General features: G+C 69.3%; 127 protein-coding genes, 2 tRNA genes, 1 other RNA gene and 4 pseudogenes (2 of these 134 cut by a window edge). 91 read left to right on the top strand and 43 right to left on the bottom strand.

Annotated features, from left to right (window positions below):
* From dnaG to AB663_RS13485, 3 genes are all read left to right on the top strand, one after another.
* Positions 1–1,112, top strand: partial view of a DNA primase gene (gene dnaG, locus AB663_RS13495; protein ID WP_067200166.1) — the 3' portion only. Its footprint begins 748 nt before the window's first position; only the last 1,112 of its 1,860 coding nucleotides appear in the window; the start codon falls outside the window, past its left edge; it ends in the stop codon at positions 1,110–1,112.
* 36 nt (positions 1,113–1,148) lie between these two features.
* Entirely contained in the window at positions 1,149–1,922 is a 774-nt protein-coding gene (locus AB663_RS13490; protein ID WP_067200163.1) for an ATP-binding cassette domain-containing protein, read from the top strand.
* Between the two features lie 96 nt (positions 1,923–2,018).
* A tRNA-Asn gene (locus tag AB663_RS13485) sits at positions 2,019–2,091 on the top strand.
* On the opposite strand, the gene AB663_RS17790 is transcribed toward AB663_RS13485, so the two are convergent.
* Positions 2,053–2,319, bottom strand: a complete 267-nt coding sequence (locus AB663_RS17790; RefSeq protein ID WP_442922674.1) for a helix-turn-helix domain-containing protein — start codon at positions 2,317–2,319, stop codon at positions 2,053–2,055. The genes AB663_RS13485 and AB663_RS17790 overlap by 39 nt on opposite strands.
* A 151-nt stretch (positions 2,320–2,470) precedes the next feature.
* On the opposite strand from AB663_RS17790, the gene AB663_RS17785 reads away from it, so the two are divergent.
* From AB663_RS17785 to AB663_RS13390, 20 genes are all read left to right on the top strand, one after another.
* Positions 2,471–2,656, top strand: coding sequence for a helix-turn-helix domain-containing protein (locus tag AB663_RS17785; RefSeq protein WP_067200161.1), 186 nt, complete (start codon positions 2,471–2,473; stop codon positions 2,654–2,656).
* Positions 2,653–3,213, top strand: a complete 561-nt coding sequence (locus tag AB663_RS13475; RefSeq protein ID WP_067200158.1) for a helix-turn-helix domain-containing protein — start codon at positions 2,653–2,655, stop codon at positions 3,211–3,213. Before AB663_RS17785 ends, AB663_RS13475 begins: the two co-directional genes overlap by 4 nt.
* Entirely contained in the window at positions 3,210–3,509 is a 300-nt protein-coding gene (locus AB663_RS13470; protein WP_067200155.1) for a hypothetical protein, read from the top strand. The genes AB663_RS13475 and AB663_RS13470 overlap by 4 nt, the downstream gene beginning before the upstream one ends.
* Before the next feature lie 98 nt (positions 3,510–3,607).
* Complete coding sequence (locus AB663_RS17780; protein ID WP_198147871.1) at positions 3,608–3,904, top strand: HNH endonuclease signature motif containing protein; 297 nt, start codon at positions 3,608–3,610, stop codon at positions 3,902–3,904.
* On the top strand, positions 3,898–4,128 hold the full coding sequence (locus AB663_RS13465) for a hypothetical protein (protein ID WP_067200153.1): 231 nt from the start codon (positions 3,898–3,900) through the stop codon (positions 4,126–4,128). The genes AB663_RS17780 and AB663_RS13465 overlap by 7 nt, the downstream gene beginning before the upstream one ends.
* Before the next feature lie 173 nt (positions 4,129–4,301).
* Positions 4,302–5,828, top strand: coding sequence for a hypothetical protein (locus tag AB663_RS13460; protein ID WP_067200151.1), 1,527 nt, complete (start codon positions 4,302–4,304; stop codon positions 5,826–5,828).
* Positions 5,825–6,061 carry a hypothetical protein gene (locus AB663_RS13455; protein ID WP_067200147.1) on the top strand — a complete coding sequence of 79 codons (237 nt, stop codon included), beginning with the start codon at positions 5,825–5,827 and terminating at the stop codon, positions 6,059–6,061. Before AB663_RS13460 ends, AB663_RS13455 begins: the two co-directional genes overlap by 4 nt.
* On the top strand, positions 6,054–6,614 hold the full coding sequence (locus tag AB663_RS16945; protein WP_083511248.1) for a DNA N-6-adenine-methyltransferase: 561 nt from the start codon (positions 6,054–6,056) through the stop codon (positions 6,612–6,614). Before AB663_RS13455 ends, AB663_RS16945 begins: the two co-directional genes overlap by 8 nt.
* A 37-nt stretch (positions 6,615–6,651) precedes the next feature.
* A complete protein-coding gene (locus AB663_RS13445; RefSeq protein WP_067200141.1) occupies positions 6,652–7,716 on the top strand; it encodes a hypothetical protein in 1,065 nt (354 codons plus the stop codon).
* A 1-nt stretch (position 7,717) separates the two neighbouring features.
* Positions 7,718–9,325: a phage major capsid protein gene (locus AB663_RS13440; RefSeq protein WP_067200138.1), complete on the top strand. Its 1,608-nt coding sequence runs from the start codon at positions 7,718–7,720 to the stop codon at positions 9,323–9,325.
* A 75-nt stretch (positions 9,326–9,400) separates the two neighbouring features.
* A complete protein-coding gene (locus tag AB663_RS13435) occupies positions 9,401–9,763 on the top strand; it encodes a hypothetical protein (RefSeq protein WP_067200135.1) in 363 nt (120 codons plus the stop codon).
* Complete coding sequence (locus tag AB663_RS13430; RefSeq protein WP_067200132.1) at positions 9,763–10,149, top strand: hypothetical protein; 387 nt, start codon at positions 9,763–9,765, stop codon at positions 10,147–10,149. The genes AB663_RS13435 and AB663_RS13430 overlap by 1 nt, the downstream gene beginning before the upstream one ends.
* A complete protein-coding gene (locus tag AB663_RS13425; protein WP_157541083.1) occupies positions 10,146–10,568 on the top strand; it encodes a hypothetical protein in 423 nt (140 codons plus the stop codon). The genes AB663_RS13430 and AB663_RS13425 overlap by 4 nt, the downstream gene beginning before the upstream one ends.
* A gap of 16 nt (positions 10,569–10,584) precedes the next feature.
* Positions 10,585–11,097, top strand: coding sequence for a hypothetical protein (locus AB663_RS13420; RefSeq protein ID WP_067200127.1), 513 nt, complete (start codon positions 10,585–10,587; stop codon positions 11,095–11,097).
* Positions 11,094–12,302: a hypothetical protein gene (locus AB663_RS13415; RefSeq protein WP_067200124.1), complete on the top strand. Its 1,209-nt coding sequence runs from the start codon at positions 11,094–11,096 to the stop codon at positions 12,300–12,302. Before AB663_RS13420 ends, AB663_RS13415 begins: the two co-directional genes overlap by 4 nt.
* A complete protein-coding gene (locus AB663_RS13410; protein WP_067200121.1) occupies positions 12,299–12,661 on the top strand; it encodes a hypothetical protein in 363 nt (120 codons plus the stop codon). Before AB663_RS13415 ends, AB663_RS13410 begins: the two co-directional genes overlap by 4 nt.
* Positions 12,658–14,913 (top strand): hypothetical protein, encoded by a 2,256-nt coding sequence (locus AB663_RS13405; RefSeq protein ID WP_067200119.1) that lies wholly within the window; start codon positions 12,658–12,660, stop codon positions 14,911–14,913. The genes AB663_RS13410 and AB663_RS13405 overlap by 4 nt, the downstream gene beginning before the upstream one ends.
* 1 nt (position 14,914) lies before the next feature.
* The gene (locus AB663_RS13400; RefSeq protein WP_067200116.1) at positions 14,915–15,691 is read left to right on the top strand and encodes a tail fiber domain-containing protein; all 777 of its coding nucleotides are present in this window, start codon (positions 14,915–14,917) and stop codon (positions 15,689–15,691) included.
* Positions 15,678–16,247 (top strand): hypothetical protein, encoded by a 570-nt coding sequence (locus AB663_RS13395; RefSeq protein ID WP_067200113.1) that lies wholly within the window; start codon positions 15,678–15,680, stop codon positions 16,245–16,247. The genes AB663_RS13400 and AB663_RS13395 overlap by 14 nt, the downstream gene beginning before the upstream one ends.
* 12 nt (positions 16,248–16,259) lie before the next feature.
* Complete coding sequence (locus tag AB663_RS13390) at positions 16,260–16,625, top strand: hypothetical protein (protein WP_067200110.1); 366 nt, start codon at positions 16,260–16,262, stop codon at positions 16,623–16,625.
* On the opposite strand, the gene AB663_RS13385 is transcribed toward AB663_RS13390, so the two are convergent.
* The 3 genes from AB663_RS13385 to AB663_RS17220 all read right to left on the bottom strand — a co-directional run bounded on the left by AB663_RS13385 (position 16,622) and on the right by AB663_RS17220 (position 18,120).
* Positions 16,622–16,810 carry a hypothetical protein gene (locus tag AB663_RS13385; protein WP_067200107.1) on the bottom strand — a complete coding sequence of 63 codons (189 nt, stop codon included), beginning with the start codon at positions 16,808–16,810 and terminating at the stop codon, positions 16,622–16,624. The two genes, AB663_RS13390 and AB663_RS13385, sit on opposite strands and share 4 nt — an antisense overlap.
* Positions 16,807–17,622 carry a tyrosine-type recombinase/integrase gene (locus tag AB663_RS13380; RefSeq protein ID WP_198147870.1) on the bottom strand — a complete coding sequence of 272 codons (816 nt, stop codon included), beginning with the start codon at positions 17,620–17,622 and terminating at the stop codon, positions 16,807–16,809. The genes AB663_RS13385 and AB663_RS13380 overlap by 4 nt, the downstream gene beginning before the upstream one ends.
* A gap of 147 nt (positions 17,623–17,769) precedes the next feature.
* On the bottom strand, positions 17,770–18,120 hold the full coding sequence (locus AB663_RS17220; protein ID WP_157541080.1) for a hypothetical protein: 351 nt from the start codon (positions 18,118–18,120) through the stop codon (positions 17,770–17,772).
* 294 nt (positions 18,121–18,414) lie between these two features.
* Between AB663_RS17220 and AB663_RS17215 the strand changes: the two genes are divergently transcribed.
* On the top strand, positions 18,415–18,594 hold the full coding sequence (locus AB663_RS17215) for a hypothetical protein (protein WP_157541077.1): 180 nt from the start codon (positions 18,415–18,417) through the stop codon (positions 18,592–18,594).
* Between the two features lie 199 nt (positions 18,595–18,793).
* On the opposite strand, the gene AB663_RS13375 is transcribed toward AB663_RS17215, so the two are convergent.
* Both AB663_RS13375 and def read right to left on the bottom strand, forming a co-directional pair.
* Entirely contained in the window at positions 18,794–19,312 is a 519-nt protein-coding gene (locus tag AB663_RS13375) for a septum formation family protein (RefSeq protein WP_067200100.1), read from the bottom strand.
* A 115-nt stretch (positions 19,313–19,427) separates the two neighbouring features.
* Positions 19,428–19,994 (bottom strand): peptide deformylase, encoded by a 567-nt coding sequence (def, locus tag AB663_RS13370; RefSeq protein WP_083511246.1) that lies wholly within the window; start codon positions 19,992–19,994, stop codon positions 19,428–19,430.
* A gap of 61 nt (positions 19,995–20,055) precedes the next feature.
* Here def and AB663_RS13365 point away from each other — a divergent pair, with 61 nt between their 5' ends.
* Positions 20,056–21,045 (top strand): DMT family transporter, encoded by a 990-nt coding sequence (locus tag AB663_RS13365; RefSeq protein WP_083511366.1) that lies wholly within the window; start codon positions 20,056–20,058, stop codon positions 21,043–21,045.
* Positions 21,046–21,086: 41 nt separating this feature from the next.
* Here the strand turns inward: AB663_RS13365 and pgl are convergent, their stop codons facing one another.
* Genes pgl through tkt form a run of 6 tightly spaced genes read right to left on the bottom strand, consistent with a single transcriptional unit; the run spans position 21,087 to position 29,206 of the window.
* Positions 21,087–21,875 carry a 6-phosphogluconolactonase gene (gene pgl, locus AB663_RS13360; protein WP_067200094.1) on the bottom strand — a complete coding sequence of 263 codons (789 nt, stop codon included), beginning with the start codon at positions 21,873–21,875 and terminating at the stop codon, positions 21,087–21,089.
* Positions 21,872–22,807: a glucose-6-phosphate dehydrogenase assembly protein OpcA gene (locus AB663_RS13355; protein ID WP_067200091.1), complete on the bottom strand. Its 936-nt coding sequence runs from the start codon at positions 22,805–22,807 to the stop codon at positions 21,872–21,874. The genes pgl and AB663_RS13355 overlap by 4 nt, the downstream gene beginning before the upstream one ends.
* Entirely contained in the window at positions 22,804–24,351 is a 1,548-nt protein-coding gene (zwf, locus tag AB663_RS13350; RefSeq protein ID WP_067200088.1) for a glucose-6-phosphate dehydrogenase, read from the bottom strand. The genes AB663_RS13355 and zwf overlap by 4 nt, the downstream gene beginning before the upstream one ends.
* 25 nt (positions 24,352–24,376) lie before the next feature.
* Positions 24,377–25,984 (bottom strand): glucose-6-phosphate isomerase, encoded by a 1,608-nt coding sequence (locus tag AB663_RS13345; RefSeq protein ID WP_067200085.1) that lies wholly within the window; start codon positions 25,982–25,984, stop codon positions 24,377–24,379.
* Positions 25,981–27,093: a transaldolase gene (gene tal, locus AB663_RS13340; RefSeq protein ID WP_067200082.1), complete on the bottom strand. Its 1,113-nt coding sequence runs from the start codon at positions 27,091–27,093 to the stop codon at positions 25,981–25,983. The genes AB663_RS13345 and tal overlap by 4 nt, the downstream gene beginning before the upstream one ends.
* Positions 27,094–27,106: 13 nt before the next feature.
* Positions 27,107–29,206: a transketolase gene (tkt, locus tag AB663_RS13335; RefSeq protein WP_067200078.1), complete on the bottom strand. Its 2,100-nt coding sequence runs from the start codon at positions 29,204–29,206 to the stop codon at positions 27,107–27,109.
* 267 nt (positions 29,207–29,473) lie between these two features.
* Here tkt and AB663_RS13330 point away from each other — a divergent pair, with 267 nt between their 5' ends.
* Positions 29,474–30,379 carry a heme o synthase gene (locus tag AB663_RS13330; protein ID WP_067200075.1) on the top strand — a complete coding sequence of 302 codons (906 nt, stop codon included), beginning with the start codon at positions 29,474–29,476 and terminating at the stop codon, positions 30,377–30,379.
* On the opposite strand, the gene AB663_RS13325 is transcribed toward AB663_RS13330, so the two are convergent.
* The gene (locus tag AB663_RS13325) at positions 30,325–30,846 is read right to left on the bottom strand and encodes a hypothetical protein (RefSeq protein WP_067200071.1); all 522 of its coding nucleotides are present in this window, start codon (positions 30,844–30,846) and stop codon (positions 30,325–30,327) included. The two genes, AB663_RS13330 and AB663_RS13325, sit on opposite strands and share 55 nt — an antisense overlap.
* A 103-nt stretch (positions 30,847–30,949) precedes the next feature.
* A complete protein-coding gene (locus AB663_RS13320; protein WP_067200067.1) occupies positions 30,950–32,047 on the bottom strand; it encodes a COX15/CtaA family protein in 1,098 nt (365 codons plus the stop codon).
* A gap of 234 nt (positions 32,048–32,281) precedes the next feature.
* Here AB663_RS13320 and sufB point away from each other — a divergent pair, with 234 nt between their 5' ends.
* From sufB to AB663_RS13285, 7 genes are all read left to right on the top strand, one after another.
* Complete coding sequence (gene sufB / locus AB663_RS13315) at positions 32,282–33,700, top strand: Fe-S cluster assembly protein SufB (RefSeq protein ID WP_067200064.1); 1,419 nt, start codon at positions 32,282–32,284, stop codon at positions 33,698–33,700.
* A gap of 2 nt (positions 33,701–33,702) precedes the next feature.
* The gene (gene sufD / locus AB663_RS13310) at positions 33,703–34,881 is read left to right on the top strand and encodes a Fe-S cluster assembly protein SufD (protein ID WP_067200060.1); all 1,179 of its coding nucleotides are present in this window, start codon (positions 33,703–33,705) and stop codon (positions 34,879–34,881) included.
* Positions 34,878–35,204, top strand: a complete 327-nt coding sequence (locus AB663_RS13305) for a non-heme iron oxygenase ferredoxin subunit (RefSeq protein ID WP_067200057.1) — start codon at positions 34,878–34,880, stop codon at positions 35,202–35,204. Before sufD ends, AB663_RS13305 begins: the two co-directional genes overlap by 4 nt.
* The gene (gene sufC, locus AB663_RS13300; RefSeq protein WP_067200053.1) at positions 35,205–35,975 is read left to right on the top strand and encodes a Fe-S cluster assembly ATPase SufC; all 771 of its coding nucleotides are present in this window, start codon (positions 35,205–35,207) and stop codon (positions 35,973–35,975) included.
* 9 nt (positions 35,976–35,984) lie between these two features.
* Positions 35,985–36,314, top strand: a complete 330-nt coding sequence (locus AB663_RS13295) for a metal-sulfur cluster assembly factor (protein WP_067200050.1) — start codon at positions 35,985–35,987, stop codon at positions 36,312–36,314.
* Between the two features lie 81 nt (positions 36,315–36,395).
* Complete coding sequence (locus tag AB663_RS13290; RefSeq protein WP_067200047.1) at positions 36,396–37,550, top strand: MalY/PatB family protein; 1,155 nt, start codon at positions 36,396–36,398, stop codon at positions 37,548–37,550.
* A complete protein-coding gene (locus tag AB663_RS13285; protein WP_067200045.1) occupies positions 37,547–38,917 on the top strand; it encodes an MFS transporter in 1,371 nt (456 codons plus the stop codon). Before AB663_RS13290 ends, AB663_RS13285 begins: the two co-directional genes overlap by 4 nt.
* Here AB663_RS13285 and AB663_RS13280 read toward each other — a convergent pair.
* The gene (locus AB663_RS13280; protein WP_067200042.1) at positions 38,880–39,458 is read right to left on the bottom strand and encodes a TetR family transcriptional regulator; all 579 of its coding nucleotides are present in this window, start codon (positions 39,456–39,458) and stop codon (positions 38,880–38,882) included. The genes AB663_RS13285 and AB663_RS13280 overlap by 38 nt on opposite strands.
* A gap of 78 nt (positions 39,459–39,536) precedes the next feature.
* Between AB663_RS13280 and AB663_RS13275 the strand changes: the two genes are divergently transcribed.
* The 3 genes from AB663_RS13275 to AB663_RS13265 are packed head-to-tail and all read left to right on the top strand — an operon-like array spanning position 39,537 to position 41,510.
* Positions 39,537–40,127 (top strand): biotin transporter BioY, encoded by a 591-nt coding sequence (locus AB663_RS13275; RefSeq protein ID WP_067200039.1) that lies wholly within the window; start codon positions 39,537–39,539, stop codon positions 40,125–40,127.
* Entirely contained in the window at positions 40,090–40,809 is a 720-nt protein-coding gene (locus AB663_RS13270) for an ABC transporter ATP-binding protein (protein ID WP_083511245.1), read from the top strand. Before AB663_RS13275 ends, AB663_RS13270 begins: the two co-directional genes overlap by 38 nt.
* Positions 40,806–41,510 (top strand): CbiQ family ECF transporter T component, encoded by a 705-nt coding sequence (locus AB663_RS13265; protein WP_083511365.1) that lies wholly within the window; start codon positions 40,806–40,808, stop codon positions 41,508–41,510. Before AB663_RS13270 ends, AB663_RS13265 begins: the two co-directional genes overlap by 4 nt.
* Here the strand turns inward: AB663_RS13265 and AB663_RS13260 are convergent.
* The 4 genes from AB663_RS13260 to AB663_RS13245 form a co-directional block, all read right to left on the bottom strand.
* Complete coding sequence (locus AB663_RS13260; protein WP_067200033.1) at positions 41,413–42,732, bottom strand: acyltransferase family protein; 1,320 nt, start codon at positions 42,730–42,732, stop codon at positions 41,413–41,415. The two genes, AB663_RS13265 and AB663_RS13260, sit on opposite strands and share 98 nt — an antisense overlap.
* Positions 42,733–42,833: 101 nt before the next feature.
* Positions 42,834–43,505 (bottom strand): response regulator, encoded by a 672-nt coding sequence (locus AB663_RS13255; RefSeq protein ID WP_067200030.1) that lies wholly within the window; start codon positions 43,503–43,505, stop codon positions 42,834–42,836.
* A complete protein-coding gene (locus AB663_RS13250; protein WP_067200026.1) occupies positions 43,502–44,740 on the bottom strand; it encodes a sensor histidine kinase in 1,239 nt (412 codons plus the stop codon). The genes AB663_RS13255 and AB663_RS13250 overlap by 4 nt, the downstream gene beginning before the upstream one ends.
* 5 nt (positions 44,741–44,745) lie before the next feature.
* Positions 44,746–45,366, bottom strand: coding sequence for a DedA family protein (locus AB663_RS13245; protein ID WP_067200023.1), 621 nt, complete (start codon positions 45,364–45,366; stop codon positions 44,746–44,748).
* A 177-nt stretch (positions 45,367–45,543) separates the two neighbouring features.
* Between AB663_RS13245 and AB663_RS13240 the strand changes: the two genes are divergently transcribed.
* Both AB663_RS13240 and AB663_RS16940 read left to right on the top strand, forming a co-directional pair.
* Positions 45,544–47,142 (top strand): ABC-F family ATP-binding cassette domain-containing protein, encoded by a 1,599-nt coding sequence (locus tag AB663_RS13240; protein WP_067200019.1) that lies wholly within the window; start codon positions 45,544–45,546, stop codon positions 47,140–47,142.
* Between the two features lie 36 nt (positions 47,143–47,178).
* Positions 47,179–47,745, top strand: a pseudogene (locus tag AB663_RS16940) (pyridoxine/pyridoxamine 5'-phosphate oxidase); the annotation flags it as partial.
* Positions 47,746–47,775: 30 nt separating this feature from the next.
* On the opposite strand, the gene AB663_RS13235 reads toward AB663_RS16940, so the two are convergent.
* The 4 genes from AB663_RS13235 to AB663_RS13220 are packed head-to-tail and all read right to left on the bottom strand — an operon-like array spanning position 47,776 to position 49,776.
* Positions 47,776–48,585, bottom strand: a complete 810-nt coding sequence (locus AB663_RS13235; RefSeq protein ID WP_067200015.1) for an SURF1 family cytochrome oxidase biogenesis protein — start codon at positions 48,583–48,585, stop codon at positions 47,776–47,778.
* Entirely contained in the window at positions 48,582–48,776 is a 195-nt protein-coding gene (locus AB663_RS13230) for a hypothetical protein (protein WP_067200011.1), read from the bottom strand. The genes AB663_RS13235 and AB663_RS13230 overlap by 4 nt, the downstream gene beginning before the upstream one ends.
* Entirely contained in the window at positions 48,773–49,123 is a 351-nt protein-coding gene (locus AB663_RS13225) for a DUF3099 domain-containing protein (RefSeq protein WP_083511244.1), read from the bottom strand. The genes AB663_RS13230 and AB663_RS13225 overlap by 4 nt, the downstream gene beginning before the upstream one ends.
* Positions 49,124–49,173: 50 nt before the next feature.
* A complete protein-coding gene (locus tag AB663_RS13220; protein WP_198147869.1) occupies positions 49,174–49,776 on the bottom strand; it encodes a DUF4190 domain-containing protein in 603 nt (200 codons plus the stop codon).
* 148 nt (positions 49,777–49,924) lie between these two features.
* Here AB663_RS13220 and AB663_RS13215 point away from each other — a divergent pair, with 148 nt between their 5' ends.
* Positions 49,925–50,635 carry a beta-ketoacyl-ACP reductase gene (locus AB663_RS13215; protein WP_067200004.1) on the top strand — a complete coding sequence of 237 codons (711 nt, stop codon included), beginning with the start codon at positions 49,925–49,927 and terminating at the stop codon, positions 50,633–50,635.
* 3 nt (positions 50,636–50,638) lie between these two features.
* Here AB663_RS13215 and AB663_RS13210 read toward each other — a convergent pair whose 3' ends face one another.
* The 3 genes from AB663_RS13210 to glgC are packed head-to-tail and all read right to left on the bottom strand — an operon-like array spanning position 50,639 to position 53,289.
* Entirely contained in the window at positions 50,639–51,334 is a 696-nt protein-coding gene (locus tag AB663_RS13210) for an alpha/beta fold hydrolase (protein WP_067202749.1), read from the bottom strand.
* A 29-nt stretch (positions 51,335–51,363) separates the two neighbouring features.
* Positions 51,364–52,002: a phosphoserine phosphatase SerB gene (serB, locus tag AB663_RS13205; protein WP_067200001.1), complete on the bottom strand. Its 639-nt coding sequence runs from the start codon at positions 52,000–52,002 to the stop codon at positions 51,364–51,366.
* A 45-nt stretch (positions 52,003–52,047) separates the two neighbouring features.
* A complete protein-coding gene (gene glgC / locus AB663_RS13200) occupies positions 52,048–53,289 on the bottom strand; it encodes a glucose-1-phosphate adenylyltransferase (RefSeq protein WP_067199998.1) in 1,242 nt (413 codons plus the stop codon).
* A 47-nt stretch (positions 53,290–53,336) separates the two neighbouring features.
* Here glgC and glgA point away from each other — a divergent pair, with 47 nt between their 5' ends.
* The 3 genes from glgA (at position 53,337) to AB663_RS13185 (ending at position 55,666) form a co-directional block, all read left to right on the top strand.
* The gene (gene glgA / locus AB663_RS13195; protein ID WP_067199995.1) at positions 53,337–54,521 is read left to right on the top strand and encodes a glycogen synthase; all 1,185 of its coding nucleotides are present in this window, start codon (positions 53,337–53,339) and stop codon (positions 54,519–54,521) included.
* A 17-nt stretch (positions 54,522–54,538) separates the two neighbouring features.
* On the top strand, positions 54,539–55,324 hold the full coding sequence (locus tag AB663_RS13190; protein WP_067199992.1) for an ABC transporter ATP-binding protein: 786 nt from the start codon (positions 54,539–54,541) through the stop codon (positions 55,322–55,324).
* A 90-nt stretch (positions 55,325–55,414) separates the two neighbouring features.
* Positions 55,415–55,666 (top strand): type B 50S ribosomal protein L31, encoded by a 252-nt coding sequence (locus AB663_RS13185; protein WP_067199989.1) that lies wholly within the window; start codon positions 55,415–55,417, stop codon positions 55,664–55,666.
* 97 nt (positions 55,667–55,763) lie between these two features.
* Here AB663_RS13185 and AB663_RS13180 read toward each other — a convergent pair whose 3' ends face one another.
* From AB663_RS13180 to AB663_RS13170, 3 genes are all read right to left on the bottom strand, one after another.
* Positions 55,764–56,048 (bottom strand): hypothetical protein, encoded by a 285-nt coding sequence (locus AB663_RS13180; RefSeq protein ID WP_067199986.1) that lies wholly within the window; start codon positions 56,046–56,048, stop codon positions 55,764–55,766.
* Positions 56,049–56,137: 89 nt separating this feature from the next.
* Positions 56,138–57,385, bottom strand: coding sequence for an alpha/beta fold hydrolase (locus AB663_RS13175; RefSeq protein WP_067199983.1), 1,248 nt, complete (start codon positions 57,383–57,385; stop codon positions 56,138–56,140).
* 35 nt (positions 57,386–57,420) lie between these two features.
* Positions 57,421–59,421 carry a DUF262 domain-containing protein gene (locus AB663_RS13170; RefSeq protein ID WP_067199980.1) on the bottom strand — a complete coding sequence of 667 codons (2,001 nt, stop codon included), beginning with the start codon at positions 59,419–59,421 and terminating at the stop codon, positions 57,421–57,423.
* A 176-nt stretch (positions 59,422–59,597) separates the two neighbouring features.
* On the opposite strand from AB663_RS13170, the gene AB663_RS13165 reads away from it, so the two are divergent.
* Together AB663_RS13165 and AB663_RS13160 are read left to right on the top strand one after the other, a co-directional pair.
* Complete coding sequence (locus AB663_RS13165) at positions 59,598–60,371, top strand: hypothetical protein (RefSeq protein ID WP_067199977.1); 774 nt, start codon at positions 59,598–59,600, stop codon at positions 60,369–60,371.
* 171 nt (positions 60,372–60,542) lie between these two features.
* Positions 60,543–61,046, top strand: coding sequence for a DUF3145 domain-containing protein (locus AB663_RS13160; protein WP_067199974.1), 504 nt, complete (start codon positions 60,543–60,545; stop codon positions 61,044–61,046).
* Positions 61,047–61,185: 139 nt separating this feature from the next.
* Here AB663_RS13160 and yczR read toward each other — a convergent pair whose 3' ends face one another.
* Positions 61,186–62,589: a MocR-like transcription factor YczR gene (gene yczR, locus AB663_RS13155; RefSeq protein ID WP_067199972.1), complete on the bottom strand. Its 1,404-nt coding sequence runs from the start codon at positions 62,587–62,589 to the stop codon at positions 61,186–61,188.
* 96 nt (positions 62,590–62,685) lie between these two features.
* Between yczR and yczE the strand changes: the two genes are divergently transcribed.
* On the top strand, positions 62,686–63,354 hold the full coding sequence (yczE, locus tag AB663_RS13150) for a membrane protein YczE (RefSeq protein ID WP_067199968.1): 669 nt from the start codon (positions 62,686–62,688) through the stop codon (positions 63,352–63,354).
* Between the two features lie 64 nt (positions 63,355–63,418).
* On the opposite strand, the gene AB663_RS13145 is transcribed toward yczE, so the two are convergent.
* The 7 genes from AB663_RS13145 to AB663_RS17580 all read right to left on the bottom strand — a co-directional run bounded on the left by AB663_RS13145 (position 63,419) and on the right by AB663_RS17580 (position 71,804).
* Positions 63,419–64,654 carry a beta-ketoacyl-[acyl-carrier-protein] synthase family protein gene (locus AB663_RS13145; RefSeq protein WP_067199964.1) on the bottom strand — a complete coding sequence of 412 codons (1,236 nt, stop codon included), beginning with the start codon at positions 64,652–64,654 and terminating at the stop codon, positions 63,419–63,421.
* 94 nt (positions 64,655–64,748) lie between these two features.
* On the bottom strand, positions 64,749–64,997 hold the full coding sequence (locus AB663_RS13140) for an acyl carrier protein (RefSeq protein ID WP_017202249.1): 249 nt from the start codon (positions 64,995–64,997) through the stop codon (positions 64,749–64,751).
* A 68-nt stretch (positions 64,998–65,065) separates the two neighbouring features.
* Positions 65,066–66,067, bottom strand: coding sequence for a beta-ketoacyl-ACP synthase III (locus AB663_RS13135; protein WP_067199961.1), 1,002 nt, complete (start codon positions 66,065–66,067; stop codon positions 65,066–65,068).
* Complete coding sequence (locus AB663_RS13130) at positions 66,064–66,984, bottom strand: ACP S-malonyltransferase (protein WP_067202746.1); 921 nt, start codon at positions 66,982–66,984, stop codon at positions 66,064–66,066. The genes AB663_RS13135 and AB663_RS13130 overlap by 4 nt, the downstream gene beginning before the upstream one ends.
* Positions 66,985–67,075: 91 nt before the next feature.
* Positions 67,076–68,275 (bottom strand): PucR family transcriptional regulator, encoded by a 1,200-nt coding sequence (locus AB663_RS13125; protein WP_067199957.1) that lies wholly within the window; start codon positions 68,273–68,275, stop codon positions 67,076–67,078.
* Positions 68,276–68,306: 31 nt separating this feature from the next.
* Positions 68,307–71,033: a pyruvate dehydrogenase (acetyl-transferring), homodimeric type gene (aceE, locus tag AB663_RS13120; protein ID WP_067199954.1), complete on the bottom strand. Its 2,727-nt coding sequence runs from the start codon at positions 71,031–71,033 to the stop codon at positions 68,307–68,309.
* 135 nt (positions 71,034–71,168) lie between these two features.
* Positions 71,169–71,804, bottom strand: coding sequence for a CGNR zinc finger domain-containing protein (locus AB663_RS17580; protein ID WP_157541070.1), 636 nt, complete (start codon positions 71,802–71,804; stop codon positions 71,169–71,171).
* Positions 71,805–71,887: 83 nt separating this feature from the next.
* On the opposite strand from AB663_RS17580, the pseudogene AB663_RS17645 reads away from it, so the two are divergent.
* Positions 71,888–72,382 (top strand): annotated as a pseudogene (locus AB663_RS17645) (NAD(P)-dependent oxidoreductase); the annotation flags it as partial.
* The gene (locus tag AB663_RS17640) at positions 72,362–72,811 is read left to right on the top strand and encodes an NAD(P)-dependent oxidoreductase (protein ID WP_257720802.1); all 450 of its coding nucleotides are present in this window, start codon (positions 72,362–72,364) and stop codon (positions 72,809–72,811) included. The pseudogene AB663_RS17645 and the gene AB663_RS17640, both read left to right, overlap by 21 nt.
* 88 nt (positions 72,812–72,899) lie before the next feature.
* On the opposite strand, the gene AB663_RS13105 is transcribed toward AB663_RS17640, so the two are convergent.
* Positions 72,900–72,972, bottom strand: a tRNA-Val gene (locus AB663_RS13105).
* Between the two features lie 160 nt (positions 72,973–73,132).
* Here AB663_RS13105 and AB663_RS13100 point away from each other — a divergent pair.
* The 36 genes from AB663_RS13100 (at position 73,133) to AB663_RS12925 (ending at position 101,848) form a co-directional block, all read left to right on the top strand.
* Positions 73,133–73,990 carry a sigma-70 family RNA polymerase sigma factor gene (locus AB663_RS13100; RefSeq protein ID WP_257720783.1) on the top strand — a complete coding sequence of 286 codons (858 nt, stop codon included), beginning with the start codon at positions 73,133–73,135 and terminating at the stop codon, positions 73,988–73,990.
* A 104-nt stretch (positions 73,991–74,094) separates the two neighbouring features.
* The gene (locus AB663_RS13095) at positions 74,095–74,955 is read left to right on the top strand and encodes a flagellin N-terminal helical domain-containing protein (RefSeq protein WP_067199939.1); all 861 of its coding nucleotides are present in this window, start codon (positions 74,095–74,097) and stop codon (positions 74,953–74,955) included.
* A 98-nt stretch (positions 74,956–75,053) separates the two neighbouring features.
* Entirely contained in the window at positions 75,054–76,421 is a 1,368-nt protein-coding gene (fliD, locus tag AB663_RS13090; protein WP_067199936.1) for a flagellar filament capping protein FliD, read from the top strand.
* Entirely contained in the window at positions 76,370–76,873 is a 504-nt protein-coding gene (gene fliS / locus AB663_RS13085) for a flagellar export chaperone FliS (RefSeq protein ID WP_232304549.1), read from the top strand. Before fliD ends, fliS begins: the two co-directional genes overlap by 52 nt.
* Position 76,874: 1 nt before the next feature.
* Positions 76,875–77,147: a hypothetical protein gene (locus AB663_RS13080; RefSeq protein WP_067199933.1), complete on the top strand. Its 273-nt coding sequence runs from the start codon at positions 76,875–76,877 to the stop codon at positions 77,145–77,147.
* Positions 77,148–77,250: 103 nt separating this feature from the next.
* The gene (locus AB663_RS13075; protein WP_067199930.1) at positions 77,251–77,598 is read left to right on the top strand and encodes a flagellar basal body rod protein FlgB; all 348 of its coding nucleotides are present in this window, start codon (positions 77,251–77,253) and stop codon (positions 77,596–77,598) included.
* A complete protein-coding gene (flgC, locus tag AB663_RS13070; protein ID WP_067199927.1) occupies positions 77,595–77,987 on the top strand; it encodes a flagellar basal body rod protein FlgC in 393 nt (130 codons plus the stop codon). The genes AB663_RS13075 and flgC overlap by 4 nt, the downstream gene beginning before the upstream one ends.
* The gene (gene fliE / locus AB663_RS13065) at positions 77,987–78,301 is read left to right on the top strand and encodes a flagellar hook-basal body complex protein FliE (RefSeq protein ID WP_067199925.1); all 315 of its coding nucleotides are present in this window, start codon (positions 77,987–77,989) and stop codon (positions 78,299–78,301) included. The genes flgC and fliE overlap by 1 nt, the downstream gene beginning before the upstream one ends.
* A gap of 1 nt (position 78,302) precedes the next feature.
* On the top strand, positions 78,303–79,943 hold the full coding sequence (gene fliF / locus AB663_RS13060; protein WP_067199922.1) for a flagellar basal-body MS-ring/collar protein FliF: 1,641 nt from the start codon (positions 78,303–78,305) through the stop codon (positions 79,941–79,943).
* Positions 79,940–81,022, top strand: coding sequence for a flagellar motor switch protein FliG (gene fliG / locus AB663_RS13055; protein WP_232304548.1), 1,083 nt, complete (start codon positions 79,940–79,942; stop codon positions 81,020–81,022). The genes fliF and fliG overlap by 4 nt, the downstream gene beginning before the upstream one ends.
* 121 nt (positions 81,023–81,143) lie before the next feature.
* Complete coding sequence (locus AB663_RS13050) at positions 81,144–81,776, top strand: FliH/SctL family protein (RefSeq protein WP_067199919.1); 633 nt, start codon at positions 81,144–81,146, stop codon at positions 81,774–81,776.
* Complete coding sequence (locus AB663_RS13045; RefSeq protein WP_067199915.1) at positions 81,773–83,116, top strand: FliI/YscN family ATPase; 1,344 nt, start codon at positions 81,773–81,775, stop codon at positions 83,114–83,116. Before AB663_RS13050 ends, AB663_RS13045 begins: the two co-directional genes overlap by 4 nt.
* Positions 83,113–83,559 (top strand): hypothetical protein, encoded by a 447-nt coding sequence (locus AB663_RS13040; RefSeq protein ID WP_067199912.1) that lies wholly within the window; start codon positions 83,113–83,115, stop codon positions 83,557–83,559. The genes AB663_RS13045 and AB663_RS13040 overlap by 4 nt, the downstream gene beginning before the upstream one ends.
* Positions 83,556–85,028: a flagellar hook-length control protein FliK gene (locus tag AB663_RS13035; RefSeq protein ID WP_157541067.1), complete on the top strand. Its 1,473-nt coding sequence runs from the start codon at positions 83,556–83,558 to the stop codon at positions 85,026–85,028. Before AB663_RS13040 ends, AB663_RS13035 begins: the two co-directional genes overlap by 4 nt.
* A 12-nt stretch (positions 85,029–85,040) precedes the next feature.
* Positions 85,041–85,484, top strand: a complete 444-nt coding sequence (locus AB663_RS13030; RefSeq protein ID WP_067199906.1) for a flagellar hook assembly protein FlgD — start codon at positions 85,041–85,043, stop codon at positions 85,482–85,484.
* Positions 85,485–85,508: 24 nt separating this feature from the next.
* Complete coding sequence (locus tag AB663_RS13025; RefSeq protein WP_067199903.1) at positions 85,509–86,675, top strand: flagellar hook protein FlgE; 1,167 nt, start codon at positions 85,509–85,511, stop codon at positions 86,673–86,675.
* Between the two features lie 63 nt (positions 86,676–86,738).
* Positions 86,739–86,945, top strand: a complete 207-nt coding sequence (locus AB663_RS13020; protein ID WP_067199900.1) for a hypothetical protein — start codon at positions 86,739–86,741, stop codon at positions 86,943–86,945.
* A gap of 75 nt (positions 86,946–87,020) precedes the next feature.
* Entirely contained in the window at positions 87,021–87,482 is a 462-nt protein-coding gene (locus AB663_RS13015; protein ID WP_067199897.1) for a GNAT family N-acetyltransferase, read from the top strand.
* 116 nt (positions 87,483–87,598) lie between these two features.
* Entirely contained in the window at positions 87,599–87,814 is a 216-nt protein-coding gene (locus AB663_RS13010) for a flagellar FlbD family protein (RefSeq protein WP_067199893.1), read from the top strand.
* A gap of 2 nt (positions 87,815–87,816) precedes the next feature.
* Entirely contained in the window at positions 87,817–88,608 is a 792-nt protein-coding gene (locus tag AB663_RS13005; protein WP_067199890.1) for a motility protein A, read from the top strand.
* A complete protein-coding gene (locus tag AB663_RS13000) occupies positions 88,605–89,417 on the top strand; it encodes an OmpA/MotB family protein (protein WP_067199887.1) in 813 nt (270 codons plus the stop codon). Before AB663_RS13005 ends, AB663_RS13000 begins: the two co-directional genes overlap by 4 nt.
* A 5-nt stretch (positions 89,418–89,422) precedes the next feature.
* Entirely contained in the window at positions 89,423–90,340 is a 918-nt protein-coding gene (locus AB663_RS12995; RefSeq protein WP_067199884.1) for a flagellar motor switch protein FliM, read from the top strand.
* A complete protein-coding gene (locus AB663_RS12990; protein ID WP_067199880.1) occupies positions 90,340–90,996 on the top strand; it encodes a FliM/FliN family flagellar motor switch protein in 657 nt (218 codons plus the stop codon). The genes AB663_RS12995 and AB663_RS12990 overlap by 1 nt, the downstream gene beginning before the upstream one ends.
* 1 nt (position 90,997) lies before the next feature.
* Positions 90,998–91,450 carry a flagellar biosynthetic protein FliO gene (locus tag AB663_RS12985; RefSeq protein ID WP_067199877.1) on the top strand — a complete coding sequence of 151 codons (453 nt, stop codon included), beginning with the start codon at positions 90,998–91,000 and terminating at the stop codon, positions 91,448–91,450.
* 113 nt (positions 91,451–91,563) lie between these two features.
* Positions 91,564–92,403 carry a flagellar type III secretion system pore protein FliP gene (fliP, locus tag AB663_RS12980; protein WP_232304547.1) on the top strand — a complete coding sequence of 280 codons (840 nt, stop codon included), beginning with the start codon at positions 91,564–91,566 and terminating at the stop codon, positions 92,401–92,403.
* On the top strand, positions 92,400–92,675 hold the full coding sequence (gene fliQ, locus AB663_RS12975; RefSeq protein ID WP_067199871.1) for a flagellar biosynthesis protein FliQ: 276 nt from the start codon (positions 92,400–92,402) through the stop codon (positions 92,673–92,675). Before fliP ends, fliQ begins: the two co-directional genes overlap by 4 nt.
* Positions 92,675–93,436, top strand: a complete 762-nt coding sequence (locus AB663_RS12970; RefSeq protein ID WP_067199868.1) for a flagellar biosynthetic protein FliR — start codon at positions 92,675–92,677, stop codon at positions 93,434–93,436. The genes fliQ and AB663_RS12970 overlap by 1 nt, the downstream gene beginning before the upstream one ends.
* Entirely contained in the window at positions 93,433–94,533 is a 1,101-nt protein-coding gene (locus AB663_RS12965; RefSeq protein ID WP_067199864.1) for an EscU/YscU/HrcU family type III secretion system export apparatus switch protein, read from the top strand. Before AB663_RS12970 ends, AB663_RS12965 begins: the two co-directional genes overlap by 4 nt.
* Before the next feature lie 29 nt (positions 94,534–94,562).
* The gene (locus AB663_RS12960) at positions 94,563–96,677 is read left to right on the top strand and encodes a flagellar biosynthesis protein FlhA (RefSeq protein ID WP_067199860.1); all 2,115 of its coding nucleotides are present in this window, start codon (positions 94,563–94,565) and stop codon (positions 96,675–96,677) included.
* 71 nt (positions 96,678–96,748) lie between these two features.
* On the top strand, positions 96,749–97,000 hold the full coding sequence (gene csrA, locus AB663_RS12955) for a carbon storage regulator CsrA (protein ID WP_067199857.1): 252 nt from the start codon (positions 96,749–96,751) through the stop codon (positions 96,998–97,000).
* A gap of 121 nt (positions 97,001–97,121) precedes the next feature.
* Entirely contained in the window at positions 97,122–97,604 is a 483-nt protein-coding gene (gene flgN / locus AB663_RS12950) for a flagellar export chaperone FlgN (RefSeq protein ID WP_067199854.1), read from the top strand.
* Positions 97,605–97,607: 3 nt separating this feature from the next.
* The gene (gene flgK / locus AB663_RS12945) at positions 97,608–99,014 is read left to right on the top strand and encodes a flagellar hook-associated protein FlgK (protein WP_067199851.1); all 1,407 of its coding nucleotides are present in this window, start codon (positions 97,608–97,610) and stop codon (positions 99,012–99,014) included.
* Between the two features lie 13 nt (positions 99,015–99,027).
* Positions 99,028–99,915, top strand: a complete 888-nt coding sequence (gene flgL / locus AB663_RS12940) for a flagellar hook-associated protein FlgL (protein ID WP_232304546.1) — start codon at positions 99,028–99,030, stop codon at positions 99,913–99,915.
* Positions 99,912–100,337 carry a flagellar assembly protein FliW gene (gene fliW / locus AB663_RS12935; protein ID WP_067199848.1) on the top strand — a complete coding sequence of 142 codons (426 nt, stop codon included), beginning with the start codon at positions 99,912–99,914 and terminating at the stop codon, positions 100,335–100,337. Before flgL ends, fliW begins: the two co-directional genes overlap by 4 nt.
* Before the next feature lie 222 nt (positions 100,338–100,559).
* Positions 100,560–100,883, top strand: a complete 324-nt coding sequence (locus AB663_RS17210) for an HU family DNA-binding protein (protein WP_157541063.1) — start codon at positions 100,560–100,562, stop codon at positions 100,881–100,883.
* A gap of 152 nt (positions 100,884–101,035) precedes the next feature.
* Positions 101,036–101,848, top strand: coding sequence for a sigma-70 family RNA polymerase sigma factor (locus AB663_RS12925; RefSeq protein ID WP_067199841.1), 813 nt, complete (start codon positions 101,036–101,038; stop codon positions 101,846–101,848).
* 13 nt (positions 101,849–101,861) lie between these two features.
* Here the strand turns inward: AB663_RS12925 and AB663_RS12920 are convergent, their stop codons facing one another.
* Positions 101,862–102,950 carry an AAA family ATPase gene (locus AB663_RS12920; protein WP_067199831.1) on the bottom strand — a complete coding sequence of 363 codons (1,089 nt, stop codon included), beginning with the start codon at positions 102,948–102,950 and terminating at the stop codon, positions 101,862–101,864.
* A gap of 140 nt (positions 102,951–103,090) precedes the next feature.
* Between AB663_RS12920 and AB663_RS12915 the strand changes: the two genes are divergently transcribed.
* Both AB663_RS12915 and AB663_RS12910 read left to right on the top strand, forming a co-directional pair.
* On the top strand, positions 103,091–103,468 hold the full coding sequence (locus tag AB663_RS12915) for a hypothetical protein (RefSeq protein ID WP_067199828.1): 378 nt from the start codon (positions 103,091–103,093) through the stop codon (positions 103,466–103,468).
* Between the two features lie 13 nt (positions 103,469–103,481).
* Positions 103,482–104,372, top strand: coding sequence for a TIGR01777 family oxidoreductase (locus AB663_RS12910; RefSeq protein ID WP_067199825.1), 891 nt, complete (start codon positions 103,482–103,484; stop codon positions 104,370–104,372).
* A 21-nt stretch (positions 104,373–104,393) separates the two neighbouring features.
* Here the strand turns inward: AB663_RS12910 and AB663_RS12905 are convergent, their stop codons facing one another.
* Entirely contained in the window at positions 104,394–105,158 is a 765-nt protein-coding gene (locus tag AB663_RS12905; RefSeq protein ID WP_067199822.1) for an SDR family oxidoreductase, read from the bottom strand.
* Positions 105,159–105,226: 68 nt separating this feature from the next.
* Here AB663_RS12905 and AB663_RS17775 point away from each other — a divergent pair.
* Positions 105,227–105,499 (top strand): annotated as a pseudogene (locus AB663_RS17775) (helix-turn-helix domain-containing protein); the annotation flags it as partial.
* An 11-nt stretch (positions 105,500–105,510) separates the two neighbouring features.
* Here AB663_RS17775 and AB663_RS17770 read toward each other — a convergent pair.
* The gene (locus AB663_RS17770; protein WP_442922678.1) at positions 105,511–105,714 is read right to left on the bottom strand and encodes a hypothetical protein; all 204 of its coding nucleotides are present in this window, start codon (positions 105,712–105,714) and stop codon (positions 105,511–105,513) included.
* Between AB663_RS17770 and AB663_RS17765 the strand changes: the two are divergent.
* Positions 105,620–106,006: pseudogene (locus tag AB663_RS17765) on the top strand (MmyB family transcriptional regulator); the annotation flags it as partial. The gene AB663_RS17770 and the pseudogene AB663_RS17765 overlap by 95 nt on opposite strands.
* Before the next feature lie 71 nt (positions 106,007–106,077).
* Here AB663_RS17765 and AB663_RS12890 read toward each other — a convergent pair.
* The gene (locus AB663_RS12890; protein ID WP_067199810.1) at positions 106,078–106,917 is read right to left on the bottom strand and encodes an aldo/keto reductase; all 840 of its coding nucleotides are present in this window, start codon (positions 106,915–106,917) and stop codon (positions 106,078–106,080) included.
* 22 nt (positions 106,918–106,939) lie between these two features.
* Between AB663_RS12890 and AB663_RS12885 the strand changes: the two genes are divergently transcribed.
* The 4 genes from AB663_RS12885 to rnpB all read left to right on the top strand — a co-directional run bounded on the left by AB663_RS12885 (position 106,940) and on the right by rnpB (position 110,189).
* Positions 106,940–107,323 carry a YchJ family protein gene (locus AB663_RS12885; protein ID WP_157541061.1) on the top strand — a complete coding sequence of 128 codons (384 nt, stop codon included), beginning with the start codon at positions 106,940–106,942 and terminating at the stop codon, positions 107,321–107,323.
* Between the two features lie 34 nt (positions 107,324–107,357).
* Positions 107,358–108,089: a zinc ribbon domain-containing protein gene (locus tag AB663_RS12880; RefSeq protein WP_067199802.1), complete on the top strand. Its 732-nt coding sequence runs from the start codon at positions 107,358–107,360 to the stop codon at positions 108,087–108,089.
* Between the two features lie 22 nt (positions 108,090–108,111).
* Positions 108,112–109,809: a bifunctional 3'-5' exonuclease/DNA polymerase gene (locus tag AB663_RS12875; protein WP_232304545.1), complete on the top strand. Its 1,698-nt coding sequence runs from the start codon at positions 108,112–108,114 to the stop codon at positions 109,807–109,809.
* Between the two features lie 23 nt (positions 109,810–109,832).
* An RNA gene (rnpB, locus tag AB663_RS12870) (RNase P RNA component class A) lies at positions 109,833–110,189 on the top strand.
* 55 nt (positions 110,190–110,244) lie between these two features.
* On the opposite strand, the gene ppgK is transcribed toward rnpB, so the two are convergent.
* Positions 110,245–110,294, bottom strand: the 3' end of a protein-coding gene (gene ppgK / locus AB663_RS12865; RefSeq protein WP_067199799.1) for a polyphosphate--glucose phosphotransferase. 697 nt of this gene lie beyond the right edge of the window; only the last 50 of its 747 coding nucleotides appear in the window; its start codon lies beyond the right edge, outside the window — the gene reads right to left on this strand; it ends in the stop codon at positions 110,245–110,247.

Genomic DNA, 110,294 nt, shown 5'->3' with positions numbered 1-110,294 from the left:
CCAAGAAGGACATCGCGCGTGGAGACCCGCGGCGTGTGGTCGTGGTCGAAGGGTATACGGACGTCATGGCGTGTCACCTGGCGGGCCTCACGACGGCCATCGCGACGTGCGGCACGGCGTTCGGTGCCGAGCACATCAAGGTGCTGCGGCGCGTCATGGGCGACGACAACGCATCAGGGGAGGTGGTCTTCACCTTCGACGGCGACGAGGCAGGGCAGAAGGCCGCGTTGCGGGCGTTCACCGAGGACGATCGCTTCAATGCGCAGACCTTCGTCGCCGTGGCGCCCGACGGTCTGGACCCGTGCGACCTGCGGCTGCAGCGCGGCGACGCCGCCGTGCGGGGGCTCATGGACGCCAAGGTACCGATGTTCGAGTTCGCCATCGATCGCCGGCTGGGCGGATTCGACCTCTCGACGGTGGAGGGGCGAGTCGGTGCGTTGCGCGCGGCTGCGCCGATCGTCGCCGAGATCCGTGATCGCCTGCTGCGGCCAGGGTATGAACGGGTGCTCGCCCGCCGCCTCGGCATGGACCCCACCGAGGTGCATCATGAGGTGGAGCGCGCCGCGCGCGGGGGAAGCAGCGCAGGGCAGCAGCGGAGTGCGCCGCAGAGCGCCGATGCCTCCGTCGGTGTCGGCCCTCTCGCCTCGGTGACGCTCGCCGGACTCGCTCGCACCGCCGACGTGGCGCTCGAACGCGACGCACTCATGGGTGCGCTTCAGTACGGGCATCGCATCGAGCAGACGCTGCTGGCTCGCGCACTCTCGTCGCCGTTCCGCACGCCCGCCCTCGACGCCGTGCGTGAGGCCGTCGCCGCGGCCCCTGATCGTACGAGGCCTGGCTGGCCGACCGAGGCCGTGAACGACGTGCGGGAGCCCTACCGCTCGCTCGCCGGCGAACTGCTCATGACACCGTTCCCGGCTCGGGATGAAGAGGGAGCTGTGGTTTCGGCCACGGATCTCGCGCGGCGGCTCATCCTGCGCAGCCTCGAGCAGGAGAAGCAGGAACTGCTCGGCGCCGTGCAGCGTGTGCCGGCGGACTCCGATGGCGGACGTGCGCTGCGAGTGCGGCTGCGCGACATCGATGTGGAGCGTCAGCGCTTCACCGAGTCGTAACAGCGTCCGCGCAGGTCCGCGCGGCAGGATGGATTCATGTCCCGGCGGCCCGAGCACACGAACGCGATCGACTGCAGCGACCTCGTGATCGACCGGATCGGCCACGGCGGGCCGACGCGCGCCGTCGACGGGGTCACGTTCTCCCTGGCGCCCGGCGGTCTCATCTGTGTCGCCGGTCCGACCGGATCGGGCAAGTCCACCCTCGTCGCCGCTCTGGCGGGGTCGACGGATCCGTCGGTGCGGGTGGTGGGAGGAAGCGCCCACGTGTGCGGCGTCGACATCCGGAGGCCGGCTCGAAAGCACCGGCTGCTCACCTATCGCACCGGTTTCGTCCCGCAGGGCGCCGGGGCCGATCTGCCGCCGCGGCTCACGGTCAACGAGATCATCGCCGAGCCGATCCTGTTGCGCGAGAAGCGGGTGAACGGCAAGGCGCTGTCGATCCGCATCGCGACGCTGCTCGATGAACTGCATCTCCCGCTCGGAGCGGCAGCCAAGTTCCCGTACGAGCTCAGCGCGGGTATGCGCCAGCGCGTCGCGATCGCACGTTCGTTCGTACTCGAGCCGCGCGTGCTCATCGCCGACGAGATTCTCGCCAACCTCGATCTGGAGGTGCGGCCCGTGGTCTTCGACGCGATCACGCGGCGACGCCGAGAACAGGGGATGGGGGCCTTGCTGGTGACGAACGACGCGGACTTCATCCGGGAGCTGAACGCCGAAACCCTCATGCTCCGGGGCGGGCACGTCGTCGCACGAGGTGTGGGCAAGGAGCTGCTCTGGGTGCCGAACGCCGAAGCCGATTCGCGTCGGTGATGTGCACGGATTCGACACGCCCGAGGCGCCGCCCGTGTCACGAGCGGCGCGAAGTATTTGCTAAGCTTGTGGAGTTGCCCGCGGTGCGGAGCACATTCCTCGGTAGCTCAATTGGCAGAGCAGCCGGCTGTTAACCGGCAGGTTCTTGGTTCGAGTCCAAGCCGGGGAGCAATCCCCCCGAAACCCCGCCCCCTGTGGGCGGGGTTTCGCCGTTTGGGACGTCTCCTGTCTCCAACCAGGTCACGGGGTATCCGGTCGCGAGCGCGAACGCAGCGAGGTCTCGCCGGCGTGGCCGGTGGCGTCCGTTGATCCAGCTCGACACCGCGTTCCGCGACACCTGGATGCGGTCAGCCAACTCCTGCACGCCCAAGCCGGAGTGGCGGACAGCCTTCGTCATGCGGTCGGCCAGGTCCAGCTCGAAGCGAGGATCGCTCACGGGATTCATCGACATATGCACATTCTTGTGCATTCGCCCTAACTTGTGCAAGCGCTAGACACACCTGTCTACCCAATTGACCTAACGCCCTAAGTAGTGCAATGTAGCACTCGTGACGAACGAACTTATTGGGACGGCCGAGGCAGCGAAGATGCTTCGCATCGACCGCAGCTCATTGGTTCGCCGAGTGCGAGCCGGCACGCTCGAGCCCGTCCAGAAGCTCCCCGCCGCCACCGGTGCGTACCTGTTCGATCGCGCGCTCATCGAGCGTCTCGCGTCAGGGGAGCGCACGTTATGAGCGTCGAGTCGATCAGCATCGCCCTGCACCATTCCCGCGCGACCGGCGCGGCCAAGCTCGTGCTGATCGGCATCGCCAACCACGACGGTGACGGCGGTGCGTGGCCGTCAGTCGCGACCCTCGCGAAGTACGCCGGCGTGACCGTGCGCAACGTGCAGAAGGCCGTCGAACGCCTCGAGCAGCTCCACGAGATTCGCCGTTTCGTGCAGGCCGGCGGTGACCACCGCACAGCGGAACACGAGCGCCCCAACCGCTACCAATTCCTGCTCACGTGCCCGCCAGACTGCGACCGCACGAGCCGGCATCGCACGCGAACGCACGCGCCCGTCGAGCTGTCGCTCGACCCCCTGTCGGTAGCGACACCCGGTGTCGGTAGCGACACCCGCCCCCCTGTCGGTAGCGACACCCAAACCACCCACGTAACCACCCCACAGGTAACGAAGAAAGAACGTCGAGCAAGTAACCGTGCGCGTGGCGCGTGCGGGCATGAGCTGATCGACGACCGCCATTGCGAGCGCGGATGCCCCGTCGCTCGCGTCGAGGGAGCACCAGCATGAGCACCGACGCACACGAGCCCACCAACACCGACCGCATCGCCCTCGCCAACGCGCTCTACGAACTGGCCGAGTCGTTCGCGCTCGAAGCCACCCTGTGGACATCCAGCGACGCGCAGCACAACTGCGCGCGCACCGGACGCCTGCTCGCAGAGATCGCGCGCCAGCTCATCGCCGGCCGCGCGAACTACGACAAGGCGAAGGCATTCGAGGACGCCGGACGCCTGATCCACGCGAACGTCGTCGCCTGCCGGCGGTTCTTCACGTCCCTGCTCACCCCACCCACTCGCGGAGCGTGACGCCATGATCGACAACCTGCCCCTGTGGTTCGCAATCCCCGCAGCCGTCCTGCTCTGGACGCTGCTCATCATCCTCTGGATCGGAGATCGGAGACGCCGTGTCGAAGCACCACCGCTCATCGAAGCACACCAGCGGCACCTACCACCTGCGACCCGAGATCGCCGCACGCCTCCCTCTGCCCTGCACCGAGTGCGGGAAGCCCGTGCACCCAGACCAGAAATGGCACGTCGCGCACTTGATCCCAGCATCGAAGGGCGGACGCACTACACGACAGAACACGGGTGCTGCGCACGCGACGTGCAACCTCAAGGCCGGCGGGAAGCTCGGAGCCAAGACCACCAACAGCAGACGACGCACCAGCGCCGCAGCGCGTGAAGGGATCAGACCATGGTGAACCTCAAGGCATGGCTGGTCATCGGCTACTGGTGGATGCACGGCTATATCGAGCGCATCCCGGCTAACAATCACCTGACCACCGACCCGGCGTGCAAGCACCACGTCGCACCGAAAGCCGGCTCTCGTCTCGACCGCGCATCACGCGGCCTCGAGTGCGAGCCGTGCATGGTACGTCGTGCGTTCGGTCGCGGGTGGGTCGAAGGCATCGGATGGGTCGAGTGATGTCGAACGCGATGGTTTTTGAGAACCCGTCTGTACCTCCGCTAGCGGGCAGCACAACTTTTTCTCCCCAGGTCTGGGAAAAGCTTCGAAGCCGCGCGCTCGAACCGACTTGGTGCGGAAGGCTCGATGACACATACGAGCTTCGCGCGGAGTTCCTCGCGGGAGCCGCGCTCATGGGGTACGTGCTCGTCGATCTCGACGACGAGCAGGCCGTCGCCGCCGCGAGGAACGCCGACCCGCAGCTTGAGCCGTTGCAGCCGCACCAGCTCCTGCTCGCAGACGCGCTCAACGCAGACTATCCACGCGCCGTGGTCGAGATCCCCCGGCGCGGCACCAAGACAACCACGATCCTGTGTTGGTGTCTCGGCCGGTGCGTGACGCGCCCGCGCTACAAGATCACGTTCTCGGCGCAGACCGGCATGGCCGGCGTCGCCGCGCTCGACGAGTGGGCTCGCGACGGCCTGGACCGCATCTCGCCCCCGGACGACGAGGGCATTCCGCCGTGGCTCCGCGGCGTCAAGCGGAAGCCGGCCGCGCAGGTCCGCCACGAAGCACTGTTCGGAATGGACGCGATCCCGCACGCCGAGCCCGAAACCTACGGCCGCGGATTCCGAGTGCTCCGAGGGAACACCAAGGCCGGCGTGTACTTCGACAACGGCTCGAGCTTCCAGGTGGTCCGGCCCGAGCCGAAGGCGTACCGCGGCAAGGCCGCAGACGTGTCATGGATCGACGAAGCGCAGGAGATCGAGCCCGAGGACAGCGCCGCGCTGCTCGCCGGCATCCTCCCGCTGCAAGACACCCGCCCGGACTCCAAGATCATCGTGTCCGGCACCGCGGGGGAGCAGCGCGCCGGCATCCTGTGGACATTCCTCGAGCAGCTCCGCGCAGGCAAGCCCGGAATGGGCGGCCTCGACTACGCAGCGCCCGAGGACACCCCGTGGAGCGTCGTCGAGAACGTCGATGCCGCGATGGAACTGCTCGCGACCGTGCACCCCGGCGTCGGCACCCTCACCACCATCGAGACGATGCGGGAACGGTGGCACGGCATCCCGCGACCCGAGTGGGCGCGAGAGTACATATCGCTGTGGCCCGAGACGTACGGCGAACGCGCCGTGCCCGGTGAATGGTGGGCGCGCACCGAGCGCGCTAAGCGTCCACCGCTCCCGCGCCGCGTCGCATTCGGTGTCGCGATCAAGCCCGGCGGTGGCGTGGCCGCGATCGTCGCCGCATACCGCGACCACAAGAAGCGTGCCGTCATCGAAGTCGTGGACCACCGCACCGGCACGCTCTGGCTCCCCAAGCGGATGCAGGAACTCACACGGAAGTACCCCGGCAGCTCCATCGCGTTCGACGACATCGCAGAGGGCAAGGCCACCGCGACCGAGGCCGCACGTCTCCGCCCCAAGCCCCGCCTGCGCATGCAGACCTACCGCGAGACCGCCGCCGGCTGCATTCAGTTCCTGAGAGACCTCGAGCGCGGCACGCTCATCCACTTCACCGGACAGACCGGGCTCGACGTGGCCGTGGAGCGCGCAGCGAAACGGGAGACGCGCAACGACCAAGGCGTGTGGCTGTTCACCCCGATGGAACGCGGCGACGACATCACCTGTCTCGACGCCGCCGTGCGAGCCCTCCGCAACTGGGACCAGCACTTCGACGCCAAGACCAACAGCGACACCACCGGGATCGTCGCAGCATGAGCAGCACCGGCCTCATCCGCCGCGAGATCACCCGCGACGGCAAGACCGTTCGCTACGTCTACGTGTTCTGCAACGCCTGCCCCTACTGGCACGCCTTCGCCTGGACCGTACACGAGTCGTTCGACCCCGCCGAGCGACACCTCATCAACGTTCATAACATCGACGCCCGCACCGCCAGCAATCCCCGCCGGCAATGGGAACACAGCAAGTCGGAGGACCGTAACCATGGGTAACGCCAAAGCGCGGACAGCGGGTCGCACGAGCACGAAGGCGGATCCGTTCGACGACGAGATGTTCGCGAACCGCAACGACCGCTGGCTCACGCCTCTCGAGATCATCCGCTCTCTCGGAGACTTTGACCTAGATCCGTGTGCCGCGCCGGGGCATCCGACTGCAGCTGAGCGGTGGACGCCAGAGGAAATCGGGGATGGGTTGTCTATGCCGTGGTTCGGCCGTGTGTGGTTGAATCCGCCGTACGGCCGAGAATCGCGCGTATGGATGGAACGCATGGTTGTGCACGGTCACGGAACCGCGCTGATCCCCGTCGCAACCGGAACGCGACTCTGGCAAGAGGTCGTGTTTCCCCACGCCACGGCGATCCTGTTCTATCGGCATCGCGTCACCTTCATTCACCCCAAAGGTGACAGCGGCGGCATGGTCTCCCCAGCCGCATCCGCGTTGATCGCGTTTGGGAACCGTGATGCAACGGCGCTCCGGGATTCTGGGCTCCCCGGCTACTTCCTGCCGGTCGCATACGACGAAGAGCCACGCGACACGCCGGTCTGATCCGGAAAGGTAACACCCTCTCCGGATCGTTGGACGCGTGAAACTCTCCCGGAAACTCGCAGTCATCGAGAAGGCCGCCAGTGGCAATCTGTTGCCCTTCCCGTCCTCTCCCACGGCTGTTACGTCCGGGATCGTCTCGCCGTGGTCTGACGGTGAGCTCAACAAGTTCGTGTGGTCTGACATCTACGGTATCGAGGCCGCGAAGGTCACCCGCAAAGAAGCCCTGAGCGTGCCGGCGGTCGCCGCATCCCGCCACCGCATCGTTCAGCTTGCTGACCGTCCGCTCCGCGCGCTGAATGGTGCGGACGACGTGACCACCAAGCACCCGTGGCTGTACCGAACGGACACGGCCGTGACGCCGTGGATGCGTCTGGCGGCGACGCTCGACGACTGGATTTTCTACGGAGAATCGCTGTGGGTGCTAGAGCGGGGATCGCAGCAGGAGGGCATGAGGTACGCGCCGATCCTTGACGCTCTGCACGTCCCGTTCGACCGGTGGGAGGTCTCCGCCGCCGGCGAAATCCTCATCGACAAAGCGCCAGTGCCGGCCGAGTCCGTCCTCTACTTCCCCGGCCCATTCGAGGGATTGCTGAACGTCGCGCCCGAGACGATCCGCGCGGCGAAGGCGCTCGAGCGCGCATGGTCGTCGCGGGTCCGCAACCCCACCCCGACCGTGATTCTCGAAGAGAAGGAACAGGGGACGGTCAGCAAGAAGGAGGCGACGAAGTACGTCACCGCTGTGTCGCGGGCACTGCGAGACCCGGACGGCGCGGTGTTCTTTGTCCCGCACGTCATCAACCTGCGCCTCGAGTCCGGGGCCGGCATCGACGTGCTCGAGGGCGCGCGCAACGCCGTCCGCATCGACATCGCGAACTACCTGAACCTGAACGCGTCCGCGCTTGACGGCGCGAAGCCGCAGTCGTCGCTCACGTACGAGACGCAGCAGACCGAATCACAGGAGTTGCAGGACCGTCTCGCGTTCTGGACCGCACCCCTCGAGCACCGCCTGTCGATGGACGACGTGGTGCCGCGCGGCACCCGCGTCCGGTTCGATTTCGCCACCACGACGCCGGCGCAGACCGGCACCCCTACGGAGGATTGAAATGCCCAACCTCATCATTGAGTCCGGCGTGCTGCTCGCGTCCGAGGACGACCGCACGGCAGGCGGCCTGCTCGTGCCGTTCAACGAGAAGTGCCGCAGCAACCTGGGCGAGTTCATCGTCGAGCCCGGTGCTCTCACCCTGCCCCGTCACCCGTCCGGTGCCGTGTTCACCGACGAGCACGATCGGGTAGTCGGTGAGGCTGTGCTGCTCGCAGAGGAAGCGGACGGCATCCACGCGACCTTCCGCATCGACGAGACCCCCGAGGGCGACGCCGCTCTCGCCGCGATCCGCAGCGGCAAGCGTCGGCACCTGTCCGTCGAGGCCGCACACATGGTCATTCAGGGCGGTAAGGCGGTCGCCGGCCGGCTGTTCGGCGGCTCGCTCGTCGAACGTCCCGCGTTCCCGTCCGCGGTGCTGCTCGCCGCCGAGGGCGACCAGATCGAGACCCAGGAGAAGGAACCGACCGAGACGAAGGAAGAGACCACCGAGACGTTCACGGACGAGCAGGGCGTCGAGCACGTCCGCAAGAGCACCCGAGTCACCCGAGTCCAGGGCGACACCACCACCATCACCGAAACCATCGAGATCACCGAGCCGGAACCGCCGGCAGAAGGAGACACAGACATGCCCAACGCAACCGTGCCCGGTACGCTGCTCGCCGGCCAGCACAACCAGAACCAGACCTCCGAGCCGGTTACCAAGGCCGCGTTCGCCAAGATCGTCTCGACCGCGATGCGTCAGCCCGAGCAGGCCCACACGCTGCTCGCCGCGTTGAATGACGTGAAGATCAGCGGCACCGGTGCAGTCGGCACCGCGGCCGTCGCCCCCGACTACATCGGGGAGATTTGGAGTGGCCAGCCGTTCGCCCGCAAGGTGATCCCGCTGCTCCAGCACGGAGACCTCACCTCGCTTCGGACGATCGGGTGGCGCTGGGTCGTCAAGCCCGAGGTCGCGGAGTGGGCCGGCAACAAGGCTGCCGTGCCGTCGAACACGCCGACGACCGAGCCCGACGAGTGGACCATTCAGCGGTTCGCGGGCGGCTGGGACATCGCCCGCGAGTTCGTGGACTTCGGTGAGACGGAGGTCATCGAGTCGTTCCTGACGGCCGCCGCCGGCTCCTACGCACGCAAGTCCGACGACTGGACGCTCGCGCAGCTCCTGGCTGCCGCGACCGCGACCGCCGTCACGGACGTGCCCACCGGCATCCCGGCCGCTCTCGCCGGCATCGTTGACGGTGCTCTCGCGGTGATCGCGAACGACGCCCGCCCGTCCTACGCGCTCGTGAACCCCGCCGACTATCGGCCGCTCCTGTTCACCCAGAAGAACGACACGCTCGAGTACCTGAGCATGGCCCTGGGTCTGGACGAGGGATCGCTCGACGGCTTCAAGATCGTCCCGCACACGGGCATCACCGCCGGGTCCGTGCTTGTCGGCGCGCGTGAAGCGGCCGCGATCCACGAGCTTCCCGGGTCGCCCATCCGGGTCAACGCGCTCGACATGGTGAAGGGCGGCATCGACGAGGCGCTGTTCGGTTACGTGCAGTTCCGCGGCTACTACGCCGAGGGCATCCAGCTCGTCTCGCTCACCCCGGCCGGCGCTGGCGCGTAACCCCGACGTGCGGCAGGCGGCCCCATACCCCCCAACCGCCTGCCGCACCCCACCACCCCGAAAGGACCGCACACCATGGCCGTCGAATGGATCACCCCGGACGAACTCCCCAACCTGTGGGACACCGCCGAGGGCATCGACGACGACCTGCGCGCCGACCTGCTCGACGCCGCGCAGGATGCCTGCGAGGCGTGGCTGCCGGCCGAGGGCGACCCCGAGCGGCCCCGTGACCGCACCATCCGCCTAGCGCAGCTCTCGCTCGTACGCGGCCTCTGGAACGACGCTATCGGCGGCGAGTCAGGCGACATCGGCGCGGACGGCTTCGACTTCAATCCGCCGTGGCTCGCTCGGGAGGCCCGCCGGATGATGCGGCCACCCCGAGGCGGCACGTCGCTCGCCACAGGGCACGACCCCGACCCGGAACCGGTGGTGCCGTGATGGCCGGATACGCCGAAGTCCGGGCACGGCTCGAGAACGACCTGCTCTCAAAGATCGAACCGGGCGCGTTCCAGTTCGTGCCCGTGCAGACCCGCATCGACCGGCCGTCGAAACCGACGCTCATGCTCAAGCTCGCCACCGTCTCCCGCCACCCCGGCGCGCAGAGCGTGCTCATGCCGTCGTTCATCCTAACCGTCATCAGCGAGAAGACGGACCCCGGGCAGGCCGATCAGCATTGCGACGAGCTGCTCGACATCCTGCTTGCCCCCATACAGAAGCTCCGCTGGGTCGCGTTCCGCGGCGCGGAGAAGGTCGCATTCCAGACGAAGTTCACCGCCTACGACATCCAGCTCGAGGCGCTCACCGCAATCAAGAAAGAGGCGTGACCATGCCATTCAGCCCGCTCTACCTCACCGAGTCCGTGCTCAAGATCGGCTCCGGGACACCCACCGATTTCGCCGGCGAGATTTCCGGCGCGCGCCTCGTGCCGTCCAGCAGCTCCGCGACGTGGAAGGGACTCAAGCGAGGGTCCGTGTTCTCCGCCGGCGGTCTCGCGACGTGGGTGCTCACCGTGAACCTGGGCCAGGACCACGAACTCGCCACGAGCCTGTCGAACTACCTGTACGACAACGAGGGCGAGACGGTCCCGTTCACGCTCGAGCCGATCGCCGGCGGCACCGGATTCTCCGGTGTCGTCGTCGTGCAGGCCGCGGAGATCGGCGGCGATGTCGATCAGTTCGGTACCGCGTCGGTGTCGATGCCCTGCAAGGGCAAGCCTGAGCGCACCGCCCCGGCCGGCGCGTGACCTCGCGAGGTTCCGGATGCTCCGCGTCAGTGCGCTCACCAGCTCCGAACTGTTGGCCGTGCTCCGCGGGCTCCGGAACCTCGACCGGGACACCAAGAAGGTTCTGCGCCGAGAACTCAAGGGCATGGCCGAGCAAGCATGGAAACAAGCACTCGCGCAGCACGCCGACACGAGACTCGAGCAGCGCGTGCTCGTCAACTCCGGCCGGGTCCGCGTCTCGGATCAGAACGTCCGGCTCACGTCAGCGTCACTGTCCCGCAGCCTCTCTGGCGGTCTGAAACCGTCCGAGAACTACGGCCCGGTGGAATTCGGTGCCGGACCCAATCCGGGAGCGCGAGAGACGGCCACGAGCCGGCGCGGCACCCGATTCGAACGCAACCGCGACCCGAACCGACCGTTTAAGGCACCCAACCGCCGAGGGTACGTCGTCTACCCGGCGGCGGCATCCGTCATCCCCCGCATCCTCGCCATGTTCGTCCAGACGTTCGTCAGAGCAATCCACGAAGCACTCGAAGGGAAGAGCCGATGACCAAGGGCATCGACCTCGCTATCGCGGCTGATACCCGCGCGGCTATGTCCGCGATCAACCGCGGCATCATCGACCCGCTCGAGGACGTATCGGACCTGCTCGACAAGGTGGGTGACGAGAGCCAGGACGCCGGCCGCGACCTCGAGCGCAGCATGCGCGACGCGCAACGCCGCACCGACGACGCCGCGGACGAGATCAAGCGCCTCCGCGACGAGCTGAACAAGGCCGGCAGGGCAGGCAAGGACAGCGGCGACGACGTGCACCGCGGGATGCGGCGAGCAGCGGACGCCGCGAACGAAGCCAGCGACGAACTGCGCCAGAACCTGGGCGAGACATTCTCGTCATTCCGCGGTGATCTCGAAGACCTGCCCCAGATCGCACAGGACGTGTTCGGCGGGCTCGCCGGCTCCGTCGATTCCCTCACCGGGTCGATCGGTCTCGCCGCCGGTGCCGCCGGCATCGGATTGCTCATCGCGGCCATTCAGACGGCCGGCGAAGAACAGCAGAAGGTCAAGGACCGGGCGGCCGACTGGGCGAACGCGTACATCGAAGCGGGAGGACGCGTTCTCGACTTCGACACCAAAATGGCCGGCATCAAGCAGGTGCTCACCGAGCAGTACGACGAGGCCAAGAAGAACGCCGAACTGTGGGGCGTCAGCGTCCAGACCGCAGCGGCCGCGATGTCCGGCAGCGAGGAAGCGATCAACCGCGCCCAAGCCGGCATCAACAAGATGAAGGACGGGGCCGACGAACTCGCGGCGAGCGGGGCCACCGTCACCGACCAGTTCGGCAACATCACTCTCGCCGGTAACGACCTGGCCGGTACGGCCGTCGCCGGCCAGGCAGCTCTCGACGGCTACAAGCGGTCGCTCGAGATCGCTACCGCCCAAGCCGACGCCTACAGCATCGCCCTCATCGACACCGCTCGCAGCACCGCCGGCGCGACGGAAGCCGTCGACGAGTTCGGGGACACCGTGATCTCCCTTCCTGACGGACGACAGATCTACATCGACGCCGAAACGGGCCAGGCCACAGACGACGTGAACGCGATCCAACAGAAGATCTACGGCGTCCAGGGCAAGACCGTGAACATCACGGCGAGAACGACGGTGGACACGTCCGAGTATGACCGCGTGGTGCGGCGTATCTCCGGAACCACGCTCAAGATCGGCACGCGTGTAGTGACGAGTGGGTGGGACCAGTGAGCACCATCATCACCTACACAGGCGGCACGATCACGCCGGCAGTCGTGGAAGGGTTCGAAGCATCGAGACCGGCCCGCACCATCGTGCACACGATCCTGGGTCGCCCCGACCCTGACATCACCTTCCGGCCGGCCGGCTTGCAGAGAGGCACGCTCACCCTGGTGTTCCCTAACGGTGCACAGGCGCGAGCCGCCGAGGCGGCGCTTGTCGTCCCGCGCGTGTTCACCTTGACCGACATCGACGTGCCCGAAGTGGCCATGCAGTTCGTTGTCGCGGACGGCGACGTGACCACGCGACTCGATCTTGAGACGCAACAGGCGTGGATCGTTCAGGTGCCCTTCCAGGAGGTGGCACCGTGACGGCGTTCTCGACGCACGACTATAAGGTGCGCGTGCCCGATCCTGCCGGCGATGTCATCCTGTCGCCGGCGGAAGACCGCGGAGGCGACATCACGCTCGACGCGAGCCGCAAGCCCCACGTCGAGGCGTCGCTCACGGTGGCAGTCGAGGACGCTTCGCTGCTGAGCAAGCTTGACCCGCGCGCGTCTCGCCGTGTCGTGATCGATGTGGCATCGTCCAGCGACGACGGCTCGCAGACCAGGCTGTTCGATCTCGGCATCCGCAGCGCCGATCCCGACCGGGCCGGCGGCACCGTCGAGCTGACCCTCGCATCGGACGAGGCGATCCTCAACGATTACGCGCAGCTGGTGGACGACGTGACGCCGCGCACGTTCCAGTCGTCGTTGCGGGGCGTGTGCGAGTACGTGCTGAGCAAGGTTCCGGGCGTTCTCCGCAACTTGGAGCCGAACTCGCGGGCTCTCAGCACCGGCACCCTCGCACCGTATGGGCCTCGGTTCGGCTGGGCGCGGTCGTTCGTGACCACGGGTTCGCCCGCGCCGGATGCGCCCGCGACGGTGGTGCGGTTCACGTCGCCCGAATCGGGCAGTGTGAGCGGGCGTGGGGTGGACTCGTATGGAAACCCTGACCTCGCCGCGCCGGGTACGTCGGGCGGATGGCTCGAAGGACCGCGAGTAACCCCGGGCCAGACAATCACGATCTCGCGTTTCATACGGCTGTTCGTGGGAAAGACGACGTGGGTCACCCGCGTGCGGTTTCACAATGGCGCTGGCGCATGGGTCGGCAGCACGATGAGCGGTGCGGTGGTTGAGCAGACACTTGCCAACAACTGGGCGCGGCCCTCGTGGACGGGCGTGGTTCCTGCGGGCGCGAAGTACGTAGCGATCTCGACCGTGATGGCGGGTGCCACGGCGCTGACGACCAGCACCCTCATGGACATCACGGGAGTGATGACCGAGACGACTGACCGGGTTCGGTCGTGGCGTGAGCAGGCGCTGGAACCGGGCGGACCGGATGCTGACGTGACCGCTTACTGGCCGGTGGCAAGTCTGGTGTCTAACCCGTCGTTCGAGACGAACACGGACGGATGGGCGGCCGGCACGAACGCCACCGCGCCGGCACGATTCAGCGACACCGCGCAGGGCGAGGTCAGCGGTGCGTGGGTCGCCCGGTGGGCGGCGAACGCGGCCGGGTCGTCGTACATCGACTACCAGGACATCTCCATCCGCCCTGGCGTGTCCTACGTGCTCTCGGCGTACATGTACTCCGAGGATGCGGCGCGCAACGGTCGCGTGATGATGCGGTTCAAGGCTGGGAACGGCACGATCCTCCGCGACGTGTACGGGCCGACGACGGCCCTGAAGTCGGCGGAGTGGACGCGTCTGAGCATCATCGCGACGGCTCCGCCCGGTGCGGAGAAGGCCACGCTGCACCTGGAGCACATCGCGACGGCGGGCGGGCAGGCGGCACGCGCGGACGGCGTGATGTTCCACGAGGGTACCGAGCTCATCCCGTACTTCGACGGCGCGACCGTGGACACGGCCGCTTATGACTTCGCGTGGACCGGTCCCGCGCATGCCTCCAACTCGACCCGCACACCGAGCGTCGAGCGGCCTCCCGAAGCGCTCACCTGGCGCGCAGGCGTGTCCGGCATGGATTTCCTGGAACCGCTGCTCAAAGCCTCCGGCCTCCGCATCGTGTGCGACGAGCTACGCCGCTGGAGCCTCCGCGACGCCGACTACCGCGCAGACGGCAACCAGACCTACCGCTACGGTGCGAACATCGAGACGGCCGTCGAATCGCTCAGCCGTGAGGACGATGCGTGGTTCGACGCGGCGGTGTACGAATACACGTGGACCGACCGCGACGGAATCGCGCAGCGCCGCGTGGACGCATTCGGCCTCAACGCGGCACCGACGAAGGTTCTCCGCGTCGAGGTACGCGACACTCCGTTCCCTGGCCCCGGTCGCGCCGAGCACATCGTGCGTCGAGCGCAGAGCCGCGGCCGCACCGTCACCGTGTCAGCAATCCCGACGTGGCTCGAGCAGACCGACCAGCCGCTGAGCATCCTGCTCGAAGGCACGCCCATTCAGACGGGTTTCGCCGGGTCCGTGCGATACGACCTCGCGGGCGACACCGTGACGGTGACCAGCCGCACCGCCGACACCCCCGCCGCCGCCTGGATCCTCATCCCAGCGGGGCAACGCTGGATCGACTCGCCCGCGGGCGGGACATGGAAGAACGAGGTGATTTGAGATGCCCGAAAGCTACACAGGCAACGAAGGGACCACCGCCGCCGCGAACGGCATGGCGGCGATGGACGGGAACGAGGACCGCCGTAACGGGTGGCTCGCGATCAACAAGACCCGCGACTACATCGTGGCGAAGATGAACGCCGCGATCTCAAGCGCCGTCGCGCAGGCCAAGGCCTATACCGATCAGAAGTTCGCCGCGATCAGCCTCACCTGGAACGCGATCACCGGCAAGCCCACATCGTTCCCGCCGTCCGCGCACAACCACGACCAGCTCGTCTCCGGTAGCTCCCGCTGGGGCATCGGTGGCGCAGGGGAGTGGTGGACGAACAACGCCGTGGGCGTCTATGGAAGCTTCGCCGCGACCGGGCGTGTGGACATGCCGAACCTCTCGCCCGTGACCAGCGGCTACGTCGCCATGTACAAGAACGGCGACGGCCGCGTCGGGATCAGCCCGTCTGCCCGCCGATTCAAGAAGGACATCCGCTCCCGCACCTACACGCTCGAGCAGCTCGCCGCGATCCGTGTCGTAGAGTACCGGCTCCGCGCCGCGGTCTACGGCAACGGTGACGCACCGATCGACGTAGGCGTGATCGCGGAAGAACTGACCGCCCCCGGCCTCTCCGAGTTCGTCGCCTTCGACGAGGACGGCCAACCGCTCTCGGTCCACTACGAACGCATCGTGCTCGTCGTTATCGGCGCGATGCAAGAACTTATGCACGGCGTGGAACTGCTCACGCAGCGCATCGAAGCATTGGAGGCGCACCATGCAGCGCGTTGACATCGGACACGGCCGCGGCTGGCTCTCTCCCGCGCCCGCCGCCTCGCTTGCTCGCATCGACCGTGCTCTCGGGCATCCGTTGCAGATCACCGAAGCCGGCCGGACGGGCGAGCGACAGCAGGAACTACGCGACCTCTACCTGGCCGGGAAGGGCAACTACGCCGCACCACGCGGAGAGAGCCCGCACGAGCGCGGCGACGCGTTCGACTCCGATGAGGCGCAACGCCACCTCGCCCTGCTCGAAGAGCACGGATGGTATCGCCCCCTTCCGTCGGAGCGGTGGCACTTCCTCTACCGCGCCTCGCAGGACCGTCACCGTAACGACCCCACTCCGGCCAGCACCCAGCCGGCCGCAACACCCCCAACCGAGATCGGAGAAGACATGTTCATCGCAGACTGCCCCAACGGGTCGTTCCTCGTCGTCCCCCAGGGCAACGGCAAGCCCCGAGCCGTCGTCCTCGACGGCGACTCCGGCGCCGAGCGCGCCGGCATCCCGCGACTCAAGTTCCGCAGCACGGGGAGCATAGAGATGCTCACCGCGGCAGTTCAGTTCTGAGAGGCACACCCCATGAACAAGACCGTCATCTTCATCACGTTCGTGGCCCTCGCCGCGATCGGCCTCGCCGGCACCGTGCTCCTGCTCATCGTGCGCCCCGAGTCGGTGTCGTCGTTCACGACCCTACTCATCACCGTGCTGGGGCTCGCGACCACCGCGGCCGGCACGTTCTACGCACTGGGTAAGCAGGGGCAGGAGCTGCAGACGATCAAGCGCAACACCAACGGCACCCTGACCGCCAAGGACAACGAGATCGCCACCCTTCGCGCCGCGCTCGCGGAGCATGCACCCGAAGCGTTCCGCAAGGTCGAAACCGTCAGCACGCCTCTCGTCACGCGTGCGCAGCTCCGGGAGGACAGATCGATAGCCGACGATTAGCCGCCGTAGCGAGCCTCGGAGCGCTTGTACGCTTCGAGGTCTCGCTCGTATCGGTCGCCCGCCAGCCAGAGCGCGTGTGACCGCATGGCCGAGCGCACCGCGCCACGAACCACGAAGTAGAGCAACAGCAATCCAAGGCCACCGAGGATCACCGTGGAGACGATGTACGAGAGTAGATCGATCATGCGGCGAGCATAGCCCCACCTTGGATAATCGTGGCCATAGCTGCTTCCCTGCGCTCCGCACTCGTGATGTGCAGGTAGCGCTCGGTCGTGGCGAGCGAGGAGTGCCCGAGCATCTCCTGCACCGCGCGGAGGTTCCTCGTCGCCTGATAGGCCGCGGTCGCGCCGGCGTGCCGCAGTGCGTGCGGATGCCACCCGGTGATGCGCTTGATGATCTTGTGCACCGACTGCGGATGCAGGTGCCCCGCCGTTGCCCCTGGGAAGTACGCCCCGTACGGTTGCTCATCCTCGAGCGTCGTGAGTGCGAGCATGAGGGGAGGGTTGATATCAACGAACCGCTCCTTGTCACCCTTCCCGCGGATGATGAGCGTTTCGCCAACGCGATCACGCATATGCAGCGCCGCGATCTCTGAGAGACGGAGGCACGCATACCGCGCGAGCATGACGAGCGCGCGGTCGCGTGCGCTTGCATTGACGAGAGCTCGCGAGACGGCGGAGTCCGCAGCGATGCGAGGAACACGCTTGCGTACCGGGATCGGATCGAGCAGCAACGTAGGATCGAACATCACGAGTCGCTTCGCTGACGCCCACCGGTAGAGCAGCTTCCAAGACGCGAGGATCGAGTGCCGGTACTCCGCGGAGTACCCGCGCGTCACAATGAGTGCTTGCTCGATCTGTTCGTCCGTCGCGAGCGCGAGCTGCACATGCGCGGCAAGCATCCGCGCGTGGCGGACGCGCAACTTCACGGTTCCCTCAGCGCGGTAGCTCGCCAGCAGCCACTGCTCGAATCGGCGGATCATTTCGTCGTTAGTCAAGGGAATGTCCATACTCCGAACGAAGCGGAATATCGGTTGCGCCGCATTGCGCTCTAGGCCGCCTCGCGCCAGTCGCTAAGCTGAACCAACGGCTTGAAACCGGCAGGTTCTTGGTTCGAGTCCAAGCCGGGGAGCCCATAGAAGGCGTCACATCCCACGGGATGCGGCGCCTTCTCCCGTTGTTGACGACGGTGTTCGCGATGCAGTGCCGCGTTGCCCGGTCAGGCCGTCGCCGGGTTCCATGGGGGTTGCCGCGATCGCGGCACGGTACGCGGCGACGGCTCTGTCTTCACGTTGCGTCTGCAGGATGTCGAGGACAAAACCGGTACCCAGGCATGCAGCGCACAGCACGGCTCCGAGGACGACCGACCCGGTCAGCCGGCGCAGATTGGAGTTCACGATACGGCGGTCGCGCTGCTCGCCGTGAACGAAAGCCGCCGTGAGTCGTTCGCGATGAGTCCTGGTCGATTCGAGGAGTGTCTGGTCGTAGTCGATCACGCTGCCTCCCCGGTTCGCCGGCGCTGTTCGAACACGACGCGGCGGGTTCCGAGCACGAGAGGTGTGCCCCACGGGATCGGGGTCGGGACATGACGCGGGAGCTCGTCATCACTGGCGTCCAGCAGTGTTCCGCCACTGGAGCCCAGATCGGTGACGACCAGGCCAGCCGGGGTGGTCGGATATCAAGACGCGCACCTATACGGGCGACGTCGACAATGTCCTTGTCGAGGCCGAGAAACCCGACTCGCATGTTGCGCTCTTGACGATCGACTCAACCCCGGCCGGCGTTCCGACATGATCACCATCAACGCCGACTCCACCTGCGAACCTGGCGACTGGCTTGACCTCATCGAATCGTTCAGGCCGGGCGTCAGTACCGGTGAAAGCGTACCGACGAAGGACGATCGCACTACTGAAGCGCCAACTGACAATCCTTCTTTCGGATACAACGCTGATGGCACGCCGAGGTTCTGAGACGACGAAGGCGACTGATCTTGTCGAATCAGCGCCTGTCGGCCGCAGCTTCGATACGGGTGTTCACGGTGGTCATCTGCGGCTGTAGCCGATGACACACCCCGGTCTCACGACACAGTACGGCCTCACGAAACAGCACCGTTTCACGCCACAGGGCCCCCGCCGATCGGCGGGGCCCCTGTGGCGTGTGCGTCTGAGATCAGCGCGCGGCGCCCTTGAGCGACGTGGAGATCTGACCCGCCGGGTCGGAGATGATGCACTGGATCACGCGGTCGTTGTACTCGTTCCAGGTGGTCTCGGTCGGCGTGAGCGGGTAGACGTTCAGCTCGGACTCGTTGAAGCCGATGCCGACGAAGTTCGTGAAAGCCTCGCCCGTGCACTGCTCTTCGGATGCCGCATCGATGGCGTCGGACGAGTACTCTCCGTCGGGCATCGTGTACTCGAAGTACACCTCTTCGTCGTGCGGCTCATCGCACGGCACGACGTCGGCGTCGGAGACGAGACCGGAGCCGCTGGCCATCTTGCAGTCGCCGAGCTTGAGCGAGAAGATGTCGATGTTGGCGCTCTCGGTGACCTGACCGGTCTCCTCGTCGCGGTTGGCGTCTCCCGAGCCCCCGCCGAGGATGCCGTTGAGTGCACTGCATCCGGTCAGTGCGATCGACAGCGCTGCCGCCGATCCGACGAGCGCCAGAGCGTGGCGCGTACGCAGCTTCATCATGTGTTACCCCTCCAGAACCGTGGTGCGCGGACGTGGGACCGGCCCGCCTACGAAACGCTATCCGCCGGTATTCTGTGATGCAACTTGAAAGAACCTGTGATCGCGCTGGGAGCGATCACCCTTCGAGGTCGTCGACGCCCGGCAGCCAGCTGACGCCGGGGCGGCCCCATCCGCGTTTCCGCGCGATCTTCTGAGTGGTCTTCCAGTCGCCGTCCGACAGGCGATCGATGTACAGCACGCCGTCGAGATGATCGAACTCGTGTTGCATGATCCGGGCGCGCCATCCGTCCACCACGATCTCGACAGGGGAGCCGTCGAGATCGGCTCCGGTCACGCGCACCCGCTCAGATCGACGAAGCGGGAACCGCTCGCCAGGGAAAGACAGGCAGCCCTCGGACTCGAGGTCGGGGTCGGGATCGCCGGGCTCCAGCGGGACCATCCACAGCTCCGGGTTGATGAGCACGCCGCGCCACGGCTGGTCGTCGTCGTCGACGTAGGAGTACGTGTAGATGCGCAGCGGCACACCGACCTGCGGCGCCGCGAGTCCCACTCCTGGTGCCGCGTCCATCGTCTCGAACATGTCCGCGATCAACGTGCGGATCTCGTCGGTGATCTCCTCGACGGGAGACGCGGGGGAGTGCAGGACGGGATCGCCCATGATGCGAATCGGAAGTACGGCCACGCCATAACCCTACTGCGCGGGACTCGGCAGGTAGGGTCGTAGGGTGAGCTTCAGCGTGTGGATGAGCGGGACGGATGTCGGCGACCAGCTCGTCGGCGTCTTCCAAAACCCGCGACTGCTGCTCGGCATCCCGCTCGCCCTTGCTGGTGCGGTGTTCATGTCACTGGGCGCGCAGTACCAGCACCGCGGCGTGGAGAAGGTGGAGCGCCTGAGCGGAGCCGACGGTGCCGCAGGCCTCAGTCTCGATCAGATCCGCCGGCTGCTCACGCGACCGTCGTGGATCGCCGGCACCCTCATGCTTGGTCTTGCGATCGTCTGCCAGCTCGCCGCTCTTGCTCAGGCGCCGCTCATCGTCGTGCAGCCTCTCGGTGCGATCGCCCTCGTCATCACCACGCTGCTGAACGCCCGCGTGTCGGGCCATTCACCAACACGGCAGTCCATCACCGCGATCGCATGCTGTGTGGGCGGCATCTTCCTCTTCGTCTCGTTCGCGGCGCTCTTCGCCACCGAGAAGAAGATCACCGACATCGAGTTGTTCACGATCCTCGCGATCCTCCTCGTCGTCATCATCGTCCTCGGCGCGTGCTGGCTGATCCTCCGCCACCGGATGCGTGCACTGTTCTACGTCATCGGCGCCGGAATCCTCTACGGGTTCGTCGCCACGCTCGCGAAGGCTGTCATCAACCGCATCGAGGCGGGCGACTTCGAGTGGATCACGCTCGTTTGCCTCATCGCCCTCGTCGCCGCCGGCGCGGTCGGAGCGTACTTCGTGCAGACCGCGTACAGCTCTGGGCCACCAGATCTCGTGATCGCCGGTCTGACCGTCGTCGATCCTCTGGTCGCCGTGCTGATCGGCATGGTCGTGCTCGGAGAAGCCGCAGCCGCACCTGGCTGGGTGCTGGTGATCTTCGGGGTGGCCGGAGCCGTCGCAGTCTGGGGCGTGGTCGGCCTGGCACGCTTCCATCCTCAGGTTCTCAGCGAGAGCCAGGAGCTGGGCATCACGCGCGGCAGCGACCCCGCGTCGGACCCCGACGGCGACACGACGCGCTGACGCCCTCCTGCTGGACCACTCGCTGAGGCGCGGGCGGCGGATCAGTACGCGGGATCGATGAGGTCGGGCGACACCTCGGACGCCGCGGCTTCATCGACGAAGAAGATCGTGCGCTTGCGCCCCTTCGCACCCGCTGCCGGCACGCTCGTGTAGCTCGCACCGGCGAGCGCCAGGCCGAGCGCGGACGCCTTGTCCGCGCCGGTGAGCGGGAGCCACACCCGCTTGGCGGAGTTCAGAACCGGGCGGGTGAGCGTGACGCGCTCCGGCGGAGGCTTGGGCGAGTCCCGCACGGGCAGTGCCGCAGCATCCGTCACCGTCACCTCGTGACGGTCGGGGAAGAGCGATGCGATGTGCCCGTCGGGCCCGACCCCGAGGAAGCAGACGGCGAACGACGGCCACGGATGCTCGTCGGTTCCGAATCCTGCGAGCTCGCGCGCGTAGGCCTCGGCGGCCTCATCGAGCGAGAGTCCGCTGTCGGATGCCGCGATCTCATGCACGTTCGCGGCGGGCACGTCGATGTGGTCGAGCAGGGCCTCGCGGGACTGGAGAGCATTGCGGTCGCCATCGTCGCGGGGCACGTAGCGCTCGTCACCCCACCAGAAGTGCACGAGCGACCAATCGATCTCGTGCACCCGAGGGTGCTGCGCCGTCGCACGAAGCACGGCTGCTCCCATCGAGCCCCCGGTGAGGGCGATGTGCGCGATCCGTCCGTTGCGCGTGCGCGCACGAAGGCGCGTGAGGAACCGGTCGGCCACGCGAGTCGCGAGAGCGCCGGGGGTGTCCTCCACGACGACGCGCTTGTCGGCGGACGCTGTCTGCATCGACATCATGCTCCTGTCTCGGGCGGACCCAGCTTCTCCCAGCCCTCGGTGATGACTCGACCGTACAGGACGTCGGGGTCGAGCCGTCGCAGCTCTTCGGCGAGGCACTCGCGAAGAGTGCGGCGTGGCAGGTGCAGATCGTGGTCGGGCTGTCCTGGCTGGGTGAGCACCGCGACACCCGACGACGGACGCTCGAGGAGGATGTCTCCCGACGCACGTGTCAGGCGCACGGACTTGATGCCCTCCTGCCAATGCTCCGGGTCCTCGTAGGACCACCGGACGGGGACGTCGAGAGACATCTGCAGCCAGGCCGCGAGGAGAGCCGTCGACGGCGACGCCGCCGCGCCGCGCACCTCGGCTGCCGTGACCTGCTCGAACGGCGGCTGATCCAGCACAGCGGCGAGCTGCTCCCGCCAGTGCGTGAGCCGTGTCCAGGCGAGATCGGTGTCACCGGGGGCATGCGTGCGACCCAGCAGAGCCAGGCGATCGCGCACGTCGGGCGATGTCGCGGCATCCGTGATGCGGCGCTGCGCGATCCGTCCGAGCGGTGAGGTGGCGGGGGAGGTGGGGGCCTCCTCGGGCCACCAGGCCACGACAGGGGCGTCCGGCAGGAGCAGACCCGTGATGAGGCTCTCCTCGTTGCTCGCCGCTGCTCCGTACGCGCGGAGCACGACGACCTCGCTCGCGCCGGCGTCGCCGCCGACGCGGATCTGCGCGTCGAGCCGTGCATCTCCGTCGCCGGTGGTGAGCACGATCACTCGCATGGGGTGCTCGCGCGACGCATCGTTCGCCGCGTCGATCGCGGCCTCGGCCACGCCGTTGCGCGCCGAGATGACCAGCGTGAGCACACGGCCGAGGGCGACGACACCGCCCTCCTCACGGGCCTTGACGAGGTTCTTCGCGACCTGGCTGACGGTCGTGTCGGGAAGGTCGATGATCACGGGCGTCTCCAGACTCGTCCATCGCGGGCCAGCAGGGCGTCCGCCGACGCCGGACCCCACGAACCGGGTGCGTACTGTTCGACCGGGCCGCCCTGCGCGGCCCAGAACTTCTCAACGGGGTCGAGGATCTTCCAGGAGAGCTCGACCTCTTCATGGCGCGGGAACAGGGGCGGATCGCCGAGCAGGACGTCGAGGATGAGACGCTCGTACGCCTCGGGACTCGCCTCTGTGAACGCGTGCCCGTAGCCGAAGTCCATCGTGACGTCGCGCACATTGGTGCCGTTGCCTGGAACCTTCGACCCGAAGCGGATCGTCACGCCCTCGTCGGGCTGCACGCGGATCACGAGGGCGTTCTGGCCCAGTTCGGATGCGTTCGACCGGCCGAACAGATGCTCGGGGGCCCGCTTGAAGACCACGGCCACCTCGGTCACGCGACGTCCGAGTCGCTTTCCGGTGCGCAGATAGAACGGCACGCCGGCCCAGCGCCGCGTGTTGATCTCGAGCTTGATCGCCGCGTAGGTCTCGGTCGCGGACTGGGGGTCCATGCCCTCCTCGTCCAGGAAGGCGGTGACCTGCTCCCCGCCCTGCCAGCCGCCCGCGTACTGGCCGCGCGCCGTCGCCAGGGCGAGGTCGTCCGGCAGATGCACGGCCGCGAGCACCTTCTCCTTCTCCGCCCGCAGATGCTCGGCGGACAGGCTGATCGGCTCCTCCATCGCCGTGAGCGCGAGGAGCTGCAGCAGGTGGTTCTGGATGACGTCGCGCGCGGCGCCAACGCCGTCGTAGTAGCCCGCACGGCCACCGACGCCGATGTCCTCGGCCATCGTGATCTGCACGTGGTCGACGTAGTTTCGGTTCCAGATCGGCTCGTACAGCTCGTTCGCGAAACGCAGCGCCAGGATGTTCTGGACCGTCTCCTTGCCGAGGTAGTGGTCGATCCGGAAGATCGAGTCCGGAGCGAATGCGACCTCGAGGGCCTTGTTGAGCTCCCGAGCCGATTCGAGATCGTGCCCGAACGGCTTCTCGATGACGACGCGGCGCCAGTGGTCCTCGGTGACCTCGTCGCCGACGAGCCCCGACTCCTTCAGCTGCCGTGCCACCACGGGGAAGGCCTTCGGCGGAATAGAGAGGTAGAACGCGTGGTTGCCCATCGTTCCGCGTTCGACGTCGAGCTTGTCGACCGTCGCGCGCAGGCGGGCGAAGGCCTCGGGGTCGTCGAACTCGCCGGAGACGAACCGGATGCCCTGCAGCAGCTGCTGCCAGGTCTCCTCGCGGAACGGCGTGCGCGCATGCTGCTTGACGGCGTCGTACACCACCTTCGCGAAGTCCTGATCCTCCCAGTCGCGACGGGCGAAGCCGACGAGGGCGAACCCGGGAGGCAACAGCCCGCGGTTGGCGAGGTCGTAGACGGCGGGCATGAGCTTCTTGCGCGACAGGTCGCCGGTGACGCCGAAGATCACCAGGGCGCTGGGCCCGGCGATACGGTTCAGGCGGCGGTCGTCGGGGTCGCGCAGCGGGTTGTGCCCGCGCGAGATGGGGACAGGCATGGGTGGGGGATTCTCCTGGCTGCTGCTACTTCTGTGCGGCTTCGAAAAGGGTGAGGATGTCGGCCGACGCATCGGCGATCGTGAGTGAGACCACCGGACGCCCGTGCTCAGCGAGCACATCGGCGTCTCCGGCGGCCTGAGCGCGAATGAGCTGGCCGAACGTGAACGGTCGTCCGGGGATCTCGAGGTCCACGTCGGTGCGTTCGAGGATCTGCAGGAAGACGCCCTGCGCCGGACCGCCCTTGTGGTACTGGCCGGTCGAGTGCAGGAACCGCGGACCCCACCCGAAGGTCGTGGGACGGCCGGAATCCGCCGCGACGAGCTCACGCAGACCTTCGAGCTGGGGCATGTCGAGACGGTTCACATACGCCTGGATGGCAACGTACCCGTCTTCGGGCAGGCGCGCCCAGAGCTCGTCGAGCACGCCCTCGATCGTGCCGGAGGCGGCGAGGTCCGGATCGGACACGCGCACCTCGACGCCGCTCTCGACGAAGGCCGCAGGCGCCTCCTCCGGGCGAGCGTCGAGGAGACCGCGTGCCGCCGCCTTGGCGGACTCCACGTCGGGCTGATCGAACGGGTTGATCCCGAGCAGGTGCCCTGCGATCGCCGTGGCGTACTCCCAGACGATGAACTGGGCGCCCAGCGTGCCGGAGACGAGGATCTCGCCCTCGTGGTGCTCGCGGAGGTGGAACTCTGCGGCGTCGTCCACGAGTCGCACGATCTGGAGATCAGCGGGGCGAGCGTCGAGTTCGGGCGACACGGGCAGGAGCACGACGGGCAGGATGCCGGTCGCATCCTTCCCCGTCGACTCGGCGATGAGCTGTTCGATCCAAACTGGCAGGCCTTTGATGTGGGTACCATCGGTGACCAGCCCGAGCTTGTCGCGTCTCGGCGAGGTCGCGGCGATGGCTGCGGCGAGCCGCAGCGCCGGGTTCTCCGCGGAATCCACAGCCACCTCGAGCAGCGACGCCTCCGCCTCATCCAGCAGCTCGCCGACGTCTGCGCCCGCCAGCCCTGCCGGGACGAGCCCGAAAGCCGTGAGCGCCGAATACCGGCCACCCACGTTGGGGTCGGCCGTGAACACCCGGTATCCGGCATCCCGCGCCGAGGCCTCGAGGGGTGAACCCGGGTCGGTGACGACGACGATGCGCTGAGCGGGATCGATGCCGACATCCTGGAACGCCGCCTCGAAGGCCCGTCGCTGCGAATCGGTCTCGATCGCGGAACCGGACTTGGACGAGACCACGAGCACGGTGCGCGCCAGATCCGCATCGAGAGCGGCGAGCACCTGACCGGGGGCCGTCGAGTCGAGCACTGTCAGCTCGACGCCCGCGGTCTTCGCGATGACCTCGGGGGCCAGTGACGAGCCGCCCATCCCGGCGAGGACCACGCGGTCGACGCCGGAGGAGCGGAGCTCCGCCCGCAGCGCCTCGATCTCGGCCACGAGAGGACGAGACACCGACACCGCCTGCACCCAGCCGAGGCGGACAGCTGCCTCGGACTCGGCGTCGGGCCCCCACAGCTCGGCGTCGCCGCCGGTGATGCGGGAGGCCACGAGGTCGTGCACGAGAGCGGGGACCGTCTCGTCGATCGCGACCTTGGCAGCGCCTGAGGCGTGCAGGGCGAAGGTCATCGCTGCGCCTCGAGCCCCTCGCGAACCTGGGTCAGGAGGTCGTGCCACGAGTCGATGAACTTCGCGACACCCTCGTCCTCGAGCACCTGCGTGACGTCGTCGAAGTCGATGCCGACCTCGGCGAGTCCGGCGAAGACCTCGCGCGCCTCGTCATAGCCGCCCGTGATGGTGTCGCCGGAGACGACCCCGTGATCGAAGGTGGCCTCGAGGGTCTTCTCGGGCATCGTGTTGACGACGCCCTTGGCGACGAGCTCGGTGACATAGAGCGTGTCGGGGAGCGACGGGTCCTTGACGCCGGTCGACGCCCACAGCGGGCGCTGCAGGTTGGCGCCGGCCGAGAGCAGCGCCTGCGCGCGCTCACCCGCGAACGTCTTCTCGAACAGCTCGTAGGCGAGGCGAGCATTGGCGAGTCCCGCCTTGCCCTTGAGGGCGAGAGCCTGCTCGGTGCCGATCGCGGCGAGACGCTTGTCCGTCTCGGTGTCGACGCGCGAGACGAAGAACGAGGCGACGGAGTGGATCGTCGACAGGTCGATGCCCGCTTCCTTCGCTGTCTCGAGCCCGGTGAGGTACGCGTCGATGACCTCGGCGTAGCGCTCCAGGCTGAAGATCAGCGTGACGTTGACGCTGATGCCCGCCCCGATCGCCTCGGCGATCGCCGGGAGGCCGGCCTTGGTCGCGGGGATCTTCACGAGGAGGTTGGGGCGGTCGATCTTCGCCCAGAGCTCCTTGGCCTGGGCCACGGTGCCGGCGGTGTCGTGCGCGAGATCGGGGGAGACCTCGATCGACACGCGTCCGTCGACGTGCCCGGTCTGCTCCCAGACAGGACGGAAGACGTCAAGCGCGGCGGCGACGTCCTGCGTCGTGGCCGCGAAGACCGCATCTTCGGCGCTGGCGCCGGATGCCGCGAGCTCGGCCACCTGCGCGTCATAGGACGTGTCGTCCGGGTTCGTGATGGCGTTCGCGAAGATCGTCGGGTTGGTCGTCACTCCCGTGACGTTGCGCGACGTGATCAGTTCGGCGAGGTTGCCGGAGGAGATGCGGGTGCGCGACAGGTCGTCGAGCCAGATGCTCACGCCTGCTGCGGCGAGGTCTGCGGTGGGGGTGCTCATTCGTTCTCCTTGATCAGCTGGCGTTGGCGGCCAGGGTGTCGCGTGCCGCCTGGACGACGGCTTCGGTGGTGATCCCGAACTTCTCGAACAGGGTCTTGTAGTCAGCGGATGCGCCGAAGTGGTCGATGCCGACGGAGCGACCGCGATCGCCGACGATCCCCCGCCACGAGAGCACCGAGCCGGCCTCGACGGAGACGCGTGCGGTGACCGACGCGGGAAGGACGGACTCGCGGTATGCGTCGTCCTGCTCGGCGAACCACTCCAGCGAGGGCGCCGAGACGACGCGGGCGTTGACGCCCTCCTCGGCCAGCGCCGCGCGAGCCGCGACGGCGAGCTGCACCTCGGAGCCCGTGGCGATGATGATGACGTCCGGCGTGCCGTTGGGCGCCTCGGCGAGCACGTATGCGCCCTTCGCCACGTTCGACGCCGAGGCGAAGGTGTCGCCGGATGCCTCACCGTCGCCGCGCTCGAACACCGGGATGTTCTGGCGGGTGAGGGCGATGCCGGCGGGTCCCTCGTGACGGCGCAGGATCTCCAGCCATGCGGCCGAAGTCTCGTTGGCGTCGGCCGGGCGGACGAGCGTGAAGTTCGGGATCGCGCGCAGGGTGGCCAGCTGCTCGATGGGCTGGTGGGTCGGACCGTCCTCACCCAGGGCCACCGAATCGTGCGTCCACACGAAGATGCTGGGCACGTTCATGAGCGCGGCCAGGCGCACCGGGGGACGCATGTAGTCGCTGAAGATGAGGAAGGTACCGCCGAACGCGCGGGTCGGGCCGTGCAGGACGATGCCGTTGACGATCGCGCCCATGGCGTGCTCGCGGATGCCGAAGTGCAGCACCCGGCCGTACTCCGAACCGGACCACTCGTGCGTCGACCACTCGGACGGGATGAACGACTTCGCGTCCTTGATCGTGGTGAGGTTCGACTCCGCCAGATCCGCGGATCCGCCCCAGAGCTCGGGGAGCTCGGCCGCGAGGGCGTTGATCACCTGACCGGATGCCGCGCGCGTCGATACGTCCTTGCCGGCCTGGAAGGAGGGAAGCGCGGACTCGATGCCCTGCGGCAGCTCGTGCGCCTCGAGACGGTCGAGAAGCGCCTTGCGCTCGGGATTCGCGGCAGCCCAGGCGTCGAACGCCTCCTGCCACGCGGCACGGACCTCGGCGGCGCGGGCGGCGAGTCCGCGCGTGTGCTCGATGACGTCGTCGGCGACGGCGAAGTGCTCCTCGGGGTCGAACCCGAGCACCTTCTTCGTCGCTGCGAGCTCGTCGGCTCCGAGCGCGGAGCCGTGGATCTTGCCCGAGTTCTGCTTGCCGGGGGAAGGCCATCCGATGATGGTCTTGAGGATGATGAGCGACGGCTTGGAGGTCTCGCCCTTGGCGGCCTCGATCGCGGCGTAGAGCTCGGCGACGTCTTCGACGTACTCGCCGGTCTTCTTCCAGTCGACGACCTGCACCTGCCAGCCGTACGCCTCGTAGCGCCGCGCGACGTCCTCCGTGAAGGCGACGTTGGTGTCGTCCTCGATCGAGATCTGGTTGGAGTCGTAGATCGCGATCAGGTTGCCGAGCTGCTGGTGTCCTGCGAGCGAGGACGCCTCACTCGTCACGCCCTCCTGCAGGTCGCCGTCACCGGCGATCACGTACACGAAGTGGTCGAAGGGGCTCGTGCCTGGAGCCGCCTCCGGATCGAAGAGGCCGCGCTCGTACCGCGCCGCGTAGGCGAAGCCGACCGCCGACGCGAGGCCCTGGCCGAGGGGACCGGTGGTGATCTCGACGCCCTTGGTGTGCCCGTACTCCGGGTGACCGGGAGTCTTGGAGCCCCAGGTCCGGAGAGCCTTCAGGTCGTCGAGCTCGAGGCCGAAGCCGCCGAGGTACAGCTGCACGTACTGCGTGAGCGAGGAGTGCCCGGCCGAGAGGATGAAGCGGTCGCGTCCGATCCACTGCGTGTCGGCGGGGTCGTGCCGCAGCACGCGCTGGTAGAGGAGGTAGGCGGCGGGGGCGAGGCTCATCGCGGTGCCGGGGTGGCCGTTGCCCACCTTCTCCACGGCATCCGCGGCCAGCAGGCGCGCGGTGTCAACCGCACGCCGATCGATCTCATCCCACTGCAAATCCGACACGGTGAAGCCCTTCCCAAACAGTTATTCGAGAGCACCCGGAAAGCAGTATCGCGGTCCGCATCGTTACGGAAGAGGTGAGCGCCGGGCGCGCGAGTTGTCTCAGCATACCGCTGAGATTCGCCGGGTTACATCGCCTTACAACGATGCACCAGACGTGGTAATGCAACTGATCCTCGGGGTATTCCCGTGCGAGGGGGAGCGCCCGAGGTGCCGTAGACTGGGAGGGCTGTCTAGACGCGCGCGGAGGAGGCGATCGAGATCTCGACGATGTCTGATCAGGCCGTTGTAAGCAAGTCCATCGGCCGTACCGTGAAGGCGTACGTCGCCCTCACCAAGCCTCGCGTCCTCGAGCTTCTCCTGGTGTCGACGGTGCCGGTCATGTTCCTCGCGCAGGGGGGGCTGCCCGGCCTGTGGCTCGTGCTGGCCACGGTGATCGGCGGCTCGATGAGCGCCGGCTCCGCGGCGGCGTTCAACATGTACCTCGATCGCGACATCGACGCGCACATGCACCGCACCGAGAACCGGCCGCTCGTCACGGGCGAGGTGACACCGCGGGGTGCGCTCGTCTTCTCGTGGACGCTCGCCGTGGCCTCGACCGTGTGGCTGTGGTTCACGACCAACTGGCTCACCGCCGTGCTCTCGGCATCCGCCATCTTCTTCTATGTCGTCATCTACACGATGATCCTCAAGCGGCGTACCGAGCAGAACATCGTCTGGGGCGGCATCGCGGGGTGCTTCCCCGTGCTGATCGGGTGGGCGGCCGTGACCGGTTCTCTCGACTGGCCCGCGTTCATCCTCTTCGTCCTCATCTTCCTCTGGACGCCGCCGCACTACTGGCCGCTCTCGATGAAGTACAAGGACGATTATGACGACGTCGACGTGCCCATGCTCGGCGTCACGCGCAACGCCTCGCAGGTCGGCCTGCAGGTGATCCTGTACGCCTGGGCGACCGTCGCCTGCTCGCTGCTGCTCGTGCCGATCGCCGGCATGGGCCTCGTCTACACCGTGTCCGCCCTCGTGTTCGGCGGGTGGTTCATCTACGAGTCGCACCGCTTGTACAACCGCGCGGTGCGGGGGACCGAGGCGCGGCCGATGCGGGTCTTCCACGCCTCGATCACCTACCTCACGCTGATCTTCGTCGCCGTGGCGATCGACCCGCTGCTGCCGTTCTGATCGTCTTCGGGTGCTGACGTGCCGGCATCCGGTGCTGCGGCGTCCTCCTGACGGTCCGCACCGTGGGCGGATGCGGCCTCGTCGGCGCGCACCGGATCGGCCGCCGCGCCGTCTGTCGACGGCGCATCCTCGTCGACCGGGGCGCCCGCGTCGAGGGTGGTGTCCGCCGTGGCGGCGTGGTCGGGCAGCGCAGCGACCCGAGGTGCCGGCGAGGGGAGGACGGCCTGCACCGCGGCGAGGGCGAGGGTGAGCAGCAGACCGAGAGCGCCGGCGCCGAGGAGGGCGGCGCCCAGCACCACGAGCGACTGACCGACGTAGACCTCGATCCCGGTCGCCGTTCCGTCGAGCAGCGTGCTGGTCATGGTGCCGACCTGGCCGGCGACGAGCCATCCGCCGAGGCCGGCGGAGGTCAGCGAGGCGAGCAGCAGGAGCCAGAAGGCGATGGTGCGTGTCAGCGTGGTTCTCATGGGCGCCACGTTTCCGTGCTCGCCGATGAGCGTTCGATGCGCCGGCTGTGCATCGTCTGTGCACTGCCGGTGCGCTCCCTGAGCTGGCGGGTGCCCGACGAGGTCAGACTCCGTCGGCGGCCCCAGGCGCGGGCTTCTTCAGACGCAGCACGACGGCCGTGTAGGTCGCGGCGGAGAGCGAGGCGAGCACCATGTGGATGCCGACGAGCAGCGGAGGGAGCCCTTCACGCGCCTGCCAAACCCCGACGCCGACCTGAACAGCGATGGCGACCATGAGCAGGAGCAGCCAGTTCCTCGGCGCGAGCCGCAGTCGCCATGCCGAGACCGTGAGCACCGCTACGAGCGCGGCGAGCACGTAACCCGGCCAGGAATGCACATGTGCGAGCACGGTCGCGTCGAAGCCGTCACGGACGACGGCGGCATCGCCGGAGTGGGGGCCTGAGCCCGTGGTGAGCACGCCGAACAGGATGGTCACGGCGAGCGCGAGTCCGGTCACATGCGTGAGCACGGCGAACCACGACGGGACGCCGCGCACCCGGGGGCCGGGGTCGGTCCGAAGCCGGATGAGGAAGGCCGCCGTCACGCAGACCAGCAGCAACGACGACGTGTAGTGGAAGCCCACGATGAACGGGTTGAGCTCGGTCAGCACGGCGAATCCGCCGACGACGGCCTGGGCCATGACGCCGGCGAGCACGATCCAGGCGAGCACGGCGAGGTCGCGTCGGACGTCCGTGCGCCGCAGCGAGTCGACGGCTCCAACGATGACCGCGAGGAGCAGCACAGCCGACATCAGGCCGGCGGAGGGAAGACCGAGTGGAGCGGTCGCGGCGTACACCGCGACTCCGCCGAGCACTCCGCCGAGTGCGAACCAGAGCGCACGGATGACGAGACGGCGACCGCCGGTCGCGTGCAGCGTGAGCAGCAGCACGGCGAGTGCGAGCAGGCCGACCACCCCGGTCATGGTGCGGTTGCCGAACTCGATGAGTCCGTGCACGCCCTGGAGCTCGTACACGGGCACGAGCGATTCCGGTGTGCACAGCGGCCACTCGGAGCATCCGAGCCCCGACCCGGTCAGGCGCACGGCGCCGCCCGTGCCGATGATGATGACCTCGGCGAGGAACGAGAGCCAGGCCAGCACGCGCAGCGGTGTGCCGATCGCGATCCGCGCGGCCGGGGGACGGGTGACGGATGTCTCGGGCATGGCTCCTCCGGCTCCTCCCGTGCCGGTCGCGACGGCCCGCATGTCGGAGGGAACCTGTAGAATCGGGGTGTGGGGATGACCGCGTGATCGCGGAACGCATCCCTGACAGTTTAGGCGCGATGGAAGCGCCGATGATGAGGGCCCCACCAGCGGCACCCGCTCCCGCAGACTCGACGGGGATCAGGTGTGTCGGGGCGGATGACACCGTTAGAGGCCCGATAAGGAGAGTGTGTGATGTCGGATGTGCTGATCGACCGCCCGGAGCTCGAAGGGCTGGGGGTGTACGAATTCGGCTGGCACGACCCCGATGCCGCCGGCGCAAGCGCGCGACGCGGGCTCTCCGAAGCCGTGGTGCGCGACATCTCCGCGCTCAAGGCGGAACCGGAATGGATGCTGAAGACCCGTCTCAAGGGTCTGTCGCTCTTCGAGCGCAAGCCGATGCCGACGTGGGGCGCCGACCTCAGCGAGATCGACTTCGACAACATCAAGTACTTCGTGCGCTCCACCGAGAAGCAGGCGCAGTCGTGGGAAGACCTGCCCGAGGACATCCGCGAGACCTATGAGCGGCTCGGCATCCCGGAGGCCGAGCGCCAGCGCCTCGTCGCCGGTGTCGCGGCCCAGTACGAGTCCGAGGTCGTCTACCACCAGATCCGCGAGGACCTGGAGGCGCAGGGCGTCATCTTCATGGACACCGACACCGCGCTGCGCGAGCACCCCGAGTTCTTCGAGGAGTACTTCGGCACGGTGATCCCCGCCGGCGACAACAAGTTCGCCGCGCTGAACACCGCCGTGTGGTCGGGCGGGTCGTTCGTGTACGTGCCGAAGGGCGTGCACGTCGAGATCCCGCTGCAGGCGTACTTCCGCATCAACACCGAGAACATGGGCCAGTTCGAGCGGACGCTGATCATCGCCGATGAGGGCAGCTACGTGCACTACATCGAGGGCTGCACGGCCCCGATCTACAAGTCCGACTCGCTGCACTCCGCCGTCGTCGAGATCATCGTGAAGAAGAACGCCCGCGTGCGCTACACGACAATCCAGAACTGGTCGAACAACGTCTACAACCTCGTCACCAAGCGCGCGGTCGCCCACGAGGGCGCGACGATGGAGTGGGTCGACGGCAACATCGGCTCCAAGGTGACGATGAAGTACCCGTCGATCTACCTGATGGGCGAGCACGCCAAGGGGGAGACCCTGTCGGTCGCCTTCGCCGGACCGGGTCAGCACCAGGATGCCGGCGCGAAGATGATCCACATGGCGCCCTACACGCAGTCGTCGATCGTCTCGAAGTCGATCGCCCGGGGCGGCGGTCGCGCCGGTTACCGCGGCGAGGTGCGCGTGGACGCCGCAGCGCATCACTCCGCCAATACCGTCCGCTGCGACGCGCTGCTCGTCGACACGAAGTCGCGCAGCGACACATATCCCGCCATCGACATCCGGGTGGACGACGTGCAGCTCGGCCACGAGGCCACGGTCTCGAAGGTCAGCGAGGAGCAGCTCTTCTACCTGCAGTCCCGCGGCATGCCCGAGGACGAGGCGATGGCGATGATCGTGCGCGGCTTCATCGAGCCGATCGCGCGCGAGCTGCCGATGGAGTACGCGATGGAACTGAACAAGCTCATCGAGATGGGCATGGAAGGCAGCGTCGGCTGAACATGACGAGTACATACACCGAGGTCGAGCCGACCTTCGTGCCCGTGCAGACCCGCTCGGAGCGCCCGCACTCCTTCGACCCGGCCGAGTTCGGCGCGCCCACCGGACGCGAGGTGAACTGGAAGCACACGCCGGTCGCGCAGCTGAAGCCGCTCTTCGAGCCCGCTGCCCAGAACGACGGCGTCGCCTACTCCTTCGTCTCGGGCGAGCAGTTCGTGTCGTCTCCGCTCGCGCAGGGCGCCGCCCCGAGGGGCGAGGTGTTCCTCGCCGAGGACGTCACGGCCGCCGTGGCGTGGCAGGGGGCTGCGGAGGCCACCCATATCCGCATCCCGCGGGAGCAGGAGGTCGCCGAGCCCGTCGTCCTCGAGATCACGGGTCAGGGCGCCGAGCGCAGGGCAGACGCGCACATCGTCATCGAGGCGCTGGAGCACAGTTCCGCGACGGTCGTGCTCCAGCACACGGGGACGGCGCAGTACGCGCAGAACGTCGAGATCATCGTGCGCGACGGCGCACGCCTGACGGTCGTCACGCTGCAGCAGTGGCAGGACGACGCCATCCACGCCGCGGCGCACCAGGCGAGGGTGGGCGCTGACGCGACCCTGAAGCACTTCGTCATCAGCTTCGGTGGCGGTCTCGTCCGCGTGAACCCGAGCGTCGAACTGGCGGGCAACGGCTCCGAGGGCTACCTGTACGGGCTCTCGTTCGCCGACTCGGGGCAGCACCTCGAGAGCCAGGTCTACCTGCACCACAAGGGCGCGCACACCACGGGCGATGTGCTCTACAAGGGCGCGCTGCAGGGTGAGGGCGCGCACAGCGTCTGGATCGGCGACGTGCTGATCGGCAAGGACGCGACGGGCACCGACTCCTATGAGGCGAACCGCAATCTCGTGCTCACCGAGGGTGCTCGCGCCGATTCGATCCCGAACCTCGAGATCGAGACGGGAGACATCGTCGGCGCCGGTCACGCCAGCGCGACCGGTCGCTTCGACGACGAGCAGCTGTTCTACCTCCAGGCTCGCGGCATCGCCGAAGACGAGGCCCGCCGGCTCGTGGTGCTCGGCTTCCTCAGCGACATCGTGCAGCGGCTCGGCATCCCCTCCTTCCAGGAGGAGCTGCTGGCCGCCATCGAAGCCGAGCTCGCCGCGAACGCGGCGGTCGGCGCAGGGGAGGGGGCGCGGTGACGGCCGAGCGCGTGTGCGGCGTCGCCGACCTCGAGACCGACACGCCGCTGCGCGTCGAGCCGGCGGGCGTGCCGATCACGGTCATCAAGGACTCACAGGGTGTCATCCATGCGATCGGCGACACCTGCACGCACGGCGACATCTCCCTCTCCGAGGGCTTCGTCGAGGGTGACACGGTCGAGTGCTGGGCACACGGCTCGGCGTTCTCCCTCACCACCGGCAAGCCCCAGAATCTCCCCGCTTTCGAGCCCGTCCCGGTCTATGTCGTCGAGATCGACGGCGACGACGTGCTCATCGACCCGACTGTGACGAAGGAAGTTTGAATGTCTGTTCTCGAGATCCGCGACCTGCATGTGACGGTCGAGACCGATGCGGGGACCACCCCCATCCTCAACGGGATCACCCTCACGATGCGCACCGGTGAGACGCACGCCATCATGGGACCCAACGGCTCCGGCAAGTCGACGCTGGCCTACACCATCGCAGGGCACCCGAAGTACACCGTGACCTCCGGTTCCATCACCTTCGATGGTGAGGACGTCCTGGAGATGAGTGTCGACGAGCGTGCGCGCGCCGGCCTGTTCCTCGCGATGCAGTACCCGGTGGAGATCCCGGGTGTGACCGTGACGAACTTCCTCCGCACGGCGAAGACCGCGCTCGACGGCGAGGCTCCGTCGATCCGCTCCTGGACCAAGGAGGTCAAGGAGGCGATGGCCAACCTGCGCATGGACCCGAAGTTCGCGCAGCGCAACGTCAACGAGGGCTTCTCCGGTGGAGAGAAGAAGCGTCACGAGATCCTGCAGCTCGAGGTGCTCAAGCCCAAGTTCGCCGTGCTCGACGAGACCGACTCCGGCCTCGACGTCGACGCGCTGAAGATCGTCTCCGAAGGCGTGAACCGCGCCAAGGAGGCCACGGGTCTCGGCGTGCTGCTCATCACGCACTACACGCGCATCCTCCGCTACATCCGTCCCGACTTCGTGCACGTCGTCGTCGCTGGCAAGATCGTCGAGGAGGGCGGCCCCGAGCTGGCCGACCGCCTCGAGGACGAGGGCTACGACCGCTTCCTCGACCCTGCCGCTCCGATCGAGGCGTAGGCTGATCGCATGACAGCCACGCTCACCGCGGAGAAGTACGACGAGGTCACCGAGGCGCTCAAAGACGTCATGGATCCCGAACTCGGGATCAACGTCGTCGACCTCGGCCTCATCTATGACCTCGCGTGGGACGAGGAGAACGACGCGCTCGTTATCCACATGACGCTCACCAGTGCGGGCTGCCCGCTCACCGACGTGCTCGAGGAGCAGACGGCGCAGGCGCTGGACAACGTCGTGGATCGCTTCCGCATCAACTGGGTCTGGATGCCGCCGTGGGGTCCGGAGCGGATCACCGACGACGGCCGCGACATGATGCGGGCTCTCGGGTTCGCGATCTGACTCGAACGGAGCAGCGCCGAACGGCGCTGCTCCGTTCTGACATGGGCCGTGCGACGTGCGGCCGATGCGGAGGGATGACGGATGCTGCAGGTGACGGCGCTGCCGCTGAGCGAGCTGCGCGAACGCACGAGCGAGAAGTGGCGGGAGTACCCCTCGGATGTGCTGCCGCTCTTCGTGGCGGAGACGGACTTCCCGCTGGCTCCGACGGTGAAGGCCGCGTTGCAGCGTGCCGTCGACCTCGGCGACACCGGATACATCGCTTCGCGGACTCCGCTCCCCGCCGCGTTCGCGGGCTTCGCCGAACGTCGCTACGGATGGTCTCCCGACCCGGCTCGCATGCGCACGACCGCCGACGTGAGCATGGGCATCGTCGAGCTGCTGCGGCGCGTCGTGCAGCCCGGTGAGCGGGTGGTGGTGACGCCTCCGGTGTATCCGCCGTTCTACGACCTGGTCGCGGAAGCCGGGGCAGAGGTGCTCCGCGTGCCCCTGCGCGATACAGGCACGGGGTGGGAGCTCGACCTCGACGGCATCCGTTCCGCGTTCGAGGACGGTGCCACGGCGATGCTGCTCTGCAACCCGCACAACCCGACCGGCACGGTGCATGACCGCGACACGCTCGTCGCGCTGGCGGAGCTGGCCGACGAGTTCGGCGCCTCCGTGGTGTCCGACGAGATCCACGCGCCCCTCGCGCAGCCGGGAACCGGCTTCACCCCCTTCCTCGATGCGGGCGAGGCCGCGCAGCGCGTCGGCTATGCGGTGGTGAGCGCCAGCAAGGCATTCAACCTGGCCGGGCTCAAGTGCGCCCTCATGGTCACGGCGGACGACGCGACGACCGCGGTCGTGCGCGGCCTTCCGGTCGAGGTCGAATGGCGCACGGGGCAGTTCGGGTTGCTCGCCGCCACCGCGGCGTTCTCTCCGGAGAGCGATGCCTGGCTCGACGGGCTTCTGCGCACGCTCGATGAGAACCGCGTGCTGCTCGAGGATCTCCTCGCAACACACATCCCGGGCGCGCGGTACCGCATCCCGGCCGCGGGTTACTTGGCCTGGATCGACCTGACCGCACTGGGCTGGGGCGACAACCCCGCGCGTCGCATCCTCACCGAGGCGAAGGTCGCGCTGCACTACGGACCCGCCTTCGGCGACGAGGGCCGCGGGTATGTGCGCCTGAACTTCGGCACGAGCCCGGAGATCCTCACGGAAGCCGTGACGCGCATCGCGGCCCTCGTCGACCGATGACGGATACGCGGGCCGCAGCTTCGATCTGGGACCGTGAGCGGCTGTGGGTGACGGCGGGCGCGGTCGCCCTGATCTTCCTGGCGGCCATCGAGTCGCTCGCGGTGACCACGGTGATGCCTATCGTGAGCGAGGCGCTCGACGGAGAGTCGCTGTATGCGGTCGCCTTCGCCGGAACGCTGGCGACGAGCGTGATCGGAATGGTCGCGACGGGTGCCTGGTCTGACGCGCGCGGACCACGCGGCGCGCTCTACGCGGCCGTCTCGCTCTTCATCGCAGGCCTCCTCGTCTCGGGGTTCGCTGTGACCATGCACCAGTTCCTGCTGGGCCGACTCGTGCAGGGCCTCGGGGCCGGCGGTCAGACGGTCGCGCTGTACGTGGTCGTGGCGCGTCTCTACCCTCCGCAGCTCCACGGGCGGGTGTTCGCCGCCTTCGCTGCGGCGTGGGTCGTGCCGTCGATGGTCGGTCCCTTCCTCGCCGGGGCCGTGGCGGAGTACATCGACTGGCGCTGGGCGTTCCTGGGCGTCGCCGTGCTCACCGCCGTGGCGTTCGCGATGATCGTGGTGCGGCTCCGCGGTGTCGACCTCGGTCACGGAGAGCCGCAGGACCGAAGAGCGCTGATGCGCCGCCTGCTCCTTGCGACGATCGTGGCCATCGCCGCCGTGTCCGTCGGGTTCTCCGCCGACCTCGCCGAGGCGGCGCGCTGGCCCGCCGCGATCGTGGCGGTGGCGGTCATCGGGCTGGCGATACTCCCGCTCGTCCCTCGCGGCACGCTGCGTGCAGCCGCAGGGCTTCCGAGCGTCGTGCTCATGCGCGGGATCGCAGCCGGCGCGTTCTTCGCCGCCGAGGCGTACGTGCCATACCTGCTGATCGAGCGGTTCGGATTCTCGGCGACCTGGGCGGGGATCGCGCTCATGCTCGCGGCGTTCGCCTGGGCCGGTGCCTCGGCGGTTCAGGGCCGGTTCGGCGATCGGCTCGGCAACACGCGCATCGCGTTCATCAGCCTGGGTCTCGTGATGGTCGCGGTGGCGAGCGTGTTCGCCGCCGCCGTGCTCGGCGGCTCTCCTCTGCTCGTGATCCTCGGCTGGGCGTTCGGTGGCGGGGGGATGGGGCTGCTGTACCCGCGTCTGACCGTGCTCACGCTCGCCTATTCGACAGAGGCGGATCAGGGGTTCAACTCGTCGGCGTTGTCGATCTCGGACGCCACGGGATCAGCCGCGGCGATCGCTCTCGCCGGACTCGTCGTCGCGTCGCTCGGCGGCGGGGTGAGCGCCTTCAGTGCGGTGTTCGCCCTGTGCGCGGTGCTGGTGCTGGTCGCGGCGGTGCCGGGACTCAGGCTCGGACACGCGGCAGAGGAGCGCTCGAGCTGACGGCGCCCGCCAGGGCTCGAACGCCGAGGTCGAACACCTCGTCAAGTCCGGCGGTCGCGTCATGGCTGTCGCCCGTGCCTGCCGCGCCATAGCTGTCGGCGTGCATGCGCTGCTGCACGAGAGTGGCATGACCGAGGATGAAGTGCAGCAGCGCGGTCGCCCTGTCGCGGCTGTCTGCTCGGTCGCCGAGTGCCTGCTCGAGCACCGCATGGGCGTGTCGTGAACCCAGCTGGAGGGCGTACGTGCTCAGCACCAGCTCTGCGCCGTCGCGATAGGTGAAAAGGGCATCGCGGATCGCGCGCGCCGTGGCGAGCACGTCCGAATCGCCGACGCGCACATCCGCGGTGATGCGGTCGGCCAGTTCCGCCAGCAGCTCCTGCTTGCTGCTGAAGTGCCAGTACAGTGCGCTCGGCTGCACGTCGAGGCGCGACGCGATGCGCCTCATGGAGAGGTCGGCCAGGCCCACCTCGTCGAGCAGGGCGAGCGCGACGCGCGCCACTCCGTCACGGTCGTGCCGGACCGGGTTGTGAGCCGGGGTCATGTCGCCATTATAGTGAACACCGTTCAGGTGAACACTGTTCAGGTGGCCGATCCTGGTCGGCCGTGCGAAAGGACCCTCATGAACGACGGACGGAACGATCTCGTGCGCGATCTCGCGCGCATAGCGGTGTTCGCGGCACTCATCGTCGTGCTCGGCACGGTCACCATCCCGTTGCCCGGCGGCGTGCCCATCACAGCGCAGACCCTCGGCGTGATGCTCGCCGGCACCGTGCTCGGGCCTCGGCGTGCACCGCTTGCCGTGCTCCTCGTCCTCGTGCTCGCGGCAGTCGGACTCCCGGTGCTCGCCGGCGGCAGGGGAGGCCTCGGCGTGTTCGTCGGCCCCACGGCCGGATACCTGCTCGGCTGGGTGCTCGGGGCCGTCGTGATCGGTCTCATCGTCCGCTCCGGCCCGCTCAGCTGGTGGCGCATCGGGCTCGCCACCGTGGGAGGGGGGATCGCGGTCGTGTATCTGTGCGGGGTGCCGGTGCAGGCGCTGGTGCTCGGCGTCGACGTCGTCCCCACCGCGCTCTCCACCGTGGCGTTCCTTCCGGGCGATCTCCTCAAGGCCGCAGCCGCCACCGTTCTGACGCTCACGCTCGCCCGCGCGTATCCCCCGGCTTTCGGGTCAGGCGATGCGATCGCCGAGCGCGCACAGGCTCGTGCGGTCTGAAGCCCCTTGCCCTGCGGTCGCCCTCGACGGCGTGTCGGTCGTGCGCGGCGGCCGCCGGATCCTCGACGGCGTCTCGGTCGCCCTTGACGCACCGCGGACCGCGGTGATCGGCGCGAACGGGTCGGGGAAGTCCACGTTCGCCCGACTGCTGAACGGCCTGATCGACCCGTCGCAGGGCAGCGTCTCGGTCTACGGCATGGACACGGTGCGGCAGCGCACCGCCGTGCGGCGACGTGTCGGGTTCGTGTTCAGCGACCCGCAGGCGCAGATCCTCATGCCCACCCCGGCGGAGGACCTGGCGCTCTCGCTGCGCGGACGATCGCGGGAGGAGGTTCGGAGACGCGTGCGCTCGACCCTCGAGGAGCACGGCCTCGCCGCTCACGCGGACGACCCGGCGGCTGCGCTGTCCGGCGGTCAGAAGCAACTCCTCGCCCTGGCGGCCGTTCTCATCGCCGCACCCGACCTCGTCGTCGCCGATGAGCCGACGACGCTGCTCGACCTGCGCAATGCGAGGCGGATCGGCGATCTGCTGTTCGCGCAGGAGGCCAGGGTCGTCGTCGTCACTCACGACCTCGAGCTGGCGGCCCGCTGCGACGAGGCTCTCCTCTTCGACGGCGGACGGCTCTGCGCGGTGGGGGAGCCGGCCGGTGTGATCCGCGCTTACCGCCGGCTGTGCGCATGATCCAGCTCTATCGCCCCGGTTCGAGCGTGCTCCATCGTGCTCCGGCTGCTCTCAAGCTGGGTCTGCTCGCACTGCTCGCCCCGGCGGCATCCCTGCTGCCGCGTGAACCCGGCATCGCGTTCGCCGCCCTGTGCGCGGTGTGCGGACTGTTCCTCGTCGCACGTCTTCCGGTCGCCGTGCTCGCAGGGGAGGTGTGGCGGCTCCGAGCGGTCATCGCGGTGCTGGCCGCGGCGCTCTGGCTGTTCATCGGTCCGGCCGCAGCCGTGGTCGGCGTCGCACGTGTCGCCACCGTGGTGCTGCTGGCGGCTCTGCTGACCCTCACGACGCGGATGGGCGACCTGCTCGGCGTGCTGCGTCGTCTGCTCCGCCCGGCGGCGCGCGTGGGAATCGATGCGGAGACGGTCGCTCTCGTCGTCTCCCTCACGATCGCCGCCGTTCCGGTCATCGCGGCCCTCTCAGACGAGGTGCGCGACGCACAGCGCGCCAGGGGGGTGCGACTGCGTGTCGCGTGGATCGTGCCGCTCATGGTGCGCACGCTCCGCCACGCGGATGCCGTGGGCGATGCGCTCGTGGCGCGCGGCCTCGTCGACCCTGTGGCCGATGTCACCGGCGCAGCGCGGGAGGTGCGATCCGGATCCTCCGGCGATCGGAACCCGGGTCCCGCGCGAGCGCGAGCGCACAGAGGAGTCCGCCGACGCTGACGGCCGCCGTGATCGGCGAGGTGCCCACGACGAGAAGCAGACCCACCGATGCGACGCCGAGGAGCACTGCGCCCAGGAGACGGCCGGGCGCGGTGGCCGCGGCGGGCGCCGGGGCGGTCTCCGCGCGGGTGAAGAGCAGTGCCGTGAGCGCGGCGAACGCCAGTGCCGCACCGAGCCAGAGCGGTCGACCGATCCACCACCCGAGGCTGCTCGGTGTCGAGAGGTGCACGCCGGCGGTCAGGGCCGCGAGCGCCGAGACACCGGCCATGGCGAGGAGCACGGGCATGTGCCAGAGGTAGATGGTCATCGCTCGGCCGTTGACGAAGCGGCTGAACGAGGCCGCGAGCGGGGCGCGGCTGATCGCCCTCAGTCGGTCGCGGAACAGCGAGAGCGCGCTGAGGTGGGCCATGCCGACCAGCAGCAGCGCTCCGGTGGGAGGGTTGATGCTCGCGATGAGGTCGGGCGAGTAGACGCCGGCGGCCGTCGTGGCCACGAGCAGAGCGATCGCGCCGACCCCCGTGACGGCGCGCACCTTCCGGCCGAGCGCGTCGATCGAGCCGTCGGCGAAGAAGAAGCCCAGCTGCTTCAGGGTCAGCCATACGAAGGCGAGGTTGAGGAAGCCGACGGCCTCGGCACCCGTGGCGATCCGCACGCCGTCGACGCTCAGCGCGGCCCCGGCGAGCAGGGCCAGCGTGAGGCGCGGAGCCCGCTCGTGCGCCGCCGCGAGCGCAGGCAGGAGCGCCTGGCACAGCAGGAACACCGCCAGGAACCACAGCGGCTGGCCGTATCGGAACCCAGCGACGGCGATGAGCTCGGGGGAGACGCCGGCCGCCGCGAGGGAGAGCAGCGCGATGCCGGCGAGGGCGACGGCGACGACCGCCGGACGCAGCAACCGGTGCACGCGTCCGGCGACGAAGACGGATGCCGGCTCTCCGCGGCCTCGCTGACGGCGATACGCGGTGAGTCCGGAGAAGCCGCCGATGATGAAGAACAGCGGCATCACCTGGAGCGTCCAGCTCACCGGCACGATCCACCACGTGCCGGTGCTCGCGTTGTCGAAGACCGGACCGTTCGGGGTGAGAGTCACGCCGACCATGAGGGAATGCAGCAGCACCACCCCCAGGATGCAGAGGGCGCGCACGAAGTCGATGCCGGTGTCTCGCGTGGTGGCCGTGGCGGTGCGCGGAACGGCGATCACGGGGGCCTGGGCGATGGTGGCCATGTGTCCTCCTCAGGGCGATGTCCCTGGAGGTTATGGACGCGGTGGCATCCGAGGCATCACCCCGAGGTGCTGTCGTCACCCCCTACCGGAGGGTGAGTCGATCAGGTCGCGGGTTCGACCAGTCCGGCGTCGTAGGCGAGGATGACGGCGTGCACGCGGTCGCGGAGGCCGAGTTTCGCGAGGACCTTGCCCACGTGCGTCTTCACGGTCTGCTCGGCGATGAAGAGGTCCGCGGCGATCTCGCTGTTCGAGCGTCCTCGTCCGATGAGCACGAGCACTTCGCGCTCGCGGTCGGTGAGCTCCGCCAGCGCCGACGCGGCCCGGGGCGAGCGAGGGCGGCGTCGCGCGAACTGCTCGATCATACGGCGGGTCACGCTGGGGGCGAGGAGCGCGTCGCCGCCCGCGACGACCCGCACGGCGTGCACGAGCTCCTCGGGCAGCGCGTCCTTGAGCAGGAATCCGCTCGCACCGGCTTCGAGCGCGTCGTAGACGTAGTCGTCGATGTCGAACGTCGTCAGCATGAGGATGCGGGGTACGCGCGCTGCGGCGAACCCAGGGCCGAGGATGCGTCGTGTGGCTTCGATGCCGTCCATGTCCGGCATCCGCACGTCCATGAGGATCACGTCTGGTTGCAGGCGGGCTGCCAACGTCACCGCCTCGGCGCCCGTCGCCGCCTGTCCGGAAACGCGGATGCCGTCGTGGGCGTCGAGCAACGCGGCGAAGCCGGCCCGCACCATGGCCTGGTCGTCCGCGATGAGGACGCTGATGCTCACGAAGTCTCCCTGCCGTCGCGCGGCACCGCCCCGGCGCCGCCGGACTCGTTCTGGAACGGAAGCGAGGCATCGACCCGCCATCCGCCGTCTTCCATCCTGCCCGATCGGGCGGATCCGCCGAGCAGCTCTGCGCGCTCGCGCATGCCGCGCAGACCGTAGCCCGCACCGGGGGAGGCGGACGTCGTCGCCGACGGATCATTGTCGACGCGGATCCTGATTGCCGACCGGTCTGTGTCGACACGTACGCGCACCGTCGCACCGGGAGCGTGGCGCACGGCATTGCTCAAGGCCTCCTGCACGATGCGGAATGCGGCGATCTGCACGGTGGCGGGGGCGGTCACGACGGCGTCGCCGGTATCACCGGTGAGCTCCACCGCCGCCCCGGCCCTCCGCACGCTGTCGACGAGGGAGGGGATGTCGGCGAGACCTTGCTGCGGCGCCAGCTCTGCGCTCTGGTCCTCCGTGCGCAGCACGCCGAGCATCCGTCGCATCTCGGTGAGGGACGTGCGCGCGGTCGCCGCGATGTCGTCGAACTCCACCGATGCGCGCTCGTCGAGATCGCTGATCCGGTACTTGGCCGTCGATGCCTGCACCTGGATCACGGACATGCTGTGCGCGATCACGTCATGCAGCTCCCTGGCGATGCGCGTACGCTCCTCGACGAGCACGCGTCGCGACTCCTCGAGGGCGCTGTGCTCCCGCTCCCTGGTGAGCTCTTCGGCGACGCGCATGCGGCCGGCGACGAGGACCGCGATCAGGTAGACGCCGACTCCGAGCGATGCCGTCACGATGAGGTTCGCCGTGGCGGCACCTCCGGCCTGCACGTCTGGCCGAAGCACCGGGGCGGCGAGCGCGACCAGGAGCCCTGTGACGAGCGGAAGCAGGCCGAGCCGGGCGCCGTGCCGGAAAGACACCACCGCCACGAGCAGGAGGAAGGACAGCATGGCAGGCACCGACCAGGGCCACGGTCCCGCTGCGCCCCCGTGGGCGGTGACGAGGAGGGGGAGCGCGAACGTGGCCGCGCACGCGATGACGCTCGCCGTCCGGGGATTCCGGATCGCCAGCAGCGGGGCTCCGCATACGGCGGCGGCGAGGACGAAAGACATCGCGAGGGGGGTGCCGTAGAACGTCGCCTGAAGCGGCACGAGCACGCTGAAGAGGGCGATGGCGCCCGCGACGAGAACCGACAGCACGACGACCTGCCGGACGCGGAGCGGGGGACGGCGGGTGGCCATGACTGTCATCCTGCCAGGTGCGGCGCGCTCTCGCGTCGACGGCGGGCGACGGCGACCCGGTCGATGATCAGCCCGAGAGCGAGGGCGACAGCCACGCCGATGCCCGCGCTCACGAGGGGCTGGTCGTGCACCCAAGCCGACGCGAGCAGCCCGATGATGATGCTCAGCGTGCTCCAGCACAGTCCGGCGAAGGCGCTGAGGGGGAGGAACCTGCGCCACGCGAAGCCGAGGGATCCCGCCGACATGTTCACCGCGACGCGCCCGACCGGGATGTAGCGGGCGCCAAGGATCAACGACGCGCTGCGCGTGTCGAGCGCGCGCTGCGCATGATCGACGGCAGCGCGCACCCGCGGTCGGCGCATCCACGAGAAGCGGGTCACACCCACCGACCGACCGATCGCGAAGGCGATGTTGTCACCGACGACCGCGCCGAGCGCCGCCACGAGCCCGAGGAGCACGAGGGTGCCGTGACTTCCGTTCGTCGCGGCGACGGCGGCCGCCGCGACGAGCACCGTCTCACTGGGGATCGGCGGGAAGAACCCGTCGATGACCGTGACGGCGAGGAGTACGACGAACAGCCAGGGGGAGGCGATCGCCTGCATGATGATCTCGTTGATGACGTCCACTCTCCGACGCTATGAACACGGCCGTGCCCGCGGCATCACTCCGCGGTATCGACCGCGTCCACCTGCGGGGTGATCTGCGGCGGAGCACCCGCGGGGGAGGCGGAGCACCCGCGCGGCATATACTGGGAGGCTGGCCCCTCGGCCGTCCACCCTCATCGAACGAACGGAATTCGCGCTGTGCTTGCCGTCCACGACCTCGAGATCCGCGTCGGTGCGCGCCTCCTCATGGAGAACGTCTCCTTCCGCGTGGCCGACGGCGACAAGATCGGACTCGTCGGCCGCAACGGCGCCGGCAAGACCACGCTCACCAAGGTACTCGCCGGCGATCTGCTCCCGTCGGGAGGCACGGTGACCCGCTCGGGGGAGCTCGGCTATCTCCCGCAGGATCCGAGATCCGGCAACCCCGAAGATCTCGCCCGCACGCGCATCCTCGACGCGCGCGGTCTCGGACAGCTGAACCTCGGCATGACCGAGGCCTCGCTGCAGATGGCTTCCGACGACCCCGCCGTCGCGGAGAAGGCGATGAAGCGCTATGCGCGGCTCACCGAGCAGTTCGAGGCGCAGGGCGGTTACGCCGCGGAGGCCGAAGCCGCGTCGATCGCGCACAACCTCTCGTTGCCGGACCGGATCCTCGACCAGCCGCTGTCGACGCTCTCCGGAGGCCAGCGCCGGCGCATCGAGCTCGCCCGCATCCTGTTCTCGGATGCCGAGACGATGATCCTCGACGAGCCGACGAACCACCTCGATGCCGACAGCGTCGTGTGGCTGCGCGAGTTCCTCAAGGGCTACAAGGGCGGCCTCATCGTCATCTCGCACGATGTCGAGCTGGTGGGCGAGACCGTGAACAGGGTGTTCTACCTCGACGCGAACCGTCAGGTCATCGACACCTACAACATGAACTGGAAGAACTACCTGCGCCAGCGTGCGGCCGACGAAGAGCGCCGGAAGAAGGAACGCGCGAACGCCGAGAAGAAGGCGACCACGTTGCAGCAGCAGGCTGCGCGCTTCGGAGCGAAGGCGTCGAAGGCCGCCGCGGCGCACCAGATGATGGCCCGAGCCGAGAAGCTGCTCGCCGGTCTCGAAGAGGTGCGCCAGGAGGACAAGGTCGCCAAGCTGCGTTTCCCCAAGCCGGCGCCGTGCGGTAAGACGCCCTTGATGGCGACCGGTCTGTCGAAGTCGTACGGGTCGCTCGAGATCTTCACCGACGTCGACCTCGCGATCGACCGTGGATCGAAGGTCGTGGTGCTCGGATTGAACGGTGCGGGCAAGACGACCCTGCTGCGGATGCTGGCGGGCGTCGACGAGCCCGACACGGGGAGGCTGGAACCCGGGCACGGCCTGAAGGTCGGATACTACGCGCAGGAGCACGAGAACCTCGACGTCAGCCGGTCGGTGCTCGAGAACATGGTCTCAGCCGCTCCGCACATCACCGAGACCGAGGCGCGCAAGGTGCTCGGCTCCTTCCTCTTCACCGGTGACGACGTGCACAAGCCCGCCGGAGTGCTGTCCGGCGGTGAGAAGACCCGGCTGTCGCTGGCGACGCTCGTCGTGTCGTCGGCGAACCTGCTGCTGTTGGACGAGCCGACGAACAACCTCGACCCGGCGTCGCGGGAGGAGATCCTCGGGGCGCTCGCGCACTACGAGGGAGCCGTCGTGCTCGTCTCCCACGACCCTGGCGCCGTGCAGTCGCTCAACCCGGAGCGCGTGCTGATCCTGCCCGACGGCGTCGAGGACATCTGGAACCAGGAGTACCAGGAGCTCATCGAGCTCGCGTAGCCGTGTCGCGCCGGCGCGCAGGCGCGTCCCGACCGAGTGCCGCGCTCGCGCCTAGTGTGGAGTCGTGACACCCGACCCCGTCCTGACCTCGCCTCCCGGCTCCGTTCGCTACCCACGCTGACGGGCGACGCGCCTGCGTTCGACCCCGGCAGTGTCCCCGACGATCCCGTGCTCCTGTTCACCGAGTGGCTCGACACGGCCATCCGTGGTGCCGTGCCCGAACCGCACGCGATGACGCTCTCGACCGTCGATGCCGACGGCGTGCCCGACGCGCGCGTGCTGATCCTCAAGGATGTCGATGCTCGGGGATGGGCGTTCGCGAGCACTCGCAACTCGCGAAAGGGACTCCAACTCGACGGCTCGCCCACCGCGGCCCTGTCGTTCTGGTGGCAGCCGCAGCGACGGGCTGTGCGGCTGCGGGGTCGGGTCGCAGAGGCGTCCCGCGCCGAGAGCCTCGCCGACCTGGCCGCCCGTCCGCCGGCCGCGCGCGGGCGTGTCGACCCCACCGACTGGGTGTTGTGGCGGCTGGCGCCCGATCGCGTGGAGTTCTGGCAGGGGGCACCCGATCGGTCGCACGTGCGTGTCGTGTACCGACGTTCCGCGGAAGGATGGTCCCTGGGCGGGGAAGAACAACTAGCGCGCGTCGAGCAGTTCGTCCTCGATGTCGCCGTCACGATCACGACTGCGCCTTCTCACGCGGACGGGTGCACCTTCCGCGTCTTCGCGGTGCTTCACGGTCTCGGTGCGGATGATGTAGCCGATGAAGACGAACCCCATGATGGCGAACAGGATCCACTGGATCGCGTAGGAGAGGTGAGGGCCCGGATCTTCGGTGGGGGAATCGAAGCCCCCCAGCGCGTGGTCGGCGGCCGGGGATTCGGAGACGAGCTGACCGTACGCCCCCGTGATGACGTCGCCTCCCACGATGTCGGCGATGGTCGGCAGATTGATGGTCGGCACTTGACCCTCGGGGGCGCCGCGGCCGGATGCGGGGAGTCGCTCGCCGGGGCGGAGGCGCACGGTGATCTCGACTTCTCCGGACGGAGGGGCCGGAACCGAGTCCGGCACGTCGCCCTCCCCGGGCGGCACCCAGCCGCGGTCGACGATGACGATCCTCCCGTCGGCGTCGCGGAACGGCACCACCACCTCGAACGCGCTCGTGCCGCCGTGCGGCCGGTTGCGGACGAGGAGCTGCTCGTCGGCGAGGTACTCTCCGCGAAGGACCACCGGATGCCACTCGTCCTCGGGATCGAGCCGGCCGTCGGGTCCGACGAGTGATGCGAACGGAACGGCCTCCGCGTCGTAGTTCTGCTCGACGAGGGCGATCTGTGCCGCGCGGGTTTCGTTGCGGTCGAACTGCCAGTTCGAGAGGAACGCGCATGCCACCGCGAAGCCGATGGCCACGAGCACGTACACCGACCAGCGGAGCAGGCGCGGACTCACGCCGGAACCCCGTCGCGAACCGTCACGGGGAAGTCGCGCGCCGCGAGGTAGTCGCGAAGGAACGCCACATGCTCATCGCACGCGAGCCAGATCTTCTCGCGGTCCGCCGAGTGTATGCGCGGGTTGCGCCAGACGACGTGGTGCGTCGCGTCGTTCCGGCATCCGGCGCGCGAGCATTCGAGTGCGCTCACGCGGTGTCCTGTCGGCTCTCGTGGATCGTGACGATCCCCGGCGACTCGCCGTGCGGCTCCACCCGAGAGGAGGGCGTCGCCTCGAGCTGCTGCACGGGCGACTCCGCCACGGTCTCGGTGCTGTCGCTTCCGGCGTTCGCGAAGACCACGGCGATGTAGGGGAGCACCGCTGCGGCGATGCCGAACACCCAGGTGTACCAGCCGTACGGGTGGACGAGCACCATGAGTCCGAAGCAGACGATGCGGATCGTCATGGTGATGGCGTAACGGCGCACGCGGTGGTCGGCCTCGTCGCCGGGAGACTGCGGCAGCGAGGTGACGGCCGGCACCACATGCTTGTTCTTCACGATGCCTCCAGCCTACGCCGCCGTCGGCCGCCCGGCGCGCCGGGAACCGCTCAGCTGGTGAACAGGAACGGGACGCTGACCGCCCCGATGAACAGGAACGTGACCACCACGATGAGGATCAGCGCCAGCAGCAGCCCGATGCCGAAGTATCCGGTGATGAGTCCTGCGATGGCCATGCCGCGGCCGCCGATGGCGGGGTTGTTCTTGGTCTGCTTCATCGCCATGTGACCGGTGACGACGGCGACGATCGACGCGATCACGGGCACCCAGAGCCAGAACAGGACGATGCCGCCGATACCGCAGATGAGCGAGGCGATGGCGAGGCCGCTGTTGGGCCGGACGGGCGCATACGCCGCTGCGGGATAGGCGGACGTCGCCGGGTACCCCGGCGCGGCGGAGTATCCGGCCGGAGCGGGGTAGGCGGGAGGCGTGGCGGGGCGCGCGTAGGCGGCTGGGGGTGCGGCAGGGGCGTGCACGGACGGTGCGGGCGAAGACGGCGCCGCACCGGGGTAGGAGGCGAAGGGCGGCGCAGGCGCAGCAGGGACAGGCGGGACAGACGGCGCCGCCGACGCGGCGGGGGGAGGCGTCAGGCCGGCCGGGAAGGAAGCGTCGGGCTGGTCGCCTGCGGGGCCGGGGGTGTTGTTGTCGCTCACGATGTCGCCTTTCTTCGCCTTCAGGCTTCCAGTCCGTGGCGGCATCTGTCAAACGTCGGCACACGCGTCGGCATGGGGTGTCGAACGGCGCATCGCTAGGATCGTTAGGACCCGTCACTGCACCTCGGCGGCCAGATCAGGAGTGGAAATGAGTTCTCAGCGCGTCGTGCTCGTCACCGGAGGCAACCGAGGGATCGGCAGGGCCATCGCCGAGCGGTTCGTCCGCGACGGATACCGCGTCGCCGTCACCGCGCGCAGCGGCGAAGGACCGGAGGGAACGCTCACGGTGCGTGCGGACGTCACGGATGCCGCGGCCCTCGATGCCGCCTTCACCGAGGTGGAGCAGCAGCTCGGTCCTGTCGAGATCGTCGTCGCCAACGCCGGCATCACCAAGGACACGCTCCTGCTGCGCATGACGGAAGACGACTTCGACAGTGTCGTGGCGACGAACCTCGGCGGTACCTTCCGGGTCGTCAAGCGCGCCTCGAAGGGGATGCTCCGGGCACGCTTCGGACGTGTCATCCTCATCTCCAGCGTGGTGGGCCTCTACGGGTCTGCAGGGCAGGTCAACTACGCGGCGTCGAAGAGCGCCCTCGTCGGCTTCGCCCGCTCGCTCACCCGGGAGCTCGGCGGACGGGGCATCACCGCCAACGTCGTCGCACCGGGCTTCATCGAGACCGACATGACGGCGGAGCTTCCCGAGGACACCCAGAAGCAGTACAAGGCCAGCATCCCCGCGGGACGATTCGCGACTCCAGACGAGGTCGCCGGCGTCGTGACCTGGCTCGCGGGAGACGACGCGGCGTACATCTCGGGTGCGGTGATCCCCGTCGACGGCGGACTCGGCATGGGGCACTGACGCTCAGCGTCTGACGGCCTCGTCGATCAACTGGGCGAGGCGCTGCGGAGCGGAGAACTGAGGCCAGTGGCCGGAGCCGATGCGCGCGACCTCGGCATCTGCGATCGCGTGGAACTCGTGGGCGAACGGGCCCCAGTTCTCGAGCTCCTTCTCGAGCTCGTCGCGATCCATGCTGCCCATGAGGAGCGTCACCGGCACTCGGTGCCGTGCGGTATCGCTCAGTTCGATCGGGTCGGCGGGAACCCGACCGGGAACGCTCGCCGTGAGCGACGCGGTGCGTGCGCGCGTGGCGGCGTCGAGGTCGTACACGTCGCCGCTCGGGAAGAAGTCCCACCCGGGGAAGGGCACCACACCGTCGGTGAGCTCGAACTCGTTGATGCCGAACCCCGGTGCGGGCGGCACCGTGTCGACGAAGATGACCCGCGCCACGCGTTCGGGTCGCGCATCGGCGACGCCCCAGGCCACGTTTCCGCCGCCGCTGTGGCCGACGACAACGACGGGACCGTCGACGGCGTCGACCGCGGACGAGGCGGCGTCGACCCACTCGGCGATGCTGATCCCGGCGGTCTCCGCGCCCGAGCCGCCGAGGCCCGGCAGGGTGAGCGGCCGTGGGCGGTGCCCCTTCTGCTCCAGTAGACGGCTCACGTCGTTCCAACTGGATGCGTCGAGCCAGAGTCCGGGGATGAGAATGATGTCCATGGGGTCGACGTTAGCGACGGCCTCCGACATCACGCGGGGAGAAGCGGAATCACCTCGGAGAGGTCGTGCGGACCCACGACGAGGTTGGCCGCTTCGCGGACCGCAGGCTTCGCGTTGAACGCGAGCCCGAGGCCGGCGACAGCCATCATGCGCAGGTCGTTGGCGCCGTCGCCGATGGCGATCGTGGCGGTGGGGGAGATGCCGAGCTCTGCGGCCCACTGGGTCAGCGCCGCCGCCTTGGCCTCGGCGTCGACGATGGCGCCGTCGACCCGTCCGGCCAGCGCTCCTTCGGCCACGACGAGCCGGTTGGCCTTCCAACGGTCGACGCCGAGGCCTGGTGCGACGTGGTCGAGGATCTCATGGAATCCGCCGGAGACCACGGCGACGACGCCTCCGCGCGCATGCACGGCGGCGGTCAGCTCGCGGACCCCGGGCGTCGGCTCGATACGGGCGATCACGCGCTCGAACGCTGCCACCGGGACGCCTTCGAGGGCCGCCACGCGCGAACGCAGGCTCGTCGCGAAGTCGACCTCCCCGCGCATCGCGGCCTCGGTGGCGGCCTGCACCTCGGCGCGGCGTCCGGCCTCATCGGCCAGCAGCTCGATCACTTCGTTCCGAATGAGCGTGGAATCGGCATCGAGGACGACGAGGAAGCGCGCTGAGGTCACTGTTCGAGCCTAGCGACCCGCGAGGCAGCACTGCGCCGCATGACGTCAGCGCTCGACGACGATGCCCTTCCCGACGACGGTCAGGCCGGAATCCGTCACAGTGAAGCCGCGCGCGAGGTCGCGCTCGCGATCGACGCCGACGGTGGCGCCCTCGGCGAGCACGACGTTCTTGTCGAGGATCGCCCGATGCACACGTGCCCCGGCGCCGACCCTGACATGGTCGAACAGCACCGAGTCGGTGATGGTCGAGCCTCCGCCCGCGAGGGTCCACGGGCCGACGACGCTGCGCTCGAGGTGCGTCCCGGAGAGCACGGAGCCCAGGGAGACGATCGAGTCGATCGCGTTGCCGATGCGCCCGACGGAGTCGCGCACGAACTTCGCCGGCGGCGAGTTCACCGCCTGCGAGTGGATCGGCCACTCCATGTTGTAGAGGTTGAAGACCGGCAACGTGGAGATCAGATCCATGTGCGCGTCGAAGAACGAGTCGATCGTCCCCACGTCGCGCCAGTACGAGCGGTCGCGCGGCGACGAACCGGGCACGTCGTTGTGCTTCATGTCGTAGTAGCCCGCCTCTCCTCGTTCGACGAAGTACGGGACGATGTCGCCGCCCATGTCGTGCCCGGAGGTGGGTGATTCACCGTCTGCCTCGACCGCCGCGATCAGCGCGTCGGCGTCGAAGATGTAGTTGCCCATCGACGCCAGCACCTCGTGCGGCGAGTCGGCGAGACCCGTCGCGTCGGTGGGCTTCTCCAGGAACTGCCGGATGCGTCCGGACTCCGGATCGGCGTCGATCACGCCGAACTGCGAGGCCAGTGCGAGAGGCTGACGGATGCCTGCGACCGTGGCGCGCGCGCCGGACTCGATGTGTGCGTCGAGCATCTGGCGGAAGTCCATGCGGTAGACGTGATCGGCGCCGATCACCACCACGATGTCCGGCTTCTCGTCGTTGATGAGGTTGAGGCTCTGCAGGATCGCGTCGGCGGAGCCGGAGAACCACCGCTTGCCGAGTCGCTGCTGGGCGGGGACGGATGCGACGTACGAGTCGAGGAGAGCCGACATGCGCCACGTCTGCGAGATGTGCCGATCGAGGCTGTGCGACTTGTACTGGGTCAGCACGACGACCTGCCGCAGCCCCGAGTTGATGAGGTTCGAGATCGCGAAATCGATGAGTCGGTACTGTCCGCCGAAGGGCACCGCAGGTTTCGCGCGATCCGCGGTCAGAGGCATGAGTCGCTTGCCCTCGCCGCCGGCGAGGATGATGCCGAAGATCTTCTTTGGAGCGGACATGGCTCCACCCTAGAGCGCCTGTCCCGCCGTGTACTAGCGTTTCGCACATGCGAGTCGAAATGGTCACCAAGGAGTACCCGCCGGAGATCTACGGGGGTGCCGGGGTGCACGTCGCGGAGCTCGTCGCAGCCTTGCGCGACAGCATCGACGTGCGGGTGAGAGCCTTCGGCGCGCCGCGCGACGAGGGCGGGACCTTCGCCTATCGGACGCCGTCCGGCCTCGAGGGCGCGAACGCCGCTCTGCAGACCCTGGGGACGGATCTCGAGATCGTCGCGGCCATCTCGGATGCCGACATCGTGCACAGCCACACGTGGTACGCGAACTTCGCCGGGCACCTCGCCTCGCAGCTGCACGGCATCCCGCACGTGCTCACCGCTCACAGCCTGGAGCCGCTCCGTCCGTGGAAGGCCGAGCAGCTCGGCGGCGGCTACGCGGTGTCGAGCGGTATCGAGAAGCTCGCGTATGAGAACGCGGCCGCCGTCATCGCCGTGAGCGCGGGGATGCGCGCCGACATCCTCCGCAGCTATCCCGAGGTCGATCCGGCGAAGGTCCGCGTGATCCACAACGGCATCGACGTCGACAGATGGCGTCCCGTGCACGACCGCGCCTTCCTGCAGTCGGTCGGCATGGATCCGGAGCGTCCGTCGGTGGTGTTCGTGGGGAGGATCACGCGACAGAAGGGGCTGCCATATTTGCTGCAGGCGGCGAGGATGCTGCCTGCCGACGTGCAGCTGATCCTCTGCGCCGGCGCTCCCGATACGCCGGAGATCATGTCCGAAGTGCAAGAAGGGGTGCGCGTTCTGCAGCAGACGCGGGAGGGCGTCGTCTGGATCGAACGCATGCTGCCGCGCGATGAGCTCTCGGCGATCCTCACCGCCGCGACCGCCTTCGTGTGTCCCTCGGTCTACGAGCCCCTCGGCATCGTCAACCTGGAGGCGATGGCCTGCGGCGCGGCCGTCGTGGGGACCGCGACCGGCGGCATCCCCGAGGTCGTCGACGACGGCGTGACCGGCAGGCTCGTGCCCATCGAGCAGGTGCAGGACGGAACGGGCACTCCGGTCGACCCCGAGCGGTATGTCGCCGACCTCGCCGCGGTGCTCACCGAGGTCGTGTCCGACCCGGAGCGCGCGCGTCAGTACGGCGAGGCGGGAAGGGCCAGGGCGACGGAGCAGTTCAGCTGGGCGTCGATCGCCGACACCACCCGCGCGCTCTACGCGGAGCTCACCGCCTGAGCCGATAGGCTGGCTGCATGTCGAGCGCTCTGGAATTCACCGACGTCGTCGTGCGCCGTGAGGGGCGCAACATCATCGATCACGTGACCTGGCAGGTCGCGGACGACCAGCGGTGGGTGATCCTCGGACCGAACGGGGCCGGGAAGACCACGCTCCTGCAGCTCGCCGACACGCTCATGCATCCGACAACCGGCACTGTCGCCGTGCTCGGCGAGACGCTCGGCCGCACCGACGTCTTCGAGGTGCGCCCCCGCATCGGCTTCGCGTCGTCGGCCATGGCGAAGCGCGTGCCGCGAGACGAGACCGTGCTGAACGCCGTGCTGACCGCCGCGTACTCGGTGCTGGGACGCTGGAACGAGGATTACGAGGACATCGACGAGCGCCGCGCCCTCCGCGTGCTCGCCGAGTGGCGCCTGGAGCACCTCGCGGAGCGTACGTTCGGAACGCTCAGCGACGGCGAGCAGAAGCGCGTGCAGATCGCCCGCGCGGTCATGACCGATCCCGAGCTGCTGCTGCTCGACGAGCCGACGGCCTCGCTCGACCTCGGCTCGCGAGAAGAGCTGCTGGCGCTGCTCAGCGGCTATGCGTCCTCGCCGACGACGCCGGCCATGGTCATGGTCACGCACCACGTCGAAGAGATCCCCGTCGGCTTCACGCACGTCATGCTGCTGCGCGACGGCGCCGTCGTCTCCGCTGGGCCGATCGAGGAGAGCCTGACGTCGGAGTCGCTGAGCGAGACCTTCGGCCTGCCGATCAGCCTGACGTCGGACGGCGGGCGCTTCGCCGCACGCGCGGCATCCTGATCGGGTCTGCTAGAATCGATCCTTGGTGCTCTCTGCACCGCAGACTTCCCTCGTCCCTGGCAGAATCCAGGGCGCCACGTAAGGAATCCCATGAAGACTGACATTCACCCCGACTACCAGCCCGTCGTGTTCCGCGACCTCGGCTCGGGCGAGACGTTCCTCACCCGTTCGACCGTCACCAGCGACAAGACCATCGAGCTGGACGGCGTGGAGTACCCCGTCATCGATGTCGAGATCTCCTCGGCGTCTCACCCGTTCTACACGGGCAAGCAGCGCATCATGGACTCGGCTGGTCGCGTCGAGAAGTTCAACCAGCGCTTCAAGAATTTCGGCTCCAAGTAAGCCATGCGCCGAAGGCCCCGCTTCTCGTTCCCGAGGGGCGGGGCCTTCTGCGTTTCCGGCCGCAGCGCAGACACCGCGTGTCAGCAGACACCGCGTGTCAGAGGTCCAGGGTGATGCGACCGCGTTCGATGGTCCACGGCGGGTCGCCCGGCGTCGGCGCCGGTCCCGCGCGCTTCGTCTGCCGATCGCGCTCGACAGCCGCCTCGTGCGCGGAGGGCGACCACACCGCGTCGAACACGCCGACCAGGCCGCCGTTCGCCGCGTGCTCGTACTTCTTCTCCACGGGTTTGCGCGAGAACATGTGCATCATGCCGATCACGAACAGCACGGGCCCGGTGCCGAGCACGAGGGCGACGGCGGCCCACGCCATCACATCCCTCATGCGCCCAGGCTACGCGGTGCCGCCGATGAGGGCATCCACCGGACGGATGATCTCCGTACCCGTGCCCGTGCGTCTGTGCCGCAGCCTCGTCAACGGATGCGGCGGCCGTGCGCGAGGTCGATCAGCCGCGACAGGACCGGGCCGGAGCGCAGTCCGTTGTGCTCGTGCTCGCTGGTGACCCAGAGATGCACGTCGGGGAGGAGCCTCGCGGTTTCGAGTGAGAACTCGAGGGGCACGTAGACGTCGTTCGCGTACACGGCGGCGGCCCCACGGGCGTCGGATGAGGCGATCGCGTCGGGGTCGTAGATCCGCGGCCATTCGAACTCGGCGAGCTCGAGTGCGACCTCCCGCCACGGGCGGAACGCGGGAACGGTCTCCGCCCATTCCCGCCGGATGTGCTCGCCCGTGAAGAGCGTGACGTCGTCGGCGAAGTCCGCGGGCTCCACACGCTCGGCGGACCACCGCGTCGCCTGCCCGCTCGCGTAACTCGACTCGTGGAACACGAAGTACAGCGGATTGCGGCCGGTGAACGGCATGGCGTGCTGCAGATCGTGGCGGAAGGCGTTCGACGAAGGATCGCTCTCGAGCAGCGACCACAGCGTCTGCCAGCCGTCGTTCGTGCCGAGCGCCGACCCCACCGACCGCAGGCGCGAACGCGACACGACCTCGCCGTCGGGGAGCACGATGCGTCCGGCATCCGCGAGGTCGACGAGCCTGCGCATGACATCGCGATGCTCGGGGAAGCGGCGGTAGTACCGCTCCGATGCGGAGCGCATCTTGTCGTAGCAGAGCGCGTACACCTCGTCCGCCGGTCGAGTGATGGTGCTCAGTCCGCCGGTGATGAACACCCGGTCGAGCGAGCCGGCGTGCGTGGAGAGGTACGCGAGCGTGGTGAACCCGCCGAACGACTGTCCGAGCACGCTCCACGTGGTGGCCCCCAGGTGCTCGCGCAGCGCCTCGCAGTCGCGCACGATGGAGTCGGCGCGCAGATGCGTGAGGTGCTCTGCCACGGCCGAGGCGCCGCGTGACAGATCGTCGTCGCCGACGGGCGTCGACCGTCCGGTGCCGCGCTGGTCGAGCAGCACGACGCGGTAGTGCGCGAGCGCCTCGTCGAGCCACGCGGGCGAGGTCGACGAGTGGAACGGGCGGGGCGCCTCGTGCCCGGGCCCGCCCTGGAGGAAGACGAGATATGGGAGCTCGTCACCGCCTTCTCGCGAGACGACACGGGCGAACACGTCGATGGTGCGCCGATCCGTGGGATCCGCCCACACGAGCGGCACGGTGATCGTGTGCTCTTCGAGGGTCAGATCCAGCAGGCGACGGACGGTGGTGCTCATCCGACGAGCCTATCCGCAGGCGTGGAGCGCCTGAGCTACATCACGTTGCCGATGTAGGAGTACTTGACGAAGACCTCCGACGCGATGCCCGCCTCGTCCAGCACGCCCTGCACGGCGCTCATCATGTAGTTCGAGTCCCAGCCCATGTAGAGGAAGTGCGAGTCGTCGAGGCGGTCCCACTGGCCCTTCCATGCCATCTCGGCGTAGATGGGGCCGCCGTGCTTCGCGCAGTACGAGAGGGCGGCCTCGCGCGTGTCCGTCCATGCGCGGCGCATGACGCGGTTGAAGAGGTACTTGACGTCGGGGACCTCCCACCGCTCTCCGCGGTACTCGACGTAGTCGAACTCGCGCTCCCAGCCGGCCGGCCATCCGCGGCGCCGCACGGCGTCCAGGATCGGCGTGAGGCCGTCGTCGTCGATCTCGGGAAGGGCAGGCCTCGCCCAGATCCGCAGGAGCCGGGCCGTCAGGGCGATCGTGCGCCGTGTGATCGCCGCCGTCCCCCAGGAGTCCTCGTCGGCGATGGCCCGCGTCTCGGCCACAGCGCTGCGCGTATACGCCTCGTCGCGCTTGACCGGGAAGGAGGCTCCGAACACGCGCTCCGCGAGCTGCGGCTCGAGCAGGGTGAGGTTGCCGAGGGTGGGCGCGAGCGCGCGGTGGCTGTTCTGCTCGTCCTCCGTGTACTCGCTCCAGGTGCGTACGCCGTCGCCAGACCAGGTGTCGGCCGGAACCGCGGGGACGACGTGTTCGACGTCGTACCCGGTGGGGTCGTCGACACCCTCCAGGCGCCCGAGCACGTACGCGGCGTGCGGCAGTTCGCTGTACTTCAGCACGGCGCTGACGCGCTCGTCTGACGGCGTGATGCGGGCGAAGGCGCGCGCGAGCGCATCCGGGCCGAGCGCGCGCGCACGGCACAGCCGCGCGACGAGCCTCTCGTTCGGCAGGTTGACCAGGGTGCGGCGCAGATAGAGCGCCTGGATCCACTCGAGAACCTGGATCAGCTCGGCCCGGTCGATCCTGCCCCGTGCATGGTCGCTGTAGACGCTCATCACGAGCGGGTACGCGGCGCGGCCGAACGTGTTCACGTACTGGAGCTGACGGCGGATCTCCTCGTCGCCCTCGCGTGACGGATCGAGAAGGATGCCGTAGATCTCGGCGTAGTGGCGCCAGACCTCCGCATCCGCCTCGAGCCGCGCGACGTCGACCCGGGGGAACGACTGGCGGAACGCGCTGTAGACCCCGTGCTCGCCGCCGGCGGCGACCTCGCGGCCCGTGGTCATCACCAGGTAGTGCCGCCAGAAGGCCCCGACCGCCTCTCCGGTGTGCTTCTCGATGGGCAGCCAGAATCGCGCCTCGACGTCGAGCTGCTCCTGATGCGTGAGGCCCATGAGGATGTAGTTGTGGATGAGCTCGTGGTCGCGCAGCGGCTCGCCGGTCGAGTTGAGGCTCTCGAAGATCTGCTGGGCGTTCGCCGCGGCGCCGAGCGTGATCGACACGTGCTCGAGCCGCTGGAGTCCTCGCCAGATCGAGACGGCCTCGTCGGCGTGCACCTGGCTGCGGAAGAAGGCGTAGTTGTCGTCGAAGCGCGACTCGCGTTCGGCGAGGTCTCCGCGCTCGAAGATCACGGACTCATACAGGTGCGCCCAGGCGTCGTGCGGTCGGAGCTTGGTACGGCTCGGGTCGTCCCCGCGCACGAGGACGCGGTGCAGCTGAGCGGCCAGCTGTGGGTCGCTGTCGCGCACCGAGTGGTGCAGCGCGGCGATGAGGAGCATGAGCGTCGTGATGCGCTGCTGCCCGTCGATGAGGATCAGTTCGTCACCGGAGGCCGAGTCCTCGGCCGACAGGATCGACCCGATGAAATGGCGGTGCGACGCGTCTTCTGCTGCGACGGCGCGCACATCGGAGAGCAGCTGCTCGCACGCGCCGATGTCCCACCGGTACTGGCGCTGGTACACGGGGACGACGATGGCGGTGGAACCCGCTGCGAGCCATTCGATCGTGTTGACTGCCGTCGCCTCGACGTTGGTCGCAGTGCTCATGCTCGTGTGTCGTCCTCCCGTAATGCCGGGCGCCGGGGCATCGCGGGGCGCCCGGACCAGTCTATGCACTTATTCACGGCGGGCCTCCGAGGCGCTCTCGGCGCCCCCTGTTAGGCTTGCCTAATCAGGGCCTGTTAAAACGTGCTGGCCCCCGATGAAAGGATCTGGCTCAGATCATGGGATACATCAAGTCCGCCGCGCTGGAGGACAAGGGCTTCGTCGTCCTTGACCGCTACGACAAGGAAATGGACCCCCGGGAGTGGCTCGACGTCGAGTATGTCGACTGGAAGTCCTCGGGCGACACGCGCTTCGCTCCGCTCGCCAGCGCCAAGGGCGACATCGAGTGCAACGGCTTCTGGAACCACAAGCCGCCGCGCACCGACAAGGACGGCGTCTGGATCGAGTCGCAGACGAAGATCGCGCCGACGCTCACCGCGCGCGCCCAGGAGCCGGGTGCGAACGTCGGCCGCTGCCGCATCATCGAACTGCAGCCGACCCCGTACGGCGAGTGCCTGTACAACCTCCACCAGGACGACAACAACCGACTGAACCCCGACGGCACCGGCTGGGTGGTCCGGGGCTTCTTCAACCTCACCGACGACAAGGACAGCTACTTCGTCCTGCGTGAGAACCGTACCGACCCGAGCATCGAGTACCGCATCGCCCTTCCGGCCGGCGCTCAGCTGATCGTCGACACCCAGCGCCTCTGGCACGCCACCACGCACAACGGCACCGAGCCGCGCTACTGCCTGATCACCTCGTGGGAGTCGGGCCCCGAGCTCGACGCCTACATCGAGAAGTACCACGGCACCGACCAGCACGAGCAGGTCGAGGTGCCGCAGGACGTCCTCGAGGCGGGCTACGCCGAGCAGGCGCGTCGTGACGCCGCCCGCGCCGCCTACTACGCCGCCAAGGGCCAGCAGGTCAAGCAGGCGATGAGCGAGGCGTAAGCAGCTCGTCCACAGGGCCTCGGTCGTCTCACGACCGAGGCCCTTCGCTGTGAATCACATGCTTGTGATTTCACCGGGTCTGGGTGAGAATGGGCGCATAACCGCATACATCCGCCGGATCTCCGGTGTCAGGTCGTAGGGGAAGACGCACCTGATGAAACGGAGAAGATCATGGCGACGGCTTACGCACGCGGAGTGGTGTTCATCCACTCCGCGCCTCGCGCGCTCTGCCCGCACCTGGAATGGGCGGTCGGGCGCGCTATCGGGCGTGCGGTGAACTTCGACTGGACCGATCAGCCCGTGCTCGACGGCGCGCGACGCGCGGAGTTCTACTGGGACGGCCCCGTCGGCACGGGTGCGGCGCTCGCCACGGCCATCCGCGGCTGGGAGCACCTCCGCTTCGAGGTCACCGAGGACCCGACGCCGCGCAGCGACGGGGGCCGCTGGATGCACACCCCGGATCTCGGCATCCACTACGCGCAGACGGATGCCGCCGGAAACGTGGTCATCGGCGAGGATCGCATCCGCTATGCGATGGAGATCGCCGCAGGAAACGCGGCCGAGCTGCAGCGCGAACTCGACATCGCGCTCGGCTCGGCCTGGGACGAAGAGCTGGAGCCGTTCCGGCACGCGAGCGACGACGCCCGCGTCGTCTGGCTCCACAAGGTCGGCTGACGGCGACCGGAGGCATGGAGCGGGGAGGCGTGAGTATCGGGGGCCGGTGAGTCATCCCGGGCGCTGAGAAGACGTATCCCTGCTCCGACAAGACGAGGACCCCGTCCCGTGAGGGATGGGGTCCTCGTCCGTCTCCGTCTCAGACCACGGCATCGCGCGGCATCTCCCCGGCGGCGCCCACCTCGCCGTGCCGGGCGTCGTCCCATGCGGCGCGCAGGCGCTGCATGGCGTCGCGCGTGCGTTCTGGCGGAAGCGTGATGGGCACGCGCAGGCCTCGCTCGAGGACCCCGCCCGTCGAGAAGCGGGGCCCCGGAGGGAGGATGAGCCCTCGTGCCCGTGCTGCCAGGGACACCGCCGTGGAGACGGGGGCGCCGAGGTCGAGCCAGGCCGACAGGCCGCCGAGCGTGTGCGGCATGCGGATGCCGGGCATCGCCGCGACGCCTTCCCTCACGGCCTCCCTCCCCGCCCGCAGACGCCGACGCACGTGCTCCGTCAGCGCCGGCATGTCGGAGAGCAGCTCGACGGCGATGCACTGCTCCAGCAGCGCGGTGCCCAGTTCGAACGACGGGCGAACGGCGAGCAGTCGGCTGATCAGCGAACGATCCGCCCTGATCCAGCCGAGACGCATGCCGCCCCACGCGATCTTGGACATCGAGCCGACGGTGATCACCTCGGGGCTGTACGCCGCCATGGGCAGCGGGGTCCAGCCTCGGTCGATGTCGAGCTCCGCCGTCGTCTCGTCCACGATGAGTCGTGTGCCCGTGCTGCGCGCCGTCGTCGCGATGCGCGCACGGTCGGCGTCGGGGAGCGTCGCGCCCGTCGGGTTGTGGAAGTCGGGAATGAGGTAGGCGAGGTGCGGCCGAGAGCGGAGGAGTGTGTCGGTGACGTGGCGCGCATCCCAGCCTTCGGCGTCGACGGGTGTCGCGAGCAGCCGGTACGCGTGCCGGTGAAGCGCCTCGAGGGCGTGCGGGAATGTCGGCTGCTCGACGAGGGCCCGTTCGCCGCGGCGTCCGATCGTCGAGAGCACGAGGTTCACGGCGTTGAGCGCGCCCGACGTGATGATGATCTCGTCGGGGTCGGTGTCCGCGCCGCGCGCGGTGAAGCGGGCGGCTACGGCCTCGCGGAGCTCCGGCAGCCCGCGCAGAGAGTAGCCGCTGGTGCCCCGCATGGCCGCGAGGCGGGGAAGCGAGCGCACGGTGGCGTCATAGAGACCCGGAGTCGAGTCCATCGAGGCGATGGACAGATCGATCGCGCCGCTCTCCTCGTGCGCCTGCGACGGCATGGCTGCGTGCGGAAGGGCGACTCTCGTGCTGCCGCCGTGCAGGCGTGTCACGTAGCCGTCCGCCTCGAGGCTGCCGTACACCCGCGTCACCGTCGAACGCGAGCGGCCGAGTTCGAGCGCGAGCGCCCGCTCGCTCGGAAGACGTTCGCCGACCGTGAGACGGCCGTCGAGGATGAGCGCGCGGATGCGGTTCGCGAGCGCGACCGCCGATGCTCCTGTGAGGTTCTCGGGTCCGAGCTGGGTGACGAGACGTGAGCCCATACGATCAGCATGCCGCAAAGTGGACTTCGATCGTGAGGCCACTTCTCGGTCAGTGGTCTCACGGTGGCGGGCGGTCCGCACGCCACCATGGAGGTCATGTCCCTGGGTTCCGTGTTCCTCCCCATCCGCGCATCCTCGCCGCGCGACGCCGCCGAACGCATCGTCCAGCTGCTCATCGGGCTGGTGCTGTACGGGGTTGCACTCGGCTTCATGGTGCGCGGCGGGATCGGCGTTGCCCCATGGGACGTGCTCGCCCTCGGCATCTCCGGACAGAGCGGCATCGGCTATGGCATCGTCACGAACCTCGTGGCCGTGGCGGTGCTGCTGCTGTGGATCCCGCTCCGCCAGCGTCTGGGCCTCGGGACCGTGCTCAACGCGCTGCTCATCGGACCCAGCGCCGATCTCACGCTCGCCATCGTCCCCGTACCGGAGTCGACCTGGATCGGAGCGCCGCTGTTCCTGCTCGGCCTGCTGCTTCTCGCGTTCGCGACGGGTCTCTACATCGCGGCGGACTTCGGCCCCGGGCCTCGAGACGGTCTCATGACCGGGCTGGTGGCGCGCACGGGATGGCCGGTGTGGGTGGTGCGGACCCTCATCGAGGGCAGCGTGCTCGTCGTCGGATTCCTGCTCGGCGGCCCGGTGGGGGTGGGCACGGTGCTCTTCGCGTTCGGCGTCGGGCCTCTGATCGGGTGGTTCCTCCCGCGGATCGCCGAGCGCCGACGTGCGCGGTCCGCGCAGCTCGCGCGTGTGCCGCGCGACCTGTGACACCAGACGACCGAGAGGGCCCGGGGAGCCGATCCCCGGGCCTTCTCGGCGTGCGTGCGCGAGCTCAGTCGTCGACGCTGGCGATGGCGATGACGGCGTTGTGTCCGCCGAAGCCGAAGGAGTTGCTGATGGCCAGCTGGGGTCCGTCGCCGAGCGGCTGCGGATCGCCCGAGACGCGCAGTGGGATCTCTGGGTCCTGCGTGGAGATGTTGATGGTCGGCGGAGCGATGCGGTTCTTCACGGCCAGGACGGTGAAGATGGCCTCCAGGGCGCCGGTGCCGCCGAGCAGGTGACCGGTCGACGCCTTGGTCGCGGACACCGGGATCTCGTGCACGCGGTCGCCGATCACGTCTTTGAGAGCGGTGTACTCGTTGGGGTCGCCCACGGGGGTCGACGTCGCGTGCGCGTTGACGTGGGTGATGTCGTCGGGCGTGCGACCGGCGGCGGCCAGGGCGAGGCGCACCGCGCGTGCGGCTCCCTCCGGGGCGTTGGCGGTGATGTGGTAGGCGTCGGCTGTCACACCGCCGCCGACGAGTTCGGCATAGATCTTCGCCCCGCGCGCCTTCGCGTGCTCCTCCGTCTCGAGGATCAGCACGGCTGCGCCCTCACCCATGACGAAGCCGTCGCGGTCGACGGAGTACGGCCGCGACGCACCGGCCGGATCGTCGTTCCGGCGCGACAGGGCCTGCATCGACGAGAACGCGGCAACCGTGATCGGGTGGATGGCCGACTCGGTGCCGCCCGTGATGACGACGTCGGCGAGGCCGGCCTGCAGGTGCTCGTAGGCGTTCACGAGCGACTCGGTGCTCGAGGCGCACGCAGATGCGACGGTGCGGGCGAACGCGCGGGCGCCGAAGTGGAGCGACAGGTTGCCGGCGGCGGAGTTGGGCATGAGCATCGGGACCGTCATGGGCATGACGCGCCGAGGCCCCTTCTCGCGCAGCGTGTCCCAGGCGTCGAGCAGGGTCCACACGCCGCCGATGCCAGTCGCGAAGTCGACGCCGAGGCGATCGGGATCGACGTCGGGTGAACCGGCATCCTCCCACGCCTCCATCGCCGCGACGAGGGCGAACTGCGACGATGGATCGAGACGCTTCGCCACGGGCCGGGCGAGCACCTCGTCCGGTCGGACCATCGCCTCGGCGGCGAAGGTCACGGGAAGCTCCATCTCGGCGACCCACTCGTGCTCGAGGGTGCGACCTCCGGACATGCCGGCGAGCAGGTTGGTCCAGTTGTCCGGAGCAGTGCCGCCGATGGCGGAGGTGGCGCCGATGCCGGTGACGACGATGCGCTTGGTCATGTGTGGTTCCTTGTCGAACGGGGTTCGTGCGAGACGGAGGCAGGATGGAGGATGCCACGCCCCGCGGTGGCGGGGGTGGCATCCGTGCGGTGGATTACTCCTGGCCGGCGACGATGAAGTTGACGGCGTCGCCGACGGTCTTCAGGTTCTTGACCTCGTCGTCGGGGATGGTGACGCCGAACTTCTCCTCAGCGTTGACGACGATCGTCATCATCGAAATCGAGTCGATGTCGAGGTCGTCCGTGAACGACTTCTCGAGGGCGACCTCGGAGGCGTTGATGCCGGTCTCGTCGGTGATGAGCTCTGCAAGGCCGGCCAGGACCTCGTCGTTGGTGAAAGCCATGTGGTATTCCTCTTTCTTGCGGGTTGTTGTCGGAACCGTGGAACAGTCTAGGGAACGTCGGAGCGTTCTCAGGGGAGGACGACCACCTGGGCGGCGAAGACGAGCCCGGCACCGAAGCCGATCTGCAGGGCGAGGCCACCAGACAGCTCGGGGTGCTCCGCCATCAGCCGGTGGCTGGCGAGCGGGATCGACGCGGCCGAGGTGTTGCCCGTCGTCTCGATGTCGCGCGCGATCACCGTGGTCTCCGGCAGCTTCAGCTGCTTGGCGAACTCGTCGATGATGCGCATGTTCGCCTGATGCGGGATGAAGGCCGCCAGATCGGAGGCCTCGATGCCGGCCTTCTCGAGCGCTTCCCGCGCGACCTTCGCCATCTCCCACACCGCCCAGCGGAAGACCGTGGGGCCCTCCTGCCGCAAGGTGGGCCACGGCACCTCGCCGTCTCGGAACTCCGTGAGCGTGTGGTTCATGCCCACGGCATCCGCCTTGGAGCCGTCGGAACCCCACACCGCCGGTGCGATGCCCGGCGTGTCGCTCGGGCCGATCAGCGCGGCACCCGCTCCGTCACCGAGGAGGAACGAGATGCTGCGATCGGTGGGGTCGACGATGTCGGACAGCTTCTCCGTGCCGATCACCAGCGCGTAGCGTGCCGTTCCGGCCTTGATGAGGGCGTCGGCCTGGGCGACGGCGTAGGCGTAGCCCGCGCACGCGGCGTTGATGTCGTAGGCGGCCGCTGGATTGGCTCCGACCCGGTCGGCGACGATCGCCGACACGGACGGCGTCTGCTTCGGGTTGCTGATGGTCGCGACGATCACGAGGTCCACCTGGTCGGCGGGGATGCCCGCCTTCTCGATCGCCTCCGCGGCCGCGGCCGTCGCAAGGTCGATCGCGTCGGTGTCCTTGTCGGCGCGCACGCGCGTGACGATGCCCGTGCGCTGGCGGATCCACTCGTCGCTCGAGTCGATGGGACCGACGAGGTCGTCGTTCGGGACCGCGTTCTCGCCGCGCGCCGCACCGTAGGAGTAGATGCGGGTGTACGCGGGACCGGTGATCTGCGACAGGGTGGCGCTCATGCGGCAGCTCCGTTCAGCAGCTCGACCGCTGCATCGAGGTCTTCGGGGGTCTTGACGGCAACGGACGGCACGCCGCGCAGAGCGCGCTTGGCGAGGCCGACGAGCGCACCGGCCGGGGCGAGCTCGATGAGCCCGGTGATGCCGTGGTCGGCGAACGACGTCATGCAGAGGTCCCACCGCACGGGCGAGGAGACCTGGTCGACCAGATAGGTGAGCGCCGTCACACCGTCGTCGACGACAGAGCCGTCGCGGTTGGTCCACAGCGTGATCGAGGGGTCGGCGGGGCTGACGGAGGAGACGGCCTCGCGCAGGGCCGCGACGGCGGACGCCATGTACGAGGTGTGGAACGCGCCGGCGACCTGCAGGGGGATCACGCGCGTGCCCTTCACCGGCTCCTCGGCCAGAGCCGCGAGGGCGGGCAGCGCGCCGGCGACGACCAGCTGACCGCCGCCGTTGTAGTTGGCGGGGGAGAGGTCGAGCTCGGCGACTCGTGCCAGCACGGCCTGCTCGTCACCGCCGAGCACGGCGCTCATGCCGGTCGGCGTCTGAGCGGCGGCGTCGGCCATGGCGCGACCGCGTATGCCGACGAGACGCATCCCGGTGCTCTCGTCGATGACCCCGCTCGTCACGAGGGCTGCGATCTCGCCCACTGAATGGCCGGCCACGCCGTCGGGCCGGCGTCCGGCGCGCGCCGCGAGCTGCTCGGCCGCGATGAGCGAGGCGGCGACGATCAGCGGCTGTGCGACGCGGGTGTCACGGATGGTGTCGGCATCGGACTCCGTGCCGTGCAGCCGCAGGTCGACCTCTGCGGCATCGGAGTAGCCGGCGAGCCGCTCAGCCACTCCGTCGAGCTCAAGCCAGGGGGAGAGGAAACCGGGGGTCTGTGAGCCCTGTCCAGGGCAGACGACGACAATCACCTCACCAGTCTGCCAACGATCGGGCGACAGCGGTGGATGATCCATCACAAGATTCGCGGAAACCCTTGTGTGTGGCGTACAGCGCGAGGGCTCAGCGGAGCGGACGACGTGCCGGAGGGCGCCGCCGGACCTGCTGCTCCGCGGCGCCGATGGAGCCGAGGATCAGAGCCGTCTGGAGGATGAGCGCCTCACGCGGGCCCGTGGCATCCCAACCGATGACTTCGCTCACGCGCTTGAGGCGGTAGCGCACCGTGTTCGGGTGCACGAACAGCTCGCGTGCCGTCGCCTCGAGCGAGCGTCCGTTGTCGAGGTAGCTCCACAGCGTCGTGACGAGATCGGTCGAGTGCGCCTGGAGCGGGCGGTAGATCCGCTCGATCAGCGTGAGCTTGGCGAGCGGGTCGCCCGCGAGGGCGCGTTCCGGCAGCAGGTCGTCGGCGTCGACCGGGCGCGGCGCGCTGCGCCAGGCACGCGCCACGGCGAATCCGGCGAGAGCGGCGCGTGCGCTCTGACTCGCGTCGACCAGGGCGGCCACGGCGGGGCCGAGGACGACGTACCCGGGACCGAATGAGGGCTCCAGCCGCGCGGCGATCTCCTGGAAGCCGAGCTCCTCCTCGTCTCCCTCCTGTCCGCTCGCCCTGGCGCGCCCGAGCACGAGCACCAGACGCGAGCCCTGTACGCCGATGAGCACGTCGACGCCGAGCTTGCGCGCCGTGCGCCTGACCTGATCAACGTCGAACTGCGGGGGAGTCGTGCCGACGAGCACCGCGACCTCGCCGTGTCCGTGCCACCCCAAGGCGGCGATGCGGCTCGGGAGCTCCTCGTCGGCCTCGCCGGTGAGGATCGAGTCGACGACGAGCGCTTCGAGGCGAGCATCCCACAGCCCGCGGGCCTCGGCCGCCCGCGCGTAGACGTCGGCAGCGGCGAACGCGACATCCCGCGAGTACAGCAGGATGGCCTCCCGCAGGTGCTCGCCCTTGCCGGCGACCCTCTCCTCAGTGACCTCGACGGTCACGCGGATGAGCTGCAGCGTCTGCTGCAGGCTGACGCTGCGCAACAGCTCACGCGGCGCTGCCGCGAAGATGTCCGCCGCGATCCACGGAGTCGTCGACGGGTCGTCGTACCACTGGATGAACGACGTGATCCCCGCCTGCGCCACCAGCCCGACCGCTGAGCGTCGGGCCGGTGGCATGTCGGCGTACCACGGGAGGGTGTCCTCCAGGCGCTTGATCGTCACCGAGGCGATCTCGCCGGAGATCCGGCGCAGCCAGGTGAGCGTCGCGGCCTTGTCCATGCCCGCGGGCGACGAGTCTGTCACCGATGGCTCAGCTTTCGCCGCCCGCGTTGCCGCTCGTGCCCGCGTTCACGTCGTGCAGGCTGTACTTCTGGATGGCCTGCGCGGCGAGCGAGCGGTCGACGACTCCGTCCTCGGCAAGAGCCTGCAGCGTGCGCACCACGATCGACGGCCCGTCGATCTTGAAGTAGCGACGAGCAGCGGCGCGCGTGTCGGAGAAGCCGAAGTCGTCGGCGCCGAGCGTGGCGTAGCGGTTTGGCACCCACGGCCGGATCTGGTCCTGCACGGCGTGCATGAAGTCGCTCACCGCGACGACCGGTCCCTCCGCGCCCTGCAGCTTCTGGGTGAGGTATGCCGTGCGCGGCTCCTCATCCGGGTGCAGGAAGTTGTGCTCGTCGGCGGCGAGGCCGTCGCGGCGCAGCTCGGTCCACGAGGTCACCGACCACACGTCGGCGATGACACCCCAGTCGTTCTTCAGCAGCTCCTGCGCCTCCATGGCCCACGGCAGGCCGACGCCGGAGGCGAACAGCTGAGCGCGAGGACCCTCGCCCTCGCCGACGGACACGCGGTGGATGCCGCGGACGATGCCCTCGACGTCGACGTCCTCCGGCTCGGCAGGCTGCACGAGCGGCTCGTTGTACACCGTGAGGTAGTACATGACGTTGGGGTCGGGGTGGTTGCCGCCGTACATGCGCTCCAGGCCGTCACGCACGATGTGCGCGATCTCGTAGCCGTAGGCGGGGTCGTACGACACCGTCGCGGGGTTCGTCGACGCCAGCAGGTGCGAGTGGCCGTCGGCGTGCTGCAGGCCTTCGCCGGTGAGCGTCGTGCGACCGGCCGTGGCGCCGATGATGAACCCTCGGGCCATCTGGTCGCCGGCGGCCCACTGGGCGTCGCCCGTGCGCTGGAAGCCGAACATCGAGTAGAAGATGTAGATCGGGATCAGCGGCTCGCCGTGCGTGGCGTACGACGTTCCCGCGGCGGTGAAGGCCGCGAGTGCTCCGGCCTCGTTGATGCCGACGTGCACGATCTGGCCCTGCGGGCTCTCCTTGTAGGCGAGGAGGAGCTCGCGGTCGACCGACGTGTAGTGCTGGCCGTTCGGGTTGTAGATCTTCGCCGTCGGGAAGTAGGCGTCCATACCGAACGTACGCGCCTCGTCGGGGATGATCGGCACGATGCGGTGTCCGAAGTCCTTCGAGCGCAGCAGGTCTTTGAGCAGCCGGACGAATGCCATGGTCGTGGCGATCTCCTGGGTGCCCGATCCCTTCTTGGGGAGCGCGTACGCCGAGTCGTCGGGTAGGGAGAGCCCGACATGCGTGGAGCGGCGCTCCGGGAGGAAGCCGCCGAGGCTGCGACGGCGCTCGAGCATGTACTGGATGGTCTCGTCCTGCGGGCCAGGGTTGTAGTACGGGGGCAGGTACGGGTTCTCCTCGAGCTGCGCATCCGTGATCGGGATGTGCATCGTGTCACGGAACGTCTTGAGGTTGTCCAGCGTCATCTTCTTCATCTGGTGGGTCGCGTTGCGGCCCTCGAAGTGCGGACCAAGGCCGTAGCCCTTGACCGTCTTCGCGAGGATGACGGTCGGCTGGCCCTTGTGCTCGGACGCGGCCTTGAACGCGGCATAGACCTTGCGGTAGTCGTGGCCTCCGCGCTTGAGGCTCCAGATCTGGTCGTCGGTGTAGTCGGCGACGAGGGCGGCGGCGCGCTCGTCCTTGCCGAAGAAGTGCTCGCGCACGTACGCACCAGACTCCGCCTTGTAGGTCTGGTAGTCGCCGTCGGGGGTCGTGTTCATGATGTTGAGCAGCGCGCCCTCGGTGTCGCGGGCGAGCAGATCGTCCCACTCGCGGCCCCAGATGACCTTGATGACGTTCCAGCCCGCTCCGCGGAAGTACGATTCCAGCTCCTGGATGATCTTGCCGTTGCCTCGGACCGGGCCGTCGAGACGCTGCAGGTTGCAGTTGATCACGAACGTGAGGTTGTCGAGGCCCTCGTTGGCCGCCACCTGCAGCTGGCCGCGGCTCTCGATCTCGTCCATCTCGCCGTCGCCGAGGAAGGCCCACACGTGCGAGGACGAGGTGTCCTTGATGCCGCGGTTCTCCAGGTACTTGTTCGCCATCGCCTGGTAAATCGCGTTGATCGGGCCGAGACCCATCGACACCGTCGGGAACTGCCAGTACTCCGGCATCTGACGGGGGTGCGGGTAGGACGGGATGCCGAACGGTGCGCGCGACTGCTCCTGCCGGAAGCCGTCGAGGTGCTGCTCGGTGAGACGGCCCTCGAGGAACGACCGCGCGTAGATGCCGGGGGAGGCGTGCCCCTGGATGAAGATCTGGTCGCCCCCGCCGGGGTGGTCGGCGCCGCGGAAGAAGTGGTTGAAGCCCACCTCGTACAGCGCGGCCGAGGAGGCGTAGGTCGAGATGTGGCCGCCGACGCCGATGCCGGGGCGCTGGGCGCGGTGCACGGTCACGGCCGCGTTCCAGCGGATCCACGCGCGGTAGCGGCGCTCGATCTCCTCATCGCCGGGGAACTCGGGCTCGTTCTCGGGAGCGATGGTGTTGATGTAGTCAGTGGTCGGGACCATCGGCACGCCCAGGTGCAGCTCCTTCGAGCGCTTGAGCAGGCTGAGCATGATCTCCCGACCGCGGCCGTGGCCCTTCGCGGCGACGAGCTCGTCGAGGGACTGCTGCCACTCTCCGGTCTCTTCGGGATCGCTGTCGAGGGGGCCCTGGGAGTACGGATCCTGGTCGTGCACGGTCACGGGGGAACCTTTCGTCGAGCTGGCGGGTCTCGCCAAGGAACGGGAAGCGACGCGGGCAGCCTTGTCGGCTGTGCACAACGCGCGCCGGATTCAGCCTATCCCTCTTGGAGGACAGGGGTGCACAACAGGGGTCGTCTATGCGCGTGCGCGCATCCGTGACTTCTTGTTCCTGTTGCCGCACGTGCTCATCGAGCACCACCGGCGGGTGCTGCCACGACTGGCGTCGAGATACAGCCCGGCGCAGTCGGGGCCGTCGCACGTCGCGATCCGCCCAGGGCGCTCACCGCCGAGCAGGGCGATCGCGTCGCGGGCGATCACGCCGAGAGCTGCAGCCACGGTGTCAAGGCTCGCGAGCCGCCAGCGGATGCCGTCATCAGCCAGCTCCGGCACCGCGCCGGTCGCGGCCGCTGCTTCGTTGACGAGTGCTCTGTCGCGCGCGGCCACGGGGAGCGCATGCGCGACGGCGACCCCCAGCCGATAGACGGCCTCGCGGAGTGCGATCGCATCGGCCAGCTGCGGGCGAGTCGGGCGCCGACCAGGATCGATCCCGTTCACGGCGAGCCAGAGGCGAAGACGGTCGGGGTCGGACAGGCGCTCGAACGGTTCCGTTCCCGCACGATCGCTGAGCGTGGCGGTGTAGCGGAAGGCGAGATGCTCGTTGTCGAGCCGGAAGATCCGCGCAGCCTCGGCGCGGGAGTCTGCTGCGGCCGCTGCCTCTCGCGCGGCCGTCGTCGTCGGCATCCGTTCCACCTCCTCGAAGAACCAGCTCACCTGGTTCGCAATGATGCTACCCGACCGCTACAGTGTGAACCGGCTGAGGTGGTTCATCTGCCTCCCGGTCTCGTCGGCGCCGTCGGCGCGGGTGGTCGCAACGCCTTTCGAAGGAGCGCACGCACATGAGCACGGTCGCCGTCATCGGACTCGGTGCGATGGGAACGCCCATCGCCCGCAACCTCCACGCCGCAGGCCACGACGTCACGGTCTGGAACCGTTCGGCCGGGCCGGCCGAGACGCTCGCGGGAGAGGGGATGCGCGCCGCAGGCAGCCTCGAGGAGGTATGGGCGTCCGGCGTCGTGCTCTCGATGCTCTCCGACGATCGGGCCTTCGCCGAGGCCTTCCTCGACTCAGGGGTGCTCTCGGCGGCTCCCGCGGGAAGCGTGCATGTCAACCTCGCCACGGTGAGTCCAGGACTCGCGCGCCGCGCCGCCGACGCGCATGCCGGTCACGGGGTCGGCTACGTCGCGGCCCCCGTGTTCGGACGCGTCGCGGTCGCGGAGGCCGGGGCCCTCAACGTCCTGGCGGCCGGTTCACCTGAGCTCGTCGAGCGCGTGCAGCCGTTCTTCGACGTCATCGGGGTGCGCACGTGGAACCTCGGTCGACGACCCGAGCAGGCGAACGTCGTCAAGATCATCGGCAACTACCTCATCGCCTGCGCCATCCAGTCGATGGGCGAGGCCGTCGGCGTGGCGGAGGAGGTCGGCGTCGACCCGGCCCAGCTTGTCGAGCTCCTCACATCGACGCTGTTCCCCGGCCCTGTGTACACGTCATACGGTTCGCTGATCGCCGAGCGGCGCTATCGGCCGGCCGGATTCACCACCCGGCTCGGGCGCAAGGACGTGCACCTGGCGCTGGATGCGGCGGATACCGTCGGCTTCGACCTGCCGTTCGGCGAGGTGCTGCGCTCGGTGTTCGAGCAGGCCATGGAACAAGGACTCGGCGACGACGACTGGGCGTCGATCGCCGAGCTGCGGCGCCGGGAGCGCCCGCGCACCGTCTGAGCGGCGCCGAGATCCGCGGGCGGGACGGCGGAGATCCGCGGGCGGGACGGCGGTGATCCGCGGGCGGGACGGCGGGCCGGGAACGGGGTGGGCCCTGCCGGGATCGAACCGACGACCTACGGTGTGTAAAACCGTTGCTCTACCAGCTGAGCTAAAGGCCCTGGACGACACAGTCTATCCGGGTGCGTGCAGGCCGCTTCGCCGCCTCCTCGGTCGGGCGTCGCATAGGCGAGGCTTCAACGTGGCTTCGTTTTCTACTTGGAAACGAGTAGATACTGCTATCTTCACTCGTAAGCAAGTAATTCGAGTGATGGAGTCACGTTGTCGAACACTTCTGATGTTTCTCCTGATTCTGCACTGAAGACCCGACCGAGCGCCACCGCCGAGAAGCTCGCGAGGGACAACATGCCGCTCGCGACCTTCCTCGCCGTGGAGAAGGCCCGCACGGCCGCGCACGTCGACCTCGATGACCTCCTTTCGGCCGCGCGCTTCGGACTCGCCCGCGCCGCACTCGCGTACGATCCGTCGCGCGGCATCCCGTTCGGCGCTTTCGCCAGCAGCCAGATCACGTGGGCGATGCTCTCGGAGATGCGCAGGGCCGACCCTGCGGGCGAACGCAGCCGGGAGCGCATCGAGAGGGTGCGGGCGGCCGCGGAACTCGTCCAGTCGCGCACCGGACGGGCAGGCACCGTGGCCGAGCTGGCCGCCGAGTCAGGGCTCGCGGTCGGCGTGGTCGCCGAGGCCCTTCAGCTCGACGAGATGGTCCGCACCGCCACGAGCTTCGAGGAGCACTTCGACATCGAGAGCGGGCGGCAGGCGGCCGACCTCACGGACAGCATCGTGCTTCCGGAGCACGCCGCCGAGCGGTCGGAGACCAGGGCCATGCTGCACCGTGTGATCGACGCGCTCCCGGACGCCATGCGTCGCGTGATCCGCGGGATCTACCTCGAGGACCGCATGGTGAAGGACATCGCGGACGAGCTCGACGTCAGTCACGCCTACGTCTCGAAGCTGCGCACGCGCGGGCTCGCCCTCATGCGGGAGGCCATGGACGCGTGGGAGCGCGGAGCGGCGACCGACCGGTCGACCCGCACCAGAGCGGACTTCTTCGACGCGGTCTTCGGTGCAGACGCGACACGGCGGGCCTCGCGGACCGAGGAGCTCGCGACCGTGCGATGACCGCCGGACGATCACGGTTACGGGGAGAGCCCTCCGTCGCGACAGTGAGGTGTGCAGGCCCACGGACGGGTCCGCGACCACACCCATAACCACGGAGGAACATCATGGGTCTTCAGATCGCCACCAACGTCAGCGCTCTCAACGCCTACCGCAACCTGTCGGCGAACCAGACCGACGTCTCGAAGTCGCTCGAGAAGCTCTCGAGCGGTCTGCGCATCAACCGCGCAGCCGACGACGCCGCCGGTCTCGCCATCTCCGAGGGCCTGCGCTCGCAGGTCAACGGCCTGAACGTCGCAGCCCGCAACGCGCAGGACGGCATCTCGGTCATCCAGACCGCGGAAGGCGCGCTGACCGAGGTCCACTCCATCCTGCAGCGCATCCGCGACCTCGCGGTGCAGGCAGGATCCGACTCGAACAACGTCGACTCCCGCAAGGCGATCACCACCGAGGTGACGCAGCTCGTCGACGAGCTCACCCGCATCTCCGACAACACCAACTTCAACGGCATCAAGCTGCTCGATGCATCGGCGGGCGCCGCCGGCGACGGGGTGCTGAGCTTCCAGGTCGGTGCGGACGGCTCCGCGTCGAGCCAGATCACGGTGAACCTCGGCTCGGCCGACATCAAGACGCTGGCCGCCGACCTGAAGGCGGACATCGTCACGACCGACGGCTTCGCCACGCCCACGCTCGCCGCCGCGACCATCACCACGGTCGACGCCGCGATCAAGAGCGTCTCGTCCGCCCGCGCCGACCTCGGTGCCGTGCAGAACCGCTTCGAGTCGACCATCAACTCGCTGCAGGTCTCGGCCGAGAACCTCTCGGCGGCCAAGAGCCGCATCGCCGACACCGACATGGCTGCGGAGATGGTCAAGTACACCGCGGCGAACATCCTGCAGCAGGCGGGCACGGCCATGCTGGCGCAGGCGAACCAGTCGGGCCAGGGCGTCCTGCAGCTGCTCCGCTGATCTCGCGACCCTGACGCGCGACCGGCGGCCGGATGGGACCATCCCGTCCGGCCGCCGGGCAGAGCACCCCCGCCCGGCTCACACGGAAGGCACCGCGGATGAAACTCGACGGACTGGTCTCCGGTCTGAAGACCAGCGAGCTGATCGACGCGCTCATGGACGTGTCGGCGATCCCCAAGATGCTGATCACGAACAAGATCGCCGATCGCACCTCGGTGATCACGAACCTGCAGTCGCTCAACAAGAGCCTTCAGGACCTCGCGGCCAAGGCGGCCGAGGCCGCTGCCGCACGTTCTCTCGCCGCCTTCACCGCGACGGCCTCGGCGGAGAGCGTCACGGTCGCCGCCGGACCCCGCGCGAGCGCGTTCTCGACCGAGGTCGTCGTCGACGCGACGGCAGCCGCGCACTCCGTCGTGACGGCCGCCGGCGGCGCTGGAGCCTGGGGCGGTGCGTTCACCCTCGTCGCCGCCGACGGAACCCGAACCGAGATCACCCCGCCAGGGAGCAGCGCGCACGACCTCGCCGCCGCCATCAACGGCGCCAAGGCCGGCGTCACGGCGACCGTCGTTCTGGCAGGCGTCGCCGCCGACGGCACGCCCCTGTCGCGCCTGCAGATCACGGCGGTGGAGACGGGGGAGAAGGGGCGGTTCGCGCTGCACCGAGGGACCGAGGCGGACGTCGCGGCCGGCACTTCCACCGACGTCGTCGCCGAGACCGGCGCCGCTGTGCTGCAGACCGGACGCGACGCGCTGATCCGGCTGTTCGCGGGCACTGCGGCAGAGCAGACCCTGACGAGCTCGACGAACACGTTCCGCATCGGCGAGGACATCGACGTGACCGTTTCGGCCGTGAGCGCCGAACCCGTGACCGTCGTCGTCGCACTCGACGCGGCAGCACAGTCCGCCGCCGCCGAGGGCTTCGTGAAGGAGGTCGCCGCTCTCCTCACCCGCATCGACAACGGTTCGAAGGCCACGGTCGGCAAGCCGGGAGAGCAGACCACCCTGGGCGTCTTCACCGGTGACAGCGTCGTGCGCAACCTCCGTACGGCCCTCGCGCAGGCGGTGCAGCATCCGGTGGGCGGCGTCTCTCCGTCGACGATCGGAATCTCCATGAACGAGAAGGGCGTGCTCTCGTTCGACAAGGAGGCGTTCGCGAAGGCTCTCGCCGACGACCGTGGCCAGACGCAGGAGCTGTTCTCCGCGATCGCCTCGCGACTCGACGAGGTGGCCGGCACCTATTCCGACAAGTACGAGGGACTGCTCACCCAGCGCATCACCGGGCAGGAGACCGAGGTGAAGTCGCTGCAGACCGAGGTCCAGCGGTGGGACACCCGCCTCGAACAGCGCCGGGCGACGCTGGAGCGGACGTATTCGCAGCTGGAGATCAAGCTCTCCACGCTGCAGAAGCAGTCCTCGTGGTTGAGCTCGCAGCTGCAGACCCTCACCCCGCCGTCGTCGTCGTCCTGAACCCGCACGACTCCGACCGCATTGGAGACACGACCATGACGATCACCTCACCGGAGCGCGCCGCGCAGCAGTACCTCGCGCAGCAGGTCGCGTCGGCTTCGCCCGAACGACTGCTCGTGATGCTGTATGACCGGCTGCTCGTCGACATCGACCGTGCGGCCGCGGCGCAGGAGGCAGCCGACTGGGGCGGGGCTGGCACGCACCTGACCCACGCACAGCGGATCGTCGCGGAGCTGAGCGCCACGCTCGCGGACGACGTCTGGGACGGCGCTGCCGACCTGCGCGGCATCTACACCTATCTGCAGGGTCGTCTCATCACCGCGAACATCGCGAAGGACGCGGCCGTGACCGCCGAGTGCAGGCGGCTCGTGGCACCGCTGCGTGACGCGTGGCGCAGCGCGGCGGCCGAGACATCGCAGCTTCGGGCGCCTCAGCTCTCCGGGACCGCCTGAGATGACCGACGACCTCGCCCGCTGGACGGCGGTGCTCGATCGGCTCGAGCGCGCGGTCGACGACATGCCGGATGCGGCGACGTGGGCCGAGCCGCCCGTCGGCGCACTCCCCGCCCGGCTGCGGGCGCGTGCGCTGGCTCTGCTCGAGCGCCAGCAGCGGGCGATCGACGCCCTCGTCGCAGCGCGAGCCGGCGTGGCGCGCGACATCGCGCTGATCCGACGGGTGCCGGGCGCGCGCGGCGACGTGCCTGCGTACCTCGACATCGAGGGGTGAGCGGTTACGGGCGAGGTGAGACGTCGCGATAGTGGGCGCTGAGCACGGATCGCTCGACGACAGGCCACGGATCGGCTCTTCCTCCCCTTCTCCGGAGTGTCCCGTGCTCGATTCCGTCACCGCCACGGCGCTGGTCAGCGCCCTCGATGGGCTGGCACTGCGCCAGCGCTCCATCGCCGAGAACATCGCGAACGTCAACACCCCCGGCTACCACGCCAAGCGGGTGCGCTTCGAGGACGCGCTCCGCGCGGCAGTAGCCGACGGGACGGGAGTCGTCGAGCCGACCGTGCACCGCTCGCTGGAGCCCACCCGGCTGAACGGGAACAACGTCAACCTCGACACGGAGACGCTGTCGAACATCGACACCGTGCTGCGGTTCCAGTTCGCGAGCCAGGCCATCGGCGGCCAGGCCGCATCGATCACCAAGGCGATCGGGCAGGCGTCCGCATGACCTTCGACGCCATCGGCATCGCCGCGACCGGCCTCACCGCGCACCGCAAGTGGCTCGACGCCCTCAGCGACAACATCGCCAACGTGAACACGGCGACTCCCGCAGGGGACGAACCCTTCCGCGAGAAGCTCGTCACCGTGCGTGCCGGAACGGAGAGTCCCGGCGTCTATGTCGCCGGTGTGGTCGAGTCGCAGGCCGAAGCCAAGCGGGTGTACGACCCGGACCATCCGTACGCCGACGCCGACGGCTACGTGCAGTACCCCGACATCGATCTCGGCGATCAGATGAGCATGCTCATCGTCGCCCAGCGCGGCTACGAGGCGAACGCGGCTGTCGTCGACAGGGCGAAGGCGACTTACGAGGCCGCGCTGCAGATCGGGCGCGCCTGATGGCCGCCGCGATCGGACCGGTGCCGCCGACCGGAGTCGGGGGGCTCACGCCGTTGAGCTTCGAATCCGACGCCTCCCCGTCGACGACGGGCGCCGCGGCGTTCGGTTCGTCCCTCACCGGGGCGGTGGAGGAGCTGCAGCGCCTGCAGTCGACGTCGAACGAGCTGGCCGTGCAGGCGGTGACGGGAGACCTGCAGGACATCCACAAGGCGATGATCGCGTCGGCGCGCGCCTCCGTCACGCTCGACCTCATGGTCGCCGTCCGCGACCGCGGAGTCTCGGCGTTCACCGAGATCATGAGGATGCAGGCCTGACATGCCCCCGATGCTCACCACCTACCTCGGCCGGGCGAGGTCGGCGATTGCCGGCTTCACGCTCGCTCAGCGCACGATCGCCGTCATCGGGATCGCCGTGCTCGTGATGGGGGCCGTCGCGCTCGGCGCGTGGCTCACCCGTCCGCAGATGAGTCCGCTCTTCACCGGGCTCAGTGCCGGCGATGCGTCGGCGGTCGTCGAGCAGCTGAAGTCATCCGGCGTGCCGTACGAGCTCGCCGAGGGCGGCGCGACCGTGCTCGTGCCAGATGACCAGGTCTACGCGCAGCGGCTCGCCGCGGCCTCAGCCGGCCTGCCGAGCGACACCACCGACGGCTACACGCTCCTCGACAAGATGGGCGTCACCGCGAGCGAGTTCCAGCAGTCCGTCACCTACAAGCGCGCGATCGAGGGCGAGCTCGCCAACACGATCGGCGCCATGGACGGCATCACATCGGCTTCCGTGCAGCTGGCGATCCCGGAGGAGAGCGTGTTCGTCTCCGAACGCCAGAGCCCGACGGCATCCGTGTTCGTCAAGACGCGCAACGGCTCGACGCTCAGCGAGGAGAAGGTCGAGGCGATCGTGCACCTCACGAGCGCGGCCGTGCCGGGCATGACCCCCGAAGACGTCGCCGTCACCGACCAGAACGGCGCCGTGCTCTCCGCCGTCGGCACCGGACCCGCCGGAAGCGCCTCGGCCCAGGCGACCGAGCACGAGGCGAGGGTGGCGGCATCCGTCACGCGGATGCTCGAGACCATCCTCGGCGCGGGCAACGCGACCGTCACCGTCGCCGCCGACGTGGCGAACTCGACGTCGGAGCGGATGGACGAGACGTACTCGGCACCCGAAGGGGAGCTGAGCGCGTCCGAGCAGACGAAGACCGAGACGTACAACGGCGGTGCGGGGACAGGTACCGGCGTGCTCGGTCCCGACAACATCGCGGTGCCCGACAACGCCCAGGGAAGCGGCGCGTACGAGCTGGAGGAGACGACACGCAGCAACGCCGTCAACAAGTCGACGGAGAAGACGGTGACGCCGGCGGGCGAGGTCAGGCGCCAGACGGTCAGCGTCGCCGTGAACAGGAGCGCCGTATCCGGTGTGACGGCGGAGCAGGTGGAGGCTCTCGTCGCCTCCGCGGCAGGCATCGACGTCGAGAGAGGCGACACGATCGCCGTCGAGTTCGTCGAGTTCAGCGATGCGGGCGCCGCGGCTGCGCAGACCGCCCTGTCGGCGGCCGAGGCAGATCGCGCCGCGGAGTTCCAGCAGGAGCTCATCCGCTCGGCGATCATCGGCGGAGCCGTCCTGCTCGCCGCGATCGTGCTGGTGACCTATCTCGCCATCCGCCGCCGGATGAAGCGGCGCATCCTCTACACCGACGACGGGCCGATTGAGTACTTCGCGACCGTGACCGAGAGCGAGGAGGAGAAGCTGAAGTCGCTGCGAGGACTCGCCGAACCCGACACCAAGCCGCTCACGCCGCCCGCCACGCCGTTGCCCGCAACGTCCGTCGCTGCCGATGACGAGCCGGAGCCGGATCAGGTGCTGATCGAGCGGAGGCGGCGGGAGATCGACGAGCTCGCCCGACGTGAGCCGGCCGCCGTCGCGGGTGCGCTCGCCAGCCTGATGGATGAGGCGACGGCGTGAACGGGCTCGATGAGCTGCTGGACGCGCAGTACGACACCGTCGAAACCGCGACGCAGGGTGCGCAGCCGGCCGCGCCGCCCGAGAACATGTCCGGGCTGCGCAAGGCCGCGATCGTGCTGATGAACATGGACCGGGCGGCAGGGGCCGAGGTGCTGCGGCATCTGGGTGAGGAGAGATCCGAGCTGATCGCCGCCGAGCTCACGCAGCTGGGCGGTGTGGACGTCGCGTCGACGGCGAGGGCGCTGACGGAGTTCCGGCGCATCGCCTCAGGCGGCGGCATCCCGTCCCGTGGCGGACAGGAGCTCGCCACCGGCCTCTTGGAGACCGCGTTCGGCCGAGAGAAGGCCGTGGGCATGGTCGGTCGCGTGATGTCGCAGGGCGCGGTGTCGTTCGACTTTCTGAACGCCGCGGACCCCGCGCAACTCGCGACGATCCTCGAGGGGGAGCTGCCGACCACCGTCGCCGTCGTGCTCGCCAATCTGCGCGCGGATCGGGCAGCCGCTGTGCTTGCCGCGCTCCAGGATCCGCTGCGCACGGATGTCGCGCAGGCCATCGCCACGATGGGCACGGCATCGCAGGAGGCGATCACGATCGTCGCGGAGTCTCTGCGTTCGCGCACGGGCGTCTTCGCCATCAGGGAGAACCAGGAGGCGATCGGCGGCGTGCAGCCGCTCGTGGAGATCATCAACCGGTCGGACACGGCGCTGGAGAAGTCGCTGCTGGCGAGCCTCGAGGGAAGGGACCTGGCTCTGGCCGAGGACATCCGCAGCAGGATGGTCACCTTCGCGGACATCGCACGGCTCGAGGATCGGGACGTGCAGCGCGTGCTGCGCGGGATCGATCTGCGGATGCTCGCCCTGGCCCTCAAAGGTGCAGACGAGCAGATCGCGGACAAGGTCCGAGCCAACATGACCGAGCGCAACCAGGAGAACCTCGCAGAAGAGGCACGGGTGCTCGGCCCTGTGCGGATGCGCCAGGTCGACGAGGCGCGGGCCGAGGTCGTGCGCATCATCCGCGAGCTGGAGGCGGCCGAGGAGATCACCATCTCACGCGAGGACGACGACGAGCTCGTCGAATGATCACGATCGGTCGTCCGGTTACGCCCTCGACCGGTCGTCGCGATAGTCCCCGGTGAGCACGGATCGCTCGCCCTTCGGGCCACGGACAGGCCGCCCCCGAGAACTCCGGAGAACCGAGGTCGTGCACGAACCCGCCTTCACGCCGCTCGCCGTCCCTCGCGTCGGCGCGGTGCCGATCGATCTGCGCGGCGAGGCGGACCGCGCGCGCACGCGCGGATACGCGGAGGGCTACGCGGAAGGCCGGCGGATCGGACTCGAGGAGGCGCGGCGGCGTGCGTCGGCCGAGGAGGCGGAGCGGCGGCGGGTCCTCGATCTTCAGGCTCGCGCCCTGGCGGATGCCGCGACAGCGCTGCGTGCTGCCCACGACGCGGTCGCCCGGCGGATCGACGAGCTGACCGGGCCGTCGGCCGCTCGGATCGAGGAGCTGGCTCTGGAGCTCGCCTCCTGCGTCGTCGGCGCCGAGCTCTCCGATCCGGCGCGCGCGGCGGCGCACGCACTCCGGCGCGCGCTGGACGCCATGCCGGTCGAGCGGTGGACCCGCGTCGCGTTCGCCGAACGGGAGCACCGGCTGATCCTCGATGATCCGGTGGCGGCGCCGCTGCTCGCAGGGATCGACGTCATCGCGTCGCCGGACGTCGACCCCGGTGGGGCGATCGTCGACATCGATCAGGGGGCGGTCGACACCCGGATCGGACGAGCCTTCGCACGCGCCGCCGCGGCCCTCCGGGGGGACGACGGCGAGGTCGTGCCATGACGACGACCACGAGCGTCGCGTGGCGACGGGCCCTCGAGGCGGTGCGCCCGGTGCGCTCCGGCACGGTGCGATCGGTACGAGGACTCGCCGTCGAGGTGGGCGGCGTCGACGCCGCCGTCGGCGACCGTCTCCGCATCGCGAGCGCGGAGCGCAGCGTGGTCGACGCGGAGGTCGTGTCCATCGACGGAGCCACTGCGCGCTGCATGCCGCTGGGTTCCCTCGACGGGATCACCGTGGGCGCGCGCGCCGAGCACGCCGGCGCGTCCGTGCAGGTGCCTGTCGGCAAGGCTCTCCTCGGTCGCGTCGTCGACGCCCTCGGTCGTCCTCTCGACGGACTCGGCCCGATCGGTGCCGACGTGCCGCGTGTCGGGCTTCACCACGACGCGCCGGATGTGCTGGATCGGCGCCGCATCGAGAGGCAGCTGAGCCTCGGCATCCGCGTGCTCGACACGCTGACGCCGGTGGGCGTCGGCCAGCGCCTCGGGATGTTCGCCGGGTCGGGAGTCGGGAAGTCCTCGCTGCTGTCGATGATCGCGCGCGGCTCCACGGCCGACGTGTCCGTCATCGCGCTCATCGGAGAGCGCGGCCGCGAGGTGCGGGAGTTCCTGGAGGACGACCTCGGGCCCGACGGGCTCGCCCGGTCGGTCGTCGTCGTCGCGACCTCGGATCAGCCGGCGATGGCGCGCCTGCGCGCGGCGTTCGTCGCCACCCGCATCGCCGAGCAGTTCCGCGACGACGGGCTCGACGTCGTGCTCATGATGGACTCGCTCACGAGGGTCGCCATGGCGCAGCGCGAGATCGGTCTGAGCGCGGGGGAGCCCCCGGCGACCCGCGGATACCCGCCGTCGACGTTCTCGGTGCTCGCCCGCCTGCTTGAGCGGGCGGGGACGAGCAGGCCGGGGTCGATCACGGGGCTCTACACCGTGCTCGTCGACGGCGACGACCACAATGAGCCCATCGCGGATGCCGCGCGGGGCATCCTCGACGGGCACATCGTGCTCGACCGCGGTCTGGCGGTGCGCGGGCGCTATCCGGCGGTGGATCCGCTCGTCTCCGTCTCCCGCCTCGCCACGAAGATCACCACGCCCGTACAGCGACGCGATGCGGCGGCCCTGCGCGGTGTGCTCGCCGCACGGCACGACGCACGGGACCTCATCGACATCGGCGCCTACCGCACCGGCGCCGATCCCCTCGTGGACGCCGCGCTCGCCCACGACAAGGAGATCGCGGCATTCCTCACGCAGACCATGGACGACCACACACCGGCGGGCGAGTCGTGGGCGCGTCTCGCTGCTCTCGTCGCCGCTCTCACCGGAGACCTCGGAGGTGCCGCCGCATGACGTTCTCGCTCTCCGGCCTTCTGCGTGTGCGGGGCGCGCAGGAGCGCGTCGCTGCCGAGCGGCTGTCACGCGCGTCGGCCGCGCGCGCCGACGCCGACACCGCCGTGCAGAATGCGATGTCGGGCCTCGACGGCGTCGGCTCAGCGGTGCACGATGCCCGTACGCTGCAGGCGATGGCCGCAGCACGCGCGGCAGGTCACAGCGCGCTCAGCGACCTGCGCGCCCTGGCGCAGCTGCGTCTCGCGGCCGAGGCGGAGGCCAGGACCGCCCACATCGAGGCCAGACGGGAGCTTCGCGGGCTCGAGCGACTCGAGACCGCCCACCGCGCGCAGGCGGCGCGCGCCGAGCTCGCTGCCGAGCAGTCCGCCCTCGACGAGGTCGCCGCCGTGCGCGCCGCGGGCCGAACCGCGCACGGGACGAGCGATGAGGGGAGCGCGGCATGAGCATGATCATCGCGACGGCGGCGTCGACGACCAGCGGAGGCCGCGCGGCGTCCGCCTCTGGGGCGGCACCGGACGACGACTTCGCGGCTGCGCTCGGGGACGCCGTGCTCACCCTTGCCGCGGGCGGAGCCGAGGAACCGGCGCGTCGCCCCGGCGGTGGTGCGGCAGCCGAGGCGGCGACAGCCGCAGTGGACACCACGGATGCCGCCGCGACACCCGCGGACGTGGTCGCCCTCCTCGCGTTGCAGAACAGGGGCGCGTGGCCTGTGCACGTCCCCGCGGACGCCGCGGCGACAGGTCCCGCGACTCTCGACCCCTCCGTCCCCGCATCGCCCGCGACGGACGGGCTGCCTGTACGGGCCGCGACCGTCGTCCCCGGCGGGGACGCGGACGGCGGGCAGCACAGGAGCCCCCGTTCGACCTCCGGCGACGCCATCGCTCTGCAGACCGCACACGCGAGCGACGGAGCGCTGCCCGCTGACACGGCGCGGAACGGGCCGCAGTCCGACGTTGCAGCGAGCGACGGGGCAGCTCTTGGCAGGTCCCTCGACCCCGCGCTCGGCGACCGCGCTCCCGGTGGCGCCTCTCCCTCGAGCCCGATGTCGATCGTCGCCGCTGCCGTCCACGGAGGCAGCGACGACCGACCATCGTCGTACAGTGCCGCGAGCACGGATCGCCCTGTGAGCGCGAATCGTCCGCCGAGCGCCGATGCAGCGCAGTCGGTCCTCGAGGCATCCGGCGAAGCGGCCGACTCGGCTGTGCCGCGCGCGGGGGACCCCGGCGCCACGGTCGCGGCGGCGTCCGGCGCGCAGACCGGATCCGTCGATGCGGCCTCCGTGCCCGGTGAGCATGGTCCGCGGTCGCTCGTCCCCGCCGGCATGGACGCCCCGGTGCGCTCGGCTGCGTACGGCCGCGAGCAGCCGGCATCCGTCGGTCCCGTCGTCCCCGTTCCCCTTGGCATGACGCCCTCGGGAGAGGCCGACACGCGCGCGACCTCCGAGGCCACGCAGCCCCGTCCGCTGTCTGCCCAGCTGGCGCCGAGCGTCATCGCCATCGCCCAGCGGCCGGGGGGAGCCCACCAGATGACGCTCACCGTCGACCCGGAGGCGCTCGGTCCTGTGACGGTGCGGGCTCATGTCAGCGCGTCGGGGGAGCTGCGCATCGAGCTGCTCGGTGCATCCGATGCCGGCCGAGACGCTCTTCGCGCGATCGTCGCCGACCTCCGGCGCGATCTCGCCTCCGTCAGCCCGCACGCCACGCTCAGTCTCGGATCCGGCGCAGGGGGCGCTCCCGGCGGCGATCGGAGCCCTCAACCCGGCGACGGCGGGGCAGCGCCGGACCACGGGCAGCACGGTCACGCCCCTGCCGGGGACGAGACCGGCCGACGGACGGCTCGCCTGCACGATGCGGATGTCGTGCGCGGCATCCGCATCGCCGATCCGACCGCAGCCTTCGACACCTTCGCCTGAGAGGACATCCCCATGACGATCGACCCCGTGAGTGGCGCGACCTCGCTGTACGCGACGGCGACCACCGACCCCGCGTCGCGGAAGCAGACCATGGACGGCGAGGTGTTCCTGCGGCTGCTCGTCACCCAGCTCACGCATCAGGACCCGTCGAACCCGATGGATACCAACGACATGATCGCGCAGACCACGCAGCTGGCCATGATGGAGCAGCTCACGACGCTCGCAGACAACGGCACCGAGGCCTTCGCGCTCAGCATGCGCCAGGCGGCCGCCGCCCTGATCGGCCGGCAGGCGACCTATGCGGATGCCGACGGGAAGACCGTGACCGGGATCGTGAGCGCCGTGTCGTTCGACGGCACGGTGCCGAGCGTCACGATCGGCGATGACCGGATCCCGCTCGACGCCATCACCGGGATCACCCACGCAGAACGACCGGCTGACGCCACCGCGGCCTGACCACCCCCAGGAAGAGAGAACCCCATGCTCCGCTCGCTCTACTCCGGCATCTCCGGACTCCGCTCGCACCAGACCATGCTCGACGTCACGGGCAACAACATCGCCAACGTCAACACGGCGGGGTTCAAGGCCTCGTCCGTGCTGTTCCAGGACTCGCTGTCGCAGCTCATCGGCACTCCGGGCATCCCTGAGGACGAGGTCGGCGGGCGCAACCCCGCCCAGGTCGGGCTGGGCGTTCAGGTCGCCGGCGTGCGCACGAACTTCGCGCAGGGATCCGCGCAAGCGACTGGTCGCGGCGGGGACCTCATGATCTCGGGCGACGGCTTCTTCGCCGTCCGGTCGGGAGGGGAGACCCTCTACACCCGCGCGGGCGGCTTCACGTTCGACCTCACGGGAAAGATGGTGACCGCCGACGGCGCGATCGTTCAAGGGTGGACGGCGCAGAACGGCGTCGTCAACACCGGCCAGGCCGCAGGGAACATCGTGTTGCCGCTCGATGCGGTCGCACCCGCCCGTGCTACCACCGCAGCCGCCGTCACCGGCAACCTGCCGTCGACCGCGGCGGCCGGCGACACGCTCGTCCGTGACATCACGGTCTACGACGCGCAAGGCACGCCGTCGACGCTCAGCCTCACCTTCACCCGCACGGCGGCGGGGTGGGACGTGTCGGAACCGCGCAGCGGCGCGACCGGCTCGTTGACGTTCGTCGACGGTGCCCAGCCCGCTCCCGGACTCACGCTCGCGGCTGACGGCATCGCCATCGACCTCACGGCGGTGACGGGGTTCGCCACCCTGTCGACGGTCGCGGTGACGGAGCAGAACGGTGCCGCGGCGGGCACGCTGAAGTCGTACAGCATCACGAGCGACGGCTCCATCGTCGGGACCTTCAGCAACGGCGCGACGCAGACGCTGGCGAAGATCGCCATGGCCACCTTCGCCAACCCGGAGGGGCTCGAGAAGGCGGGCGGCAGCGCGTATAGAGCATCGGTGAACTCCGGTGCTCCGCGCCTGGGCGGCGCAGGGCAGCCGGGCTTCGGCTCCCTCGTCTCCGGATCGCTGGAGATGAGCAACGTCGACCTCTCGCAGGAGTTCACGAACCTCATCGTCGCGCAACGCGGATTCCAGGCGAACGCGCGCATCATCACCACGAGCGATGAGGTCCTGCAGGAGCTGACCCAGCTCAAGCGCTGATCATGACGTGGCGGCGAATGCAACCCCCTCCCGCACGCCGGATGCGGGAGGGAGGGTCGGAGCATGAGCCACCACCCCGACGACATCAGACAGCCTCTGGACCACCTGCCGCCCCGGGAGGAGCGCGACAAGGCGATCGAGACCGAAGAGCCGGCGTACCCTGGCACCGAGGACCCCGGGGGCCCCTCCCGCATCACGCCCGCCACCGCGGCTGAGCCGGAAGCGCCAGGACGCCACGGTCTCGACAAGCCGCCGACGAGCGGTGCGTAGCGAGGGCCGAAGCGACGGTGCGGAGCAGGGGCGCGGCAGCGAGCCCGAGGCGGACGTGACAGCAGAAGGAGAGCCGTGGCAGACGTGGTGATCAGACCCATTTCGCCCGCGGATGCCGGGGAGGTGCTGACGGTGCAGCGTGCGGCCTTCGTCTCGGAGGCCGCCATCTATGGAGATCCCGACCAACCGGCTCTCACCCAGACCCTCGCCCAGATCGAAGCCGAGCTGCAGGGGGCCAAGGGCTTCGTCGCGCTCGTCGACGACCGGATCGTCGGAGCCATCCGGGCGACCGAGCGCGACGACGTGCTGCAGATCGGCAGGATCGCGGTGGCGCCCGATATGCAGGGCGAGGGCATCGGCCGGCGCCTGCTCGACGCGATCGAGGGCGACACCGAGTGCGCCACGGCCGAGCTCTTCACCGGAAGCCTCAGCCAGGCGAACATCGACCTGTACACCGCGTGCGGGTACCGCGAGGCCGAGCGCATCGATCAGGGCGACGGCACCGCCCAGGTGTTCATGCGCAAACCTCTGCGCTGACGCCGGGAGCGGCGCTCCGGTGTGCCTGACTCCCGCACGGGGCAGCGGTTACCAGGCACAGGCCCCGTCGCGATAGTCCGGGGAGCCTTCCGCTCTTCCGACGCCCGGAGAACCCGATGATCATCGTCACCCGCCTCGACCGTACGCGGTTCGGGGTCAATCCCGACCTGATCGAGCGCGTGCACGCTTCTCCGGACACCACGCTGCACATGGTCGACGGGCATGTCTATGTGATCGCCGAGCCCCTGGAGCGCCTGGTCGACCTGATCGTCGCCTACCGCGCGCGAGTGCTCGGTGCCGCGGACGCCCTCATCCGGAACGCGGGGGAGTGACGATGGACCCCGCATTCCTCGTCGGCGTCGTCCTCGCCTTCGGCGCGCTCGTCGCGATGATCACGATGGAGGGCGCGAGCTTCCAGGCGCTCCTCATACCCGCGCCGATGATCCTCGTGCTCGGCGCCTCGATCGGCGTCGGCATCGCGAGCCACACGCTCCGCGACACCGTGCTGGCGGTGAAGAGCCTCGGCCGCATGGTGCGCGGACCTCGCTCGACGCCGGAGGCGGTCATCCCACATCTCGTGGGCTATGCCGAGAAGGCGCGCAGCGACGGCCTCCTCGCGCTCGAGCAGGAGCTGGACTCGGCCCCCGACGACTTCACGCGCCAGGCGCTCCAGGCTCTGGCCGACGGCGCGGATGCCGAGGACATGCGGCAGATCATGGACGACGAGGTCGCCGCCACGGCCTCTCGCAACCGCGTCGCGGCGCGGTTCTTCTCGTCGATCGGCGGCTACGCGCCCACCATCGGCATCGTCGGGACCGTCGTCTCCCTCACGCATGTGCTCGAGAAGCTCGACGAGCCGGATCATCTCGGCCCCATGATCGCGGCGGCGTTCGTGGCCACGCTGTGGGGCCTGCTGTCGGCGAACTTCATCTGGAATCCCATCGCCGGTCGCCTCCACCGCATCGGGGCGATCGAGCTGGAGCGCATGACGCTGGTCACCGAGGGCGTGCTCGCGATCCACGCGGGCAGCGCGCCGCACGTCGTGCAGGAGCGCCTTCGCGCGCTCTCGACGGTGACCCCTCGTGAACGCGCCCCGAAGAAGCACGCCGTCGAGGATGCGCCGTGACCGCCGTGCGGCGCGCGTCGTCGCGCGGACACGTCGACGACGCGCACGACGAACCGGACGAGCGCTGGGCGGTCTCCTACGCCGATATGGTCACAGTGCTGATGTGCCTGTTCATCGTGCTGTTCGCCGTCTCGAACGTCGACAAGACGAAGTTCGAGCTCCTCGCCAACAGCCTCGCCACGGGCTTCGGGCAGGAGAGCACCGAGGGCGGCGCCGACACCACGGAAGGGCCGGTGATCCCTCCCGAGCTCGCCGATGACGACGGCGTGATCGACCTGTCCAGCCGCGCCGCCGCGGAGTTCGAGTCGCTCGAGGAGCTCCGTGAGCGGATGCGGGCCGCCCTCGCGGCCCAGGGACTGGAGAACACGGTCGAGTTCGTGATCGACGACCGCGGGCTCAAGGTCGGTCTCGTGGGGGCCGAGACGTTCTTCGCCGACAACAGCACGGCGCTCTCCGCGCGCGCGGATGCCGTGCTGGACGCGATCGGCGACGTGCTCACGAGCGTGAGCAACCAGGTCAGCGTCGAGGGCCACGCCGATCACCGCATCGCCGCGGATCCGTTCCCCAGCAACTGGGAGCTGTCCGGCGGGCGTGCGACGCAGGTCGCACGGTTCCTCGTCGAACACGAGGGGGTCGCGGGGCCGCGCGTGCGCGCCACCGCGTTCTCGGACACCCGCCCGCTCGCCCCGGGCGACACACCGGAAGCGCTGGCGAGCAATCGCCGCGTCGACATCGTCGTGGAGTCGGCGGAAGAGGAGCAGGTGCGGGCTCTGATCCCGGCGCTCGCAGCCGCGGCCGAGCAGAGATGAGGGACATGACAGCCAAGACGGCGACCGCCGATGCCAGGGAAGCCGCCGCGCAGGACGCGTCGGCGCGGTACCCGGAGTACGACTTCTCGCGTCCGGCCCAGCTCGGACGCGAGAGCATCCGTCATCTGGAGGCCGCCTTCGAGTCGTTCGCCCGGCTCTGGTCATCGCAGCTCACCGCGAAGATCCGGGTGCGCACTCACCTCTCGCTCGATCGCGTCGAGGTGGTGACGTACGAGGAGTACGCCGAGAGCCTGCCGGCGACGACCGCCCTGGTCGCCGGTGCCTTCGACGATCGCGAGGAGCCCTGCATCGTGCAGTTCGCCCTCGACAGCGCGCTCCTGTGGGTCGTGCAGATGATGGGCGGGCGAACCTCGGCGCTTCCCGAGGCGCGGACGTTCACGCCCATCGAACTGGCTCTCGTGCGTCATCTCATGGAGGGCACGTTCGAGCACCTGCATGCCAGCCTCGCCGCGGTGCTTCCGGGCGCGCCGCGATTCGCGGCCGTGCACTACAACCCCCAGTACATGCAGGTGGTCTCGGCATCGGCGGCGGTGATCGTCGCCCGGTACGCGATGCGTCTGGGCGAGACGGAGACCCGCGCGACGGTGATGCTCCCGGCGTCCGCGGTCGTCGACCGCCTGGCGGCGACCGCTCCTGATGCGGCACCGGCGCACGAGCCGTCACACACGCTCGCGCAGGTGCACGGCGCCCCGCTCGAACTCACGCTCAGGCTCGAACCGATGACGATCGGCGCAGGAGAGGTCCTCGACCTCGCGCCCGGCGACCTGCTGCGCCTCCCGCACCCCGAGACGCTCCCGTTCGAACTCGTCGCGGGGGCGACGACCGTCGCACGGGCGACCCCGGGAGTGCGGGGCTCCCGACTGACCTGCCGCATCACGACCACACTGGAGGACACCCACTGATGAGCACGTTCCACGAGACGGCGGTCGCCGCGGCCATCGCAGGCAGGCTGCCCTTCGGATTCCCCGTGATCCCCGAACCGTCGACCGATCCCGGTGCGGCGGGAGACGCCGTGGTCGCGACGTTCGCGGGCACCCCCGGGGCGCGCATCGCGCTCCAGATCGTCGAACCGTCGCGTCTCGAGGACGGATCGGACGCCGCGCCACTCGTCGACCGGCTGCATCCGGTCCTCGACTCCGCCGTCGCCGTGCTCGGGCCCGGTGCGCTGGGCGAGGCCGTCCTGGTCGACGCCGCCGACGTGTTCACCGACGCGGGCACTCAGGTGTTCGATCTGGTCGACGCCGATGGGGCTGTCGTGGCGCGTGCTGCCGTGCGCATCGACGGTGCCGACGGGGCCGTCGCGCGAGCCCCGCAGCGCTTGAGCCGCATCGCCGGTGTCGAGATGGAGCTCGTCGTGGAGATCGGGCGCACGCGGATGCCCGTGCGCGATGTGCTCGCCTTGGAGCCCGGCCGCGTGGTCGAGCTCGACCGCGCGGCCGGATCGCCGGCGGACATCAGACTCAACGGGCGTCTCATCGGGCACGGCACGGTCGTCGTGGCGGAGGGGGACTTCGCGATCCGCGTCGACCGCATCCTCGACGGCGCGGAGGTCGCCTGACGTGGAGGACGTGCTCATCGCCCTGCGCGCGGTCGTGGCTCTCGGCGCGGTGCTCGCGCTGCTGGTGTTCCTCAGCCGGCGTCTGCAGAAGAGCCAGGCGAAGGGAACCAGCCCGCTGTCGGAACTCGTCCCCTCTCGTCTGGCCGGCTGGGCTCGACGGCGCGCCCCGCGCAGCGGATCTGCGCGACGCCCGCGAGCTGAACGCATCTCCGTGGTGGCGCGTGCCGGCCTCGGAGGTCGGGCACAGCTGGTGGTGGCGGAGTTCGGCGGCATCCGCTACGTCCTCGGAGTGACGGAGCACGGAGTGAGCGTGGTGGACACGCAGGAGACGCTCGCCGAGGTCGGGCCGGACGAACTCGGTACCGGCGCAGATGCGGATGCCGGCGACGACGCGGATGCCGCACGGGCAGGCACCGACCCCGACGGAGAGCAGGTCCTGCGCCCCGTGGCCTGACGCGTACGGCGCGGTTACCGCGGGCCCGCCGCGTCGCGATAGTCGACGGCGAGCACGGATCGCTCGCCCCCACGGCTACGGATAGGCCATGTCACCTTCCTGGGAGCGCCACCGTGCCCGAAACCGCCGCGAGAGCCGTGCCGCCTCGCCGTCCGAGCGGTGCACGGCGCAGGGCATCGGTGCTCGCCGGCGCCGCCGGGACGATCGCCGCCGCGGCGGTCCTCCTGCAGGCCGGCGCCGCACACGCGAGCACCCGGCTCGCCGTCCACGCCGAAGGCGGAGACGGCGGCGTGACGATCAACGGGATCAACGGAACGCCGTCCGACAGCATCATGACGCTGCTGGGCATCACGGTGCTCAGCGTCGCGCCTGCGCTGCTGTTGATGATGTCGAGCTTCACCAAGATCTTCGTCGTGCTCGCGCTCACCCGCAACGCCCTGTCGTTGCCGTCGATCCCGCCGAACCAGGTGCTGGCGGGCCTGAGCCTGTTCCTGACGCTGTTCATCATGTGGCCCGTGCTCACCGACATCAACACGGTGGCGGTGAGCCCCTTCACGGCGGGCCAGGTCGACTTCGGGCGCGCCTTCGAGCTGGCGCAGGAGCCGCTGCGTCACTGGATGCTGTCGTACACGCGCGAGGAGGACATCGCCCTGATGCACAGGGCCGCGCAGCTGGAGAACCCCGCCGACCCGTCGGACATCCCCCTGCAGACCCTCGTGCCGGCGTTCATGCTCAGCGAACTGCGCGCGGCCTTCCTCATCGGCTTCGTGATCTTCGTGCCCTTCCTCGTTATCGACCTCGTGGTCGCCAGTGCGCTGATGTCGATGGGCATGATGATGCTCCCGCCGGTCATGATCTCGCTGCCCTTCAAGATCCTGCTGTTCCTCCTGATCGACGGCTGGGGCATGGTCATCACGGCTCTCGTGCAGTCGTACGACGGGGGTACGGGATGAGCCCAGAGGCCGTCATCGACATCGGACAGTCGGCGCTGCTGCTCGCGGCGAAGCTCTGCGCACCACTGCTTCTCACCGCGCTCGCGGTCGGCTTCGCGATCTCGCTGCTGCAATCGGTCACTCAGGTGCAGGAGATGACGATCTCGTTCGTCCCGAAGCTCGTCGCCGTCGGCATCGCGCTCCTCGTGTGCGGGCACTGGATGATCTCGGAGACCGTCGCCTTCACGAACGAGCTGTTCGCGCGCATCCCATCGCTGCTGGACGGCGGCTGATGCACATCCCGATCGACTTCGTGTGGCTCGAGGCCACGGCTCTCGCGTGCGTGCGCATCACGGCCTTCCTCGTCGTGGCGCCGCCGTTCAGCCACGCCTCGATCCCGATGCGCGTGCGCGCCATGCTGGGCGCGGCACTGGCCCTCGCCGTGTCGCCCGTCGTGACGCCGGGGTACACCCGGCTGGACACGGGCGGCTTCCTCCTCGCGCTCGCAGGCCAGGCGCTCACCGGTCTGCTGCTCGGGTTCCTCGTGCTCGTGCTCTTCAGCGCGGTGCAGGGCGCCGGACACCTCGTCGACTCGTTCGGCGGTTTCCAGCTCGCGCAGGCCTTCGACCCCGGCATGGCCGTCAACGGCGCGCAGTTCACGCGGCTCTTCCAGCTCACAGCGCTGCTGCTGCTGTTCGCCTCAGACGGGTACCAGCTCGTGCTCGCCGGACTGTTCCGCTCGTTCGACGCGATCCCCGTCTCCGGCGCCGTCACGCTCGAGCGGCCTGCGGAGGCCCTCGCGGTCACGGCGGGGCAGATGATGCTCAGCGCCGTCCAGATCGCCGGGCCGCTGCTCATCGTCCTCGTCCTCGCCGACATCGGGCTCGGTCTCGTGACACGGGTCGCTCCTGCGCTGAACGCCTTCGCCCTGGGCTTCCCTGTGAAGATCGGGCTCACACTCCTGCTCGTCGGTTTCGTCTTCGCGGCGCACCCCGGTGTCGTCGCGGCGCTGGCCGAGGACGCCGTCCGGCTGCTCGTCGGAGTCGTCCGATGAGCGGAGGAGGCGGGGAGCGCACCGAACGGGCCACCGAGCGGCGCCTTCGCGAGGCCAGGAGGAAGGGTCGCATCGGGCGCAGCCAGGACTTCACTGCCTGGGTATGCATCGGCGCGGCCGGTGTCATGGCGGCGCCGACGATCGACGCCGCGGCGCGTGCCGCGACGGAGCTCTCCTTGCGCGTGGTGCGCGTGTCCGCGCACCCATCCGCGGCAGAGGCGCTCCAGGCGCTCGATGCGGGCGTGGCGGCGCTGGGCCCGGTGCTGATCCCGCTGCTCGTCGTCGTGCTGCTCGCGACGGTCGGGACGGCGGTGCTGCAGGGCGGCATCCACCTGCGAGGGCTGACCGTGCGCACCGAGCAGTTCGACCTCGTCGCGGGACTCAAGCGCGTCTTCGGGACACACGCTCTGTGGGAGGGGGCGAAGGCGCTGCTCAAGACGGCCGCGATCGGAGGCGCGCTGTGGGCGGTGATCTCCGGGCTCGTCCCCGTGCTGATCGCCAGCGGGAGTCATGACGTGACGTGGCTGCTGGAGCAGGCGGCGGGCGGAGCCGCGGCACTGCTGCAGGTCGCCGTGGTCGTCGGCGTGGTGCTCGCGGCGCTCGACGTCGCGGTCGTCGTGCGTCGCAACCGCATGCACACGCACATGACGAAGCAGGAGGCGAAGGACGAGCACAAGAAGACCGAGGGCGATCCGCTCGTGCGCTCCCAGCGACGGTCACGCCAGCTCGCGCTCAGCCGCAACCGCATGATCGCGGCGGTCGGCGACAGCGACGTCGTGCTGCTCAATCCCACCCACGTGGCCGTGGCGCTCCGGTACGAGCCGGGCAAGTCCGCGCCGCGCGTCGTCGCCAAGGGCAAAGGCGTGGTCGCGCAGAAGATCCGCGAGCGTGCCGCAGAGGCGGGAGTGCCGATGATCCGGGACGTGCCGCTCGCCCGGGCCCTGCACGCCGCGTGCGAGATCGGCCACGAGATCCCCGAGCACCTCTACACCGCGGTCGCGCAGGTGCTCGCATTCATCGACCACCTTGCACGGCGCGGTTCTGCGCGTGGAGTGCACACCATGCCGTTCGCCGCGACCCGTGACCGCGGACTGTGACCAGGACACCGACGAAGGAGATCGCACGCATGTTCGCCCCGCTGCTGTCCAAGGCGGCCGTTCCAGTCGGAGTGGTCGGGATCATCCTGCTGCTGATCGTGCCGATCCCGACCCCTCTGCTCGACGTCCTGATCGTGACGAACATCTCGTTCGCGCTCTTGATCCTGCTCACGGCGATGTTCGTGAAGAAGCCGCTCGACTTCTCGGTCTTCCCCAGCCTGCTGCTCGTCGCGACCCTCTTCCGGCTCGGTCTGAACGTCGCCTCGACGCGCCTCGTGCTCAGCGAGGCCCACGCCGGTCAGGTCATCCAGGCGTTCGGGCAGATCACCATCAGCGGTTCGCTCGTGATCGGTGCGGTGATCTTCCTCATCCTGACCGTGATCCAGTTCGTCGTCGTCACCAAGGGCGCCGAACGCGTCGCAGAGGTGGGAGCTCGATTCACCCTCGATGCGATGCCGGGGAAGCAGATGGCGATCGACGCCGACCTGAACGCGGGGCTCATCACCGACACGGAGGCGCGCCAGCGCCGCGCAGAGGTCGCTGCGGAAGCGGACTTCTACGGTGCGATGGACGGGGCATCGAAGTTCGTCAAGGGAGACGCGATAGCGGGCATCGTGATCGTCGTCATCAACTTCGTCGGCGGCATCGTCATCGGCATGGTCCAGCACGGCATGGAGGTCACCGACGCCCTGCAGACGTACAGCATCCTGACGATCGGCGACGGTCTCGTCACGCAGATCCCGGCGCTCCTCATGGCGGTCTCGACCGGGATGATCGTGACACGCGAGAACGCCGAGGCCGAGATGGGCGAGGCCGCCGGCCGGCAGCTGATGCAGTCGAGGACGGCGCTGATGATCACCGGAGCGGCCGCGGTCGCCATGGGCTTCATCCCGGGGATGCCCCTCCTCGTCTTCGTCGCGATCGGCATCGTGCTCCTGTTCGCGGCGTCGCGCGTACGTGCCCGCGAGGCGGGGGAGGCGGCGATCGATGCGGAAGCGGCGAGGACTCGGGCGGCCGATGCGGCCGCAGAGGGACCAGACGAGCTCATGGACCGCATGCGCGTGCACGCGCTCGAGATCTCGCTGTCGCCCGACATCCTCGATCTGGCCTCCGGGGGAGAGGGGGATCTGCTGGTGCGCGTCAAGGCGCTCCGACGCAAGCTCGCCCTCGATCTCGGCATCCTGATGCCGCCCGTGCGCACGCGCGACAACGTCGAGCTCCCTCCACAGACGTACGCGATCCTCATCGCGGGCGTCGAGGCAGGCCGAGGGTCCGTGCCACGCGGTCACGTGCTCGCGCTGGGCACGGGCTTGGACGACCTCCCCGGCATAGAGGCGGTCGATCCCGTCTTCGGGCTCCCAGGACGATGGATACCCGCCGAGCTCACGCACGCGGCGGATATCGCCGGTGCCACGGTCATCGACCGCGTGAGCGTCATCATCACCCACCTCTCCGACCTCGTGCAGGGGCACGCCGACCGGCTGCTCTCGCTCGAAGACGTGCGGCAGCTCACAGAGCACCTCGCACAGTCCAGCCCGGCGACGGTCGAGGAGCTGACCCCCGGCGTGCTCTCCCTCTCGGCTATCCAGCGGGTGCTGTCCGGTCTGCTCGCCGAGCGGGTGCCGATCAACGACCTCGCGCGCATCTACGAGGCGCTGGCGCTGCGCGGCCGGGTGTCCACCGACACCGCGGGGCTGATCGAGGCGGCGAGATCGGCTCTGGGGCCCGCGATCGCGTCGCGGTTCGCCGAGGACGGCAGGCTGCGGGTCCTCATGATCGACCCTCTTCTCGAACAGCAGATGCTCGAGGGCCTGCGCGTGATCGACGGCGACGCGCAGATCGTGCTGCCGCCGGACACCACCGCGCAGCTGCTCGAGAGCGCGCGGCGGATGGTCGCCGACCTCGACCGGACCGGAGCGGAGCCCGTGCTCGTGTGCGCTCCGTCGTTGCGGCCGGCGGTGCGCCGACTGCTCTCCTCGCAGGTGGGCGGTCTCCCCGTGCTCTCCTACGACGAGGCCGCCGCCGGTGGTCACGCCGCCGACGTGATCGGCGTGATCCGGCTGGCTCACCCCGCGCTTCCCGTGACCGCGGCGTCGCCGGGCGACCCCGTCCGATCAGGCGCGCCATCTGCAAGTTCTCCTTGAATACGAGCGAAAGACGCTACATTGATGCTCGGGACGGCGCAGAGGCGCACAAGCCACGGAAGGCGGAACTCATGCTGGTGCTGACACGGCGCGCGAACGAGAGCATCAAGATCGGCGACGACATCACGGTCACCATCCTCGCGGTCACCCCTGGCGGGGTTCGGGTGGGGATCGAAGCCCCGCGCGACCAGCGCATCCACCGCGCGGAGATCGTGCTGGCGGTCAGCGATGCGAACCAGGAGGCCGCGCAGTCGGCTGCGTCCGGCGACGCCGCCGAGAACGCGCTCCTCGACGCTCTGCGGCCCGTTACCACGTCGTCCTGACGCCTGTCGATGGGGAGTTCTCCCCATGCGGAGCGAGTTACTCCCGCGCGCGGTGTCGCGATAGTCGTGAGTGTGACGGTCGTCGCCGTCGCGCTGAACCGACTTGACGAGGTGACCGACCGTGGCCGCACACGACCTGAGCATGCAGCTGATGCGGGAGCGCGATCTGCTGGAACTGCTCCTGTTCAAGCTGGATGTGCAGCAGATGCTCCTCGCGAGCGGACGCAACCGCTGGATCGCCCACTCGGTGAGCGAGATCGAGCGGATCACCGGGGCGATGCCGACGGCGGCCCTCGCGCGCGACACGCTCGTCGTCTCCGTCGCCGAGGAGTGGGGCGCGCCAGAGGCGGCCACGCTTCGCGAGCTGATCGACGCCGCGCCGACCGACGCGTGGCGCGACGTGCTCACCGGCCACCTCACCGCGATGACGGCGCTGGCCGACGAGATCGAGCAGCTCAAGCAGGTCAACGAACAGCGGCTGCGCGCCGCGATCCGGGTCACGCAGGAGACGATCGCGGGCCTCGGCGGCGAGATCGGCGAATACGACCAATCCGGCGGAGTGGTCCACTCCTCGGATGCGCAGCTGCTCGACACGAGGGCATGAGGCATGTCGTCCTTCGCAGGGCTTCGGCTCGCTGAATCCGCCCTCGCCGCCGCCCGCGCCGGGATGACGGTCACGGGCCAGAACATCGCCAACCAGACGACGACCGGCTACACACGCCAGCGGGTCGAACAGACTTCCGTCGCGGCGCCCGTGCAGGGCGGCCTGCGAGTCCAAGGGGCCACCGCGGGCGGAGGCGTCGCCGTCACGGGAATCGCCCGCCTCGGCGACGAGATCCTCGACGCCCGCGTGCGTGACGCGCTGGCGACCTCCGGATTCTGGTCGGCGCGAGCCACGGCAGCGAGTCAGGCCGAGGCCATCATGGCCGAACCGACCGCAGAGGGATTGGCGGCCAATCTCGACAGGTTCTGGTCGTCGTGGGCCGACCTCGCCACGACCCCGGAACCTGCGGCCGCACAGGTCGTGCTGACCGACGCCCAGGTGCTGGTCGGTCAGATAGCCGCGGGGTACCAGGCGGTGGCAGGACAGTGGGGCGACCTGCGCGGACAGGTCGACCGCCAGGTGGCCGACGTCAACGCCGCAGCCGAGCAGGTGGCCGTGCTCAACGGGCGCATCCGCGAAGCACTGCAATCCGGACGTCAGGCCAACGAGCTCGTCGATCAGCGCAGCGTGCTGGCGCAGCAGCTGTCGACGGCGATCGGTGCGAAGGGAACGCTCGAAGCCGACGGAACGATGACTCTGCGGGTGGACGGGAACGCGCTCGTGTCGGGTGACGCCTCCCGGCCGCTCACCGCATCCGGACCGGCGGGAGTCGCCGACGGAGGACGGGTCACGGTGTCCTGGGCCGATCGGCCGGGGAGCGCGGTCTCGGTGACCGCAGGCACGCTCGGCGGCGTCATCGGGGCGCTGGCGCCGGCGTCCGACGGCGGACCGCTCGCAGCGCTGGCCGCCGCCTACGACCACACCGCGCGGACGCTGGCGGTTCGGGTCAACGATCTGCATCGCGCAGGAGTGACCTCGTCTGGTGCCCAGGGCGGAGACTTCTTCGCACTCGATCCGTCCGCGCCGGCCGCTCTCGGTCTCCGGGTCGTGCCCCGAGAGCTCGGCGATCTCGCTCTCGGCGCACCCGGCGCGGGGCCGAAGGACACGTCGATCGCCGATCGGATCAGCCGGCTCGGAACGAGCCAGGACGGACCGAGCACCGCGTGGTCGGCGTTCGTCACCGGTTTCGCCGTGAGCGTCGCAGGCGATCGGCAGCGTGCCGACATCGCCGATCGCGGTGCCGTCGCCGCCGTCACGGCGCAGCAGTCGAACGCGTCCGTCGACGGTGACGAGGAGACCATCAACCTGCTCTCGTATCAGACCGCATACCAGGCGGCGGCACGCGTGCTGACAGCCGTGGACGAGGCGCTCGATCTGCTCATCAACCGCACCGGCCTCGTCGGCCGCTGACCAGGGGAGTCTCATGATCGGCCGCATCACGACCAGCACGATGACCCAGCAGTCCCTGCGAACGCTCCAGGCGAACCTCGCCGAGCGCGAGCGCCTGCAGTACCAGGCCACATCGCAGCGGTCGTTCCGCACGCCCAGCGAAGACCCGACGGCGGCAGCCGCGGCGCTCGGCATCCACGGCGAGCAGACGCGCGTCGCGCAGTACGCGAGGAACATCAACGACGGCATGGCCTGGGTGACGACGATCGATGCGGCGCTCGGCGCGAGCGCCGATCTGCTGAACCGCGCGCGAGACCTCACCGTGCAGGGGGCGAACTCCGGAGCGCTCAGCCCTGCCGCACGCGAGTCGATCGCCCAGGAGCTCGAGACGATCAGCGCAGAACTGCTCGCACAGGCGAACACCCGGATGCTCGGCCGCAACGTGTTCGCAGGAACCAGCGATGCGGGAGCCGCCTTCGAGGCGGGCACCTTCGCCTTCGCCGGGGGAGCGGGCGCGGGCGTGCTGCGCCGTATCGGCGACGCCGAGAGCGTGCGGGTCGACATCGACGGCTCCGCCGCGTTCGGCGAAGGGGCGGACAGCGCGTTCGCGCTGCTGCAGGACATCGCGGCGCAGTTGCGCAGCGGCGCCGACATCGGCGGCCGCCTCGACGATGTGGACGCACGGCTCAAGGCCGTCGTGTCGGCGCGGGGCGCGGCAGGCGCCAGACAGGTGCAGCTCGAGCGTGCGTCGTCCCAGAACCTCGCGGCATCCACCGACCTGGAGGCGCGCCGTGCCGCGGTCGAGAACGTGGACAGCCTCGAGGTGCTCGTGAAGCTCGAGTCGGCCGAGCTCGTGTTCCAATCCGCCCTGCAGGTGACGGCGAGGTCGCTGCAGACCACCCTTCTGGAGTTCCTGAGATGACCCTGCCAACCGCATCCGCGCCCCGCGAGGAGAGGACCGAGTCCGTGTCCGTGAGGTTCGTCGTCCCCATGCCGGGTCTCGCTCCGTACACCGAGTTCACCCTCGTGTCGATCGGCGGCGCCGAGGGGCTGTACGCGCTGCGAGCCGTCGATGCCGACGTGCGGCTGTTCCTCGTCGACGCCGCCGTCGCCGCGCCGGGGTGCCGGCCGAGCCTGCCGGACGTCGTGCGGCAGGATCTGGGCGCGGCCGACGGAGAGCCGCTGCAGACCTTCGTCGTCGCGAACCCCGCGGAGGACGGCGTGCATGTGAACCTCCGCGCACCCGTGGTGATGCACGCGCGGACAGGGCTCGCGACGCAGGTCATCCTGGACGACCAAGCCCTTCCGCTGCGGATGCGTCTGGAAGGCACCGGGGGTCGCTGACGCACCGGGAGCGGCACCGTGATGCTGCCGGATCTGCGCGATAAGCAACCGGAACGGACGGTCTGCGCATTTACCAAGGAAGTGGGGCTATCCTCTGAGGAACGCGAGCCGGGGTGGTGCTCCGCCACGGACGCAGGATCCCCTGACGGTCCGCTGTGCGCGGCGTCGGGGGTGGGGGAAGGACGCCCGGAGACGGGCGAGAGTACAGGGGACGGTATGCACATGAGCACATCCAGGACGCTCGACGCCACACGCGTGAGCAAGAGGGAGTTCGTGCAGCGGTTCGCGCGGCGAGGGGGACTCTCCCTCCAGGTGGCGCAGACCGCGTACAACGCGATGATCGACGAACTGCTCGATCTGGTCAGCCAGGGCAACACGGTGACGCTGACCAACTTCGGGCGGTTCTATCCGCAATCCCACAAGGGTCACCGCGTGCAGTTCGCCAAGGATGACGGCACGGCCGAGGTGACCGATTACACGGTGCTGAAGTTCTCGGCGACGCGCGAGGTCAACCGGCGCGTGAAGGTGAACGACGACCAGCGCTGAGCTGAACGTCTGCGAGAGATCCCCGGGAGAGCCCTCCCGGGGATTTCTCGTGTGCGCCGTGGCCCTAGCATGGGGGTGAGGGACGACCATGGGGTTGGTCGCACTGTGAGTCGCTGGGGGACTTGCACTGACAGTGAGAGAGGCACCGCTCCATGCCGAGGCGCGCACGCAACCAGCTCGTCATCGACCACCTGCACATCGTGAGTGCGGCGACGGCGTTCGTCGCGTCGCGCCTCACGCAGGTGTCTCGCGACGATCTCGCCTCCGCGGGCGCATACGCCCTCGTTCGCGCGGCGGAGAGGTTCGATGCGTCCCTCGGGGTGCCGTTCGGCGCCTTCGCCCGGGGGAGGGTGACCTGGGCGCTGCAGGACGAACTGCGGTCGATGGATTGGGCCCCTCGCGAGGTCCGTGCGCGCGCCAAGGAGATGGCCGGGGTGCGCGACCGACTCGCTGCAGTGCTCGGTCGCACGCCGACGACTGCCGAGATCGCCCAGCACGCAGGCGTGGACGTGGCGTCCGCGCGGCAGGCGCTGGCCGACGCCGACCGGGTGGTCACAAGCCTCGACGTGTTCGACCCTGCGGAGATCGCTTGGAGCGGGGTTCTCCCGGAGGAGGCGCTGCTGCTCTCCGAGCGCGACGACTTCCTGCGCCGCTGCGTCGACGCGCTGCCGGAGCGCAAGCGCTTCATCGTGAAGGAGATCTACTTCGAGGAGCGTTCGGTGAAGGAGGTCGCCGCTCAGCTCGGCGTCTCGCACGCGGCGGTGTCGCAGCAGCGGGCCGAGGCGCTGCGCATGATCCGGGACGCCCTCGATCTGCACTACTCCGACGGTCAGGGCTCGGCGCGCTCGACCGGCGATGGACTCCGGGGGTCGCGCTCGTCGAGGTCCGCGGTCGACGCGTATCTCGACCGCGTGGCAGCGACCGCCCGTTCCACATCGGCCCCATCCGCTCCGCAGCCCGCGTGACGGGGCCCCGCGTTCAGAAGCCGAAGCCGTAGCTCGCCTGGCCGACGAGGGTGAGGCTGACGGATGCCGGGTACGCCTCGGGTTCCTCGTCGTCCTCGTCGAGCAGCTCCAGCCGGCTGATCGGCACGACGATGCCGCCGTCGGGCTCGAAGATCAGATCCTTCGGGGTGAAAGAGGCGAAGAGCGAGCGCGTGGCGTTGCGCAGCTCGAAGGTCCGCACGACGTCGCCCCGTTCGAAGAGGTTCAGCTCGACCTCAGCCGACCACACCGAACCGTCGGGGAACTTCGCGTCGATCCGATACACGGCCGGCTCGACGGATTTGATGTTGAGATCCTCGACGATCTCGGCGAACTGGCTGTCCTGGTGCTGCAGCTCGAAGGCGATCGCGCGCAGATGGTCGTAGTTGAGCCGAGCGCGTCGCGAGAAGAGCGCGACGTTCTCGATCTCGTCCGGGTGCGCGTCGGGCGCTTGGTCGGACAGGTACTGACGCACCTCGTCCGGCCCTGGGTACTCGAATCGCATGTGGTAGTGGAACCGGCCGGGACGGTTGACCAGGTACGCGCTGACGTCGGCGATGTCGTTCACGGTCACGCAGTAGATGCGCTTCACGGACGACAGTCCGTCGAACAGCGAGAGGAACTGGTTCTGACGGTTCGCTCCGTCCCCGCTTCCGCGCCGGCCGATCGGGAACGTCTTCTCGAACTCGTCGAGGACGATGAGGCACTCGTCGAGGCTGTCGAGGAAGTCGACGATGCCGTCGTTGTCCTCGGTCACGAGCACCACGGGAAGGCCCTGCGCACGTGCTTCGGCGGCGACCATCCGGAGGAACAGGGTCTTTCCGATGCCCTTGTCGCCGGAGAGCATCACGCCGAGGCTGCGGTCGGACAGCTCGTAGGTACGGAAGATCTTGCGGACCTTCTTCTCCCGATCGCCGTACACGCGTTCAGTGCCGACGGAGAGGTCGTCGACGCGCACGAGGCTGAACCCCTCCTTCGAGGTGAAATGCACGCGGTAGGTGCCCGGCGGGAAGGACTGGTGGGTGCGCACGGCATCGTCGTAGACCCGGACGTGTCCTCCGGTCTCGATGTAGGTACTTGTCACGATCCTCCTCCGTTCATTCGCTCCCCCACCTACATATCGGCGCTCGGGGGATGTGCGTAAGGCATCGAGCCCGTGCGGCCGGAGGCCGGCGGTATCCTGGCGGATGAGGGGTGTGGGACCGCTCGAATCGGGGGACGGACATGGACGGCAGCACGCCGGTGGAACAGCCGGTGACCGGCTTCATCGTGATTCACGTGGAGGCGGCGCCGCAGGGCATCGTGCGGTTCACCCTCGATCCGGAAGGTCCGGCGCGGTCGTGGCGCTCCGAGCTCCTCGCGCACGATGACGCGGTGATCGGAGCGGCCACCTCGCCGGAGCAGACAGCCGATCTCCTGGTCCGGGGGAGCATCGAGTGCATCCGTCGCGATCTGCCCAGCCTCCAGGTCGGGGGAGTGATGATGTGGCCCGAGCCGGGACCGCACAACAACGCCATGATCGTGGCGTCGGGTGAGGCGACCTTCCTTCGCACAGAATGGGAGAGGCTGGCGCACGCGGACGGCGGTGCGGCCGGCCGCTGAGCGGAGGCGCGACATGAGCGGCAGGATCGTCATCAGCGGAGCATCCGGACTGATCGGAACGGCGCTGCGCGCCTCGCTCGGCTCCGACGGCATCCCGACGACGGCGCTTGTGCGTCGAGACCCGCGCGCACCCGATGAGGTGCAGTGGCATCCGGGGCGGGAATGTCTCGACCCGGGCGTGCTCGAGGGGGCGTCGGCCGTGATCGCGCTCGGCGGCGCGAGTGTGGGGCGGATGCCGTGGACGCCGCAGTACCGCAGGGAGCTGCTCGGTTCGCGGCTGCGCGCGACGACGACGCTGGCCGACGCGCTCCGTGAACTGGGCGAAGACGCGCCCTTCTTCGTATCGGCATCCGCCGTCGGCTACTACGGATCGGCTCCTGGGCGCGTGCTCGACGAGAGCTCGCCGGCCGGGGACACATTCCTCGCTCGGCTCTGCGTCCGATGGGAGGATGCGGCTCGACGCGCGGGGGACGACGCACGGGTCGCCCTGCTGCGCACGGCACCCGTCATCCATCGTCGCGGTGTGCTCAAGCCGTTGATCATGCTCACCCGCGCCGGGCTCGCGGGTCCGCTGGGTCCGGGGACGCAGATCTGGCCGTGGATCTCGCTCGACGACGAGGTCCGCGCGATCCGCCACGTGATCGACAGAAGCCTGTCCGGCCCCGTGAACCTCGCCGGGCCCGCCTCCGCCACGGCGAACGACACGGGGCGGGCCCTGGCACGGGCGATGCGGCGGCCGTTCTGGCTCCCGGCGCCTGCCTGGGCCCTCCGAGGGGCGCTGAGCCGATCGGCGGCCGATTCGCTCCTGCTCGCGGACGCCGACGTGCGTCCGCGAGCGCTGGAGGATTCGGGTTTCGGTTTCACCCACACGACGGTCGCGGAGGCCATCGCCGCCGCCGTCTGAGCAGGGCCGAGGTGCGGCGACTCACTTCCCGTGCGGGTCGCGCCGGTTCAGGGTGGCGACGACCTGGGGGTAGTCACCCCTGGCCTCGCCGTAGCGGAGGAACTTGACGTTCTCGACCTGGATCTCCGTGGCGTCGGGCTGTGACTCGAGCAGTCCGATGACCTCCTGGATGAACGCGTCCAGGGGCATCGCCCACTCGCTCTCCTCCTGACCGGGCATCAGGGCCGTCCTGACGGCGGGCGGTTCGAGCTCGATCACCGAGACGCTCGTGCCTTCGAGCTGCAGGCGCAGGCTCTCACTGAGCATGTGGATGGCGGCCTTCGTGGCGTTGTAGGTGGGGGTCACGCGCAGCGGCGCGAACGCGAGCCCCGACGACACGGTCATCACCGTCGCGTCCGGCACGGTCTGCAGGTGCTCGATGAAGGCGCCGATGAGGCGGATCGGACCGAGGAGGTTGGTCGTCACCGTCGCCTCGGCGGTGTCGAGGAAGCCGTCGGGGGAGCGCCAGTCCTCGACCCGCATGATCCCGGCCATCGTGACGAGCACGTTCAGCTCCGGATGCCGGTCGAGAACGGTCCGTGCGGCCGCACGGATGCTCGAGGCGTCTGCGGTGTCGATCTCGACCGTGTCGAGCTCCGGGCTCTCCTGCGCGATCTGGTGCAGGAGCTCTCGGCGACGCCCGCCGATGATGACGGTGTTGCCACGGGCGCTCAGGGCGCGGGCGAGAGCCAGTCCGATGCCGCTGGTGGCGCCGGGGATGAAGACGGTGTTTCCGGTGATGTTCATGCTCTCAGCCTGCTCGCGACCCGTGTGCTGCGGCAGGGAGCGGTCATCCAGGGATCGGCGGTCCCTGGATGACCGTGCGCACCACGGGGGATACTTCCAGGGTGGATCGTGATGCACTCGCCGACTTCCTGCTGCGCCGACGCAGGGAGCTGGTGCCGTCCGATGTCGGACTCAGCGCCGGGCCGCGTCGTCGCGCCGCCGGCCTGCGTCGTGAGGAGGTCGCGATGCTGGCAGCCATGTCGACCGACTACTACGCGCGCCTCGAGCAGCGCCGCGGGCCGCAGCCGAGCGTGCAGATGCTGTCGTCCCTGGCCAGGGCTTTGCGGCTGTCGACCGACGAGCGCGACTACCTCTACCGGATCTGCGGGCACAGCGCGCCCGACCGCGCCACGTTCACCGAGTACCTCCCGCCGAGCCTGCTGCGCGTGCTGGACCGGCTCTCCGACACCCCGGCCTTCGTCGTGTCGGTGCTCGACGAAGTGCTCGTGCAGAACGACGCGGCCCGCGCCCTGCTCGGGGATGCGAGCGACCTGACCGGCATGGAACGCAGCGGCATCTACCGATGGTTCGCGCATCCGGAGGACGAGAGGCGACGCTATCCGCAGCGCGACCACGAGAAGCACGGGCGCACCCTCGCGGCTTCACTGCGCGCAGCCTACGGCGAATGGGGTCCGCGATCGCGCGCGGGCGAGATCCATCGCGCGCTGAGCGCGGTGAGTCCCGAGTTCGTGCGCTACTGGGAGGACCACGAGGTGCGTCGGCGCTTCGAGGAGCACAAGGTGCTCGTCCACCCTGATCTCGGCGAGATCGAGGTCGATTGCCAAGCCCTGATCACCCCGGACGAGTCGCACGCCCTCATCGTGCTCACGGCCGCCCCGGGCAGCGAGGCGGCGGGCAAGCTCGACCGCGCCCCGCCCCGTCAGGACTCCTCGTGCGTCCGCGGGTCGCCGTCGAACAGCCGGCCGTCGGGTCGCCCGAGACCGGTGATGGCCTCGACCTCCGCGCCGTCGAGTGCGACGGCCGCTGCAGCGAGATTCGCCTGCTGGTGCTCCGCGGAGGACGCCTTCGGGATGGCGACGACGCCGCGAGCGACGTGCCAGGCGAGCACGGCCTGCGCAGGGGTGATGTCGTGCGCACGGGCGATCTCGACGATGACGGGCTCGTCGAGCACGGCATCCGCGCGCCCGAGCGGGCTCCAGGCTTCGGTGATGATGCCTCTCTCCCTGTGCACCTCAAGCTGCTCCGTCTGCGGGAAGTACGGATGCACCTCGATCTGATTCACGACCGGACGCACACCCGTCTCGCCCTCGATGCGGTCGAGGTGCTCGGGGAGGAAGTTCGAGACGCCCACCTGCCGGACCACACCCCTGCGCTGCGCGTCGATGAGCGCCTCCCACGCCTCCACGTACTCGCCCTGGCTCGGGTTGGGCCAGTGGATGAGGTGCAGGTCGATCGCGTCGAGGCCGAATCGCGAGCGGCTCTCCTCGATGCTCGCCGGAGCGGCGGCGGCGGAGTGGTGGCGGCCCGGCAGCTTGGACGTGACGATGAGGTCGCTGCGATCCACCGCGGATGACGCGACGCCGCGCCCCACGGAGCCCTCGTTCTCGTAGTTGAACGCGGAGTCGACGAGCCGGTAGCCCGCATCGATGGCGGAGGCGATGGCGGCGGCACCCGCGTCGCCGCGCAACCGGTAGGTGCCGAGTCCGATGGCGGGGAGGGAGAAGCCGTTGTGTGCGGAGAACTGGGGAACCGTGACCATGTCTTCAGCGTACGCTGGCAGGATGGAGCAGCCGGTGAGATGCCCCTGCGGGTCGGGGGACGTGTTCGACGGCTGCTGCGGTCCGCTGCTGGCGGGTGCGCCGGCGCCGACCGCTGAGCGGCTGATGCGTTCTCGCTACACCGCTTTCGCGCGGGGCGACGCCCGCCATCTGCGCGCCACGTGGCACCCGTCGACGAGGCCTGCCGCGCTCGATCTCGACCCGGCACTCGAATGGCGTCGGCTCGTCGTGCTCGATCGCGAAGGCGGAGGTCCTTTCGACACCGAGGGCATCGTGGAGTTCGAGGCCTTCTGGCGGGAGGGCGGGGCGCGCGGATCGCTGCGCGAGCGCAGCCGTTTCGTGCGTGAGGACCGGCGGTGGCTGTACGTCGACGGGGAGCTCCGGTGATGCCCTCCACGTGCCACCGGCTAGATTTGACTGCGTGAACGCCAGCCCCGAAGACCAGCGCATCCTCCTCGACCTCGCCGACCTCGACCGGCGCATCGCGCAGGCGGAGCATGCGCGTACGCATCCGGCGCATGCCGCGCGCATCAACGAGCTGGCGTCCGTGCGGCAGGAACAGCTGCGAGAGCTGACGACGCTGACCGGGGTGCGTGACGACGCGCGCGCTGAGCTGACCCGCGTCGAGTCCGACGTGACGCTCGTCGAGCAGCGCCGTGCCCGCGACGCGGAGCGCCTTGCCGCGACGACGAACTCCAAGGAGGCGCAGGCGCTCGAGAACGAGCTGGCGAGCCTGGCCAAGCGGCAGAGCGACCTGGAGGACATCCAGCTCGAGGTCATGGGGCGGGTCGAAGAAGCCGAAGCCGCGGTGGCCGCCCAGCAGGCGCTGCTCGACACGACGGTGGCGGAGGGCACGCGCCTCACGGTGCAGGCCAAGGCCGACGTGGCTGCGGCGACCGAGCTCGGCGCGCAGCTGGCACGCGACCGTGCGGCTGTCGCGGGTCGGGTCCCGGCCGATCTCCTCGCCGACTACACCCGGCGCGCCGCGACGAACGCCGGTGCCGCGTTGCTCAGCAGGGGGACGTGCGAGGGCTGCCGCATCGTGCTCCCCGGGACCGATCTGAACGAGATCCGTCGTGCGCCGGCGGATGCCGTGGTGTCCTGCCCCGAGTGCGGGTGCATCCTGGTGCGCACCGAGGAATCCGGGCTGTGATGAGCGCGCCGCAGCGCCAGCGGTGAATCCGACGCCCGGCGCGGAGCTCCGCATCGCGCTCGTCGCGCTCCGTGCGGGGGAGTTCGCCGCCGTCGAACTCGACGACGACCTCCGCGCGGCTCACTCGTGGCGGTTTCCCGCGAGCGGACTCGCGGACTGGGTGCGCACACGGGAGCGCGATGACGCACCGCGGTGGGTGATCCGCAGCGCACGAGAGGTCTACCCGGTGCTGCTGGCCGAAGGTGTGACGATCCGGCGCGCCCACGACCTGTTGCTGTGCCACGCGATCCTGCGGGACACCGCGCGCGTCCGGCGTCCGCTCGACCCGTCGCCCTCCTGGCAGCGTCGCGATGTCGTCGACGAGGCGCCTGCGCTGTTCGACGTCGACAGCGCATCCGACACGGCCGACCCTGTGGCCGAGGTGCTCGACCAGTACCGGGCGCAGCGAGACGTGCTCGCGCAGTCGGGCGACGGCCGGCTGTCCCTGCTCTGCTCGGCGGAGTCAGCCGGCGGCCTCATCGCCGAGGAGATGCGTGCGGCGGGTCTCCCGTGGAACGAGCGCGTGCATCGCGAGATCCTCGAGGCGACGCTGGGCATCCGTCCGGTCGCGGGCGGACTGCCCAGCCGTATGGTCGAGCTCGCCGAGACGGTGCGCGGGATCCTGGGTGATCCCGGCCTCCATCTCGACAGCCAGCCCAAGCTGCTTCGCGCCTTGCATCGAGCGGGAGTGCACGTCGAGTCGACCAGCAGGTGGGAGCTGGCCCAGCACGACCATCCGGTGGTCGAGCCGCTGCTGGCGTACAAGAAGCTGTCTCGTCTTCTCAGCGCGAACGGATGGGCATGGCTCTCCGAGTGGGTGCGCGATGACCGCTTCCGTCCCGTGTACATCCCGGGCGGAGTGGTGACCGGTCGGTGGGCGTCGGCGGGCGGCGGGGCCCTCCAGCTTCCGCGGAGCCTGAGGCCGGCGGTGCGCGCCGACGACGACTGGATGCTCGTCGTCGCCGACGTCGCGCAGCTCGAACCGCGGATGCTCGCAGCGATGGCGGGGGACGCGGCGATGGCGCGCGCCGCGCGAGGGCGCGACCTGTACGAGGGGATCGTCGAGTCGGGTGCCGTGTCGACGCGGCAGGAGGCCAAGTACGCCGTGCTCGGCGCCATGTACGGTGCCACCACCGGAGAGGGCGGGCGGCTCGTGCCGCGGCTCCGCAAGGTGTACCCGCGCGCGATGGCGCTGGTCGACGAGGCGGCCCGCACCGGCGAGGACGGCGGTGTGGTGTCGACCTGGCTCGGCCGGTCGTCTCCCCGCCCGTCGGAGGAGTGGACGCGCCTGCAGTCCAGGGCGACGGATGCCGACGCGTCTCCTGCCGAGGTCGCGGCCGCGCGTCGGCGTGCGCGGGACTGGGGGAGGTTCACCCGCAACTTCGTCGTGCAGGGGACGGCGGCCGAGTGGTCGCTCATCTGGCTCGCCGAGATCCGCCACCGTCTGCGGCAGCTCCCGGATGCCGCCACCCCTGCGCCGGCATCCGGCCCGTTCGCGCATCGCGCCCACCTGGCGTTCTTCCTCCACGACGAGGTCGTGCTCCACGTGCCGGCGGAGCAGACCGATGCCGCGGCCGAGGCGGTGCGCGAGGCGGCGGCCGTCGCGACGACGCGACTGTTCGGCTCCTTCCCGATCGACGTGCCGCTCGACCTCCGGATCGCGCAGTCGGCGGAGAAGTAGCGGCGGTAGACTGGGGGCGCGAATGGGTCGACTGGACGGTCGCGTGGCGGGAGACCGCACCGAGGAACGTCCGGGCTCCACAGGGCAGGACGGTGGGTAACGCCCACCCGGAGCAATCCGCGAGACAGTGCCACAGAGAGCAGACCGCCCCGCAAGGGGTAAGGGTGAAAGGGTGGTGTAAGAGACCACCGGGGGCCGTGGTGACGCGGCCCGCCAGGTAAACCTCGTCCGGAGCAAGGTCAGACAGAGGATGTTGACGCGGCTCGCCGAGTCCTCGGGTAGACCGCTGGAGCGCCACGGCAACGTGTCGCCGAGAGAGATGACCGTCGAAGGGGCGAAGAACCCCGGAACAGAACCCGGCGTACAGGTCGGCCCATTCGCCTCAGACACGACGAAGGCCCCGCATGGCGGGGCCTTCGTGCTGATGTCGCGCGGTCAGTCGCCGGCGAGCGACGCGGCACCGATGATGCCGGAGTTGTTGCGGT

Source organism: Microbacterium sp. XT11, from assembly GCF_001513675.1.
GTDB lineage: Bacteria > Actinomycetota > Actinomycetes > Actinomycetales > Microbacteriaceae > Microbacterium.
Note: the sequence above shows the minus strand (reverse complement) of the source record. Positions and strands in the feature narration are given on the sequence as shown.

Coding starts and splice junctions, on each gene's coding strand:
- AB663_RS13215 (WP_067200004.1), top strand. CDS start 49,925: ATGAGTTCTCAGCGCGTCGTGCTCGTCACCGGAGGCAACCGAGGGATC.
- AB663_RS13490 (WP_067200163.1), top strand. CDS start 1,149: ATGTCCCGGCGGCCCGAGCACACGAACGCGATCGACTGCAGCGACCTC.
- AB663_RS13030 (WP_067199906.1), top strand. CDS start 85,041: ATGACGATCGACCCCGTGAGTGGCGCGACCTCGCTGTACGCGACGGCG.
- AB663_RS13260 (WP_067200033.1), bottom strand. CDS start 42,732: ATGGCCACCATCGCCCAGGCCCCCGTGATCGCCGTTCCGCGCACCGCC.
- csrA (WP_067199857.1), top strand. CDS start 96,749: ATGCTGGTGCTGACACGGCGCGCGAACGAGAGCATCAAGATCGGCGAC.
- AB663_RS13440 (WP_067200138.1), top strand. CDS start 7,718: ATGCCCAACCTCATCATTGAGTCCGGCGTGCTGCTCGCGTCCGAGGAC.
- AB663_RS13415 (WP_067200124.1), top strand. CDS start 11,094: ATGACCAAGGGCATCGACCTCGCTATCGCGGCTGATACCCGCGCGGCT.
- AB663_RS13395 (WP_067200113.1), top strand. CDS start 15,678: ATGCAGCGCGTTGACATCGGACACGGCCGCGGCTGGCTCTCTCCCGCG.
- AB663_RS13250 (WP_067200026.1), bottom strand. CDS start 44,740: ATGGCCACCCGCCGTCCCCCGCTCCGCGTCCGGCAGGTCGTCGTGCTG.
- glgA (WP_067199995.1), top strand. CDS start 53,337: ATGCGAGTCGAAATGGTCACCAAGGAGTACCCGCCGGAGATCTACGGG.
- AB663_RS12915 (WP_067199828.1), top strand. CDS start 103,091: ATGGACGGCAGCACGCCGGTGGAACAGCCGGTGACCGGCTTCATCGTG.
- AB663_RS12965 (WP_067199864.1), top strand. CDS start 93,433: ATGAGCGGAGGAGGCGGGGAGCGCACCGAACGGGCCACCGAGCGGCGC.
- sufB (WP_067200064.1), top strand. CDS start 32,282: ATGTCGGATGTGCTGATCGACCGCCCGGAGCTCGAAGGGCTGGGGGTG.
- AB663_RS12995 (WP_067199884.1), top strand. CDS start 89,423: ATGACAGCCAAGACGGCGACCGCCGATGCCAGGGAAGCCGCCGCGCAG.
- AB663_RS13025 (WP_067199903.1), top strand. CDS start 85,509: ATGCTCCGCTCGCTCTACTCCGGCATCTCCGGACTCCGCTCGCACCAG.
- AB663_RS13400 (WP_067200116.1), top strand. CDS start 14,915: ATGCCCGAAAGCTACACAGGCAACGAAGGGACCACCGCCGCCGCGAAC.
- flgK (WP_067199851.1), top strand. CDS start 97,608: ATGTCGTCCTTCGCAGGGCTTCGGCTCGCTGAATCCGCCCTCGCCGCC.
- sufC (WP_067200053.1), top strand. CDS start 35,205: ATGTCTGTTCTCGAGATCCGCGACCTGCATGTGACGGTCGAGACCGAT.
- flgL (WP_232304546.1), top strand. CDS start 99,028: ATGATCGGCCGCATCACGACCAGCACGATGACCCAGCAGTCCCTGCGA.
- AB663_RS13275 (WP_067200039.1), top strand. CDS start 39,537: ATGAACGACGGACGGAACGATCTCGTGCGCGATCTCGCGCGCATAGCG.
- AB663_RS13390 (WP_067200110.1), top strand. CDS start 16,260: ATGAACAAGACCGTCATCTTCATCACGTTCGTGGCCCTCGCCGCGATC.
- pgl (WP_067200094.1), bottom strand. CDS start 21,875: ATGATGTCGATGCAGACAGCGTCCGCCGACAAGCGCGTCGTCGTGGAG.
- AB663_RS13010 (WP_067199893.1), top strand. CDS start 87,599: ATGATCATCGTCACCCGCCTCGACCGTACGCGGTTCGGGGTCAATCCC.
- fliD (WP_067199936.1), top strand. CDS start 75,054: ATGAAACTCGACGGACTGGTCTCCGGTCTGAAGACCAGCGAGCTGATC.
- AB663_RS13320 (WP_067200067.1), bottom strand. CDS start 32,047: ATGCCCGAGACATCCGTCACCCGTCCCCCGGCCGCGCGGATCGCGATC.
- AB663_RS16945 (WP_083511248.1), top strand. CDS start 6,054: ATGGGTAACGCCAAAGCGCGGACAGCGGGTCGCACGAGCACGAAGGCG.
- AB663_RS13135 (WP_067199961.1), bottom strand. CDS start 66,067: ATGAGCGCCACCCTGTCGCAGATCACCGGTCCCGCGTACACCCGCATC.
- AB663_RS13080 (WP_067199933.1), top strand. CDS start 76,875: ATGACCGACGACCTCGCCCGCTGGACGGCGGTGCTCGATCGGCTCGAG.
- AB663_RS13460 (WP_067200151.1), top strand. CDS start 4,302: ATGGGGTACGTGCTCGTCGATCTCGACGACGAGCAGGCCGTCGCCGCC.
- AB663_RS13210 (WP_067202749.1), bottom strand. CDS start 51,334: ATGGACATCATTCTCATCCCCGGACTCTGGCTCGACGCATCCAGTTGG.
- AB663_RS13035 (WP_157541067.1), top strand. CDS start 83,556: ATGAGCATGATCATCGCGACGGCGGCGTCGACGACCAGCGGAGGCCGC.
- AB663_RS13280 (WP_067200042.1), bottom strand. CDS start 39,458: ATGACCCCGGCTCACAACCCGGTCCGGCACGACCGTGACGGAGTGGCG.
- AB663_RS12960 (WP_067199860.1), top strand. CDS start 94,563: ATGTTCGCCCCGCTGCTGTCCAAGGCGGCCGTTCCAGTCGGAGTGGTC.
- AB663_RS13175 (WP_067199983.1), bottom strand. CDS start 57,385: ATGAGCACCACCGTCCGTCGCCTGCTGGATCTGACCCTCGAAGAGCAC.
- AB663_RS13325 (WP_067200071.1), bottom strand. CDS start 30,846: ATGAGAACCACGCTGACACGCACCATCGCCTTCTGGCTCCTGCTGCTC.
- AB663_RS13180 (WP_067199986.1), bottom strand. CDS start 56,048: ATGAGGGATGTGATGGCGTGGGCCGCCGTCGCCCTCGTGCTCGGCACC.
- AB663_RS13160 (WP_067199974.1), top strand. CDS start 60,543: ATGGCGACGGCTTACGCACGCGGAGTGGTGTTCATCCACTCCGCGCCT.
- AB663_RS12910 (WP_067199825.1), top strand. CDS start 103,482: ATGAGCGGCAGGATCGTCATCAGCGGAGCATCCGGACTGATCGGAACG.
- glgC (WP_067199998.1), bottom strand. CDS start 53,289: ATGTCCGCTCCAAAGAAGATCTTCGGCATCATCCTCGCCGGCGGCGAG.
- yczE (WP_067199968.1), top strand. CDS start 62,686: ATGTCCCTGGGTTCCGTGTTCCTCCCCATCCGCGCATCCTCGCCGCGC.
- fliW (WP_067199848.1), top strand. CDS start 99,912: ATGACCCTGCCAACCGCATCCGCGCCCCGCGAGGAGAGGACCGAGTCC.
- AB663_RS13330 (WP_067200075.1), top strand. CDS start 29,474: ATGTCTGATCAGGCCGTTGTAAGCAAGTCCATCGGCCGTACCGTGAAG.
- AB663_RS17790 (WP_442922674.1), bottom strand. CDS start 2,319: ATGACGAAGGCTGTCCGCCACTCCGGCTTGGGCGTGCAGGAGTTGGCT.
- AB663_RS13145 (WP_067199964.1), bottom strand. CDS start 64,654: ATGACCAAGCGCATCGTCGTCACCGGCATCGGCGCCACCTCCGCCATC.
- AB663_RS13430 (WP_067200132.1), top strand. CDS start 9,763: ATGGCCGGATACGCCGAAGTCCGGGCACGGCTCGAGAACGACCTGCTC.
- AB663_RS13295 (WP_067200050.1), top strand. CDS start 35,985: ATGACAGCCACGCTCACCGCGGAGAAGTACGACGAGGTCACCGAGGCG.
- AB663_RS13005 (WP_067199890.1), top strand. CDS start 87,817: ATGGACCCCGCATTCCTCGTCGGCGTCGTCCTCGCCTTCGGCGCGCTC.
- zwf (WP_067200088.1), bottom strand. CDS start 24,351: ATGCCTGTCCCCATCTCGCGCGGGCACAACCCGCTGCGCGACCCCGAC.
- AB663_RS13125 (WP_067199957.1), bottom strand. CDS start 68,275: ATGGACAAGGCCGCGACGCTCACCTGGCTGCGCCGGATCTCCGGCGAG.
- yczR (WP_067199972.1), bottom strand. CDS start 62,589: ATGGGCTCACGTCTCGTCACCCAGCTCGGACCCGAGAACCTCACAGGA.
- AB663_RS12890 (WP_067199810.1), bottom strand. CDS start 106,917: ATGGTCACGGTTCCCCAGTTCTCCGCACACAACGGCTTCTCCCTCCCC.
- AB663_RS13165 (WP_067199977.1), top strand. CDS start 59,598: ATGGGATACATCAAGTCCGCCGCGCTGGAGGACAAGGGCTTCGTCGTC.
- AB663_RS12970 (WP_067199868.1), top strand. CDS start 92,675: ATGCACATCCCGATCGACTTCGTGTGGCTCGAGGCCACGGCTCTCGCG.
- fliE (WP_067199925.1), top strand. CDS start 77,987: ATGGCCGCCGCGATCGGACCGGTGCCGCCGACCGGAGTCGGGGGGCTC.
- sufD (WP_067200060.1), top strand. CDS start 33,703: ATGACGAGTACATACACCGAGGTCGAGCCGACCTTCGTGCCCGTGCAG.
- AB663_RS13345 (WP_067200085.1), bottom strand. CDS start 25,984: ATGACCTTCGCCCTGCACGCCTCAGGCGCTGCCAAGGTCGCGATCGAC.
- AB663_RS12905 (WP_067199822.1), bottom strand. CDS start 105,158: ATGAACATCACCGGAAACACCGTCTTCATCCCCGGCGCCACCAGCGGC.
- AB663_RS13455 (WP_067200147.1), top strand. CDS start 5,825: ATGAGCAGCACCGGCCTCATCCGCCGCGAGATCACCCGCGACGGCAAG.
- AB663_RS13465 (WP_067200153.1), top strand. CDS start 3,898: ATGGTGAACCTCAAGGCATGGCTGGTCATCGGCTACTGGTGGATGCAC.
- AB663_RS13095 (WP_067199939.1), top strand. CDS start 74,095: ATGGGTCTTCAGATCGCCACCAACGTCAGCGCTCTCAACGCCTACCGC.
- AB663_RS13385 (WP_067200107.1), bottom strand. CDS start 16,810: ATGATCGATCTACTCTCGTACATCGTCTCCACGGTGATCCTCGGTGGC.
- AB663_RS13290 (WP_067200047.1), top strand. CDS start 36,396: ATGCTGCAGGTGACGGCGCTGCCGCTGAGCGAGCTGCGCGAACGCACG.
- fliQ (WP_067199871.1), top strand. CDS start 92,400: ATGAGCCCAGAGGCCGTCATCGACATCGGACAGTCGGCGCTGCTGCTC.
- AB663_RS13375 (WP_067200100.1), bottom strand. CDS start 19,312: ATGATGAAGCTGCGTACGCGCCACGCTCTGGCGCTCGTCGGATCGGCG.
- AB663_RS13435 (WP_067200135.1), top strand. CDS start 9,401: ATGGCCGTCGAATGGATCACCCCGGACGAACTCCCCAACCTGTGGGAC.
- tal (WP_067200082.1), bottom strand. CDS start 27,093: ATGAGCACCCCCACCGCAGACCTCGCCGCAGCAGGCGTGAGCATCTGG.
- flgC (WP_067199927.1), top strand. CDS start 77,595: ATGACCTTCGACGCCATCGGCATCGCCGCGACCGGCCTCACCGCGCAC.
- AB663_RS13285 (WP_067200045.1), top strand. CDS start 37,547: ATGACGGATACGCGGGCCGCAGCTTCGATCTGGGACCGTGAGCGGCTG.
- AB663_RS13265 (WP_083511365.1), top strand. CDS start 40,806: ATGATCCAGCTCTATCGCCCCGGTTCGAGCGTGCTCCATCGTGCTCCG.
- AB663_RS13365 (WP_083511366.1), top strand. CDS start 20,056: ATGAGCGGGACGGATGTCGGCGACCAGCTCGTCGGCGTCTTCCAAAAC.
- AB663_RS13190 (WP_067199992.1), top strand. CDS start 54,539: ATGTCGAGCGCTCTGGAATTCACCGACGTCGTCGTGCGCCGTGAGGGG.
- AB663_RS13040 (WP_067199912.1), top strand. CDS start 83,113: ATGACGTTCTCGCTCTCCGGCCTTCTGCGTGTGCGGGGCGCGCAGGAG.
- AB663_RS13170 (WP_067199980.1), bottom strand. CDS start 59,421: ATGAGCACTGCGACCAACGTCGAGGCGACGGCAGTCAACACGATCGAA.
- AB663_RS13420 (WP_067200127.1), top strand. CDS start 10,585: ATGCTCCGCGTCAGTGCGCTCACCAGCTCCGAACTGTTGGCCGTGCTC.
- AB663_RS13020 (WP_067199900.1), top strand. CDS start 86,739: ATGAGCCACCACCCCGACGACATCAGACAGCCTCTGGACCACCTGCCG.
- fliF (WP_067199922.1), top strand. CDS start 78,303: ATGCCCCCGATGCTCACCACCTACCTCGGCCGGGCGAGGTCGGCGATT.
- AB663_RS17210 (WP_157541063.1), top strand. CDS start 100,560: ATGAGCACATCCAGGACGCTCGACGCCACACGCGTGAGCAAGAGGGAG.
- AB663_RS12990 (WP_067199880.1), top strand. CDS start 90,340: ATGAGCACGTTCCACGAGACGGCGGTCGCCGCGGCCATCGCAGGCAGG.
- AB663_RS13475 (WP_067200158.1), top strand. CDS start 2,653: ATGAGCGTCGAGTCGATCAGCATCGCCCTGCACCATTCCCGCGCGACC.
- AB663_RS13185 (WP_067199989.1), top strand. CDS start 55,415: ATGAAGACTGACATTCACCCCGACTACCAGCCCGTCGTGTTCCGCGAC.
- AB663_RS13270 (WP_083511245.1), top strand. CDS start 40,090: ATGCGATCGCCGAGCGCGCACAGGCTCGTGCGGTCTGAAGCCCCTTGC.
- AB663_RS13470 (WP_067200155.1), top strand. CDS start 3,210: ATGAGCACCGACGCACACGAGCCCACCAACACCGACCGCATCGCCCTC.
- AB663_RS13045 (WP_067199915.1), top strand. CDS start 81,773: ATGACGACGACCACGAGCGTCGCGTGGCGACGGGCCCTCGAGGCGGTG.
- AB663_RS17770 (WP_442922678.1), bottom strand. CDS start 105,714: ATGCCGCTGCGTTCCATGCCGGTCAGGTCGCTCGCATCCCCGAGCAGG.
- AB663_RS12885 (WP_157541061.1), top strand. CDS start 106,940: ATGGAGCAGCCGGTGAGATGCCCCTGCGGGTCGGGGGACGTGTTCGAC.
- AB663_RS17215 (WP_157541077.1), top strand. CDS start 18,415: ATGATCACCATCAACGCCGACTCCACCTGCGAACCTGGCGACTGGCTT.
- AB663_RS12925 (WP_067199841.1), top strand. CDS start 101,036: ATGCCGAGGCGCGCACGCAACCAGCTCGTCATCGACCACCTGCACATC.
- AB663_RS13140 (WP_017202249.1), bottom strand. CDS start 64,997: ATGGCTTTCACCAACGACGAGGTCCTGGCCGGCCTTGCAGAGCTCATC.